General features: G+C 42.3%; 102 protein-coding genes, 5 tRNA genes and 1 CRISPR repeat array. Of the genes, 47 read left to right on the top strand and 60 right to left on the bottom strand.

All coding sequences use genetic code 11. The annotated features are described in order from the left end of the window. Positions 1–153 precede the first annotated feature (153 nt). Genes QXI54_06650 through QXI54_06605 form a run of 10 tightly spaced genes read right to left on the bottom strand, consistent with a single transcriptional unit; the run spans position 154 to position 9943 of the window. Positions 154–867, bottom strand: coding sequence for a 4Fe-4S binding protein (locus tag QXI54_06650; GenBank protein ID MEM0302827.1), 714 nt, complete (start codon positions 865–867; stop codon positions 154–156). Next, complete coding sequence (nuoH, locus tag QXI54_06645) at positions 864–2003, bottom strand: NADH-quinone oxidoreductase subunit NuoH (GenBank protein MEM0302826.1); 1140 nt, start codon at positions 2001–2003, stop codon at positions 864–866. The genes QXI54_06650 and nuoH overlap by 4 nt, the downstream gene beginning before the upstream one ends. After that, complete coding sequence (locus QXI54_06640) at positions 2003–3232, bottom strand: NADH-quinone oxidoreductase subunit D (protein MEM0302825.1); 1230 nt, start codon at positions 3230–3232, stop codon at positions 2003–2005. The genes nuoH and QXI54_06640 overlap by 1 nt, the downstream gene beginning before the upstream one ends. Position 3233: 1 nt before the next feature. After that, the gene (gene nuoB / locus QXI54_06635; protein MEM0302824.1) at positions 3234–4283 is read right to left on the bottom strand and encodes an NADH-quinone oxidoreductase subunit NuoB; all 1050 of its coding nucleotides are present in this window, start codon (positions 4281–4283) and stop codon (positions 3234–3236) included. Beyond that, a complete protein-coding gene (ndhC, locus tag QXI54_06630; protein MEM0302823.1) occupies positions 4276–4647 on the bottom strand; it encodes an NADH-quinone oxidoreductase subunit A in 372 nt (123 codons plus the stop codon). Before ndhC ends, nuoB begins: the two co-directional genes overlap by 8 nt. Continuing rightward, positions 4644–5858: a proton-conducting transporter membrane subunit gene (locus tag QXI54_06625; GenBank protein MEM0302822.1), complete on the bottom strand. Its 1215-nt coding sequence runs from the start codon at positions 5856–5858 to the stop codon at positions 4644–4646. The genes ndhC and QXI54_06625 overlap by 4 nt, the downstream gene beginning before the upstream one ends. Continuing rightward, complete coding sequence (locus tag QXI54_06620; GenBank protein ID MEM0302821.1) at positions 5855–7783, bottom strand: NADH-quinone oxidoreductase subunit L; 1929 nt, start codon at positions 7781–7783, stop codon at positions 5855–5857. The genes QXI54_06625 and QXI54_06620 overlap by 4 nt, the downstream gene beginning before the upstream one ends. After that, a complete protein-coding gene (locus tag QXI54_06615; protein MEM0302820.1) occupies positions 7780–9207 on the bottom strand; it encodes a complex I subunit 5 family protein in 1428 nt (475 codons plus the stop codon). Before QXI54_06615 ends, QXI54_06620 begins: the two co-directional genes overlap by 4 nt. After that, positions 9204–9497, bottom strand: a complete 294-nt coding sequence (locus QXI54_06610; GenBank protein MEM0302819.1) for a F420H(2):quinone oxidoreductase — start codon at positions 9495–9497, stop codon at positions 9204–9206. Before QXI54_06610 ends, QXI54_06615 begins: the two co-directional genes overlap by 4 nt. Then, positions 9494–9943, bottom strand: coding sequence for a hypothetical protein (locus tag QXI54_06605; GenBank protein ID MEM0302818.1), 450 nt, complete (start codon positions 9941–9943; stop codon positions 9494–9496). Before QXI54_06605 ends, QXI54_06610 begins: the two co-directional genes overlap by 4 nt. Positions 9944–10128: 185 nt before the next feature. On the opposite strand from QXI54_06605, the gene QXI54_06600 reads away from it, so the two are divergent. Further along, positions 10129–10203, top strand: a tRNA-Met gene (locus tag QXI54_06600). Positions 10204–10263: 60 nt separating this feature from the next. Here the strand turns inward: QXI54_06600 and QXI54_06595 are convergent. From QXI54_06595 to QXI54_06570, 6 genes are all read right to left on the bottom strand, one after another. Continuing rightward, positions 10264–11145 carry a CARDB domain-containing protein gene (locus QXI54_06595; GenBank protein ID MEM0302817.1) on the bottom strand — a complete coding sequence of 294 codons (882 nt, stop codon included), beginning with the start codon at positions 11143–11145 and terminating at the stop codon, positions 10264–10266. Positions 11146–11201: 56 nt separating this feature from the next. Next, on the bottom strand, positions 11202–12236 hold the full coding sequence (locus QXI54_06590; GenBank protein ID MEM0302816.1) for an LLM class flavin-dependent oxidoreductase: 1035 nt from the start codon (positions 12234–12236) through the stop codon (positions 11202–11204). A gap of 86 nt (positions 12237–12322) precedes the next feature. Then, positions 12323–13639, bottom strand: a complete 1317-nt coding sequence (gene glmM / locus QXI54_06585; protein ID MEM0302815.1) for a phosphoglucosamine mutase — start codon at positions 13637–13639, stop codon at positions 12323–12325. After that, positions 13636–14037 (bottom strand): DUF61 family protein, encoded by a 402-nt coding sequence (locus QXI54_06580; protein ID MEM0302814.1) that lies wholly within the window; start codon positions 14035–14037, stop codon positions 13636–13638. Before QXI54_06580 ends, glmM begins: the two co-directional genes overlap by 4 nt. Further along, positions 14034–14786, bottom strand: a complete 753-nt coding sequence (locus QXI54_06575; GenBank protein MEM0302813.1) for an S-adenosyl-l-methionine hydroxide adenosyltransferase family protein — start codon at positions 14784–14786, stop codon at positions 14034–14036. The genes QXI54_06580 and QXI54_06575 overlap by 4 nt, the downstream gene beginning before the upstream one ends. Continuing rightward, a complete protein-coding gene (locus QXI54_06570) occupies positions 14783–15574 on the bottom strand; it encodes a DUF63 family protein (protein ID MEM0302812.1) in 792 nt (263 codons plus the stop codon). Before QXI54_06570 ends, QXI54_06575 begins: the two co-directional genes overlap by 4 nt. Before the next feature lie 89 nt (positions 15575–15663). Here QXI54_06570 and QXI54_06565 point away from each other — a divergent pair, with 89 nt between their 5' ends. Beyond that, positions 15664–16596, top strand: a complete 933-nt coding sequence (locus QXI54_06565) for a radical SAM protein (GenBank protein MEM0302811.1) — start codon at positions 15664–15666, stop codon at positions 16594–16596. On the opposite strand, the gene QXI54_06560 is transcribed toward QXI54_06565, so the two are convergent. Genes QXI54_06560 through QXI54_06550 form a run of 3 tightly spaced genes read right to left on the bottom strand, consistent with a single transcriptional unit; the run spans position 16562 to position 18267 of the window. Further along, positions 16562–17263, bottom strand: coding sequence for a uroporphyrinogen-III synthase (locus tag QXI54_06560; GenBank protein MEM0302810.1), 702 nt, complete (start codon positions 17261–17263; stop codon positions 16562–16564). The two genes, QXI54_06565 and QXI54_06560, sit on opposite strands and share 35 nt — an antisense overlap. Further along, positions 17235–18011 (bottom strand): nitrilase-related carbon-nitrogen hydrolase, encoded by a 777-nt coding sequence (locus QXI54_06555; protein MEM0302809.1) that lies wholly within the window; start codon positions 18009–18011, stop codon positions 17235–17237. The genes QXI54_06560 and QXI54_06555 overlap by 29 nt, the downstream gene beginning before the upstream one ends. Continuing rightward, on the bottom strand, positions 17998–18267 hold the full coding sequence (locus QXI54_06550) for a helix-turn-helix domain-containing protein (protein MEM0302808.1): 270 nt from the start codon (positions 18265–18267) through the stop codon (positions 17998–18000). The genes QXI54_06555 and QXI54_06550 overlap by 14 nt, the downstream gene beginning before the upstream one ends. Positions 18268–18382: 115 nt before the next feature. Here QXI54_06550 and cobB point away from each other — a divergent pair, with 115 nt between their 5' ends. Next, positions 18383–19156 (top strand): NAD-dependent protein deacetylase, encoded by a 774-nt coding sequence (cobB, locus tag QXI54_06545; GenBank protein MEM0302807.1) that lies wholly within the window; start codon positions 18383–18385, stop codon positions 19154–19156. Positions 19157–19589: 433 nt separating this feature from the next. Further along, positions 19590–22549: a CRISPR direct-repeat array (repeat unit 30 nt; unit sequence GTTGAAATCAGACCAAAATGGGATTGAAAG). 282 nt (positions 22550–22831) lie between these two features. Here the strand turns inward: cobB and QXI54_06540 are convergent. Beyond that, positions 22832–23134 carry a DUF1805 domain-containing protein gene (locus tag QXI54_06540; GenBank protein MEM0302806.1) on the bottom strand — a complete coding sequence of 101 codons (303 nt, stop codon included), beginning with the start codon at positions 23132–23134 and terminating at the stop codon, positions 22832–22834. Positions 23135–23222: 88 nt separating this feature from the next. Between QXI54_06540 and QXI54_06535 the strand changes: the two genes are divergently transcribed. Further along, complete coding sequence (locus QXI54_06535) at positions 23223–24428, top strand: YcaO-related McrA-glycine thioamidation protein (protein ID MEM0302805.1); 1206 nt, start codon at positions 23223–23225, stop codon at positions 24426–24428. Next, on the top strand, positions 24425–25090 hold the full coding sequence (locus QXI54_06530) for a TfuA-related McrA-glycine thioamidation protein (GenBank protein MEM0302804.1): 666 nt from the start codon (positions 24425–24427) through the stop codon (positions 25088–25090). The genes QXI54_06535 and QXI54_06530 overlap by 4 nt, the downstream gene beginning before the upstream one ends. Here QXI54_06530 and QXI54_06525 read toward each other — a convergent pair. Together QXI54_06525 and QXI54_06520 are read right to left on the bottom strand one after the other, a co-directional pair. Next, the gene (locus tag QXI54_06525) at positions 25070–26107 is read right to left on the bottom strand and encodes a radical SAM protein (GenBank protein MEM0302803.1); all 1038 of its coding nucleotides are present in this window, start codon (positions 26105–26107) and stop codon (positions 25070–25072) included. The two genes, QXI54_06530 and QXI54_06525, sit on opposite strands and share 21 nt — an antisense overlap. Beyond that, positions 26100–27038, bottom strand: a complete 939-nt coding sequence (locus QXI54_06520) for a DUF1743 domain-containing protein (protein MEM0302802.1) — start codon at positions 27036–27038, stop codon at positions 26100–26102. The genes QXI54_06525 and QXI54_06520 overlap by 8 nt, the downstream gene beginning before the upstream one ends. 110 nt (positions 27039–27148) lie before the next feature. On the opposite strand from QXI54_06520, the gene QXI54_06515 reads away from it, so the two are divergent. From QXI54_06515 to QXI54_06495, 5 genes are read left to right on the top strand one after another with little or no spacing between them, the layout of a single operon-like run. After that, on the top strand, positions 27149–28183 hold the full coding sequence (locus tag QXI54_06515; protein ID MEM0302801.1) for a hypothetical protein: 1035 nt from the start codon (positions 27149–27151) through the stop codon (positions 28181–28183). A 43-nt stretch (positions 28184–28226) separates the two neighbouring features. Next, positions 28227–29429 carry a hydrogenase formation protein HypD gene (gene hypD / locus QXI54_06510; GenBank protein ID MEM0302800.1) on the top strand — a complete coding sequence of 401 codons (1203 nt, stop codon included), beginning with the start codon at positions 28227–28229 and terminating at the stop codon, positions 29427–29429. Positions 29430–29433: 4 nt separating this feature from the next. Then, positions 29434–29724, top strand: coding sequence for a HypC/HybG/HupF family hydrogenase formation chaperone (locus tag QXI54_06505; GenBank protein ID MEM0302799.1), 291 nt, complete (start codon positions 29434–29436; stop codon positions 29722–29724). Next, positions 29721–30755, top strand: a complete 1035-nt coding sequence (gene hypE / locus QXI54_06500; protein MEM0302798.1) for a hydrogenase expression/formation protein HypE — start codon at positions 29721–29723, stop codon at positions 30753–30755. Before QXI54_06505 ends, hypE begins: the two co-directional genes overlap by 4 nt. 14 nt (positions 30756–30769) lie before the next feature. Beyond that, positions 30770–32488, top strand: a complete 1719-nt coding sequence (locus tag QXI54_06495) for an AMP-binding protein (GenBank protein ID MEM0302797.1) — start codon at positions 30770–30772, stop codon at positions 32486–32488. On the opposite strand, the gene hypF is transcribed toward QXI54_06495, so the two are convergent. After that, positions 32468–34762 carry a carbamoyltransferase HypF gene (gene hypF, locus QXI54_06490; GenBank protein ID MEM0302796.1) on the bottom strand — a complete coding sequence of 765 codons (2295 nt, stop codon included), beginning with the start codon at positions 34760–34762 and terminating at the stop codon, positions 32468–32470. The genes QXI54_06495 and hypF overlap by 21 nt on opposite strands. 92 nt (positions 34763–34854) lie before the next feature. Between hypF and QXI54_06485 the strand changes: the two genes are divergently transcribed. Beyond that, on the top strand, positions 34855–35223 hold the full coding sequence (locus tag QXI54_06485) for a carboxymuconolactone decarboxylase family protein (GenBank protein ID MEM0302795.1): 369 nt from the start codon (positions 34855–34857) through the stop codon (positions 35221–35223). A gap of 10 nt (positions 35224–35233) precedes the next feature. On the opposite strand, the gene QXI54_06480 is transcribed toward QXI54_06485, so the two are convergent. After that, a complete protein-coding gene (locus QXI54_06480; GenBank protein MEM0302794.1) occupies positions 35234–36064 on the bottom strand; it encodes a hypothetical protein in 831 nt (276 codons plus the stop codon). A gap of 439 nt (positions 36065–36503) precedes the next feature. Next, positions 36504–36575, bottom strand: a tRNA-Ala gene (locus QXI54_06475). Between the two features lie 80 nt (positions 36576–36655). On the opposite strand from QXI54_06475, the gene QXI54_06470 reads away from it, so the two are divergent. From QXI54_06470 to ribC, 5 genes are all read left to right on the top strand, one after another. Further along, positions 36656–36738: transfer RNA gene (locus QXI54_06470), tRNA-Leu, on the top strand. Between the two features lie 43 nt (positions 36739–36781). Further along, complete coding sequence (locus QXI54_06465) at positions 36782–36982, top strand: heavy metal-associated domain-containing protein (protein ID MEM0302793.1); 201 nt, start codon at positions 36782–36784, stop codon at positions 36980–36982. A gap of 59 nt (positions 36983–37041) precedes the next feature. Beyond that, positions 37042–37467 (top strand): adenylyltransferase/cytidyltransferase family protein, encoded by a 426-nt coding sequence (locus tag QXI54_06460; protein MEM0302792.1) that lies wholly within the window; start codon positions 37042–37044, stop codon positions 37465–37467. 1 nt (position 37468) lies between these two features. Further along, on the top strand, positions 37469–38581 hold the full coding sequence (locus QXI54_06455) for an alanine--glyoxylate aminotransferase family protein (GenBank protein MEM0302791.1): 1113 nt from the start codon (positions 37469–37471) through the stop codon (positions 38579–38581). Next, the gene (ribC, locus tag QXI54_06450; protein MEM0302790.1) at positions 38578–39036 is read left to right on the top strand and encodes a riboflavin synthase; all 459 of its coding nucleotides are present in this window, start codon (positions 38578–38580) and stop codon (positions 39034–39036) included. Before QXI54_06455 ends, ribC begins: the two co-directional genes overlap by 4 nt. Positions 39037–39049: 13 nt before the next feature. On the opposite strand, the gene QXI54_06445 is transcribed toward ribC, so the two are convergent. Next, positions 39050–40546: an aspartate aminotransferase family protein gene (locus QXI54_06445; GenBank protein ID MEM0302789.1), complete on the bottom strand. Its 1497-nt coding sequence runs from the start codon at positions 40544–40546 to the stop codon at positions 39050–39052. Between the two features lie 430 nt (positions 40547–40976). On the opposite strand from QXI54_06445, the gene QXI54_06440 reads away from it, so the two are divergent. The 6 genes from QXI54_06440 (at position 40977) to QXI54_06415 (ending at position 47928) form a co-directional block, all read left to right on the top strand. Continuing rightward, on the top strand, positions 40977–41405 hold the full coding sequence (locus QXI54_06440; protein ID MEM0302788.1) for a hypothetical protein: 429 nt from the start codon (positions 40977–40979) through the stop codon (positions 41403–41405). Positions 41406–41408: 3 nt separating this feature from the next. Further along, positions 41409–41939 (top strand): hypothetical protein, encoded by a 531-nt coding sequence (locus tag QXI54_06435; protein MEM0302787.1) that lies wholly within the window; start codon positions 41409–41411, stop codon positions 41937–41939. Between the two features lie 6 nt (positions 41940–41945). After that, positions 41946–42398, top strand: a complete 453-nt coding sequence (locus QXI54_06430) for a hypothetical protein (protein ID MEM0302786.1) — start codon at positions 41946–41948, stop codon at positions 42396–42398. 62 nt (positions 42399–42460) lie between these two features. After that, positions 42461–43810, top strand: coding sequence for a hypothetical protein (locus tag QXI54_06425; GenBank protein ID MEM0302785.1), 1350 nt, complete (start codon positions 42461–42463; stop codon positions 43808–43810). A gap of 21 nt (positions 43811–43831) precedes the next feature. After that, positions 43832–45190 carry a hypothetical protein gene (locus QXI54_06420; GenBank protein ID MEM0302784.1) on the top strand — a complete coding sequence of 453 codons (1359 nt, stop codon included), beginning with the start codon at positions 43832–43834 and terminating at the stop codon, positions 45188–45190. 44 nt (positions 45191–45234) lie between these two features. Further along, positions 45235–47928, top strand: coding sequence for a hypothetical protein (locus tag QXI54_06415; GenBank protein MEM0302783.1), 2694 nt, complete (start codon positions 45235–45237; stop codon positions 47926–47928). Positions 47929–47950: 22 nt separating this feature from the next. On the opposite strand, the gene QXI54_06410 is transcribed toward QXI54_06415, so the two are convergent. Beyond that, positions 47951–48382, bottom strand: coding sequence for a hypothetical protein (locus tag QXI54_06410; GenBank protein ID MEM0302782.1), 432 nt, complete (start codon positions 48380–48382; stop codon positions 47951–47953). Positions 48383–48474: 92 nt separating this feature from the next. Here QXI54_06410 and QXI54_06405 point away from each other — a divergent pair, with 92 nt between their 5' ends. Genes QXI54_06405 through QXI54_06395 form a run of 3 tightly spaced genes read left to right on the top strand, consistent with a single transcriptional unit; the run spans position 48475 to position 50372 of the window. Then, a complete protein-coding gene (locus tag QXI54_06405) occupies positions 48475–49341 on the top strand; it encodes a UbiA prenyltransferase family protein (protein MEM0302781.1) in 867 nt (288 codons plus the stop codon). A gap of 44 nt (positions 49342–49385) precedes the next feature. Continuing rightward, positions 49386–49859, top strand: coding sequence for a hypothetical protein (locus QXI54_06400; GenBank protein ID MEM0302780.1), 474 nt, complete (start codon positions 49386–49388; stop codon positions 49857–49859). A gap of 54 nt (positions 49860–49913) precedes the next feature. Continuing rightward, entirely contained in the window at positions 49914–50372 is a 459-nt protein-coding gene (locus QXI54_06395; protein MEM0302779.1) for a hypothetical protein, read from the top strand. A 1-nt stretch (position 50373) separates the two neighbouring features. Here the strand turns inward: QXI54_06395 and QXI54_06390 are convergent, their stop codons facing one another. The 5 genes from QXI54_06390 to QXI54_06370 all read right to left on the bottom strand — a co-directional run bounded on the left by QXI54_06390 (position 50374) and on the right by QXI54_06370 (position 52341). Further along, a complete protein-coding gene (locus tag QXI54_06390; GenBank protein ID MEM0302778.1) occupies positions 50374–50919 on the bottom strand; it encodes a DUF116 domain-containing protein in 546 nt (181 codons plus the stop codon). 70 nt (positions 50920–50989) lie between these two features. Further along, positions 50990–51061 (bottom strand) — tRNA-Arg (locus tag QXI54_06385). 54 nt (positions 51062–51115) lie between these two features. Further along, the gene (locus tag QXI54_06380; GenBank protein MEM0302777.1) at positions 51116–51337 is read right to left on the bottom strand and encodes a hypothetical protein; all 222 of its coding nucleotides are present in this window, start codon (positions 51335–51337) and stop codon (positions 51116–51118) included. A 50-nt stretch (positions 51338–51387) separates the two neighbouring features. Then, positions 51388–51609 carry a hypothetical protein gene (locus QXI54_06375; protein MEM0302776.1) on the bottom strand — a complete coding sequence of 74 codons (222 nt, stop codon included), beginning with the start codon at positions 51607–51609 and terminating at the stop codon, positions 51388–51390. A gap of 105 nt (positions 51610–51714) precedes the next feature. After that, complete coding sequence (locus QXI54_06370; protein MEM0302775.1) at positions 51715–52341, bottom strand: CoA-transferase; 627 nt, start codon at positions 52339–52341, stop codon at positions 51715–51717. Positions 52342–52381: 40 nt separating this feature from the next. Between QXI54_06370 and QXI54_06365 the strand changes: the two genes are divergently transcribed. Beyond that, on the top strand, positions 52382–53431 hold the full coding sequence (locus QXI54_06365; GenBank protein MEM0302774.1) for an NAD(P)/FAD-dependent oxidoreductase: 1050 nt from the start codon (positions 52382–52384) through the stop codon (positions 53429–53431). 48 nt (positions 53432–53479) lie between these two features. Here QXI54_06365 and QXI54_06360 read toward each other — a convergent pair. From QXI54_06360 to QXI54_06340, 5 genes are all read right to left on the bottom strand, one after another. Beyond that, positions 53480–53554, bottom strand: a tRNA-Glu gene (locus tag QXI54_06360). An 83-nt stretch (positions 53555–53637) separates the two neighbouring features. Beyond that, a complete protein-coding gene (locus QXI54_06355) occupies positions 53638–54066 on the bottom strand; it encodes a pyrimidine dimer DNA glycosylase/endonuclease V (protein ID MEM0302773.1) in 429 nt (142 codons plus the stop codon). Between the two features lie 15 nt (positions 54067–54081). After that, a complete protein-coding gene (ccsA, locus tag QXI54_06350; protein MEM0302772.1) occupies positions 54082–55575 on the bottom strand; it encodes a cytochrome c biogenesis protein CcsA in 1494 nt (497 codons plus the stop codon). Continuing rightward, positions 55576–55905, bottom strand: coding sequence for a cytochrome c maturation protein CcmE (locus tag QXI54_06345; protein MEM0302771.1), 330 nt, complete (start codon positions 55903–55905; stop codon positions 55576–55578). Positions 55906–55959: 54 nt separating this feature from the next. Then, a complete protein-coding gene (locus QXI54_06340) occupies positions 55960–56865 on the bottom strand; it encodes a formylmethanofuran--tetrahydromethanopterin N-formyltransferase (protein MEM0302770.1) in 906 nt (301 codons plus the stop codon). A 76-nt stretch (positions 56866–56941) separates the two neighbouring features. Here QXI54_06340 and QXI54_06335 point away from each other — a divergent pair, with 76 nt between their 5' ends. The 7 genes from QXI54_06335 (at position 56942) to polC (ending at position 64124) form a co-directional block, all read left to right on the top strand. Continuing rightward, the gene (locus QXI54_06335) at positions 56942–57202 is read left to right on the top strand and encodes a DUF4405 domain-containing protein (GenBank protein MEM0302769.1); all 261 of its coding nucleotides are present in this window, start codon (positions 56942–56944) and stop codon (positions 57200–57202) included. Positions 57203–57232: 30 nt separating this feature from the next. Continuing rightward, on the top strand, positions 57233–57502 hold the full coding sequence (locus tag QXI54_06330) for a MoaD family protein (protein MEM0302768.1): 270 nt from the start codon (positions 57233–57235) through the stop codon (positions 57500–57502). Further along, positions 57499–58590: a radical SAM/SPASM domain-containing protein gene (locus tag QXI54_06325; protein MEM0302767.1), complete on the top strand. Its 1092-nt coding sequence runs from the start codon at positions 57499–57501 to the stop codon at positions 58588–58590. The genes QXI54_06330 and QXI54_06325 overlap by 4 nt, the downstream gene beginning before the upstream one ends. Before the next feature lie 42 nt (positions 58591–58632). Further along, positions 58633–59103, top strand: coding sequence for a (Fe-S)-binding protein (locus tag QXI54_06320; GenBank protein ID MEM0302766.1), 471 nt, complete (start codon positions 58633–58635; stop codon positions 59101–59103). Beyond that, a complete protein-coding gene (locus QXI54_06315) occupies positions 59100–60296 on the top strand; it encodes a formylmethanofuran dehydrogenase subunit B (protein MEM0302765.1) in 1197 nt (398 codons plus the stop codon). Before QXI54_06320 ends, QXI54_06315 begins: the two co-directional genes overlap by 4 nt. Further along, entirely contained in the window at positions 60296–60643 is a 348-nt protein-coding gene (locus QXI54_06310; protein ID MEM0302764.1) for a hypothetical protein, read from the top strand. The genes QXI54_06315 and QXI54_06310 overlap by 1 nt, the downstream gene beginning before the upstream one ends. A gap of 82 nt (positions 60644–60725) precedes the next feature. Beyond that, positions 60726–64124, top strand: a complete 3399-nt coding sequence (gene polC, locus QXI54_06305; GenBank protein MEM0302763.1) for a DNA polymerase II large subunit — start codon at positions 60726–60728, stop codon at positions 64122–64124. Here polC and QXI54_06300 read toward each other — a convergent pair. Genes QXI54_06300 through QXI54_06275 form a run of 6 tightly spaced genes read right to left on the bottom strand, consistent with a single transcriptional unit; the run spans position 64121 to position 70078 of the window. After that, positions 64121–64873: a hypothetical protein gene (locus tag QXI54_06300; protein ID MEM0302762.1), complete on the bottom strand. Its 753-nt coding sequence runs from the start codon at positions 64871–64873 to the stop codon at positions 64121–64123. The two genes, polC and QXI54_06300, sit on opposite strands and share 4 nt — an antisense overlap. Beyond that, the gene (locus tag QXI54_06295) at positions 64866–65555 is read right to left on the bottom strand and encodes a hypothetical protein (protein MEM0302761.1); all 690 of its coding nucleotides are present in this window, start codon (positions 65553–65555) and stop codon (positions 64866–64868) included. Before QXI54_06295 ends, QXI54_06300 begins: the two co-directional genes overlap by 8 nt. Further along, positions 65552–68128, bottom strand: a complete 2577-nt coding sequence (locus tag QXI54_06290) for a hypothetical protein (protein MEM0302760.1) — start codon at positions 68126–68128, stop codon at positions 65552–65554. Before QXI54_06290 ends, QXI54_06295 begins: the two co-directional genes overlap by 4 nt. Then, positions 68125–68523: a hypothetical protein gene (locus QXI54_06285; GenBank protein MEM0302759.1), complete on the bottom strand. Its 399-nt coding sequence runs from the start codon at positions 68521–68523 to the stop codon at positions 68125–68127. The genes QXI54_06290 and QXI54_06285 overlap by 4 nt, the downstream gene beginning before the upstream one ends. Continuing rightward, the gene (locus QXI54_06280; protein ID MEM0302758.1) at positions 68511–69029 is read right to left on the bottom strand and encodes a hypothetical protein; all 519 of its coding nucleotides are present in this window, start codon (positions 69027–69029) and stop codon (positions 68511–68513) included. Before QXI54_06280 ends, QXI54_06285 begins: the two co-directional genes overlap by 13 nt. A gap of 5 nt (positions 69030–69034) precedes the next feature. Further along, positions 69035–70078, bottom strand: coding sequence for a hypothetical protein (locus tag QXI54_06275; protein ID MEM0302757.1), 1044 nt, complete (start codon positions 70076–70078; stop codon positions 69035–69037). A 102-nt stretch (positions 70079–70180) separates the two neighbouring features. On the opposite strand from QXI54_06275, the gene QXI54_06270 reads away from it, so the two are divergent. From QXI54_06270 to QXI54_06245, 6 genes are read left to right on the top strand one after another with little or no spacing between them, the layout of a single operon-like run. Then, the gene (locus tag QXI54_06270) at positions 70181–70822 is read left to right on the top strand and encodes a hypothetical protein (GenBank protein ID MEM0302756.1); all 642 of its coding nucleotides are present in this window, start codon (positions 70181–70183) and stop codon (positions 70820–70822) included. Between the two features lie 14 nt (positions 70823–70836). Beyond that, positions 70837–72390, top strand: coding sequence for an ATP-binding protein (locus QXI54_06265; protein MEM0302755.1), 1554 nt, complete (start codon positions 70837–70839; stop codon positions 72388–72390). Continuing rightward, entirely contained in the window at positions 72387–73664 is a 1278-nt protein-coding gene (locus QXI54_06260) for an exonuclease SbcCD subunit D (protein MEM0302754.1), read from the top strand. Before QXI54_06265 ends, QXI54_06260 begins: the two co-directional genes overlap by 4 nt. Further along, positions 73661–76306 carry a DNA double-strand break repair ATPase Rad50 gene (gene rad50 / locus QXI54_06255; protein MEM0302753.1) on the top strand — a complete coding sequence of 882 codons (2646 nt, stop codon included), beginning with the start codon at positions 73661–73663 and terminating at the stop codon, positions 76304–76306. The genes QXI54_06260 and rad50 overlap by 4 nt, the downstream gene beginning before the upstream one ends. Next, the gene (locus tag QXI54_06250) at positions 76290–77402 is read left to right on the top strand and encodes a DNA double-strand break repair nuclease NurA (protein ID MEM0302752.1); all 1113 of its coding nucleotides are present in this window, start codon (positions 76290–76292) and stop codon (positions 77400–77402) included. The genes rad50 and QXI54_06250 overlap by 17 nt, the downstream gene beginning before the upstream one ends. 30 nt (positions 77403–77432) lie before the next feature. After that, entirely contained in the window at positions 77433–77912 is a 480-nt protein-coding gene (locus QXI54_06245; GenBank protein MEM0302751.1) for a hypothetical protein, read from the top strand. Here the strand turns inward: QXI54_06245 and QXI54_06240 are convergent. The 5 genes from QXI54_06240 to QXI54_06220 are packed head-to-tail and all read right to left on the bottom strand — an operon-like array spanning position 77901 to position 82703. After that, a complete protein-coding gene (locus QXI54_06240) occupies positions 77901–79214 on the bottom strand; it encodes an AIR synthase-related protein (protein ID MEM0302750.1) in 1314 nt (437 codons plus the stop codon). The genes QXI54_06245 and QXI54_06240 overlap by 12 nt on opposite strands. 1 nt (position 79215) lies before the next feature. Then, complete coding sequence (locus QXI54_06235) at positions 79216–79635, bottom strand: GRP family sugar transporter (GenBank protein MEM0302749.1); 420 nt, start codon at positions 79633–79635, stop codon at positions 79216–79218. A gap of 37 nt (positions 79636–79672) precedes the next feature. Continuing rightward, positions 79673–81487 carry a beta-propeller domain-containing protein gene (locus QXI54_06230; protein MEM0302748.1) on the bottom strand — a complete coding sequence of 605 codons (1815 nt, stop codon included), beginning with the start codon at positions 81485–81487 and terminating at the stop codon, positions 79673–79675. Between the two features lie 56 nt (positions 81488–81543). Then, complete coding sequence (trmY, locus tag QXI54_06225; protein MEM0302747.1) at positions 81544–82134, bottom strand: tRNA (pseudouridine(54)-N(1))-methyltransferase TrmY; 591 nt, start codon at positions 82132–82134, stop codon at positions 81544–81546. Next, positions 82134–82703, bottom strand: coding sequence for a hypothetical protein (locus tag QXI54_06220; GenBank protein ID MEM0302746.1), 570 nt, complete (start codon positions 82701–82703; stop codon positions 82134–82136). The genes trmY and QXI54_06220 overlap by 1 nt, the downstream gene beginning before the upstream one ends. A gap of 91 nt (positions 82704–82794) precedes the next feature. Here QXI54_06220 and QXI54_06215 point away from each other — a divergent pair, with 91 nt between their 5' ends. After that, on the top strand, positions 82795–83601 hold the full coding sequence (locus QXI54_06215) for a hypothetical protein (GenBank protein MEM0302745.1): 807 nt from the start codon (positions 82795–82797) through the stop codon (positions 83599–83601). A 58-nt stretch (positions 83602–83659) separates the two neighbouring features. Further along, complete coding sequence (locus tag QXI54_06210; protein ID MEM0302744.1) at positions 83660–85345, top strand: long-chain fatty acid--CoA ligase; 1686 nt, start codon at positions 83660–83662, stop codon at positions 85343–85345. Here the strand turns inward: QXI54_06210 and QXI54_06205 are convergent. The 4 genes from QXI54_06205 to QXI54_06190 are packed head-to-tail and all read right to left on the bottom strand — an operon-like array spanning position 85342 to position 89044. Further along, the gene (locus QXI54_06205) at positions 85342–86763 is read right to left on the bottom strand and encodes a flippase (GenBank protein ID MEM0302743.1); all 1422 of its coding nucleotides are present in this window, start codon (positions 86761–86763) and stop codon (positions 85342–85344) included. The genes QXI54_06210 and QXI54_06205 overlap by 4 nt on opposite strands. A 49-nt stretch (positions 86764–86812) precedes the next feature. Further along, positions 86813–87697, bottom strand: coding sequence for a thiamine-phosphate kinase (thiL, locus tag QXI54_06200; GenBank protein ID MEM0302742.1), 885 nt, complete (start codon positions 87695–87697; stop codon positions 86813–86815). After that, entirely contained in the window at positions 87675–88322 is a 648-nt protein-coding gene (locus tag QXI54_06195) for a 16S rRNA methyltransferase (protein ID MEM0302741.1), read from the bottom strand. The genes thiL and QXI54_06195 overlap by 23 nt, the downstream gene beginning before the upstream one ends. A gap of 35 nt (positions 88323–88357) precedes the next feature. Beyond that, positions 88358–89044 (bottom strand): SagB/ThcOx family dehydrogenase, encoded by a 687-nt coding sequence (locus QXI54_06190; GenBank protein MEM0302740.1) that lies wholly within the window; start codon positions 89042–89044, stop codon positions 88358–88360. A 144-nt stretch (positions 89045–89188) separates the two neighbouring features. Here QXI54_06190 and QXI54_06185 point away from each other — a divergent pair, with 144 nt between their 5' ends. The 5 genes from QXI54_06185 (at position 89189) to QXI54_06165 (ending at position 94569) form a co-directional block, all read left to right on the top strand. Then, positions 89189–89701: a VCBS repeat-containing protein gene (locus QXI54_06185; protein MEM0302739.1), complete on the top strand. Its 513-nt coding sequence runs from the start codon at positions 89189–89191 to the stop codon at positions 89699–89701. A gap of 99 nt (positions 89702–89800) precedes the next feature. Continuing rightward, positions 89801–91978: a dockerin type I domain-containing protein gene (locus QXI54_06180; GenBank protein ID MEM0302738.1), complete on the top strand. Its 2178-nt coding sequence runs from the start codon at positions 89801–89803 to the stop codon at positions 91976–91978. 4 nt (positions 91979–91982) lie between these two features. Further along, positions 91983–92498, top strand: a complete 516-nt coding sequence (locus QXI54_06175; protein MEM0302737.1) for a cohesin domain-containing protein — start codon at positions 91983–91985, stop codon at positions 92496–92498. Further along, positions 92495–93064 carry a dockerin type I repeat-containing protein gene (locus QXI54_06170; GenBank protein ID MEM0302736.1) on the top strand — a complete coding sequence of 190 codons (570 nt, stop codon included), beginning with the start codon at positions 92495–92497 and terminating at the stop codon, positions 93062–93064. The genes QXI54_06175 and QXI54_06170 overlap by 4 nt, the downstream gene beginning before the upstream one ends. Further along, the gene (locus QXI54_06165; protein MEM0302735.1) at positions 93064–94569 is read left to right on the top strand and encodes a right-handed parallel beta-helix repeat-containing protein; all 1506 of its coding nucleotides are present in this window, start codon (positions 93064–93066) and stop codon (positions 94567–94569) included. The genes QXI54_06170 and QXI54_06165 overlap by 1 nt, the downstream gene beginning before the upstream one ends. Positions 94570–94599: 30 nt before the next feature. Here the strand turns inward: QXI54_06165 and QXI54_06160 are convergent, their stop codons facing one another. Then, positions 94600–95019: a hypothetical protein gene (locus QXI54_06160; GenBank protein MEM0302734.1), complete on the bottom strand. Its 420-nt coding sequence runs from the start codon at positions 95017–95019 to the stop codon at positions 94600–94602. Between the two features lie 106 nt (positions 95020–95125). Here QXI54_06160 and QXI54_06155 point away from each other — a divergent pair, with 106 nt between their 5' ends. Further along, positions 95126–95650, top strand: coding sequence for an N-acetyltransferase (locus QXI54_06155; GenBank protein ID MEM0302733.1), 525 nt, complete (start codon positions 95126–95128; stop codon positions 95648–95650). A gap of 408 nt (positions 95651–96058) precedes the next feature. On the opposite strand, the gene QXI54_06150 is transcribed toward QXI54_06155, so the two are convergent. The 7 genes from QXI54_06150 to QXI54_06120 form a co-directional block, all read right to left on the bottom strand. Continuing rightward, entirely contained in the window at positions 96059–96367 is a 309-nt protein-coding gene (locus tag QXI54_06150; protein ID MEM0302732.1) for a hypothetical protein, read from the bottom strand. A gap of 70 nt (positions 96368–96437) precedes the next feature. Then, positions 96438–96767 (bottom strand): hypothetical protein, encoded by a 330-nt coding sequence (locus tag QXI54_06145; protein MEM0302731.1) that lies wholly within the window; start codon positions 96765–96767, stop codon positions 96438–96440. A 106-nt stretch (positions 96768–96873) separates the two neighbouring features. Then, positions 96874–97626 (bottom strand): hypothetical protein, encoded by a 753-nt coding sequence (locus QXI54_06140; GenBank protein MEM0302730.1) that lies wholly within the window; start codon positions 97624–97626, stop codon positions 96874–96876. Continuing rightward, entirely contained in the window at positions 97623–97910 is a 288-nt protein-coding gene (locus QXI54_06135; protein MEM0302729.1) for a hypothetical protein, read from the bottom strand. Before QXI54_06135 ends, QXI54_06140 begins: the two co-directional genes overlap by 4 nt. A gap of 33 nt (positions 97911–97943) precedes the next feature. After that, positions 97944–98243: a hypothetical protein gene (locus tag QXI54_06130; GenBank protein ID MEM0302728.1), complete on the bottom strand. Its 300-nt coding sequence runs from the start codon at positions 98241–98243 to the stop codon at positions 97944–97946. 5 nt (positions 98244–98248) lie between these two features. Further along, positions 98249–98425 carry a hypothetical protein gene (locus QXI54_06125; GenBank protein MEM0302727.1) on the bottom strand — a complete coding sequence of 59 codons (177 nt, stop codon included), beginning with the start codon at positions 98423–98425 and terminating at the stop codon, positions 98249–98251. A gap of 273 nt (positions 98426–98698) precedes the next feature. Further along, entirely contained in the window at positions 98699–98989 is a 291-nt protein-coding gene (locus QXI54_06120; GenBank protein MEM0302726.1) for a hypothetical protein, read from the bottom strand. Positions 98990–99140 lie beyond the last annotated feature (151 nt).

Below are 99140 nucleotides of genomic sequence, written 5' to 3'. Positions count from 1 at the left end.
GCTTGTCTCCCGCTGTTATTCCCTTGACCGGGCAGATTGCCGAGCAGGCTGTGCAATGACTGCAGATCGCTGGCTTGATGACTTCTTCGAGCAGATTGCCGAAGAATTTCTTCTTGTGTTTTTTCTCGGGTAAAATTATTTGCCATTCCTGCATTAAGACACCTCTTTCAGCTCAAGCACCCGCATGGGACAATTTCTAACGCAGATCCCACAGCCAGTGCACTTCTTAGCGTCGATCTTAAGCTTGTTAGCCTTTCTGTCTACTGCGATCGCATCACTTGGGCAAAGTTCAACGCAGATCCTGCAACCAAGACAGCTCTCTGGATCGGTGCAAATTGAAACTTTCCTTTTAACTGGTGGCAAGAATGCTTCAACTACCAGCTCTTCGATTTCTGGCTTTCTAATCAATTTCCAGCCTTCATCATCGATTAGATACTCAACAGTAACTGTATCCTCTCGAAAGACTTCAGGAGCTTTCATCATTTGATCCGCTCTCAGCTTCATTTCATTCATTGTTGCAAAGGCTACATCATGGATCTTCGTTGATTTCAGTGCTCCACTCGGACAGCTTTCAACGCAGAAATGACAAAAAATGCACTTTGTGTAATCAATTCCCGGCCAAGCCTTTTCGTAGAAGGTCATTTGAATCGCATTCGCCGGGCAGATGTGAGCACATCTGAAACAGCTTATGCATTTCTCCTGATCAAATATAATTAGCCCCCTGAAATTAGTGGGATATTTTCTTCTTTCTCTTGGATACTCAACAGTCACTCTATCAGGCGTTATAGCCTGCCTGATTGCTTCCCGAATGACTTCGATGTGATTTCGAAGCATTTCAGCTTTGCCAGCCTTAAATTCTACCTTCATACCAACATCCCCACTCCCGCACCAATTAGCAAGGCAATTATCGAAAGAGCCAATATCCAGCTAAAACTAATTCGCAAAGCCTGATCAATCCTATAACGGGCATACATCGATCTAACCATAGCAATTATCGAGATCACAATGAGAGTTTTTATCACGAGCCATAGCGGGGCGTTGAGATCACCGAGCAAAGAGATGTATATCCCATTCCAGCCACCAAGGAATAAGATCACGAAAAGCAAAGCCATTACATAAAGCTTCTCGTAAGCCAAAACCATTACAAGCCCAAAAAGAATACCAGAATACTCCACAAATGGTCCAAAGGCGATCTCCTGATCTGCCTCAGGGATCTCAAACGGTAAACGGGAAGTTGCCATCAGCATCGCTATGAGAAACACCAGAAATGCCAAAGGATTAAGAATTGCCCCCGGAATCCACTGCTTCTCAACCGCCACATAGGGATCTCCACTGCCATAGAGAAAGACCATCGAGATGACTGCAATTATGAATGGGATTTCATAGGCAACATACATCAGAGCCTCTCTAACCGAGCCTATGAAGGCAAATCTGTTGTTTGAAGCCCAACCAATGGCGACTATCGTTATCGGAATCAGAGAGATAAAGGCTACTGTGAGCTGGATTGCGTATGGCGATTTTATTCCAACAACGTTGCCCGCAGGTATAAAGGCAATTGGAAGCAGAATCGGAATAAAGGCGAGAATTGGAAGTTGCACAAAATAAGGGCGATGAGCATCTCTGTGAATTATTGCCTCCTGGAACAGATATCTCACACCGTCCGCAAGAGCCTGAATTGCTCCCCTTAATGGGCGGTAAACTTCCAGAGGTCCAACTCTCCACTGAATCCTCGCGGTGAGTTTTCTCTCAAACCAAACGATGTAAAGAAGATAGATCATCAGAATCGTTAGCCCGGGCATAATTGCGATTGCGAACAACGGTCGCCAGAGGACTATTGCGAGAATTAAATCGACCAGATTGCTTAGGTATGGTATCGGAATTTGGGCTACGATTTTCATCAATATGCCTATGATCGGCTTTATTATCGGGATATCGAGCTGATTTGCTTTCAGAACGCTTAACAGGAATTTAACGAAGTCGAGCAATGTCTCCAGCATAGCCATCACCTATCCGCTTCGGGCGGGAAATAGCCAAAGCTCCCATAGATCGCCTGAAGGTCTGCAAGTCTCTCGCCTTTCAGCGACTCCATGAAGCCGCGAAGATAAAGCCATCCGGGAGTGACTATTCTAAGGCGATAGGGCACATTGCTTTCACCATCGCTCACGAGTGTGTAGATCACCGAGCCCCTTGCAGCTTCAGTTAGCGTTGTAAACTCACCGACTGGCAGAACGATGTCTGCAAGTCTGTCAAAAAACTCGCCCCTGATCTCAGGGCTGTCGCAGATCTGTTCACTTATAACTCTTCCCTGTGGAAGATCTGCGATGCACTGCCTTATAATTCTAAGGCTCTGGGCAACTTCGTTAACTCGAACAAGGAACCTTGAATAGCTATCCCCTTCGTCAGCCACGACGATTTCCCAGTCAACCTTGTCGTAAGCCTCGTAGGGCTCAACTTTTCTAACGTCATACTCAACCCCACTTGCCCTTAAAAATGGCCCAACAACGCCAAATTCAATTGCTTCTTGCTTGCTAAGCACCCCTACATCCTTAAGCCTCGCAATAACCGTAGGATTCCTTATGAAGATCCTTTCAAAGCTCTTTAGCCTTTTCTCTATTGCAAATGTTGCCGAGTAAAGCCAATCAAGCGTCGCCTTATCAACGTCTCGCCTAATACCGCCCGGAATGATAAAAGAGGAGGTAAATCTAACTCCAGTCATTCTAACAAGAGCCTCGCAGATCAGCTCTCTTATGCCAAATGGATACATGAAACCAGTTGTGTGCCCCAAGAATACCGCAAGAATCGCCGCATCGTATAAATGCGTTCCAATTCTGCATAGCTCAGCAAGGATCGTCCTGAGATACTTTGCCCTCTCTGGCACTTCAAGATCCAAAGCGGACTCAATCGCTCTAACGTAGCCAAGGTTTAGGTTTGCGGAATCCATTATTGCGGGTCTTTCAACGAGCGGGATGTTTTGAATATAAAGTCTGTTCTCCGCAAGCTTTTCCATTGATCTGTGCACGTATCCGGGATCTGGAATGACTTCCTGAATTATGTCTCCCTTAACTCTAACGATTAGCCTCATGTGCCCGCTTCCGGGATGCTGAGGGCCGACAAGGATCAGAAATTCGTCCTTCTTGTAAACTTCCTCAACGTATTCCTTGGGAATTGGAAGGAAAAGGGACTCCAGCTCTTTCGGTGGTTCAACAGGAACCTCGATCGGGATCTCTTTCATTTCAATCACCCACGTAAATTTCTTCCTGAAGCTTGAAATCTTTCCTTAGCGGGAATTCTGGAGTATCTGGAGCAAGAAGGAATTTGCCCTTCCATGGGTTTCCTTTGAATTCAACTCCAAAGAAATCGTGCATCTCTCTCTCCATGTAATCCGCACTGGGGAAAATGTCTGCCAAGCTACTAACCTTCGCATCTTTTCTGGGAATTTCTGTGAATAGATTTACGATCACGGGCATTAGATCTTTATTGCTGTAGCTCGAAATGTGGTATTCGACAATGAACTTATCCTTAGCGGGAACATCGATCACATTTACCGACTTAACGTGATCGAAGCCGAGCTTCTTCAATTCTATTGCGGTCTCTTTCAAATTGCTCTCGGAAACCTTTAATGCAATTCTATTCTTTGCGGTGATCACCACAGACTCCAATTTCAATGCTTTCAGCTTTTCGCACAATTCTTTTCCAAAAGCCCAGTCAACTTCTTTTGCTCTGTTGACGATGATCAAAGGATTTTCAGAGATCCTCTTAGGACTTTTTGGCAAAATCTTTGGGATCTTGCCCTTCTGAAGCTTTAGATCGTAAAAATCAATCGAGCTCTCAGCCTCGCCCGTTTCAAGCTTCTTTTGTAGCTGTCTTATTCCCCTTAACAAAGCCTCTGGAGTAGGCGGGCATCCGGGAATAAAGAATTCAACGGGAACAACTTCTGAAGGCTTCACGAGGTTGTAGCCGTTCCAGAAAATACCACCATTGAGCCCGCAGGCTCCCATGACAATCACAAACTTTGGATCCGGCATCTGCTCCCACGTTATTCTTAAAACTCTTGCCATCTTCCTTGTAATGGCTCCTTCAACAATTATAAGATTAGTTTGCCTTGCAATACCGTAATTTAAGGCTCCAATTCTTTCTCCATCGTAGCCAGATGCAAAGGCATGAGCAAGCTCTGCGCCACAGCATGCGGTGACAAGATGAACTGGCCACAGACTCCATTTCGTGCCCCATTTCTTCAACGGAGCGAGCTTTCCGCTATGGATGAATTTAGTAAAGTCATCCATTTCTACCACCTCTCTTTAGCCCAGCAACCTCAAGAGAGTAGTTGTAACCAGCGTAAAGAGCGGGAAGGAGCAGTGCAAGGGCAATGATCGTGAATGCATACACATCCAAGGATGCCACCGCAGAAAGAAGCAGAATTAAAACAAATATCGGCTCCAGAGCCAAGAACATTACGACGAACCCAAAATACTGCATCGGCAAAACCCACTTTGGATGCCCTATCGGGATGTTTCCCGCTTCAAATCTCTGGATCTTGACTTCTGTAAGTCTGTATTTCGGTAGAACCTTAACAAGTATAAGCACTGCGACGTCTGTTATAAGTGCAACCGCAACGATCAGAAGGATTACAAGAACGTTTTCGATCATTTCAACACCTCCTTAACAAGCTCTACAAACCAGACTGGTGGAATCAAAGTGATCAGCATAACAAAAGCGGTTACAGTTGCCACAGTGTTTGTGATCAACGACTTCGAGCTAACTTCTGTGAGCCTTACAAGTCTTAGATAGTATGGAATCGAGATCGCCGAATTCAGCACAAGCAAGATCGCAAGCCAGAGATAGTTAGAAAACACAAGAGCGTAGATTATGAAGAATTTGCTCCAGAAGCCCATTAAAGGTGGCAGGCCTATGAATGAGAAGCTCAGAAGGTAGTTTGAGAGACTCGAAGATCCTCCCTTAATTGCATTAAAGAAGCCAATTTTGCCAAATGCATTCACAAACAGCTGAAGCAATCCGCCGGCGATTGCATAGTAAACAAATTCTCTTGGTGCCATGATTGCTGAAAAGGCAGCAAGCACATAGCCCATGTTTGCTATCGTTGAGTAAGCCAGTATTCTTGCTGGATCCTTGGCTGTTAGGGCTCCAATGTTTCCGATGAACATTGAAATTGCTGAAACAACCGCAAGGATTAGCAGTGCAAGCGAAGTTAGCTCAGTTGCGGTCATTAGAAGGATCTTGTATGCGACGATGAATGGAACGAACTTTGCGAGCGATGCAATGATCGAGATCGAGATCGGATTCGCATTTGAAAAAACATCTGGAACCCATTCGTGAAATGGAGCTACCCCGACTTCCAAGGCTAAGCCAATGAGCAGGACAACAAAGCCGAGCAAGTAGATCGTTGAATTTTGCCAGCTATAGCCCAAGTAAAGCACCGCTGAGCCAATGATAAAGACTACAGTAGCAATGACCATGAATGCGATGTATTTAATGCCAGTATCAACGTTCAGCTTGCCCTCATCGAGCATTACGATCAAATAAGTAGGAACGGAAACAACCACGAATAGAACGAGCAGTTCCGCAATGTCAGAAGTGAAAAAGACATAAGCGGTGGCAATTGCCATGAATACGATCAAAGCATAATCCAGTCCAGCGATCTGGTTTTTCCTGATCGCAAGCATCGAGATTAAATTTAGGATTGCAACCGACAAAACCATCAGAATAAGCCCATCGGATTCCAAGAATAGAAATACAACAAGTATGCTAAGAGCTAATGACAATATGGAATTCTTATAGCTCAAAATGCCCGCAAAGGTCAGAATTACGAGAGCCTTAAGAATGTCGAGCTCGGTAATCATACGATCACCCCTAAGGCAACCGCTACTACAAGGAGAAGCAGGATTACCGCGACTGAGATCTTCAGATATCTCTCAACGCTACCGCTCTGCACTTTCCTTATGCTCTTAGAAGCAAAGTTAAACGAATCTGGAATCGCTTTATGGCAGAAGAAGTCTATTGCTCTATTTCCATAATCCACGAGTTTAGCAAGAGCCCAGCCAAGCTTGGGGACTAAGTAGTCATTCAAAAATGCCAAGTATAATCTGTCTCCAAGGGCTTTGCCAATTGGAGACTCAAGTCTGGGCTTAGCCAGTCCAATCAGGTAAGTGGTTAGCACAACCAAGCCAACGGTTAATGAAGAGGTCAAAAATCCCTCCTCGACAAATTCATGGAATTCGTGATCTATGAGGTAAATTGCAAGGAGCAAAATTAGCATTGAGCCCATTACGATGTAAGCAAAGCTCATCAGCCTTCCACCGCCATGTGCCTTGAGCTTGTAATCTCCTTTCAGGAAGTTAAGGCTCAGGAACTTTGCAAGGAATGCTGAGTAAATGGCTGAAGTCAAAACCAATAGCATTAGCGGAATTAAGCCGAATTCATGCTCCAAGCTATGCATAACTCCATCCATTGCGGATTTTACCCAGTAAGCGGTAAGTGGCGGGATTCCGCTAAGGCAAAGAGTTGCGATGATTGTTGCAAGAAATGCAAGCCTTAGATGTTTCGCAATATCCTTTCCGCCGACACAGAAGCGATCGTGAGTCTCATGGATTAAATGCCCCGCAACAAGGAATAAAGTAGCCTTTGCGAAGGCATGCGTGACGAGATACCAGAATGCAACCATCAATGCGAACTCACCAACCCATTTGCTCGCTGAAGCGGTTGCAAACATGAGCCCAAGGCTTGACATCGTCGAGGCTGCGAGCAAAACCTTCCTCTCAAGACAGCCAAGCGCAACTGAGGCACCATAAAAAGCTGAAACCAAGCCAAGGAAAAGAACAAGAACGTAGATGGACTCAACTCCAGCGTTATGGATGTTCCATGGCTCCATATACCAGCTCAGTCGCATGAAGATGTATGTTCCAGCTGCGACCATTGTAGCTGAATGAAGCAAAGCGCTAACAGTCGTAGGACCAGTCATTGCGGTCATCAGCCATTCACTGAACGGTAACTGTGCAGACTTCGTAAATGGACCGAGCAGGAAAGCGAAGAGTATTAAGAAGATTCCAAATGCCCCAACCTTTTCTGCAAGTTCATGCCAGTGGATTTCGCTTATGTTTAGGGTTCCAGCAAAGAAGAAAATTGCGGCGATTGCGAAGAACATCGGCATGTCTCCTATGCGAATCGTCGAGATTGCTCTCCATGCTCCAAGACTTGGAGACCAGAAGTAGTTAATTCCCGCTATTTTTCTGCCAACGTTTCCAACGAAGCTCATGTCATCGTCATCTCTAAACCAATGCCCTATAAGACCCCATGAAGCCAATCCAAGCCCTTCCCAGCCAATAAGGAGCATTAGCAAGTTATCGCTGTAAACAACGAGGAGCATCGAGGCTGTGAACAGGTTGAAGAAGAACCAATACCAGCCAAGACGGTAATCGTGCTTCATGTATTCCAAGCCATAAACGCCGATGAGGAATGCTATGAAAGCTGTGAGCACACCCATGATCTTGCTAAGGTAGTCAAAGATGAACACAAAGCTAATGTTGTAGCCAGGAAGCCAGTCAAATGGAATCTTAACCGCTCCTTCAAGTTTACCAAAGTTAAAAAGGATGTAGAGAGAACAGATTAAAGATATGAAAAGCCCAAAGACCGCAATAATGGGCAGATTTCTTGTCCACTCTCTTTTTGGTTCCATTAGCCATGCAAAGGCAACTGGCAAACTCGAAATGATTGGGGCAAGGAGCAGAGTTGCGATTAAGGTTGCTTCATTGAGCGGGAAATCTATCATGGCATAACACCCCCGAGGGCAAGCTTTATGCCGTCAAGAAGGGCGGGAGCCAAGGGCGGAAAGATAAAGGCTACGCTGAAGAAAGCAATCGCATACAAGGGCAGATCAAGTAGCCTGCTGAACTTTGGCTTCTCGTAGCTCATTGGTGTTCCGTAGTAGATTTCTTTCATCGTGTAGAAGCTGTATAGCCCAGAAATTATGAAAACAAGAACAACCAAAGAAATTATTTGCAAATTGAACCCATAGATTTGAGTTAGTCCGAGCAGTATAAAGAATTCAGCAAACATTCCAATCGTTATGATACCGCTCAGCGTCATGAAGCCAAGCAGTGCTGCGTTGGAAATCGTGGGAACAAACTCGTGCATCCCCTTCATTTTGTCGAGATTTCTAAGCCCGTGGAAAGTCGCTATGATTGCTCCAGCGGTCATGAAGAGGATTGCTTTGCCAAATGCGTGGCTCATATACTGGATTACGAGCCCAATGAGCCCGTAGGAGCCGAGACAGATTGCAATTAGCACATAGCCCATCTGCGAGACTGTGGAGTATGCAAGCAATCTCTTGTAATCCCTTTGCTTGAAGACGCTGAGTCCAGCGTAGATGCTCGAGATTATTGCGTAGAAGATTATAATGTCTCTAAACTGAACTATGAAGGAGCTGTCAATGAGATAAATTCTCAGAAGCACATAGCCCGCAAGTCCAACTGTCAGCGGGCTCAGCAAAGCGCTAACTGGGGTTGGAGCTTCTGCGTGAGCCCAAGGTAGCCAGATGTGAGGTCCAAGCCCCGGAAGCTTGACAACCATTCCAAGAAAGATAAGAAGCCATGGAATAAAGCCTATGACCTTCAACTCATTTAAAGCAAGGGTCTGATTTGCAAAAGCAACGATAAGGAAACCAGTTAAAGCCAAAACACCAGCGATGTGTGTCCATACAAAGTAAAGAATTCCGACCCATTGCCTGTTGCCGTAGCCGTATAAGTAAATGAGCATGAACGAAGCGAGTAAGGAAATTTCAAGGAAGATGTATAGCAAAAGCAAGTTCCCGCTGTAAACGAGCCATAACATTGAGACTGCATATAGATTGTATAGGAACCAGTATTTTCTGAACTCTCCTTCTTTTGCTCCCATCTCTTCAAATCTATGCTTCATGTAGGGCAAAGAGTAAAGGGCAACCATTGCTGAAACCAATGAAATCGTAAAGCCAAATGCGTGGCTTATTGGATCATATAGCAAGTAGAAGTCCCCAATTGGTGCTGGCAGATTCATTAGTAGCTCTTCTCCTCTATGTGCAGTCAATAGCAGATACAAAGAAACAAATGCTGGAATCAGGAAAGAGATCGTTGACAAAGCGGTTGCTATTCTTGCTCTGAAGATCGGAAGTATGAATGTGATCAGAAGGGGAAAAAGAAGAATTAGCAGAAAATTCATTCAACATCACCTCCAGTCGAGATTTTCTCGATCTCGATGCCCTTCTTAAGCTTGTCAAGGATTATGATTGCAGAGATCAGAATTAAGAGCTCCGCACCGCTCGTAAAGATGGCAACAACGAGAATTGCAAAAGCGGTGTCTGGAATTGAGGCAAACAATGGCAGAATTGCCAAGAATACTCCCGCAAACATAAGCTCGAGGCTTATTAGCAATCTAACCGCATCTCTGGAAGATATTGCCATTAGATAAGCCACAAAAATGACAACCAGTGCAATTGCGAGCTCGATCATCTTCCTACCTCCTTAAGGATTTTTATCGTTGATAGCATTATTAATATCATCATGCAGACAAGGAAAAGAACCGCAATGAAGTAATCGCCAAGAAAAGTTATTCCATTCTCCAAAACTTCAAAACGAAACTCTAAAGGCAATCGCAAAATTATAAGCGCAACAACAATAGCGATCGCTAAGGCGGGCAACATGCTAAGCTTTCTGGAACTCTTAGCCCTGTAGGTTGCTGCAACCGCAATCGTTACAACGCCGACAGCACCAACGAAGACAAGAGTAATTAGAACAACCGAAGGCTGAAGATTGTAGAATGCATAGATCCCAGCGATGAAAAGCATTGTTAAAGACATGTATAAGGCAGAGTAGAAGTTATCCCTTGTTAATAGCGAAGCGATTGCGGACAGCAAGGCGAGTGCCCCAAGTATTGGAACAATGAAATATAAATCCATGATTGCGATAAACTCATATCTATTGATAAGCTTTACTGTGACTAAGAACTTACAGCCTTCTTAAAGCTTTCTTAAACTTCTATTTTATTGTTAAACGCTAACCAAGATCAACGCTTTAAAGCATGATCCAGATCTTAATTCATAGAAAGAAAAATTTGAAATACCGCAAGAAGACAAAAACTTGAAGCGGGGTAGGGTAGTCAGGTAATCCCGGCGGGCTCATAACCCGCAGATCCGTGGTTCAAATCCACGCCCCGCTATCTGCAGTGCTTTCCGCCCTATCCCGTTATTTATTTTTTATAAAAATTTTTGAGCTGAATTTAACGCTTTCTGAACAATAGTGCAATTCCGATTAATGCAATAAGTGAAAGCAGAAGCTCAAAGCCTGGGCTTCTTGCACCTGAAGGTGTCAAAGAGCTGCCCTTAACAAAAATCTTGGCTCCGTAGATCGTGTTGTTCGTCTCGTTGTATTCCTCGACCTGATTCATTGAATCCGCAACGATTTTTACGCGATACAAACCTCTCGGAACCTTGTCTGAGATTACTTTTTCACAACTGAGGCTCTTCACTTCTTCAGCAAGGATCTGATCAACCTTTATGCGATCGAGCTCGTATAGTTTTCCGTCCTCGCCTTCAAGATACACCGCAACTTCATGGGTTCCAGCTTTTACGGGGCTGTAGTTCTTTATTTTGAAGTCAACGTAAACTTTTTCACCCCAGAAAACCTCGGAAGGGTGAGCTTCAACAAATTCGGGAATCAAATCCGGAGCTGAAACGCCATATTTCCATGTAACTTGCACTCGAACTGTTTTTTTGAAGGGGTCTCTGTTCTCAATAACAACGTAATAGTTTCCACTTTTTTCAGGAATAAAGACCTTCGAATACGTCTTTTCAGCTCTTGCAGAGAAAATTGGACCCGCAGTTCTACCTTCTCTGTAAAGGTTGAAGTTTTCCTCGTCGAAAATGTAAATGTTTACGTATTTGCCATTTATTTCAGTCACATCAACAGAAACCCTGTTCTGGGTTTTCCCAGTTAAGCTTATGTAAAAGCTAACATAGGCGTAGTTCTCCATCGGGACATTCAAAGTCTCGTTTAAGAGCTCTTTTTCGAAAGTGTCGTAAATTGTCAGCGCACCAAAAGCAATCGGAAGCAAGAAAATCAGGGAAGCGAACAACAGCCATTCTGATCTTAATCGCTTCATAGGATTAATTAAAAATATGACGGATATAAATATTTGATATAAATATTTCGACAGGGTTAATCCTCTCTGAAAGCGGGTATTATCTTCTCAGCATAGATTTTCATCACAAGCTTTGGATCTGGTCCGACGTTTATGACCATCAAATGCTTAACGCCCGCCTTTCTGAATTCTTCTATCTTAGAAATGCACTCCTCTGGATTTCCGACTATGAAGAAATCCGCCAGAATTTCGTCGCTTACTCTTGAAGCGTATTCGATGAACTTCGAGAGCGAATCGTCTGTAAGCATCAATCTCTCAAAATAAAATCTCTTCGAGAAATCCTTCGGAACATCGAGAGTATAGCCGGCTTGCTCAACCTTTTCGAGGGCTGAAATGACTATGCCCGCAAAACGTCTTGCCCTTTCCATCGCCTGACTACTGTCGTAATCGATCGCGGTGTAGATCTGCAATGCAGTGTCGATCTCATCGAGATTTCGCCCAGCTTTCTCAGCCCCTCTTTTCACGTCTTGAAGATTCTCTTTGTATGTCTTTGGAGTTTCGACTATTGGCATCCAGCCATCGCAGAGCATCCCAGTGAGTTCTCTCGTTTTTTTACCGTTTGCACCAACGTAAATCGGAATCTTTTGCACAGGTTTGATCTGGAGAAACGCATTTTCAAGTTTGAATGCCTTTCCAGAATAAGAAAAGGTCTCACCTTCCCAGAGCTTCTTTGTGATCTCTATACCCTCTTTAAGCATGTTGAACCTATCCCATTTTATCCCGAAAGGTAGAATGTTCATCGCTTCTCCAGCTCCAACGCCCAAAAAAGTCCTTCCTGGAGCCAGATGGTCAAGCGTTGCGAAGAACTGTGCGAGAATTGATGGATGATATCTAACGAAGTCCGTAACGCCAGTTCCAAGCTTTATTTTCTGAGTTTTCATTGCAACTGCGGATAGGATTGCCAAAGCATTCGGAGTTAACCCTGGAGGAACCATAAGGGTGTGGTCTGGGATCACGAGTGAATAGAACCCCATTTCGTCGCTCTGAATTGCTATCTTCATCGCCCTGTCAAGTGGTGGCATTGGAGGGGACAAAAGATTCCCGAACCTCATGTTTCAAAGCAGTGATGCGAAATTTATAAACTTTTATCAAGTTATTTTCGAGTCAAAAATTAGCCGAATTAATAAAATTCAAAAAATCAACTGAGAATCTGCTTTAAAATCTTCATGCCCTCGCTGTAAAGCTCTTCAGCCCTTTCCTTGGTTTTGCCTTCAGCATAAATCCTTGCAATTGGCTCTGTGCCCGAGGGACGAATCAGAATCCAGCCGTCTTCAAAATCGATCCTTGCACCATCGACATGATTGGCATCTGGGAATCTACTTCGAAGCTCAGAAAGAACTTTTTCCTTATTCCTGCACTCAACCTTGCCTTTAAGCATGTAATAACGTGGAATCTCTGCAATTAGCTCACTTAGCTTTTTTCCAGTCTCGTCCATAAGCTCGAGGATTTTTGCAACGCTCATACCCCCATCTCTTGCAAGCAGATGCTCTGGAAAGATCAGTCCGCCATTTCCTTCGCCACCAAAGATAGCTTTCTTTTCAATCATGACCTTTGCAACAACTGGCGAACCTACAGCAGTATAAACCACTTCTCCTCCAGCAGATTTTACCGCATCTTCAACGCAACGAGAAGATGAAACTGGAGTTACCACAATGCCTCCACCATGCTTCTCGACGTAGTGCTTTGCCATCAACGCAAGCATCGCATCTTCTGAAACGAACTCTCCCTTCTCATTCACAAAAACCGCCCTGTCTGCGTCGCCATCGTGAGCAACACCCAAATCCGCTCCAAAATCAACAACCGCCCTCTTAAGAAGTCCGAGTTCTTTTTCAACTGGTTCAGGGTTTCTTGCAGGAAATCTACCGTCTGGGTTGCAGTTTATACCATAAACCTCGCAACCAAGCCTTTTCAGGATTTCAGGAGTTGTAAAGCAACCAGCACCATTGCCACAATCGACTGCAACGCGGTATTTTTTGTCAATCGCAACGCTTTCAACGATTGCGTTAACGTATGGCTCAATGCAATTGTCGTGTAAAAGGCTACCAACCTCATTCCATTTCGCAATCCTAAAGCTTTTGCTCATGTAAACTCTTTCGCTTTGCTCATCCATTTCTCTAAAGAATTCTGCTCCATTTTCCTGAACAAACTTTATCCCGTTGTATTCTCTCGGATTATGGCTTGCAGTAACAACAACTCCTGCAATCTTCTTTAATTTTGCGTAAAACTGAAGTGCTGGAGTTGGAGCGATTCCGAGATCAACTGCGACGCTACCTGCAGACATTATTCCTGCAAGAACCGCAGATTTCAGCATGAAGCTTGAAAGCCTTGTGTCGCAAGCAACCGCTATTTTTCCGGGCTTTAAAGTCGCTATCACTCTGCCCAAATCTAAAGCCATTTCCGCTGTGAGCTCTTCATTCGCAATTCCACGAACACCATTTGTGCCGAAAAGACTCATAATTCCACCCTAAACATAACCTGTGTTGCGGTTCTAAGCTTTCTTCTTATTGCGGGAAGCTCGTAAAGGTAAAGCATCAGGTTATCATTAACCATGCGGTCATAACCAAAGGCTTTTTTTATAAAATCTATGTGAAGCTTGTCTCTTACGAAAATTACCCTTTCGCCACCGATTTCGCACATCTCCAAGATTATCGGGATCCTGAATTTTTTCCTTTCAAGCTCGTCAACGTGCTGTGCTATGAACTCGAGTTCTTTCTTCTCGATGTAGTATTCATTTCCATCCTTTGCAAGAATCGTCGGATCCTTCTCATTTAGCATTTCTTCAAGATTTCTCGTCACTGCAGGCATGTGTTTGTTAACCGATTCAATCATTTTTGCAAGAATTTTTTCGTTCATCTCAGCACCTCCATCTCGACAAAGCCTGAGCTGATTCCAAGCAACTTCGAAGCACTGCCATTTCTAACGCTAAGCTCAAGAGTTCCAAAGCTACCGATCAAAGCCAAGGGTTCACCTTCAGCCACATCAGAGTAAGTCTTCACTATCGGAAATTCTATGCCATGAAGATTAAAACCTTTTGCACCCATCAAGGCATTTGCGGGAACATTTGTGATCAGATTTCCAAATCTATCGACATAAACAACCCTTGCCTTTAGATTTTTTCCTTCTAAAGCGTAGTCAAAAAGATTTAAAGGTTGCATGGCATCTATTTCTCTGAAGTAGCTGAAATCTTGTTTCAAAAGCATCGCCACCGCTGGAGCGAAGACGTCTCTTCCATGAAAAGTCGTGGATAACTCTCCAACGAGCTCTGAGATCTTGTTATCGATCTCATAGATCTTTAGAATCCCATCTTCGCTTGCAGAAGGATAGGCTATGCCGTTGTCAGGAGCAACGAAGAAGTGGTGCTTGGTTTTAACAACAATGGCTTTTCTATTGCTTCCAACACCTGGATCCACGATCGCAACATGAATCGCATTTCTGAAGAATCGATAGGAGTGGTAGAGCAAGAATGCACCCTGAAAAACGTTCTGAGGTTCAATAGAGTGGGCTATATCGACTATTTTTGCTTCTGGAGCCAAGCTTAATATTACTCCCTTCATTACTCCAGGATAAAAATCGCCGAAGTCTGTAAGCAGAGTAACTATCATACCGCGAAGGTTATTCTCAAGGCATTTCTCAAAGCTGGACCAAGCCCCAGAACGAGCAGAGCGAATTTTAAGAAGTTCTTAAGACTTTCTTTTTCCTCAGATGCATCTATAAGGTAAAGAACGAGTCCTATGACTGCGAACTTGGCTATAGGTAAAGCTATAGGCCCGAAGTTTTCAACGATGAGTTCTGGAAGCACGTGGATCTCAACGTAGCCATGATACTGAACCCCCAAAAACGTTCCAAAGCTATCGAGCATATGTGCAAACATCACAGAAAAGCTGAGCAAATTCTTTGTTTTAAGCGGAATTTGATAAAAAGCGGTGGCAACGATAAAGGCTCCGATGATTGCATAGGGCAAAATAAGAGGATTTTCGATTTTTAGATTTAAAAACAAAAGAGCAAGCGTTGGAATCGCAAAAGCGAGCCCAACCAAACTATAGGCAAGGTAATATCTATCACCAAAAAATCTCCTTGATGCTAAAAGGGTTGGAAATGCTATGAAAAAGATTAGAAAGAATATGAATGGAGACATGAAAACGTATGAAACTGGGGGTTTCAAAAATCCCGCATCTTCCACAACTCTTGAAGACGAACCAAGTATTACGTATGGGATGTTTGCAAAAATAAACTTTCTGTCGATCTCAAACCTTTTTTCGATGAATCTGTAAAGCAGAAAAACTGCAATTACGAGTATAATCGCCCATGTAAGCGTGTTAACGATGTTGTATCCCTCCTTGTAAACGATCGAGTCAATGTAATACTCTTTTATGAATCCCCAAAGATCCATGTCAAAAGTTTTTTGGCAGTATATTAATTTTCTTCAGCGAAAAACTGCAGAATTTTCGAAATCTTTAAAACTATGCGGAGACTAAGTTTATGGAATGCAAGTTCTGCGGAAAAAATGCTCCTTCTAAATTCCTTGGTGTTTGCGTTGATTGTGCAAGGTCTGAGAAATCATTAAGCCTGCTGGATAAAATTCATCCCAAGAAAGGAGCATTCGTAAAAACCTGTAAGCTCTGTGCAAACGAATGCAAAGAGCTCGCTCTATGCGGAAAACCCCTTTATGGCAATCTGATCTACTACGAGGATCCCTTGCCTACGAACTGCTGTAACTCTTGGTTCTGCAGCGGTAGCAAGCTCTCCGGGACGAATATGGCTGTTTTTTATTACGGTTGCAACTTTGACTGCGTTTTTTGCCAGAACTGGAGCCACAAGAACGTGAATCGGAATTTCGTAAGTCTTGAAGAGCTTTTGCAAGCGGTTCAGCAAAAAAGAGTGAAATGCATCTGCCACTTCGGCGGATCTCCAGAACCTCAGCTTCCTTTTGCATTGAAATTCAGCAGAAAAGCTTTAGAGCTTAGAGAAGACATCATGATCTGCTGGGAATGGAATGGAGCGGGAAATTCCGCTTTGGCTTTAAAGAGTGCAGAGATTAGCAGTAAGTCTAAAGGAACCGTGAAGTTCGATCTAAAAGCGTGGAGTGAGCCATTGCATTTGCTTCTAACTGGAAGAAGTCCTGAAAGAGTTAGAAAAAACTTTGAACTCATTGGTGAACGATTTCCCGAAGTTTTATCAGCCACAACTTTGCTGGTGCCATACTACGTTGATGAATCCGAGATCAACGGTATTGCAAGCTTTATAGCCTCTATCAGCGAGAAAATTCCATATAGCCTCCTCGTTTTCCATCCGGATTATAAGCTAACAGATCTTCCAGTTACACCAAGAGAACAGGTGATGAAATGCTATAAAACTGCAAAAAAGCATCTCAGGAACGTTAACATCGGGAATTTGCACCTTTTAGGGCTTTAATGAGCTTCTTTATTCCCTCAAATGTAAACTCATCTGGAATTATTGCCGAGAGACCTCTTTTTTCAAGAAACTCTGCGGTTGGTGTTCCAATAGCAATAAGAACAATTTTACGGAGTTTTTTGATGCACTCTTCGTCGCAATTATCAAGAAAGCTTTCCGCAATCATTCTGCTTGAGAACACAATTGCATCATAAAATCCAGATTTGACTTTTTCTATCTCCTTTTTTTGCTCCTCCCCCTTTAGCTTGACAATTCTGTAAGCAAATACTTCGCTGTAGTCTGCAAATTCAGAAATTCTTCGCAAAACATCGCTTCCCTGATCGCTACGAATCGCTACAACCCTTTTGCCCTTTAGAAGCTCTTTGAATTCCTCAACGATGGCACCCGACTCGAATCTCTTTGGCACAAGAACTTCATAGCCCGCATTTTTTAGAATCTCTGCGGTCTTTTTTCCGATTGCAATGACTTTTTCAAGCTTTATTCCCCTTTTGGCTATTTCTCTCGCAGAATTCTGGCTCGTAACTATTGCAAAGTCATGCGGGGGCACCTGAAAGTTCTCATACCGCAATGCGACAAATGGGCATCCGTAAGCTTCGATTCCCGCTTTTCTGAACATTTCGACAGTCTCGCTGAGAAGCTCAGCGGGACGAAGGATCAAGACTCTCATAGTCCTTTAAAAAAGGAAGCTTTTCCCGCGTTTTCTGAACATCCGACAGATCTATGTCCGCCATCAGGACTTCCTGATAGATCCCCGCTTCCAAAAGCACTTTTCCTTCAGGATCGACAAGCATTGAGTTGCCCCCGTAGTCGAGATCCCCTTCAACGCAGTTAACACCCGCAACGAATAGCTGGTTTTCTATCGCTCTTGCCCTCAGCAATGTCTTCCAGTGCTCAATTCTCTGCTTTGGAAACTCCGCAGGCACAGCGATGATCTCAGCTCCTTTCTTCATCAATTTCCTTGCAAGTTCTGGAAATCTTATTTCGTAGCAGATCAAAACACCAATTCTACCTATGGGAGTTTCAAAGACCTCGAGCCTATTTCCGGACTTGAAAAATTCCTTTTCCCTGTTGAGCGGAAAGAGAAGATTTTTTCTGTGAATGCCCAAGATCTCTCCCCGGTTTATAATGACTGCTGAATCGTATAAGGCGTCGCTTTTCTCAGCGACTCCCACAACGATTACCAGATCCCTTTCTTTTGAAAGTTTCAGGATCATTTCCAGCTCTTTTTCGAGCTTTTCAACCGACAAGAGGCAGTTTTCATAAAGTCCAGTGTTAAAAAGTTCCGGAAGGATAACCAAATTCGCTTTAACTTGCAGTGCTCTCTTAATCAGGCTCAAACCTTTCATAAGATTCGCTTCTCTGTCAGGAGCTATTTTCTGCTGGGCTAAGGCAATTCGAAGCTTAGATGTGCTCAACTACTCTCCCCTCCTGTGTCAAAACGAGCTTTCCGTCAACTCTCTTTATGCAGAATCCCTGAAGGAGAACCTGAAGGTGATAATTGAGTTCCGAGCTTGATAAATTGAGTTCTCTTGCTATCTGTTCTTCGCTTAGACCCTTTAGAATCAGCTTTAATATTTCCTTCCTTATCGGATGATTTACCGCACGATGATAGCGTTCGTGATACTCCTTGCTCTTTTCAATGCTCTTTGAATACTCCTCCCAGCTCGACACCTTGAGAATTTTGCAAACCAAATTATTAAGTTTTCGTTTCCCAGCCCTCTCTTTATAGCATTCCAAAACCCGCAGTGAACAGCAAAGTTTTTTAATTTCCAATTAAACGAATTTTATGCCTAATGGTATTGATGATAAAATAAAACTCTCAGCGGAAATTTTGGCAAAATCGAAGAATGCGGTAGTTTTTACTGGAGCGGGAATATCTGCGGAGAGCGGTATTCCAACTTTCCGTGGTGAAGATGGGTTATGGAGAAAGTATGACCCAGAAGAAGTTGCTTCAATTCAGGGATTTAGAAGAAATCCAAGAGCTTTCTGGGAATTCTCGATGGAGCTCATGAAAAATACTTCCGCTGAACCAAATCCCGCCCATTATGCAATCGCAGAACTTGAAAAAATGGGAATTGTTAAGGCAGTAATAACTCAAAATATTGACATGCTCCATCAGAGAGCGGGAAGCAAAAAGGTTTACGAGCTACATGGAAGCATAGAGAAATTAAAATGCCTTGACTGTCGCAAAGAATATAGCTGGGAGGATTTTTCGGATTTGCTTCAGAATAGCGATATACCGAAGTGCAAACACTGCGGAAGTTATTACGTAAAGCCAAAAGTTGTTCTTTTTGGCGAACCCCTGCCATCGACAGTGCTATATCAGGCAATCGAGGAGTCGAGGAGAGCTGATGCCTTTCTGGTTGTAGGCTCAAGCCTTGTCGTTTATCCTGCGGCGGAGCTTCCATACATAGCGAAGAGCAATGGGGCAAAGATGATACTAATAAATGCAGAATCAACTGTTGCAGACCACATATTTGACGTCGTATTCTATGGAAAGGCTGGTGAGATACTGCCAAAGATCGTGGAGGAAGTAAAAAGGATAAAAAGTCGTATTTAGATATTTATCAACTCTTAAACGAGAGTTTTACTGTTCTTTTGAATTACAAAGTCCTTCAATTATTTAAATTAATCCCTGAGCAAATTCCTTAAAACTCAGCAAAAAACCTTTTAAAAGCCTTAAATCAAAATCGAAGCCCAAATAGCAAGTCGCACGCGATAAAATTTCGCTTTATTATTACAAAGATTTATTTTTTATACTTCCTCCTTTTGCCAATCTGAGCTCTACTATTTTTATTCTTAAGCTCTACCCTGATGAAATTTATTTGATTTTTAAAAAAGCTTTTTAAAAGTGATTAAATTCAAAAAGAATGCGAAGAAAAAAGTCGCACACCTTTATAAATGAGTTGCAACTTTGGAGGTTTGCGAGAGTATATAAATAAAAGAAGGCATTAGAAAGCTTTAAATTGAGAAAGAAGTAAAAATTCATGAGGGTTGAAATCAGACCAAAATGGGATTGAAAGCAAAGAAGCTACTTAAGAAAGACTTTTGACGAGCAAAGTTGAAATCAGACCAAAATGGGATTGAAAGCCACTCACACTTACAATAGCATCCTCCAAATAATTAGGTTGAAATCAGACCAAAATGGGATTGAAAGACTCTCCACGATCTGATAAACTTCACGAAATTTTTGAGTTGAAATCAGACCAAAATGGGATTGAAAGTTTTTAAAAGCATTAAAGGTAAGAAGCACAGCCACTTGTTGAAATCAGACCAAAATGGGATTGAAAGGTTGTTTGCGGAGTTTGCGGAGAGTTTAATGAGCCACGTTGAAATCAGACCAAAATGGGATTGAAAGTAGACCAATAAGGCGGTTTGTAAGCTATGTAGGCAGAATCTTGTTGAAATCAGACCAAAATGGGATTGAAAGATTTCACTATGCTTTGGTATTATAACGAAGAAGGGGAGTTGAAATCAGACCAAAATGGGATTGAAAGAAAAGAGACATGAGTTTGCTTGCCCAACATATTCCTCGTTGAAAGTTGAAATCAGACCAAAATGGGATTGAAAGCCAGTTTTGCCAATCTTCTGCCCGTTGAGATATATTTGTTGAAATCAGACCAAAATGGGATTGAAAGAAATAAACTCGGCGACCAAGTTGTATTTGGCAACTGGAAGGGTTGAAATCAGACCAAAATGGGATTGAAAGGTAGACCAATAAGGCGGTTTGTAAGCTATGTAGGCAGGTTGAAATCAGACCAAAATGGGATTGAAAGGCAAAGTATTCATAGCCTTCAATGTCTCCAAACTCGTGTTGAAATCAGACCAAAATGGGATTGAAAGGTCTGCGGACAAGATGGCTTTCTAAGGGCTTATGAGAGGTTGAAATCAGACCAAAATGGGATTGAAAGTCCACCAACATTATTTTTGCTTTTCCTGTTACTGTAAGTTGAAATCAGACCAAAATGGGATTGAAAGTTTATCTCAACTTCCATAAAGCTAATTTAAAATAAGAGTTGAAATCAGACCAAAATGGGATTGAAAGGGAATCTTGACCTCGAAGCTATCCTTTATCAGCTTCTGTTGAAATCAGACCAAAATGGGATTGAAAGCCACGTAAAATAAAAGATCGGGTGGACTTCTATCCAGGTTGAAATCAGACCAAAATGGGATTGAAAGGGATTTTGTTTCTGTAGAGGATGAGCTTGCCAATTCTCGTTGAAATCAGACCAAAATGGGATTGAAAGATATAAATACGAGATTCCTATTCACAAATGTCCCTCTTTGTTGAAATCAGACCAAAATGGGATTGAAAGTCCACAGTATATCTTCCTTCGCCCCAAGCGTTATATGTTGAAATCAGACCAAAATGGGATTGAAAGACAGTCACAACTTGCCCTCGAGGATATGCAACTTTTAGGTTGAAATCAGACCAAAATGGGATTGAAAGTCATAAACCTCGCCACTGTCCAAAATTGCGATGTATTCGAAGTTGAAATCAGACCAAAATGGGATTGAAAGATTCTACCCCTTTTTTGGGGTAGGGAGAACTGCACAAAAGTTGAAATCAGACCAAAATGGGATTGAAAGTAATTCAGGACAAAGTAAGACGCTGGCAGTAACATTCGTTGAAATCAGACCAAAATGGGATTGAAAGTGCTTTAACGTATGTTGTTAACCACAAGATATCGCCAGTTGAAATCAGACCAAAATGGGATTGAAAGGTCTTCAAAGCCTGTGGCGTGTAAAGCAGGGAATAGTGTTGAAATCAGACCAAAATGGGATTGAAAGGCAATCGCCCCGCTCAGCTCACCGGGCGTCAAATTGGTTGAAATCAGACCAAAATGGGATTGAAAGACACCAGCTGCATGTGGACATGCCATGCTAGTACCACTAGCTTCTCGTTGAAAGTTGAAATCAGACCAAAATGGGATTGAAAGCTTTCAATTGAAGTTGCGGATTACTTCTATTCAGCAGTTTCATGTTGAAATCAGACCAAAATGGGATTGAAAGCTATAAGCAAACATACTGCACCAACCAAGATATCTCGTTGAAATCAGACCAAAATGGGATTGAAAGGCGGAAGGTTTTGCTCCTTCTCAGCTCAACCCTTATCCCAAGTTGAAATCAGACCAAAATGGGATTGAAAGCTTTAAAAAAGGCCCTGGAGGCACCTTGCAGGTTGGTTGAAATCAGACCAAAATGGGATTGAAAGAACGAAACAAAACAATACCTGCTCCCACCAGTGTTTAGTTGAAATCAGACCAAAATGGGATTGAAAGGAAGAGATAATAGCTCTTGTAGAACAAACGATTAAACAGTTGAAATCAGACCAAAATGGGATTGAAAGCCGCCAATGCTACCGATGGGAGTCCCTGCCAAAGCCGTTGAAATCAGACCAAAATGGGATTGAAAGATTGCAATTTCAGGGGGGGCTGCTAAATTCTCTATACCGTTGAAATCAGACCAAAATGGGATTGAAAGCTTCGTAAAGTTAGATTTTTCGTTTGCAAGATATTCGGTTGAAATCAGACCAAAATGGGATTGAAAGTGTATTGTGTGACTTCGTGTTCGAAACTGCTTTTACAGTTGAAATCAGACCAAAATGGGATTGAAAGTTACTCTAACATAATGACCATCGTTAAGCACAATTTGTTGAAATCAGACCAAAATGGGATTGAAAGGAAAATCCGAAAAACTGGTTCGATTACGTATACGAGCCAGTTGAAATCAGACCAAAATGGGATTGAAAGCTTTTTTTTCTTCTTCTGCACCAGTCATAAAAAAAGGTTGAAATCAGACCAAAATGGGATTGAAAGCTGTGTAGGATAAAAAAAGCTAACCAGGACGAATGCCTGTTGAAATCAGACCAAAATGGGATTGAAAGGTATTTTTTGTTGCTCTCAAAGCTCATTGCAAAGATGTTGAAATCAGACCAAAATGGGATTGAAAGACAGTAGATTCTCGTTTTGAAGGCCTTGGAGTTTTATCTTTCATTCAGAATACTCCTAAGTTGCCAACTATGTGTATGAAAAACCACTCTCTATCACGGTAAATCTCCGCTTCACAACCGATAAGTTCGGAAAATTCCACTGGCAAACGCAAGTAAGGTATTCAAAGCCTTTGCAACAAATTTAAAGTTTTGAGTGTTGCAAAGTCAAATCTGAGCTATAAAAGGACGCTTGTTTAGTAGATATTCGACCAGCTGTCACCTCTTAGCAAATATTTTTATTAATCAAACTTCAATCTTTTCCAAAAGCTCGCGAACTCTCATGCCTTTTCTTGCTCCAAGCTTTTCAGCTTTTGAAGTCAATTCCGAGATCTCTGCATTTAGCATGTCCTCGAAGCTTCTAACGCCTCTAACAACACAGGCGCAATTTCCGAGCTTTTCCATCGCTTCAACGCTTATGTATCCGCAACCAATCACGATTTCTCCGCAGATGATCAAAAGCAACGGGGCTTTTGGCAGATCGACTTTTAATCCGAGAACTCTCTTTCCTTTAATCTCTAATAGTTCCACAGTGATCAATAAAATCACCCATTTTGGTATCTGGGTTGAGCTTTGTTAATTTTTCTGTCAGAAACTTTCAATTAATCTTTTTAACCCAGATCTAAAATCAAAAGCGATGGCTAAGATTGAGCTCAGAAGTGTCAAAAAAGCGTTCAAGGACGGCACACATAGAGCGAGAAAGCCTGAAGAAACTCTAAGCTGGATTGAGCCAAAGATAAAAATCGCTGGAATCACAAGGCTTGCAAATATAACCGGGCTGGACAGAATAGGAATCCCAATCTTTTCAGCGATAAGGCCGACTGCAGCTGAAGGAGCTGTGTCGGTTTATTCGGGCAAAGGGATGACAGAGACTCTGGCAAAGATCTCCGCAATAATGGAGAGCTTCGAGAGATACTCTGCGGAGTTCAGGAATGAGAAGACAATCAAAGGAAATTACAGGCAGATCTCAGAAGAATACAATGCAATTGATCCCGAATCGCTGATCCTTCCTAAAGATACACCTTTCAACGAAGATGTGGTGCTTAGATGGGTATGGGGCTATGATTTGCTTCAGAACGAGGAGATTCTTGTACCAGTTAGCGCAGTATTTCATCCCTACTCTCCAATTGGCGATTTTCATCTTTTCAGAACCACGACGAATGGTCTCGCTTCTGGAAATACTATTGAAGAAGCAATTCTGCACGGCTTGATGGAAGTCGTTGAAAGAGATGCCTGGAGCATTGCGGAGCTCTGCAGAAATGGCGGTAAAGTGATCGAAACTGACGATCCATTGATCCAAGAATTAATTGAAAAATTTAAAAAAGCGGGAGTTGAGATTTTCTTGAGAGACATCACAAGTGATCTTAAAATTCCTGTTGTTGCTGCGGTTTCCGACGACGTAACCTTAAAAGATCCCGCATTGCTAACGATTGGCTTTGGTGCTCATTCTGAGCCTGAAGTTGCATGCATAAGGGCAATTCTGGAGGTTGCCCAGAGCAGGCTTGTTCAGATTCAGGGAGCAAGAGAGGACACAATAAAGGCTGAAGTAATGAGGAGAGCGGGTTATGAGAGAATGAAAAGGATAAACAGGCACTGGTTTGAAAGAAGCGAAGAAGTCGAGCTCAGCAAGCTTCCAAAGTTCTCCACGGAGGATCTAAGAGAGGACATAGAGATCACGTTGAGCTTGCTAAAGAAAAAAGGATTTGAAAGGGCTATAGTGGTTGATCTGACGAGAGAAGAGCTCGGAGTTCCTACAGTCCGCGTAATAGTGCCAGGGTTGGAAGTTTTTGGAATGGATCCAACAAGGGTAGGTGAGAGAGCTCTTAGCTTTCTGAAGAAATGAAAGCTGTGATCTTCACTGGACCAAGCCTTAGCCATGAAGAGGCAAGAAAGATCTTTGCTCAAGCGGAATATAGGCCGCCTATAAAGCGTGGAGATGCTTTAAAAGCTCTCAAAGATGGTGCCAAGATCCTGGGGATCATAGACGGCGTTTTTTTGCAGGATGTAGCGATCTCTCCAAGGGAGATCATGGAAGTGCTCAGAGAGGGAGTGATCGTTGTTGGCGGTGGAAGCATTGGGGCTCTAAGAGCTGCGGAACTCTGCGAACTTGGAATGATTGGCGTTGGTGAGATCTTCAGAATGTTCAAAAATGGAGAGCTTGAATCTGACGATGAGGTAGCGGTTGTTGTCAATCCAGAAACTTTCGAAGCACTCTCGGAGCCTTTGGTGAACATAAGGGCAACTCTTTCTGCTTTAGTTACAAAGGGCTTGATTGAGGTAGAGAAGAGAGACAGATTGATCGAGATTGCAAAAAGACTGCATTACTCAAGGCGAAGCTACGAAACTCTGATTGAAAAGGCAATTCGAGAGGGTTTTATCACCAAGAGTGAGGCAGAAAAGCTTTTGAACACCATAAATGAGAATAAAGTCAACCTCAAAAAGCTCGACGCAATAAAAGTTGTCGAAAAAGTTAAAGAGATCTGCTTAATGACTGAGAAGCTCTAATATGGCTGAGCAACCTGTGCATCTCGGGCAACCCGCTTTGAACTTTAACCTGATTTTGTATTCTCCCTTAAGCTCTGCAAGGCTTTCGTATACTTTGAGCACATGCCTTAGATCTGTGCGATCCGCTGAGCTGGGTGGCGGACGATACGGGGCGATGTAGGGATAAACTCCCCGCTCAGCCATGGCTCTGAAACCTTTAACAACGCTTTCAACGCTTTCCCCCAAGCCTACAAGGATCCAAGATGAGACGTTCCACTCTCCAAAAACTTCAACCGCATTTTCCCATGCTTTAAGGTATTCCTCTATTGCGGGCTTTCCGGGCACTACCGCATTTCGTATTCTTTCGTCAAAAGTCTCGACGTGAATCCCAATGGTGTCAACTCCTGAAGAGTAAAGAAGCTCCAAGTATTCCCTGTTTATTGGCTCAATCTGTGCATGGATTGGAATTTCAACTTCTTCACGAATTTTCTTAGCAACTTCTGAATACCTGATCGCTCCTTTGTCCACAAGATTTGGCGTTCCCGTTGTTAAAGTCAAGTGTCTCGATTTGTCTTCCAAATAGGCAACCTTCACAGCTTCAGCAATATCTTCTGGATCCTTATCCAGGATCTGCTTCTCTGGAACATTTTCTTCAATCACGCAAAAAACGCATTTTTTGCCTGCATCGACATGCACGCACTTTCTTGTCACCGCGGTGACGAGGGCGTTAACTCCGTCAAGGGCGACATATCTGCCAGCGGAGATGCCCTTTATCATGTGCTCATAGTATTTCGCTGTCGGAAGCTTGACTTTGCCTATCTTCTCGTGCCCTTTGTAAAGCCATACGCCATTGTCCTTTTCTAAAAGCACATAGGGAGACTCCTTTGCAAAAGATTGCACCGCCGGAGCGGAGACTATTGAATCCCTAACTGCGAACCCAATTCCACCTACTGGTCCTCCTCCTCCACGGCGCAAAGGCGATAAAGAGCTTCTTACGCCAAGAACGAGCAATTCAAGCTTTGTTCTGTAATCAAGCATAGATCTTTACAGCTTCTTCTGGCGAATTCGAGAATGCCAAAGCCGCTACAGCGCCTATGAGACCTCTCTCACCAGTTATTACTATCGTCTCTATTCCGAGTTCTTCTGCAATTATCTTAGCCTCTTCAAGCTCAACAAGCTGAGATTTCACCTTCTCTCCATATTTTCTAAGCTTCTCAGGAATTGAAATTTTTCTGTAAACAACCATTGCAGTGTTATCACTGAGCGTTGTTTTCTCGAGCTCCTTTCTGAATGCCTCAACAAGCTCTTCTGGCTTTTCAGTTGCAAAGCTCACTGAGATTGAAACGCAATTTGTGGTCTTTGCGGGATTCTTGGTGTATAGCTGTGTGATCGTATGAAGCAGATAGTAGCCATAGCCCGCTTTTTCAAGCTTGTAAGCGATCTCGTTAACAAGAGCCCATGTTGCCCCCTTCTCTTTGTTGTCAGTGTCGTCAACGCCTATTACAACCTTTGAATACTTCTTAAGCCTGATCTTTGCTTTTCCAAGCTTTGCTCCGCCTCCAAGCTCCACAATTTCAATGCCGTCAACATCTTCAGCCATTCCTCTGCAAACTGTTGCGGCAATTCCACCGCCTGCCAAGCCAGCATAGGTTATCTCGATTCTGTCCGTCAGCTTTACTTCCTCAATTCCCGCTCCCGCTACGCCGGGAATTAGCTTCAACTCAGTCTTTCCGGGCTTTAAAACAAAAATGTTTCTTGCACCCTCTCTTCTTGCCCACAACACAAGATCGCTAACCCTCGGATAGTGCAGAACTTCCCAAGAGGCTCCTCCGTAGCATCTTTCGCGAGCATGAAACTCGTGCAATTCCACAAGCTCGCCGTCAGTCATTGCGACAACTCTTGAATAAGGTGAGACCCATGGTAAGCTTCCGTATTGCTTAATCAGCTCCTCCTTGCTAAGGTAACTCATGCTCAACATTCGTGGGGTTGATTTAAATATATTTTTATCCATTGAAGATTGTTTTATTTCTTTTCCAAGACCTCGAAAGACTTATCTTGGCTTGGAAGGAATTGAAAAAGATGAGCTCTGAGGACTTTAGAAAAAGAGTGAGAAAGCAGACAGAAAAGCTAAGAGAGATCGAAGGGGCATGTGGAATCTGCCACGGAACGCTTGAGGCTATCACAGAAGAGAATGGAGTCGTTTGTGCATATGAAAAACCCGATGGGATCTTGGCTTTGATAAAAGACAATGAGGGCAACGTCATTGGAGAGGGCTTCGACATCGTCTGGTCTCCAGCGATCCTCGAGGCGGAAATAAATGCAAAGCTTATCCCCGAGAGGTTTGAAGACAAGTTGAGGCAGGCTTTGAGCGATGAAGATGAGATTAAAGCGATTGCAGAACTTTATGGCTATGGGAGGGTTGTAACGCCATCAGTCATCGCACTACAGTTCGTTAATGAGCTTGGAGGAAGAACACTTATAAGAAGGGAAGGGGTTGGCGTTGTGGCAAGGCTTTACGATAAAGACAATAGGCTGATTGCCCAGTCTTCAGTCTCTTATTGCCCGACATGTGCAATTGTGAAGGCAATTATCAAAAACGATCAGCTTACGCAATTCGTGAAGGAAAAGCTAAAGAATGCTCGGAATACTGGAAAAATCAAGTTTGAAGAAGGCGTTGAGAATAGATACGAGGCAAAAGGGGGCGCAGTTAGGGCAAGCATTCTTAAAGGAGAAAAGGTGCTTGCGGATCGAGTTCTTGGATGTTGCATAGCCTATTCAACCACAAAAGCTGAGATTGCTGCGGGCTTAGTGTCTCAGGAGAGTGCAAGGAGGTTCAAAGCGTATTGCAACCTTTGCCCGATGAAGCACTGCTGGATGGAGAAGTCAATGGGGGCTATGGGCAACATCGTGCTTCACCGCCTTTCGGAGCTTGGAACCGAGATTGAAGTTACCTCCGAGGGTTTTATAGTTGCAAAGATCCCTGGAGAAGGTATTGTGGGCAGAGGAACCCTTTGCTCTCTGAGTGCGCTCACCAATATGCTGATAACATCAAATGGAAGCAAAATTTTAAAGCCATCTCCAGCAAAGAGGTTTCCGAGTTCTGATGAGGATTGAGCTGAAAAGTTTTTAAATAGGTTGCAAATTCTGTTTGAGAAAAATGAGTGAAGAAGCCTCTCAAACAATAAAAAGTCTTGAAAAAATCTTCAGAAACAATGCGAACTTAGCCAAAACTCTCGTGGGTTATATTGACAAGTTTTACAGCAAATTGCAGAAAGATTTCGGGAGCTTTAAGATCATGGACTTCTGCGGAACGCATGAGTGGACGATAACGCACTATGGGCTGCGAAGCCTGATGCCTGAAGGCTTGGAGCTTGTTGCTGGTCCTGGATGTCCAGTTTGCGTTACTCCATCTTACTATATAGAAAATGCAATCCGATTAGGCTTTGAAGGGATTGTAATTTACACCTACGGCGACGTTTATAGACTTCCGAGCCTTAAGCCTTTAAATGGTGCAAGTTCCTTAGCAGAAGCGAAGGCTTTGGGTGCTGAAATAAAGATCGTAACTGGAATAGGAGATGCAATACTTGACGCAAGAGCTCATGGTAAAGAGGCTGTATTTTTGGGAATTGGCTTCGAAACCGTCGCCTCTGGCTATGCACAGACACTCATAAGCAATCTTTTGCCTGAAAATCTGAAGCTGATGAGCTTGGTAAAGTTAACACCACCCGCAATGATTGCAACAGTCGATATACTTGAAAAAGAGGAAGAAAATTCAGTCAAGGGAATTATAGCTCCCGGGCATGTTTCAACGATCATTGGAGCAAAGTCCTGGAAGCCTGTTGCAGACAGGCACAAGATCCCGGTAGTCGTCACGGGCTTTGAGCCGATAGACGTGCTCATTGCTATAGCAGAGATTTTAAAACAGCTTGTAAGAGGAGAAGCAAAGGTTTCGATAGAATACACAAGAGCGGTTAGCTGGGAAGGTGATTTGAAGGCTCAGGAAATGATTTGCAGGGCTTTTAAAGTTGTTGAAGACGCCTGGCGTGGAATCGGGTTTTTGCCAGAAAGCGGTTTAAGGATTTCAGATCACTTTGCTTCATTCGACGCCTTCAGGGAGTATGGAATTCCAGAAATTGCTCCTGAAAGCTGTCAAGCGGATTTGCCAAAGGGCTGTAGATGTGCTGAAGTGGTTATAGGCAAAGAAAAGCCAACTAACTGTCCGCTTTTTATGAAAAAGTGCACGCCCTCTTCGCCTGTCGGACCTTGCATGGTCTCTCTGGAAGGCACGTGTGCGATCTGGGCAAGATTTGGGGCAAATGGCTTGGCGGATCGAATTGCTGATGAGCTTGAGCTGAGGTGAGAAAATGTGCTGGGGAGTGCCTGCGGTTGTGCGCAAGATCGACGGCGAATTCGCTGAGATCGACTACGGTGACGGAGTGCTTAGGAAAGTCATCGTTGGCATAGCGGAAGAGAAGCTGAATAAAGGGGATCTTGTGATCGTGCACGCGGGCGTCATAATCACAAAGCTGAGCTTTGAAGATGCAAGCACAACTGCGGAAATGCTCAGAGATATAGCAAGGACTGCTGGCGAAAGCTCTGATTTGCTTGAGCATTACGAGAGAATTCTGAAACTCTCTAAAGAGGTGAAAGAGTGAAATTCGTTAAATTAGCCCATGGGTCTGGCGGAGAAGAAACTGGAGAGTTGCTTAACGAAATTCTGTTCTCTAAGGTTCCAGAAAGATTAAAGAAGGTCCCTGAAGGACTTGGGATTGATCTTCCCGATGACGGTGCGGTGATTCCTGTAAAAAACTCAAAGATCGTTGTTTCTACGGACTCATACACGGTAAACCCCCCATTTTTTCCCGGGGGCAATATAGGAATGCTCTCAGCGATAGGCTCGATCAACGACGTTGTTGTTATGGGGGCAAAGCCAATAGCGGGGCTTGATTCGATCATAGTCGAAGAGGGTTTTCCGATTGAAGATCTAAAGACCATAGTCGATTCGCTGATTGAAGTTTTCAAGAAAGAAGGTGTTGCACTGGTTGGTGGTGACTTTAAAGTCATGCCAAAAGGGGGAATTGACAGAATAGTGATTACAACCACGGTTCTTGGGATCGCTGAGAGAACAATTGTCGATCTGCCGAAAGAAGGGGACAAGCTGATCGTAACAGACTATGTAGGCGATCACGGAGCGGTGATAATGATGCTCCAGATGGGTCTCAGCGATGTGGAAGAGCTTAAATGCGGAATGCTCAGGAGCGATGCAAAGCCACTTACAGCACTTCTGCCAGTCATTAACGCTTACTCTGAGCACATAAACGCATGCAGAGACATTACAAGGGGCGGACTTGGAGGCGTGCTTAACGACTGGGCTAAAAATGTTGAAGCTGTGCTTGTTGTCGACAGCGATCTGCCAATAAAGGAACCAGTCAAAAGATATTCTGAAATGCTTGGCATAGATCCGATCTACTTAGCAAGCGAGGGTTCTGCACTTTTCTCTGTTAGCTCTGAAGTTGCTGAAGAGTTTCTTGAGGCTCTAAAAAAGCAAGGCTTTGAGAATGCTCGCTTGATCGGAGAAGTCCGAAAGAGCGAGAAATACAAGGGCTATGTGCTCATGAAAACTGCTGTAGGTGGCTTCAGAATTGTCGAGCCCCCGAGAGGAGAGCTTGTTCCAAGGATCTGCTGAACTCTCGAAGATCCATGTCCATAAATGCTTTCTCTGCTCAGAAAGTGGAGTTAGAAGAGTTTTGGATTAACGAAGCTAAAAGCCTGATCTGGAAAAAGAAGTTCGAGCGAGTTCTAGAGGGGGATCTATGCAGTGCCAAGTGGTTTTTGGGCGGTAGGATCAATGTATACGAGAACTTGATCAAAAAGCATTCCAAGACGGAGAACTGGAACAAGACTGCAATAATCAGCGAAAATGAGATTGGAGAAGTCAGAAAAATAAGCTATGCGGAATTGGATCAGCTTGCAGGCAGAATAGCTTCAGGATTAAAGGATAATGGATTGCAAGCAGGAGATTGGCTCCTGATATATGCTCCCCCATGCATAGAGTCGTTTGCAACGATCTTAGCGGGAGTTAAGCTTGGATCTCCGTTCGAGGTAGTTTTTACTGGTTTTGGATGGCTTGAAGTGGCGAAGAGAATTGCCCTAAGAAAACCGAGAATTGTTTTTACTGTAGATGGATTTTATAGAAACAAGAAAATCTTAGAGCCTTTAAAAACCTTAAGGAAGGCTTTGGATTTCCTAAAATTTAAGCCAAAAGTCATAGTCCATAACAGATTCGGCTCGAAGCTTTACAATGAATTGGCATTCGAAGAGCTTCTTGGCAAAGGTTCTGGAAGATCTGCAATCTTTGATTCCCAAGATCCGCTTTTCGGATTGCATGTTGGCTATGAAGAGGAATTCAAGCCAGTAACTCATTCAGCTGGAGGATTTCTGGTTCAGGCGATTTCAACAGCCAAAATGCTCGGAATTAGCTCATCCGACACCATTTTCTGCACGATCTGGCCTTGCTGGATCACTGGAGCCACTTACGGTATTTTTGCACCTTTAATGCTTGGTTCAACAATTCTGAGCTACGAAGGAGCTCCAGATTACCCAAATTGGAATCGATATCTTGAATTGATTGAAAAGCACAAGGCAACGATTTTCATAACTGCGGGCGGAATTTTAAGAATTCTTTCAGAAAGGGACTTTAGCAGAGATTTAAGCCTTAAGGCGGTATTCTCAACTCCCGACATGCTAAACGCGGAAGTCCTAAGCAAAATTCAGAGAATTTTTGGAGAAGCACAGCTAAAAGTAACGTTTATTCAGGGTGAGCTTGGAAGCTTTGTAACGAATTCCAATGCTCAAACTCCTTTAGGTTCCGTTGGCAAAGCTATGCCGGGATTTTTACTGGATGTGATCGATCAGAAAGGGGCTCCGATAAGAAACAAGATCGAAAGGCTCATTGTTAGAGCACCTTGGCCTGCAATGCCTCTGGATCGTGAATTCAGGGCTTTATTGAAAAATGGCTTCTACGACACGATGAACCTCGGGCTCATAAACGATGACGGCTACATCTTCTCATTTGGCAGAAGGGACAGCGTTTTGAGAATTAAAGGATACAGATTGAGTCCCGGGGCAATTGAGAGCGCGATAGAATTTAATGACACAAAGAAGGCGGTTGTTGTTGGGATTAAAGATGAAGATGGAGATGAATTGCCGATCGTGATTGTTGAAGGAGCAATTAGCGATGAAGACATAAAGAGAAAAATTTCAGAACGATTTGGAGCCTTTATCAAACCCTACACAGTCTTGAGTGTTGAAAGAATTCAGGGAGACAAAAATGAAATCAGAAGAGCTTTAAAGAACGCTCTTAGGGAAAAAAGAGACCTGAGTAAAGTTTATGAAATCTTAAAGCATCAAATTGGCTGAAGCTATAAGTATTTGCCCCAAAGCGATTCCACCGTCCCCAAGGGGGGTTTTTCTGGGCAAATAAACCTCAATTTCTTCTGCGGAGAGAATCTCCCGAATTCCTTTAACGAGGTATGTATTCACACCCGCACCACCAGTGACAATAACTTTTTCGTATTCCAGACTCCTTTGCCTGAAAACCTCGAGTGCAGTCAAGCCAAGTGCCCTCCCTATTCCCTGCAAAACTGTTCTTGCGAGGTCCTCTTTTTTACCTTCGCTTTCAATTGCCCATTCGAGCAAGTTCTTAACGTCTATAAGGATTCTGTCTTCTTTGCAAAGCTTCGCAGTTAGCTTAAAGTCCTTTCCAAAGTCTGCCAAGGCTTCAAGCTTCATCGGTGGCTCTCCCTCATAGGTTCTTTCTGTGCAAATGCCAAGCAGTGCTGAAAAGGCATCTAAAATCCTTCCCAAGCTTGTAGTTGCAACTCCTTTTCCTTTCTTTGCAATCATGCATGTGATTTCAGCTTCTTTCAAGCCATAGGGCAAAGAATCGATTAGGTTTCTTTCATTCAGAAGCTCAAGAATTTCATCCTCTTTAAACCCATAAGAGCTCATTAGGGCAATCAGAGATTTTGCGGGATATTTTGCGGAGCTGTCTCCGCCAGGAAGGTTGAATGGCTTAAGGCTTGCAATCCTTTCGTATTCTTTCCAGTTTGCAATCAGCACTTCTCCACCCCATATAGCCCCGTCGTCGCCATAACCAGTTCCGTCGATCGTTATCGCTAAAGCCTTATCTTCTGGTTCCAAGCCGAGTTCTGCAATTGCAGACACTGCGTGAGCATGATGGTGCTGGACTTCAAAAACTGGGGCTGAAGGAAAATCTTTGAGCAATTTTCTGTTGTGATAAAGTGGATGCATGTCAATGGCTATGAATTCGGGCTTTATTCGGTAATTCTCAACAAGCCAGCTTATTTCGCTCTTCATTGCCTCAAGATTCTCGATTTCATCAAGGTCTCCAATGAATTGCGTTAAAACAACCTTGTTATCAAATGAAATTGCTCCAGCGGTTTGTAGCTCTGCTCCAAGAGCTATGCCATTGGGCAAATCTCTGCAAACTTTAATCCACTCAGGAGCATAGCCCCTGCCTCTTCGCAGGAAAACAGGCTCACCATCTGTGAATCTCAGAACGCTGTCATCAACCCTGTGCACGATTTCCCTTTCATGCTCAACAACGTAGTCAACAATGCCAGAAAGCTGTGAAAAAACTTCTTCAAGGTTTCTGCACATCGGCTTTCCGTGAACATTTCCGCTCGTCATTATTAGAAATCCGTCTGGAATTTTGCTTAAAAGAAGAATCTGAAATGCTGAGTAAGGAAGCATTATTCCGATTGTGGAAAGCCCCGGAGCAACGAATTCAGAAACCGAAGAGCCTTTCTTTGGCATCACAACTATTGGTCTTTCTGGAGACTCCAAAAGCTCTTTTGCCCCCGAGGGCGGGTCTGCAATTTTCTCTACCACACTATAATCTTTCGCCATTAAGGCAAATGGTTTGTTCTCCCTTCTTTTTCTCTTCCTCAGCTCCAAGACGATGGAGTCGTCTGAGCCAAGACAGGCTATGTGATAACCACCAATTCCCTTTATAGCGAGAATCTTACCTTCAAGGAGCTTCTCGACCGCAAAATCAACTGCATCCTCCACAACCATTCTTTTTCCATTCAAATCGTAAACGAGCGTTTTCGGACCGCACTTTGGACAGCTTATTCCCTGAGCATGAAATCTCCTCAAATTCCCTGGATTGCCATAATCACTTGAGCATTCTTCGCAAAGAGGAAATTGGTTCATTGCGGTGTTTTCACGGTCGTATGGCAAACTATAGAGCATGGAAAATCTCGGACCGCACCAAGCACAGCTGTTCCAGTGGTAGCGATAGAATCTACTGCCTGAGCTCAAGATTTCTTGAGCACAGTCTTTGCAGATCGCAAAATCTGGCGGGATTATGCTTCTTTCCTCAAATTTCGAATCGCTTTTTAGAATTTTGAAATCCTTATAGCCACAAGGCTCAACTTCTTCAATAATAACTTGCTCGAACCTTGCGGAAATCGGTTTTTCCTTTTGCAGTCTATCTATGAAGGATTTTAAGGCTTCATCAGAACCCTCTACAAGAATTTCGACTTCGCTACCCCCCATATTTCGAACATAGCCATTAAGAGCTTTGGCTACCGCCAAGCGGTAAACAAATGGTCTTAAACCAACTCCCTGAACAACTCCGATGAGCTTGATTCTGATCGCTTTGAGCATTTGCAAATTCTGAGCTTGCAAACTTTAAAAAATTGTGCGGTCTTCGAATTGATTGAAAAGGAGGAATAGGGTTATATATACAATTATTGATTATGATTGGTGGTTATATGACTCAGCACGAAAAAGTTGTTAAAAGCATAGAGAAGAAGATGGGGTTTGCCCCGGGAATTATGAAGCTTGTTAAAGAGCTTGATCCGAAGGCTGTTGAGTTCTATGAGTTCTGCGATAAAGCAATACAGGAAGACGGAGCTCTGCCTGCGAAGTTCAAGCTCATGCTGGTTATGGCAATGGGAGCCCAAAGGCATTGCAAGGAATGCGTCACTTCAGCAATGCGAGGGGCGATGAACCGTGGAGCTACGAGAGAAGAAATCGTCGAGGCAATTCGGGTGATCTTCGTTGCAGGCGGTGCTCAGGCGGTCGCGGCGTGCAGAGAGGCTATTGAGGAGCTTATTAAGAAGTAAATTATATTTTTTAAACTTCGAGATACCATCCGCTAACTTCTGTAAATGGGCTAATTGACTCCTTACATGTTCCATCGACGAATGTCTTGTATCCACTAGGAGTTTCAACCCAAACAATGGCATGATTAACTTTTTTTGGTTCACTTGGATTCTCAGAGTCCATATAAACGATCTTAACTATGTAATTTGCCTGCGCAGCTTTCAACATACTTGCGATCAAAATTGCAATGTCTTCGCAATCTCCTCCACCACCAATAAGGGTTTCGATCGGGAATCGGGGAATTTCTTCTAATTCTGGATGATAAACAGTCAGCTGGGTAGCAATATACCAAACTTCCTGGATAAAAGCTTCGTCACTATTAAGCTCTTTATATAGCTCAGGCATTACTTTTGAAAAGCTCCTATCGTCAATAAATCGACTGACATCCACAACCCTATAGAACTCCCCCATCTTCTCATTTTTTAGAATTTTGTATTGTAAGTTTTTTCTTTCGTAATATCCCCGAATTATGGTCAACTCCAGAGTCTCTATCGGGACAAACCAAACATGCAAGCCCCCTTTGGACGTTTTGAAAATTATATTTACCGTTCTATTTTCGATCACGACATATGGGGGTAGCTTTGCAAATCCTAAATCCATTTTGAGAGCGGAGTACTTATTCAGAAGCGAGTTATATTCGTCCCACAGTCTGTTATAGTCATTTGCAAGCTCTTCGTATTGTTTTTTAAGGATGTTGCATTCTTCCAGTGATTTTCCAGCCCCTATATCTCTAAATTCAATGCATCCAGAGACCAAAATTATCAATAAGAGCACCAGAATTAACAGCCATCTTTTCCACATGAGTTTATGCTATACAATGGCTGTAAAAAATTAACTGCTGATTCAGAGTAAAAATAAAAACTTCAAAATTCTCTATATTCTCTATAATGAGCTCAAATGATTTCTAAAAGCAAATTTGGAAGTCTTTTCTCAAGTTGTCAACAATGTCTTTATGGAACTTGTTAGAAAAGTAGCTATTCGAAAAAAGAAAGCCAAAGAGGACTTTGAATACCCTTACTTGCTGTTGCCAGTGGAATTTTCCGAACTTATCGGTTGTGAAGCGGAGATTTACCGTGATAGAGAGTGGTTTTTCATACACATAGTTGGCAACCGAGTTGCCAACCCATATGAGATATCCAAAGAGAATAAAATTCCACAACCTCCAAACCGAAAATCAAGCAATTCAAAAAATCGAGAACTTAACGATGGTATTTATGAAGTCTCTAATCCCAGAAAAACATGGACTCGCCGGGATTTGAACCCGGGGCCTCCGCCTCGCGAAGGCGGCGCTCTACCGCTGAGCTACGAGCCCGAAAAACTTTTGACGCTTCACTTATTAAGCTTTACTAAGTTAGGGCAAGATATTTAAAAAGCACTACTCAAACTATATTTGCGGAGGTTGCCGAGTGGTCAAAGGCGCTGGATTTAGGGTCCAGTCCCGTAGGGGTTCGGGGGTTCGAATCCCCCCCTCCGCATGTTGCTCAAAAGAATTAAAAATTCGATCGAAAATGTCCAGCTATGATCGTAAAGCTTTCCCTCAGCGGACTGAAATGCAAAGGCTGTGTGGCAAAGGTAAGAAAGAAGCTTGAAGAAGCGGGGGCTATTGTAAGGGGAATAAGCCTCAAAGAACTCGAAATGGAAATTCCTGAAGGAGAAAAGATTGAGAAGTTTATCGAGATCATAAGAAAGGAGGGTTACGACGCAAAGCTTGAGAGTTAATAACTCGCAAATGAGAAGTCGAAAAATGTTTATGCAATAGCCTGAAAATCTTTTGAGATATGCGAAGAGTAGTTGCAACTGGAACCTTCGACCTGATACATCCTGGGCATATCAAGTTCCTTGAGGAAGCGAAGAAGCTCGGAGATGAGTTGGTGGTAATTGTAGCAAGAGAAAAGAACGTAAAGCACAAGCCAAAGCCTGTAATTCCTGAAGAGCAAAGGAGAAAAGTCGTTGAGGCTATAAAGTTCGTCGATAAAGCGATTCTTGGAGACGAAAACGACATTTTCAAGCCTATCGTTGAGCTTAAGCCCGATGTGATTGCATTGGGATTCAACCAGCATTTCAGCGAAGAATGGTTGAGAGAAGAGCTAAAAAAGAGGGGTTTGAATTGTGAAGTAGTTAGAATAAAAGTTGAGGAGAATTGCGGACTTTGCAGTTCCCGAAAAATAATTGAAAGAATTTTAGAAAAATATGGGGGTGAATGATATGTTGATAATGCTACCTGGCCCGATTCAACTGCATGAGAGAGTAATAAGGGCTATGTGCAGACAGATGATAGGACATCGCTCCGCTGACTTTGCGGAGATTTTGAAGTTCTGCGGAGAGATGATGAAAGAGGTTTTTGGGACAAAGAATGAGGTTTATTTCATCTCGGGCTCAGGAACCGCGGGAGTTGAAGCGGGGATTGCTTCCTTCAGCAATGTTGGAAAGTTCGTAACTCTCGAGAACGGAAAGTTTGGAGAAAGAATGGGAGAGATCGCGGAACGCTACACGGAGGTTGAAAGACTCCAATTCGAATGGGGACAGCCAATCGATCTTGAGAAGCTGAAGGAAGCCCTTGAAAAGGGAGCAAAAGCCGTCGCTTTCGTGCACAATGAAACTTCGACAGGAATGCTCAATCCAGCAGAGGAGATTGCAAAGATTGCGAGGAAGTTCGATGCTCTCACGATAATGGATGCGATAACGTCTGCTGGTGGAGATTACGTTAAGATGGATGAATGGGGAATCGATGTCGCAGTAGTTGGAACACAGAAGTGCCTTGGAGCACCTCCGGGGCTTGCTGCAGTTGCGGTTAGCGAAAGGGCTTGGCAGTTCTACAATCCGAAGTGCCCGCTCTATCTCGACTTAAAGGCTTACAAGAAGAAGCTTCCAGAACTTCAGACGCCTTACACACCAGCGGTGCCATTGTTCTTTGCTCTCGAAGAGGCGCTGAAGATGATCAAAGAGGAGGGAATGGAAAACAGAGTAAAGAGACACAGAAAGCTCGCCAAGGCTGTGCGAGAATGGGCGGTGAACGCTGGACTCAAGCTCTTCCCACAGCCCGATAAGTTCTCGGACTACTCCAATACGGTCACAGCGATCAATATTCCAGCTGGAACCACGGAAAAAGAGCTCAGAGATACCCTCAGGAAGGAATACGGAATCGTTATCAGCGGTGGACAGGATAAGGTAAAGGGAAAGATCTTCAGGATTGCAACAATGGGAAGCATCGGAAAATTCGAAGTAATGGCGGTGCTAACAGCAATTGAGGACATTCTGCTACGCAAGAATCTGATTAAGCCTGCTTTGGAGTTTGCAAGAAAGGAACTGCAACCATGAAGGTCGGAATTGCTGACACCACGTTCTCGAGAATAGACATGGGTAAAATTGCAATAGATGAGCTGAGAAAAATCTCAGGGCTTAAATATGAGCGCTATACTGTGCCGGGAATCAAGGATTTGCCCGTAGCTGTTAAGAAGCTCCTTGACGAAGGTTGCGATATCGTTGTCTCGCTTGGATGGGTTGGAAAAACTCAAAAGGATCTTGTGAGCTATTTGGCAATGAGCGTCGGGCTAATCACCGTGCAAATCCTCACGGGAAAACATGTGATCGATGTAACCGTGCATGAGGATGAGGCAGAGACTGAGAAGGAGCTTTTGGCAGTAGCAGAGAACCGCATCAGAGAGCATGTTAGAAATGCGGTAGATCTGCTTTTGAATCCCAAGAAATTGCAGAAGCTTGCGGGCACTGGACAGAGACAGGGCTATCCTGATGTGGGACCGATTTTAAAGTAAAAAATTTTAATTTTTAAACTCCTCTGCTGAACATCTCTATAACGACATAGCTGGCGAGCAGTTCAGCCATTTCTGGTGGCACAGAAGCGAGAAGCTGGAATATCGGACCCATCTCCTTCGGGAATCCTTTTTCAAGTCCCAAAGCCTGAAGAAGTTTCGGCCCGTAGGCTGTTAACATCTTTTCCGCTTCTGTCATCAGTTTTGCAAGTGTTACAACATCCATTTCTCCAGGAGCGAGCATTCCAAGGGCAACACTGAATATATCAAGCAAGCTATCCGCTTCGCTTGGCGGGAGCCTCTTCACGACTTCGGTGCATTCTTTGAGATCTGAAAGCATTGCATCTATTGTTCTGTCGTGGATCGGAGTTATGGTGACATGCAGACTTGGTGGGATGTTCATCGCTGGAATTCCCTTCTGTGGCTGTATTAGCCAGCCCTTCTTCGCCATTTCGTCGCTCAGTCTGAAGAGATTTAAGTCAGAGGTAAACGCTGCAATTACAGAAGGTTCACCCATAACTCTATAACCCGCTTCCTTAAATCCCTTAACTATTCTGTTCTTTGCAGATATGATCTTTTTGGCAAGCTCAGTATAGCCCTCTTCGCCAAGGAAGTGAATTACCGCCCATGCTGCGGCAAGCAAAGCTTCAGAGCGTGAAGAAAGCACAGCAGGATTTACAATCGGATATCCAGGCCACTTCAGATTTGAGAACTGTGAATACATCTTGTGGAACTTCTTCCTGAATAAGACAATAGATGCACCAATTGGCGTATAAGCGTATTTGTGCGGATCCATCGAAATTGAGCATACTCCATCAATTCTGAAATCGAACTCTGGAATCTTCTCACCAGCTTTTCGCATGAATGGCAGAACAAAACCACCAACACACGCATCGACATGAAGCCAGATGTTCTTGTCAACGGCAATTTCCGCAAGTTCTTTTATCGGATCTATCGTGCCGAGAGGCCAGTTTGGAGTTGAGCCCACGATCATGGCGGTATTCTCGGTTATCGCCTCATTGATGGCATCAACGTCAGCAGTGAAGCTTTCTTCGTCAACTCTGACACGCTTAACCTTAAGTCCCATGTATTCAGCTGCTTTATCGTAGCATGGATGCCCAGTGATAGGCATCACAATCTCTGGAGTGGTTATTGCCCCCTTGCTCAAAATAAACCGTTCCCTTGCGGATTTTACCGCCAGAAAAACGCTTTCAGTTCCACCGAAAGTGAAGGTTCCGACAACGTTTTCATCACCGTGCATCAGCGAGATTGCATAATCCACGATGTCTTTTTCCATCCTGATCATGCTCGGAAATTCCGTAAAGTCGAGCATGTTCTTGAATGCAAACATCTTTATCGCTTCAAAGGCAACATCTCTTAGCTCCTCAACCCCCGGCTCAAAGGCTATTGTAAAAAGTCTCCCGCTATAGGGATCGACGTCGTCAGCGCAGTATTCTTTCAATTTATTTAAAATTTCTTCTTTGCTCAAACCTTTTTTTGGCATCGACTTCATAGATCATGGTTAAAAATAACCATATAATAAGATTTTCCATAACTCTGCCAAAGCACAGCTAAAGATCCAAGGCATTTAGGCTACCATAAGCCACTCAAAAGTCTGCCCTTTACTTTTGCGAAAGCCATCAAACAAAAACTGGAATGGATGCACAGATGTATCATGATTTTCAATACCCCCATAATGGAAAAAGTTTTTATTAAGGAAGATAAATCTGGAATGGAATGATCACATTTCGCACCCATAATAAAGAGATGGTGAATTATATTAATCGCTTATATAGTAATTTGGAGGTGGTAGTGGGTAGTTTGGGTGTTTGTGTTTTTATGGGTTTAGAGATGCCAGAGAATAACCTTAACGATCTTTCAAGTCTGCTACTTAGAGATGAGATAAAACCGAACCTAATAACAGAACGAATTCGGGTGAACACATGCCGATAGCCAGAGCAAGTGAATTCGTTGCAAGAGGAATTCTGCAACCGATTCAGGATTCATTCATCTTAATCCATGGAATGCTTGAGCCCATAATGTCAACTTTACCGCCAACACATCCCGACTTCATCTACGGTCTCATGGCAATACAAGTCTGGCTTGTGAAGTTCCTCGCTGCAATCATGGGGGTTACAGCCCAGAATCAGACACTCGTAGCTGCGTTTAACGACACGCTTAGAGAACTCTCTGTAAACTATACCAACTTCTTCGGAAATTTTACGGGTAACACGGGTATGGCTTATATAGCAAATCAGTCAAACCTAAACTTCACAACAAACAAACCGCTTGCCTACAATATAACGGTGGACTTTTTCCGCGCTTTAAAGAGTCTCGTGATGTATATAGCAAAAGCCTACGAGTTTCTCTGAGCTATGCCCTCGTCTTTCTGGTATCTTGGCGATGTGATCCTTCAGGGGCTTTCATCATTATTTGGATTGCTGAAAGAGTTTTTCATATACTTAGTCTACACGGGGCGCAATGAGACAAGACTTGTTGGCACGAGAACCGACTATCAGAGCTTCTGGGAAATATGGTATAACGGCACAGCAATGATGACATGGCTCAGAAAGATGCTCTTTGAGGAAAGGGGCTTTATATGGCATATAAGAAACAATACAACCGTTACTGATCCAATAACTGGGCTTCCTGTGGGTCTTAGAGACGAATTTTCGAACGTTGTAGCAATAGCTGCGGGAAATGGAACAAAGATGTTCGGAGATGCAATGGGACAGAACGGAATAACATTCCTGCTGAGAGCTGCAACAACACAGCTTTCAAATGTCTCCAACAACCAGACCATCGCTCCTGAGTTCGCACTGAATTTCTGGGGAGCATTAAAGAACCTAATAATTCTTGTTTCAGATGCTTTGAGACTCGTGCCGACAGTTTATTTCCCTCCGTGAGTGCCTATGCCAATAGATGTCTGGATTGCGGCAACCTATGTGATGGATTTCGTTTCTGGAGTTGCCATATTCTTTGGGACAATTCTCAGAACAATTGCTGTTAGCGAGCTAATTGCAAACGAAACCGCAGATGCTATCATTTACATATTTGGTCATCTTAAATACTTCTCCGACTTCATAGCGGATCACATATACTATGTTTACAACAATTCCACAACGATGGACTACAGCGTTCGTGTATGGCAGAAAATGGCGAACAATTCCACAATTGTTTTTGGTGACTGGAACGGAACGAAAGGAATGGCTTATCTCTGGAACGTTGGCTACCAGTGTATTCAGCCCGGATTCTACTGCCAAAATAAAGGACCTGAGACCGTCTATTGGGTTTTACAGTTCTTTAAATGGCTATTCTCAGCCCTTGGGAAGGTTGGAGAGAGGTTGATACTCTTCTACACTTGATAGATTTTTCTCCAACAGTTAGGTGTAAAAAATTTTAAATATTATACTGAAAGAGTATTAACGTGAAAATTTGGTTCTTCTTGCTTTTGATTTCCAGTATCCTCCTACCAATTAGCGCATGGTCTATACCTTTTTCAATAGACAAGACAGATGGTGGATATATCATTGCTGGAACAATTTACTCAGGTTATAAACGTCCTTTTATTATGAAAATAGATCGAGATGGGGAGCTTCTCTGGGATAAAGTATATTCCACAAACTACGACTTACAAGCTTGGAGCGTTGTGAGAACAGCCAGTGGATATGCGATCGGAGGAGTGATTGGAAATTCAGTAGTAGGAGATAAAGGATTAATTATAAAAGTTAATTATAATGGGCGCCCTTTATGGCAAAAAATTTATGGCTATGATGGATGCATCAGCGGTGTTCCAGCTTTAGTTTCTGAAAATGACAGCATTGTTGCTTCAATATCGATGCCCTTAAGCATAGATAATTGCTCACATCAAAGTCTTTTGATCGTCAAACTCGATAAAGATGGAAATGAAGTCTGGAAAAGAATATTCGATTATAGAGACTACAACAGCGTAAAGATGATCAAAAAGAGTGGCGATGGGGGATTTATTGGCGCTGGTTGTATTGGAGATTATGTGAATGGTCTTTATAGAAATTATGATTTGCTGATCCTAAAGCTTGATAATGATGGAAATGAAGAGTGGAGTAAAATCTTGGATTTGGGATTTGATGAAGTAGCTTGGGATGTGGCGGAAGTAAAAGATGGATATATAATTGTTGGAGGGACGTTTCCAGAGTTATCTTGCAGATGTTCATCAGTTTCAAATTACACAGCGAAGGCTTTTGCCATTAAGTTAGATTTAAAAGGTAATATCGAATGGAAAAAGTTCTTTGAAGTCGGTAAAATCACATCAGCTTGGTCAGTGCTATGCAATCCAGAACCAAAGATTTTTGGAACCGCAATTGATGAAGAAGGATATTATCTGTGGTTCTCTGAAATTAATGGATCTCCAAAGATTATAGAAGGGGATTTCAGATTTCTTCCGGCGATTTACGGATTGGTTAGAGTTCTTGAAGATGATGGCTATCTGCTGACTTCGAGTGGCTGTAAAGGCGAATGCATCTGGCTTGGCAAGATGAGTAAAAATGGTGAACTTATCTGGGAGAAAAGCTATAAGCCAAATGCAATATTCGATATTTCTTCGATATTCGAGACACAAGCTAGCGAAAATAAATTCCAAGAGAGCAATGAAGGAATTTCTCCGCTCCAAGATGATCGAGAGCATAAGAAAAGCTTTACGATCTCCAAGGAGCTTTTATATGCAGTCTTATTGATCTTTTTGGCTTTGATATTGGCTTTTGGAGTTTCAAGGTTTGGATCTGGTAGAGAAAAGCTTTAAATGTTTGAACAAAATACAAACGTGAAAATCATATATTTGCTGTTGCTGATGCTAATTATAGCACCAGTTAGTTCATGGAGTATGCCCACTTCTCTCATTAAAACAGATGATGGCTACGTAATCGCTGGACTTTCGGGGCTGAGTTATGGTTTAAGCAATGCATGTGTTATAAAAGTTGACAAGAACGGAAATGAAATTTGGAATAAAACCTATGTAGGAGACAACTTTTCTCATGCCCGCCATATTATAGAGATTAACGAAGGATATCTAATTGGCGGTTATACGGGTTTTAATGATGTGCATCCATGGCTGGTTATGATTGATAAATTCGGTGAAGTTGTTTGGGAGAAAAAGTTCATAGAATTTATAGGCGGTGTAACCGGCATTTCTTCCGATGGAATGGATATTTTAGCAGTATTGACAATATACAACGCCAACGAATCAGGCAATACTGACACTTTTCTTATAAAGCTACATAAAGATGGTAAAGAAATTTGGAGAGAAAAAATAGACTATGAGGAATACGATAGCATCAAAATGCTAAGGAGAGCCTCAAATGGCTACATTGGTGCTGGATATGTAGTAGATTACCCCGATGAAGAAGATAACTATTTCGGTGATATAAATTACATTATCTGGGTTCTGAAGCTAAAAGAGAATGGAGAGATCGAGTGGAGCAAATTTTACGATTTGGGAAAAGATGAGATGGCTTGGGATGTTGTAGAAGTTAAAGATGGTTATATGGTAGTAGGGGAAATAACAGAAGAGATGAGAGGTTGCGGATGCGGGGGTTGCGATGGATCAACAGTTGCCTTTGCAATAAAGCTCGATCGCAATGGAGAAATTAAACTAAAAAGGTTCTTTGATGCTGGTAAGATGTCTGCATGGTCTGTTATAGCAGATGACGAAGAAATTATTGCGGGTGGTGGAAAAGATGCTGAAGGAGAATTTCTCTGGGTTTCAAAGATCAACTCAGACCCAATTATTCTAAGAAAAAACTTTAAATTTGAAGAATCAATATATGGAGTTGTCAGAATGCTTAAAGAAGATGATGGCTATCTGCTGACTTCGAGTGGCTGTAAAGGCGAATGCATCTGGCTTGGCAAGATGAGTAAAAATGGTGAACTTATCTGGGAGAAAAGCTATAAGCCAAATGCAATATTCGATATTTCTTCTGCGTTGGAAACTCAGGCTGGAAGAAATGAGTCAAAGACTCCAGAAGTAAGTTCAACTCCTGAAGATAATCAGGAAAAAACATATTCAAATGAAAATATCCAGCAAATAAGGGACTTAGGAATCTCCAAGGAGCTTTTATATGCAATCTTATTGATCTTTTTGGCTTTGATATTGGCTTTTGGAGTTTCAAAACTCCAGCCATAAAGTAACAGAAAACCTTTTATTCAATAATAATAAAATGGGGCTTGATGAAAACTTATTCAGGAAAACCAAAAAAAGCTTTTAAATTTGTCCTGATATCGCTCGTTCTCATCTTTAGTCTGAGTATAGCGGAGTCAAGACAATTTGTTGTTACTTTTGCTAACATTACAGTAGACATGCCATATCCGAGGGGATTTAAAGAGTATGGTCATCCACAAAATACGACACCAATACGTGAACCTTTAACCGCAGTTGATTACTACATTCTGGCTTACAGAGATGATGCCAGCTTGGCAGTGGGAGATCTCGATTCGGACTGTCTAACTGGCTCTGTAGGTCTTCTTTATGTTACAAGACAATGTGACTCATATGCAATGGCAAGCCTGAATCTGTCCTTCAGTGCATACAGACCATCTGTAAGTTCTGCGAGTCCGATACAAATAAACGCCTATGTAAGGTGGGAAGTCGAAGGAGATCAAACTGGAAATACTGGCTGTGGTGGAACCGAATATGCTCTTTTCGAAATCTATGTCTGGAACTGGACTGCAAATTCGTGGTATCTAAACTACACAATAGGTGCTGGAACGGGTATTCGCACTGGTGAGGGATGGTATAATATCACGATCCCTACTCAGGATTTCGTTAACGCAATCACTGGGGAGGTTAGATACAACATTACCGCAAGAGCTTATGACTGCGATGCTAATCGAAATATGCAACAAACCATGTGCGGATCGATGGCACGTGCTTATATTTGGGTGGACTATGTTGAGCTCATACAAGATGTTCCGGATGCAAGCCTCACTTCAGTTTGCGTAAATTATGTTTCAAGCAGTTTTCCGCCAATCTGGAGCGATATTATTTATAATCAAACCGTCAGCCTTCAGGCTCGGGCAACAACAACTGGGGGCGCGGGAATAGGAAATTTCCCGATTAAACTATTTGCTATCGACGAATATGGAAATGAGCAGTTCGTAGGCATGGGGGTCACTCATCCTACCAACAACACAACACCTTTTATTAGAATTGTCAGCGGTGAGGGTTACAGAATGAACTTCTCACGAATAGAGGCTTATGACGGATACATGATCAACAACACCGCATACGTTAAAGATCCATCATGCGGTAGTCAGACGATAACACCGCCCGCTGATAGTGGAAGAAATATTGCAATCGTGCCAGCGACATACATTTTAGACCTTATAGGGAGAATGTATTACCCTGGAGGTGTGGACTGGGCAAGATTTGCATGGTTCATCCATGACACATCTGTTCAAAAATACCGAAACATACCGATATCCCAGAAGTTCATCAACAACAGCGCAAGCTTCAGTGTATGGAAGTTCGGCTTAGATTACAACTGCACAGACAATAACACCGCTGGATGTGATAGAGAGGGAATATATGGCAATGCAATCAGACCCTACTGGACTCCCGCTTGCATCACGATTGGCACAAGAGATGATTTGATTACACCCTACTGTAACAGAACTCCCACTGGATATACCCCGCTTAGAGCTTCTGTGAGTATACATCTTATTACCTTACGCATCGGGGCTAACGTTGGCGGAGTCATTACCGCTCCCAATTGCTATATCGACACAGATCCCTATGGCAATCCCATAGGGGCACATAGGTGTGGACTTTTCTCAGGCTATAGAGTTGGACCATTGATCCAGATGAACATCCCAGACAACGCCCTTGGCTTCACAGCCCAACTTGCCATAGCTTCCTACGGTGGAACCTTAGCATCGCTTATGAATGGGACTAACTACAGTCAGCATGAAGGTCCCGGAAATCTTTCCATGACCCAGCAATCTCTTACGATATGTGGAATGAGCTCTTACCAAGAGGCTTTTAGCGCACCGCATACTGAATACGTTTTTTCCTATACTGTTAGTGCACCCGTTAGAATCCCAGATGTCTTTTTAGGGATAGACGCAACGGGATCAGCCACAATACCCCCTGACAGACCCGGAGGTCTCGGATTGATAGGCTTCCTTGGACTCTATGGCGACCAGAATCACGTAGTCGGAGTAATCCTTGGGCATCGCTTCGGCATTCATCCCTTTGTTGCAATTGTTCAAACCGTTCCGTATTATCCGACAACGCAAGCTGGCTGGACGGGCTACGAGCACTTATGGCTTTACTATCTCTATGAGAACCTTAGGTTCATTGCAGAAGCTCAGGGCAAGGAGATGTCGATTTGGAACTTCAGATACAACAATGCAACGAATCAGGCAAACCTCGTTAGAGCATTTGAAGACCTAATAGTCGAATTTACGCCATTCCTGAGAACCACGCTCAACCTGATGGTTTCTGCCCCAAGAACTCTGGTTTACCCGTTTGTTGTGAGCACATTCCTGAACCTTGGAGACATAGGGTATTTGATGAAGGTCAGCTACACAAATCAAACGGTCTTTAACAAGGCGGTTGAAGCTTCAGAAGCTTTGATGAGAAATCTTGGCAACATCCTTGGACCCCCACCGCCCAATTGCCCTGTCGACCCCACCTGGAATGATCCCAACTCCTATCGTTGCTACGGGCTCAACTTTATATGGTCTGGAAGCAGACTTCTGAGCTACAGCGAGCGAGAGCTCTTTGCATACAGACTTGTGGAGCTTTTCAGCACGCTCATAGACCTTCTGATAGAACTATTCAAGGCTTTGCCTGAGCTGAACAACACTTCCGCACCATGGGCTTATCCGAGATGGAACTACAACTGGATACACCCGGAGTAATCCATCTTTAATTTTTTAAAAATCAGACAAATGAAGTGTTCACGTTCATCAAAAGCTTCCCTATGAACCTTACACTCTCATTGATTGCTCTTGCCAAGCTGACTGTGAAGTTCTGATCAACATAGGTTGTCATATTCTTGAAGACAGCAGACATGCCCTTTGTTCCCGCTGGATTTCCGAAGATATTTGTAGCATTTTGACCAAGGAAATTTATAATCTCCGAGAAGTCTCGCATTGCGGTCAAATTCTGTCTTGCAATATCAAAAGCACCACCAGCACCAATAAAGGACTTGGCAACCCAATACTGAAAGCTGATCGCAGAATAGGTCGCATTCCAGATATCGATCGCATTTATCGATGCATTGCTCATGAGCAAAGAAGTATTTGCAATAAGATCAAAAAGACTTCGAAGCATTTCAATGTGTAGCACTGCAAAGTCTGTTGCATTTACCACAAAAGCAATCTATCATTCTAAATAAAAGTCTTTCGACAATGCAAAGCTAAAGAGCAAAAATTATTTAAAATAAATCCTGCACATTATTTCACATGACACCTGCAATCATCAGGCTTATACGCCCTTACGCATGGGCTTGCTTCCTTCTGCCATTCAGTGCGGGGGTGTGGGTAGGTGGAAGGATCGAAATAGAAAATCTGATCTTCGCAATCCTCTCATTCTCATTCTGGATGAGCTTTAGCTTTGTTGTCAATGCCATCTACGATAGAGATGTTGACAAATTCCATGACGGCAGAACGAAGGATCTCGACCTTTCAAAGCAACCACTCGTTACTGGTGAGATAAGCGTTAGAACCGCATGGGTAATCGCAACAGCCTCGCTTATAGCTTCTCAGATCTTTGCATTTCTCATAAACATGCAATTCTTTTATGCAATGCTCGTTGCAAATGCAATAGGCTATTTTTATTCCGCATGGCCGAGGTTCAAAGCTTATCCGCTTACCGATGTTATATGCAACGCCCTTGCTGGAGTCCTTGTTTTTTACGCAGGCGTTTCGGCATGCAATGGAGAACAGCCATTAATTGTATACGTTTCCGCATTTCTCCTTGCTTCAACTTTCTACATACCTACAGCGGTCTCGGACTACGAGTTTGACAAAAAGGCGGGGCTTAAGAATACTCCGATTTTCTTTGGTCCAGAGAGAGTTCTGAGGTCTCTTTATCCTCTCGGCACGATCACAGCTATTCTCTGGTTTTTGGTGTTGCTCGAAGCCGGAAGTTTCGAACTCAAAACACTCTCCGCGGTTGTAATACCATACACAATAGCCTTCGTTGTGATCGTGAATCGAAGATGGGATGGTGTTGCCCTAAGAGTAACTCCAAATCTCATTCTTGTTCCCTTCAGCATAATTTCAATCATTTTTTTGCTCTTCGTTTCTTTGAAATCAGTCATAATTTGAGCTGTAAAAAAGTTTATAAACGATAAAGTTCATCATCTTTTCGAATGCCCCCACTTCCAGAACTCGTTAATCTAACACTTGCGATCATCAACATGAATCTTGAATTTGTGACAAACTTACTCAATCTCACCTTAGAAGCTTCGACAAATGCAACTCTTGTCAGTCAGGGTCAAAATCTGAATTTCTCTAACGTTTGGGGAATTCTTTATGGTGTTCTAATTACATCTTCCTATGGCATAGGAGTTTTAAATACAAGCTTTACAATAGCTACCACGAATCAGACCGCATTAGCTAATATTGGCAATGCGGTTAACTATCTCGGTAGCAACGTGACATCAATAATCGGCGACCTTACTGGAAGAAGCGGACTCTCATACATACTGAACAACACAACCCATCGACTGCGAACCAGTCAGTCTGATCTATGGAATTTAACATGGAATCTCGTGAATGTGACCAATATGAGCATTCGAGTTCTTGTGGAACTTGGCAATGCTATCAATAGAACTTTCTACTAAATAGCAAAGTTATTGTAGAAATCCTTATATAATGTTAAAGACAAAATGGGTTCAATGATAGAAGTGCTCCTATCCCTTGCGGGACTGCCTCTACTTGCATTATTTGGAGTTATCATGTTTCTCGGATCACTTTTAACTGGTTCGCTAACTTTGCTGAGCGTTCTTATTACAGCTCCATTCCTTATTGCTTTCTCATTACTTGCAGTTGGTCCAGCTCTTGGCATAAAAGCGGTTACCAGCATTCTTGAGGAACATCCCGAACTCGTTGCACTTGGAGCACTGATCCTTGGTATTGTTTTCGGGCTATACTACATGCTGAGAAATAACAATAACAGAAATGGCAATGGAATCAATGGCTTCAGGATCAACAGCAATGGTTTGAACAACAAGAATGGAATAAGTGGTGCAAATGGAGTTAACAGTCGGAACAGCGGAATTAAGAAGAATGATAAAATTGCAAACGGTAAAAATGGTATAAAGAACGGGAGAACCAATGGTAAAAAAGCAAATTAAATTATTGAATTCCAAGCTTTATTTTCTCCTTTACCTTGCTAACGTCCGCAATTGTATCAACACAACCCGCTTTTAGTAGTTGAACCGCCTGAACCGTAAATCCTAATGGATAAAGCTTTTCTAATGCCTCGCATAGCTCAGAAAGACATGCTACTCCAAGCGTAGCTTTTATTTCCCTATTTTCCTTAAGAATCCTGTAAACCATACTCCCTCCCGGGACAACATAGATATGCTTATAGCCGAGTTCTTTTGCGTAATCGGTTATCTCGGGAACGGGACATTTTCCACAGTTCTTACATACATAACCCTTTTCGGTCAGCTCAGCCTGACAGGATTTCGAGTTTCTTATGCATTGTGGCAGAAAAATTGCCCTGTTCTCAACTGGAGTTCTCTCCCAATTTTTTCTGCATGCGGTATCGATTGTGCCAACGTAAAGCTGATCAACAAGGTTATGATCGATCCTGAGCAGATCAAGAACAATCTTCATCGCATTTCTCGTGCTTATATCCGCACCCTTGCTCAGGATTTTTGCTATGAGTTCGTCCATTATCATCACCTTCAAATTTGGTGCATTAAGGTTGGCTAAAGATATAAATAATTATTGCCATACAAATAAACGGGCTCGCCGGGAATTGAACCCGGGTCGAGGGCTCCGGAGGCCCTCAGGATATCCACTACCCCACGAGCCCCATATTAGGTGTTTTAGGACATGTTAATTTTTTGTTCTCTTTATAAACCCTAAATTAATCAAGAAAACAGCGGTCTGGATCGAAAGATCTAAGAATCATTAGCCTATCCGGTGGAATTTCTTCTTCTATAACTTCATCTGCTACCTTAATTTCCCAGCCTGTCGTCGATTTAATTTCATCGATTATCTGCTCTCCGCTTTTTCCCTTCCGGGGTATGTATCCGGTTAAAACAAGCTCGTTATTGATTTTCTCGAAAACTCCCTTCGTTGTTACCACCGTCGTCACCTTTTTGCCGTTAGCGATTATATATGGCACCTTCTCCAGCATCAGGAAGAGGAGAATGTCTCAAAACGACCACAACTTCTTCTGCAGTAGAAGCAACGTCGTTTGCATGTGGGAATGTTTGCAGTATTGAAGACAAAGGGATTTGCGGGTCTTGGTGAATAGCCGTAAAATCCAACTTCTGCAACGAGTTCCGCTGAGAAGCCTTTTTCCCTCATAATGTAGTAAGCGATCCATGCGGAGAGATTCGAGTCTCCGATTCCCACAAGAATATTACGATAACCCCTCTCAAGGCATTTTTCAGCTTTCTTTCAGCCACGAGGGTCATGCTTTCAACTTCCGAAGGCTCTGGTTCCTTTGAGATCTCTTTGCTAACTTTTTTCCAGCCTTTCTCCTTCCATTGAAGCATTTCTGAAATCAACGAGAAAATCGTAATCTTCCGCATAGCTTCCGCCAAAATCCTCTGGCACATAAAGGGATGAGGGGCCCCAAAATGGCAGTTCTACTACCGCATCGACCAAGTAGCCCGGAATTTTTACAACTCTTTCGACGGTAACTATGACTTTTTTACTCGCAAAAGCTCCCCAAAGCACAACACCTTCAGCGGAAGGGTTGAAAATGATCGTATTGCCTTCCTTATCCGCACACCACCCGTGATAGATCGAAAGATCGGGCTTAATTTCTCTAACAATTCCGAGCCTTTCGCCTTTGAATGGGCTCTCAACAAATCCAAAGTCCTCGTTTTCTTCCATGCTCGAACCTGTGATTGATTTTGTCGGCATAAATCCGAGATTCATTGCTCCAGCCATCAATCTTTGGCAGATCGAAAGTAGAGACCAGTTTTCAAATTCAACTGTGCCTTCAAGATAACTCTGTTGGATTACTGGCGAAGGAGCGGGAGAAGGATAGTAGTTTGCAACATAAGATGCGATCACCTTCTCAACCAAGCCCCCGAATACGAATAGCTGAATGTTAAGAGCCCCGCCGAGTGTGATCACATCGAGCAAAATTTTAAGTATTTGTAATTAAAATTAGAATGTGAATTTTGTTATCGTAGGAGGAAGCGTTGCAGGGCTGGAAGCTGCAATCTGCTTGACGAAATTAGGCAAAGTGACCCTGTATGAGGAGCATAAAGAAATAGGGCTCCCAGTGCAATGTGCTGAAGGCTGGATTAGATTCACGGGCGTAGAACCCTATATCAGCGGTAGAGCTATAAAAGAGGCAGACATGGTTATAATGGACAGAAATTACAATGAAAAATCAAGGATAACAATAAAACTCAATGGAGCGGTTGAGATCGTTGATAGAGCTAATTTAGAGAAAAAGATGGCTTCAATTGCTGAAAAAAATGGGGCTGAAATTATAACTGGAGTAAGAATTGAAAAGCTATCACAACTTCTAAAAATGCACGAAAACCTCGATTTAGTCGTAGATGCAAGCGGTTATCCATCGCTATGGTGCAAGGAGTTTGGAGGGAAGAAGCCATGCGGAATTGCTATTCAGGCTTTTACGGATAGGGATATCGACAAAATCGTAGTTGAGTTTCATCCAGAACTGAATGGCTACTTCTGGATATTCCCAAAAGCTGGAGAGGGTTCGAAAGTGGGTGCTGGTAGTTTTGTTAAGCAGGTGTCTAAACCGCTCAGGATAATGCTCGACGAGATGATGAATAAGACTGGACTAATTGATGGGGGATTTATTCCCAAGTCATACACAGCTCGCCCTGTGGCATGTTATCGCAATTCGCCATTCTTAAGACATCTGAAAGGGATCCCAATCGCACTTGTTGGAGATTCCGCTGGCTTAGTGGATCTTGGCGGTGGTGAAGGAATGACCAAGGCGATAATATCTTCAAGAGTTCTTGCTGAATGCGTCGAAAGAGGTGAACTTGAAAAATACGAGGAGATCTACTACAGGAGAATGAGGACACACTACTTAATCGCGAACATTTTCGCCTTCACCAGAAGACATCCAGCACTGCTAAGACTCTTCGGGAAAATTGGGCTTTTTGACTTCGTTTTAGAAAAACTAACTTCACAACATCGGAAAATAAGAGTTGACTGCCTAAAGAGAACTGAGATTGGTTGACTTTGAGACTTTTTAACTCGGAAAAATAGCCATGAAAACAAGTTAAGATGCTCCGGCCGGGATTTGAACCCGGGGCAGGGGATCGAGAGTCCCCTATGTTTGACCGGGCTACACCACCGGAGCTTGAAAAGGCTGTTGTTATGAAGATTTTTAAATTTTTGCCAATTGGTTCCAACATAAGATCTGCTTTTAAATCGGAGAAATCACTATCTCAACTTCTCCCAAGGCTCAACTTCGCCCTCAACAACGTAAAAAACTGGATTAACTTCAACTTTCTCTGGCAGTTTTTTCAGCCACTCAGGATTTCTAAAGCTCAACTTTTGAGCCAGATGTTCTCTTTCGAATTCAACCTGACCCTTAGTTACCGGGATTATTCTCTCAAGCACGGGCAATTCGTAAACCTTCTCTCTGCTGAATCTATACCCTCTTCTGGTAGCTTCAACGAATACAAAGTAAAGATAGGAGTTTATTGCAACGATCGGATTGCCGTAATTTCTGAACCTCTGAAGCTGAGGATGATTCCTGTATCCTTTTGTTTTTCCTTCAAGAACCTTTCTCGCAAGCAAGGTTTCTCTCCAAAGCGCAACAAGCCCCTTTGGGTCAAGCAACGCTGGATGCAAAGACCAAAGCCTCAAATTCTCACCAAGTGCTCACTTTTTGCTTCCAAGCCCAATTCTCTCGGAAATGAGTCCGAGAATAAGCAAAATTGAACCAAGCCAAACCAGTGAGATCAGTGGAACTCGATAAAATTCAAGTTCCACAAAGCTTTGACTAACTCTGTTCATTGCAAAGTAGTAGTCGAGGAAAGGATTGCTGATTATGTAAACCTTCGATACCGTTGACTGGGGATAGATATGCATTTCAGGCTCGATAACTCCTAAGGAGCTCAGAATTTCCGCCTTTATTATTGTCTTTTCGGGTGTTCTATAACTGCTCACATTCTGTAGATAAAAACTGATTTCGTCGCTTCTACCCTCCGGACTCAAAACTACTGTCTCCTTTTGCTCAAAAAACCAAACAGAATTGGCTCCGATAAACAGCAGTAGCACTCCAATGTGTATCAATTTTCTTCTCGAAGCTTTAAGCTTGTAGAGAGCCATTAAAGCGGTTGCAAAGAATATGGGTGTAAAGGTAATAAGATAATAACTTCTATCAACGTTCCTGAAAAGATTCGCTATCGTGCCGAGCATAATGACCACGATCATTGCTCCGAAAAGCAGAGAAGTGTAGCAGTTGTCCCTGATCTCCCATTTTCTTAAGAGTGGCAAAGCACAAGCGACGATCAAGAAAAAGTAAACCCAGCCAATTGGGTCTTCGCCAAAGGAGTGCACAGAACTTAGAATTCCACTCCTCGTTATGAATGCGGTAAATGCTACAAAGACCATCGCAAGGTATGCAAAGAGTTCTCTGCCCTTATTTGTGTGCATGTAAGCGGTAAGTGCAAGCCAAGGAAGAAGTGAGGCGTTCTCAACAGGATCCCATCCCCAGAACCCGCCCCAGCCAAGCGTTCTATAAGCCCACCATCCACCAAGGACTATGCCAGCAGTAAGAAAAGCCCAGGCAATTCTAACGGTTTTTCTTTGCTCTATTCCCGCTAAATGCCCAGCATAGATGCAAACAACGAGAGCATAACCAAAGAAGACAAGCGGAGGATGAATGATCATTTCTGGAGTTCTGAGCAAAGGATTCATTCCCACTCCGTTGGAAGGATTGAAGTCGAGCACTTCAAACGGATTTGAAAAAAGGCTCAGAATTAGCAAAAAAGAAGATATAGCCATGAATATTGCAAGAGCCTTTGCCTTTTGCAAGTCCTTTTTGCCTGAGCTTGCAAAAATCGAAGCAACAAGCAGATTTGCAAAGTTCCATAGCAGTAAGGAGCCCTCCTTGCCAGCCCAGAGTGCAGAAAGCTTGTATTCAAAGCTCATCTCTCGCTGTGAGTATGCGTAAACGTAGTAGATCGAGAAGTTGTCGGTAATGAGATAGTGCAAAAGCAACAGCATTGAGGCAAAACAAAAAGATAGAGACAAATAAAGTGCTACTTCGCCGAACTCAGCAAACTTCAGCTTTTTTGTCGCAAAAAAGAAAAATAGAGCTGACAAAGATGCAAAAATTGCTGAAAATAGCATTAATTCAAAACCAAGCACTCAACCACCCTTGTATTCGGTGTGGCACTTGCTAAGAATTTCTTTAACATAAAAAGTCCCGTCTTTCCAGTCTCCTGTTGCGATGACTTCTTCGCCAGTGATTTTTCCCTCGTAAACTGCTTTGATCTTTGCCTTTTCGTCGATGATATAGAAGTAAACCCGTCCATTTGAGTAGCTTATATTCTCAACCCTACCGCTCACAACCACATTTTCTGCATTTCCCATAGTCAGCAGATCAGAAGGGGTTAGCGAAGAAGATACACTGTGGTAAAGCGTAAAGATCGCGAATGCCGCAAACGCGATCAGGAGTATCAGTGCAATTCTTGGCATGCGAAAAGTAGTAGGAAGATTATAAAGATTTTTGGAATAAAAAATTAATTAAGTTTAGCCAAACTGCTTGAGAATGTCTCGCAAATAGATCTTGTGCTGTCCAAGTTTTCCTCCATAGTTACCCGCTGAAAGCTTTAAAACACCATCAATTTTGCTTGCAACGTCAAGGCAGATGAACATCGCCTTCTTTACCGCCTCGAGGTTTATGCCATTGATCACGATTTCTGGAATCGACTTCACACCTTCTGGAACCTTCGAATCCGGGATCTTTCCCTTAAGCGTCGGGCAGAAGTAGTGGTTCGTCGTAGGTCCAATCTCAGGGAACTTCGTTTCTGGCTTGCTTCCAGCGGAGCATATATCAAAGGAAGTTATGACGCCATCAAGCTGTTTCAAAGCCTCAACACAAGCTTCACCCGCTTCGAGAGCTGAAGACTCGCTGTCGCAGAAAAGCCATATATTGCCACCCGCAATTCCATTTGCGTAGCCGATGTAGCGCTCGATCACGAATTCGCCGAACATGATTGGCACAACTATTACCTTTCTTCCCCATCTCTCCTCTTCCCATTCGTAGCCATCACCACATCTGCCTACGTTGAGCTCAGCATCAAACTTAGTTTCGCTATCAGTCGCGTTGAAAACCCTTGTTGTCGGCACGACGAGAATTCCCTGTCTAAGCCTTTTGCTCATTTCTCTCATAAGCACATCCATGAACTTCTTCGACTTCTGAACCCAGACTTGGCAGATTGCTCCGACTCTTCCATCTGGGGTCTCACTGGGAGAAAGCCATTTCTCTATACCACCCTCGGATTCTCCAAAGACTGTCGAGGGTAGAGCGGTTGCGGAATAAACCGCCTTTTCAAGAAGCCATTTATGTTTGGCTGTAACTATAAATCTCGAGTATATGCCGTCGAAGGCTTCGCAGTATGTGTCCTCAACCGGAATTCCATTAATTTCGAGCATATCTCTGGAATTGTCCATAGCTTTAAAATCTTTTTGAAGATCCAAAATTTCTTATAACCTCCAACATATCCTGGTTATGCTGATACGTGTGAGAATTCTGATCTTCGCAATTGCATTGGCTTTAGGCATTTTGAGCCTCATAACTGGCTTAATACTCTACTTCTGGCCACATGGTCCAAGATCGGGACAGCTCATAATTTTTGGCATGACAAAATTGGGATGGAGTGAACTTCACACCTACGCTTCGATTTTGGCTCTTATCGTGATTTTAGTTCACCTGATAGTGAATCGCACTTCTATCAGGCTCTACTTCAGATATTTAAGGGGACAATGCTAAGTTTTTTAACTTCTAAAGCGATTTTTTGATGTGAAGGTTCGAATAGAGTTTTACGCAACCCTGAGGGAGAGATTTGGAAAAAGCATAGAAGTTGAGTGCAACGGCACACTGAGAGATGCGTTCTTATCAGCTTCTAAGATCCTTGGTGAGGAATTTCTGAAAGAAGTTTTTGACGAAAATGGTTCCTACAGATTTGACAGGATCATTACCGTCAATGGAAGGAACATTAAAGATGAGCTGATCGAAAACCTTAAAGAGGGGGACAGAATCGCGGTCTTTCCCCCAGTGGCGGGCGGATGATCCAAAAACTACAGCTTGAGCTCACAACAAAGTGCAATCTGAGCTGTGAATACTGTTTGAAACCATCACTTGTTTCTGAGCTCGATAAAAATGCTGTAGAGAAGCTAAGCGGTGTTGCAAAGAAGTTCGTGCTATACGGCTATGGCGAGCCTTTGCTTCATGAAAAAATACTGCACTTTGTCAAGGCTCTCGATGGGGAAATTGTTGTTAGCACAAATGGAATGGTTGATGAGAACTTCTACGAAGTCGCAGAACTTGTCGATGTATTTGGAATCTCGATCGACGTTAACGATGCATTGAGACATGGAATGAAGCTGAGCAAGATATTTCGAAAGCTTGAAAATTTACAAAGAAAGGCAATAGCTCAGATCGTTTTAACGCAAGATAATCTACTGAATTTTCCAGAGCTTGCTCAGATACTTGCTGAAAGAGGACTTGATATAATGGCTACGAATTTAATCGCTCCAAATTCCGAAATTTACTCAAAGGCTTTATACTTTGAAGGCTCAAGGGCTAATGCGGATTTCCTGCATGTTGATGAGAATTTTGTTTTAAAGATCCTCAAAGCCCGAAAATCGGAGCCTGAGGAATTGAAGATTAGCTGTAAAGTTAATTTCTGTGCTTTGCTCGAAGCAAAAGACAGAGTTCAGAGGGCAAAAAAGAGCGAAGAGATAATCGAAAAAGTCGAAGAACTTGCAAAAAGCTATGGTGTGGGCTTTGTGAAACCAAAATTCTTTGGAGAAGCGGACCAGCGAGATTGCCCTTATAAAGATTCTCTATTTGTGAGGGCTGATGCTCAGATTTCTCCTTGTATGCCATTTGCCTACACTCACAGCGAGTTTGTCAACAGAAGGTCTATTGTTATTCGAGAGCATATTCTTGGAAACCTGAGTGAAGAAATTGACAAGATCGTTGAAGGAGAAAGCCAATTTGAAAAGCTTCGCAAAGAGATGGATTTTCCATGGTGCGGAGACTGCGGGCACGTCGCGGGTTGCTGGTTCCTTGAAAACGGGATGGATTGCTATGCAAATAAACCTTCCTGCTCCAATTGTCTTTACAGTGCTGGCATCGCCAAATGCCTGATTTAGAAAAAGTTAGAAAAATTTTTTAGGAAGAGAGCAACTTTTTTTATGCCTTTAACTCCAATGGAAGTTTACAAGCTTCTGCCAAAAACCAACTGCAAGAAATGTGGCGAGCAAACATGTATGAGCTTCGCCTTCAAGCTCATCAACAGAGAAAAGAAGCTTGAAGACTGCAAACCACTATTCGAGGATAAAAAATACGAAGTTCAGCTTAAAAAACTTCAAGAACTCGTTAAGCCACTTGCCGAAGCTACAGAGACAGGTTTGATCGTAAAAAGCGAAAACTGCAACGGCTGTGGAAACTGCATCGTCGTTTGCCCAGTTCACGTTGAAAAGGACCCCCATGGGGCGGGCATTGGCAAAGGCATTACGATTAAGGATCCGATCTACCGCATTGAAAACGGCAAACTTGTGATCATGAACATGCATGCATGCAGAAGATATGGTAAAAGCAGAATTCTCTGCATCGTTTGCCGAGAGAACTGCCCAACAGATGCGATCAGCTTTCTGGAGGGATGAAGATGATCTGCACCGCATGTTCTTGCCTTTGCGATGACGTTGAGCTTGTAGACGGAAAAGTGCTCCATGCATGCGAGAGAGGCTACAAGCACATATCACGCTATAAAGAGCAGAGATCGAAGCCATTGGTTAATGGAAAAGAGGTGGATCTCGACAAAGCCATAGAGAGTGCAATTGAACTGCTAAAGTCTGCAAAAAGTCCCGCGATTTATGGGCTTGACACTTCAACAGTCGAAGCCCAGAAACTTGCGATTGAAATAGCGAAGAAGTTGAACTGCTACATCGACGACAACTCCTCGTTCTGCCTTGGGGAATTCGTTGAGGCAATTCTAAAGAAAGAGCTCCCGAGTGCAACGCTTGATGAGGTTAGAGACAAAGCTTACGTCATGATCTATTGGGGGGCAAATCCCTATCACAGCCTACCGAGGCACATGTCCCGCTATACCTATTACCCAAGGGGTGCCAAAAGGCAGAGGGGCTATGACGAGGATCGCTATCTCGTTGTTGTCGACATTCGAAGAACAGAGACCGCAAAGCTTGCAAAGAAAAATGCAAGATTTATTCAGGTTCAAAACGATCTTGAGCTTATTGAATCATTTAACAAGGCCTTAGAGGGTAAAGCGGGTAAATATGAAGTTGCAAGCATTCTAAGAGAAATGAAGAAAGCGGACTTCAACGTCGTCTTTGGTGGGCTTGGTCTTAAATACGGGCTAAAAAATAATTTTAAGGCTTTTATAGAGCTTATTAGAAAAATAAACGAATTTGCTCCGCTCTACTTTATTCCAGCGGGCTTTCATGCGAACATGCGTGGCTTTAATGAGACCCTTTTTGAGGCAGTTGGAGCGGTGAACAAGTTCAGCTTCTCTTCTGCAAATTCATCGCCAGAATTTGCATTCACAGAGCTTTTGAAGAGCGAGAAGATCGATACCGCACTCATTGTTGGCACAGATCCAATTGCTTCTTTGCCCTACGAGGTTTCGAGCAAGCTTGCAAAAGTAAAGAAGATCGTTCTCGATCCCCGCTTCTCCTTGACTGCCAGAGTTGCCGAAGTTGTACTGCCGTCCGCATTTTCTGGGATCGAATGCGGTGGAGAAATGGTAAGAAGCGATGGTGTAAGGCTGAAGCTCTCTCCAATTGCAAAGGCTGAAGTTGATGATGTTTACGTGCTTAAAAGAATTCTGGAGGGATTGTGATGATCCGTTTAACAAAGCTGATGAAGTTCGAGGCTAACATAGTTATTGCAAGGCTCTCGCAGGAGAGCAAGAAGGCAACGATCTACTTGCATCCAGATTTTGCAAAGAGAAGTGGAATAAATGAGGGTGACGTGGTGAGCGTTGCAAGAGCGGGCAAAGAGTTAAAATTCAGAGTAAAGCTTCTTGAGACCGCTCCAGAGAACGGTGGGATCATTCCGAACTCGATTTTCGCCAACTATCTGAGTGACTTTGGAAATTTCAAGAGCTTTAAGGCTGATATCGAGCTCAGTGAGGGTAACGAGAGCACAGAGGAAGATGTAATAACTATTATCATGCAAAAGAAGTGATGCTGTGGCTAAAAATAAAAAAAGGAGATGATAAACGCTCTACTGTCCAAAAAGCTTTATTTATTCATGCTAAATTCATTGTATGCATCTCACCCTTGACAGGTTTTTCCCTCTTTTCGACAGAGAACAAGATAACGATTACTGGGCTATCGAAAAAATAAGAGAATACCACAAAATGCTAAGCGAGAAACTTGAAGAAGCCTATAAGATTGCCGAGATTGCAAGAGCAAAAGGTCTTGATCCTGAGCCAAAGGTCGAGATTTTGATTGCAAAAGACATGGCTGAGAGAGTTGAGAAGCTAATAGGGCTTAATGGTGTTGCCAAGAGAATCAGGGAGCTTGAAGAGGGAGGGATGGAGAGGGATAAGATCTGCTTTAAAATTGCAGAAGAGATTGTCGATGGAAAATTTGGAAGAATGGACTATTTAGAGGCAATAGACAAAGCCATAAGGACTGCGGTTGCTATAATGACTGAAGGAGTTGTTGCTGCACCCATCGAGGGAATTGCAAAGGTTTCAATTGACAAAAACAGCGATGGGAGCAATTTCTTGAAGGTTTACTACGCTGGGCCGATAAGAAGTGCTGGAGGGACTGCACAGGTAATTTCTGTTCTCATTGCAGACTACGTTCGCAGGAAAGTTGGCCTTGGAAGATACATTCCTACAGAAGAAGAGGTCTTGAGATATTGCGAAGAGATACAGCTCTACAAAAGGGTTGCAAACCTCCAGTATTTACCAACAGATGAGGAGATAAGGCTGATCGTCTCTAACTGTCCAATTTGCATAGATGGCGAGCCAACAGAAGAGGCGGAAGTTTCAGGCTACAGAAATCTGCCAAGAGTTGAGACAAACAGAGTTAGAGGAGGAATGGCTTTAATAATAGCGGAGGGTATAGCTCTAAAGGCCCCGAAGCTAAAAAAAATGGTAGATGAGCTTAAAATCGATGGATGGGAATGGCTTGATAAGCTGATTAAAAAAGACTCAGAAGAGGAAGTGGACGTAAAGCCTCGAAGTAAATATTTAGCAGACCTTGTCGCAGGAAGGCCTGTTTTGAGTCATCCTTCGAGAAAGGGGGGCTTTAGGTTGAGATACGGCAGAGCAAGAAACTCTGGTTTGGCAACAGTAGGAATAAACCCTGCAACTATGGCCTTAATTGATTTCGTAGCTATAGGAACCCAATTAAAGATAGAAAGACCCGGTAAAGCAGGGAGTGTTGTGCCTGTAACGACAATTGAAGGGCCGACGGTTAGACTCAAAAATGGAGATGTTGTTAGAATCAACAGTGTCAAAGAAGCGATTGAATTGAAAAATGAAGTTGAAAAGATACTTGATCTTGGCGAGATTTTGATAAACTACGGCGATTTTCTCGAAAACAACCATCCACTCGTTCCAGCTTCTTATTGCAGAGAATGGTGGGCTCTTGAAAGCGGAATTAAAGATACTCAAATCGATGAAGAAACCGCTTTAAAGCTCTCTGACGAACTTGGAGTTCCGATGCATCCGGACTACACATACTTATGGCACGACATAACAATTGAAGATTTCTGCTATCTCCGTGATTTTATTAGTGCCCGAGGGAAAATTGAGGGGCAGAGAAAAAGCTGCCTCTTGCTACCTTATGATAAAAAAGCCAAAGAAATTCTCGAAAATTTGCTTGTAGAACATAAGGTTAGAGATGGGATAGTGATCGAAAAATGGAAGGTGCTCGTGCGATGCTTAGGGCTCGATTTTAGACTGAGGAAGGTGGGCGAAATTGCAGGCGAAAGTGTGCTTGAAGTTATAAAGAACGTTTCAGGAATAACTGTTCGGGCAAAAGCACCTTCGAGAATAGGAGCAAGAATGGGAAGACCTGAAAAAGCCAAGGAGAGAAAAATGAGCCCTCCACCACATTTACTCTTTCCCGTAAGCTTTGCAGGTGGGAAGAGAAGAGATGTAAAAAGTGCCATAGACCATAAAAATGACTACAATTCTGCAAAAGGACTAATTGAAGTTGAAATTGCTTTAAGAAAATGTAAAACATGTGGAAAAGAAACTTTCTGGCTTAAATGTGATTGCGGTGGCGATACTGAGCAGATTTACTATTGCCCAAAGTGCAGAATTAAAGATACTTCGGAGTTCTGCAAAAAATGCGGGAGCGAGATGAGAGGATACATGAAGAGAGCTGTCGATATAAGGGCTCTCTATGAGAGAGCTCTTCAGAATCTCGGTGAGCGTGATGAACTGGAGATCGTAAAAGGGGTAATCGGTCTTACTTCCAAGAACAAGGTTCCGGAAAGGGTTGAGAAGGGAATTCTTAGGGCAAAACATGGCGTATACGTTTTCAAGGACGGCACAATTAGATATGACATGACAGACCTTCCTTTGACTCATTTTAAGCCAAGAGAGATAGGAGTTAGTGTTGAGAAGCTGAAAGAACTTGGATACACAAGAGATTATTTGGGGATTGAGTTAAAAAACGAAGATCAGATTTTAGAGCTTATGCCACAGGATATAGTGATCTCAAAAGACTGCGCGGAATACCTTGTAAGGGTTGCGAAGTTTATTGACGATCTGCTTGTTAAATTCTACAAGATTGGGCCATTTTACAATGTTGAAAAACCTGAAGACCTTATAGGACATCTTGTGATTGGCCTTGCTCCACATACCTCTGCAGGAGTCCTTGGAAGGATCATAGGCTTTGCAGACGTGCTTGGCTGTTATGCACACCCATACTTCCATGCTGCGAAGCGAAGGAACTGCGATGGCGACGAAGATTGTGTAATGCTCCTCCTCGATGGCTTGCTAAACTTTTCAAGACATTTCTTGCCAGAAAAACGCGGAGGACAGATGGATGCCCCTCTGGTGCTAACAGTGATCGTTGATCCGAGAGAAGTTGACAAGGAAGTCCACAATATGGACATCGTTTCCCAGTATCCGCTGGAATTCTACAAAGCAACGCTAGAGTTTGCAAATCCAAAGGAGTGCGAAGATCTGATTGAAAGAGTCAAAGATCGACTTAGTTCGGAAACAAGATTTTGCATGCTCAAGTTTACTCACGACACCGATATTACGCTTGGAGTCAAGGAGAGTGCTTACAAAAAGCTGAAGACAATGGAAGAAAAAGTGGAAAAGCAGATGGAACTTGCAAAGAAGATCTCTGCAGTTGACGAACACGATGTTGCGGAAAGAGTAGTCACTCTGCACTTTCTGCCAGACATAATCGGAAATCTGAGGGCTTTTTCAAGGCAGGAGTTTAGATGTGTTGACTGCAACGAGAAGTATCGCAGACTGCCTTTGAATGGCAAGTGCAGAAAGTGTGGGGGCAATCTAACGCTAACAGTGCACAGCAGTTCCATTGTAAAGTATCTTGAGCTTTCGAAGAAGCTATGCGAGAACTACAATGTTTCTGAATACACGAAGCAGAGGCTTAAGCTAATCGAATACGAGATAAGGTCTTTGTTGATGGAAAATAAGCAGATAACGCTTGTGGATGTGTTTAATTAGAACTTCTTAACTGTTACATTGGTCTTGTAAACCGCCAACACGAGCTTGTTAAATGTTAATTGGGCATTTATCTGGTTATTACCAACTAAGGAGACCGAACCCCCGAGTTCACTAAAATAATTCATCCAAAGCTCCGGATAATCAGAAGTTACGGTTAAGACGATCTTTCCTGTTGATGGATAAATCCTCGAAGACTTAAGAGACGAATTGAACACCATAACGATCGATCCACCACCTGCAACGCTCAAATTGGATTCTATCTCATTCAAAACCAACACAAGAACTTTCTCCATCGCACCTGACGCTTCTAAGGATTGAACCGGTTTTATGTATATACTTGGCGGTTGGACAAATTTGCAGTAATCATAGTATTCTTCCAGTAATGCACCATTCTCAAAGGATATTCTGAAATTTCCAATTTTATAGTTTAGCGATCTTAGATTAAAAACATAAGTGTCAATCGTATTCTCGGATTCAACCACAATCTCGACAGTAGTATTATTTGCTATATAGAAACTACCACCTTGAAGTTCGAGCTGTATTTGCTGTAAATTTGCACCACCATAAAGCGAGAGAGCAAAAACATCATATATCTTTCTAAAACTCTCCCTCATGCTAATTATTCTGAACTTCTCCGCGGTATCTATTGTGGTGGTATACACTTGAACATAAACTATGCTTATTAGGATCAAAACTACACCGAAGATCATCATGTAGCCCAGAATTTCAGAAATTGCCCTATCATCCATAAATCTCAACCTCATAGATCACGGCAAAATAACTAATGTTTTGGATTGTTATATAGTTTCCTGACCGAGTGAAATTGATTCCAATGAGCCTGAAAAACTCCTCCCATGCGTTTGCATTTGTTGAATAAAAAACGATCGGACCATCTCCCATAATCGTGCTTGTATTTCTAAGATAAAAGTACACTGGCAAATTTACGCTTTTTCCAGCAAATCCTTCCATTGCTACCGAGAAATTACTCTGGAGTTTTATTATCGGCAAATAAAGTGTTCTTGTATTGTTTATATAGTTGATGTTAGGAGAACTCATCATTTTCGCAATCCCGCTGCGGTTCATTATAATGGCGCCGTTTTCATAAGCTACATATCCATCGTGCCCAATTAGCTTTATTGACGAGATGCTGTAATTGGTGTTGTTAATTCTAATTATGGGCTCATTCCTAAAATCTATGGAGAGATCGTATAGCTGAATTGTGTGAATCGACTTAAATTCGAGACCCGATCTAACCCTTTCGATTTTTTCCCGCAATTCGAATAGATCGAAATAAGCATTCCTCATCTTCACATTTTCCTGAGCAACCCATATAGTAGGGTAAGATATCGTAAATATAATCCCTGCAACACCTACTATTGCTAAGAGAACCAAAAGACCGCCAAATACCTCTGAAACACCTTTAGAGTTCATGATATCTCCACTGAAGCCCCAGATACACTCTTTACTTCTACCCACATTTCAGGCAGTCTAAATTCCCTTCTCTGGTTATTGATGTCATAGTATACCACAATCCCGCCCTCGTTGATCTTTATGGTTTTCGCCTCCTTTGGCATGAGTTTTAAAACTATTTCAACGATATCATCAATGTAGATTTCGCTACACTGCATCGATATGCTTGTTCCCCCACTAACAAAGTCCCACTCTAAAGTGCAGTTTGCTTTTCCATCAATGAACAGTTCTGGTTTTACCTCTGGATACATGTATAGGCTAATTTCAATAGGTATCGTATCATTTAGCGTTATATTTGTTGCAGCACGCTCATAAAGCTTGCCTATGCTCACAAAAGCATTTATTAGCTCATCGAGAGTCTGGGCTGAGTAATAACATTCCATAATTTGGCTTTGATTGGTTAGATTTCTCCTACCCGACATTAACTTAAGGATCGTTTCGTTGTAATATTTTTTATCCCCAAAGCCTATTGTGCAGATATCGATATATTCACCACCAATGGTTATATTTTTTATCTCATTTGCTCTCGGTATGACCTGACTTCCGCAATCGTCTGGATTGCATGCAGTTAAGCTACATATGAAGTATTCTCCGTCCAAGTTGTAACAACCTACACCTGAACAGCTTGAGACCCTTTTGCAAGTGGGCATACCATCGCTGAGGAAAACAATTAACGGTTTTGTTCCACTTATTATGGATTCATTCTCCGTAAGAATTTCAAGAGACTTGTTAAGCGCTAAAAGATAATTAGTATATCCACTAGCAGTAATATTCTTTATCTGGGATATAACGACTGAAGTGTCTGTTGTCAACTTTGTCAAATATGAGCTATTATTGACGATATGTGCATAGGCAGAAGTGCTGAAGTTGACTAATCCTTTGTAATCTGACAAGTTTAGGCTATCATTTAAGAACTTTATCGATGCTATCTTGGCAGCATCGAGCTTTTCAATCCAAAGGCTACCCTCGATCGATGTAGCATTCTTAAGCCTTGGGACTATGTAGACTGTGTAATTTTGTTCTGAATTTATGTTCTGAAGGAAACAAACACTTCCATTAACCTCTGAATAGTAATTGCAGAAGTTGTTACCGAGCCACAAATAAAAGCTATTTCTATATTTTTCTGGCACATAAACGTAGGCAAACTCATAGACATTATTTCTCGTGTATCCGCTAGGTAATGAAAAATTATACAAAGTAATGTTGGGTGTGTAAGTTGCCGTTATAATGTCCCTTAGCTTGCAAGATGACCCGTCCGGGCAGTTCTGCCCTGAGTAAATCCTAATATTAAGGTTTAAGGGATATTTATTGGCAACGATTATCTCAAAAGTCCAGTTTCCGATCTCAGAATCTCCTATTTTATCATCTTTATAAGTTCTAACTCCGGTTAAAGTTAGATTTGAACCGTCTGGCTTTGTTATATATACTGCAAAGGCGGAATCTCCTCTTTCTGGGACAGGATTGGATGAAATATTTACATAAAATTCATCATTTTTAAATGAACTATTCACATCGAAAACAATTTTTGTGATGTTCGGCTGAACACTACTGGTGAAGGATTTATAAAGTGTCCTTTCGCTATGTGCTTCGTTAATATTTCCCGCGTGCATGCTCAGGGATCTGTCTATTACTGTTACAACTGAGAGACTCTTTCTCGTCTCGTTCAAAACAAAACCTCTTCCAACCAATTTTAAGTGTAACTCAAAAGGCTGTCCAATTGAAAGCGTATCGGGAACTATGAACTTTCTAATGTATAGATCCGGTTCTACTCCGGCTCTATTGGCTATCAAAACCTCTTCGGTGTCCTCTGCATAAAAACCCCGACTGTCTGTAACTATTAGCGTGAAATTACACACTGCAGATTCGCTACTGCCGATTAAAGTGTAATTTTTACATCGGGTCGGAATATCACTGCTCCAATAGATTGTAATCTCTCTAATTTTCTGATTTTTGTCCCCCTCAGCTACTACCGTTCCATTCCAGTTTAAAACTTTCCACTCCCAAAAGACAGGAGAAGTGGAATTAGAAACGTCTATTGTTACGTTGTTTCCAGAAAGGACCGAATTTGGCTTTATCTTCAGCACAGCACTCGGATATTCAATAACCGATCTTGTTAGCTCTATTTTGCCTTCTTTATTCAAACTATAAGCAATACCACTCAAGTTATCAAATTTTAGGCTTGCAAAAGCCCCTAAGCTCAATGTTTTTCTCAACTGATACTCGTCTGACTCAATGTAAATACTTGGATGCCCTCCATACTCAGAAAAGTTTATCCTATAGGCAATTCCGCCTATGGACATTGGCATGTAGATCTTTGCTCTTAGATAGCCGTCTTTAGGATATAAAGCTGCCATGTCCACGAGCTGAGCGGATATTTGCGATGCAACATCAGAAAACAGGTTTTCTGCAACCCTCGAGACTTGAGATGATTTCAGCTGAGCATCTAAGCTCAAAGCCATTGCAACTATAAAAACTGAGAGTATCCCCATCAAAATAAGATATTCAATTAAGATCGAAACACCTTTATCGTTCATTTTGCACGCACCCCGCAAATCTCGTTAAAATTCAACTTTTCCGAATACTCAACGTCACCGGATACAAAGTTTAATATTACTCGCTTATCGCCTTCAATGATTATAATATCACCATAAACCCCTTTCTGGGAGTAAAGTAGCTTAACCTGATTGCTCACGTTTTGGGAATAACGAAGCTTATCATTATAACTACTCATAATATTGCTATCACACGCAATACCTGCAAGATCTCTCAGGTTGTATATTTCATCTTTCGGGAAGAGTATCATGGCCCTCGAACTCTCCATTCCCGCAAGTATGTTCTGGGCATGAAGTATTGATATCGAGATCACTATCGTGGCAATAAACAGCGTGAAGAGTATCAACATCTGCCCTTTTTCGTTTAGGGTCGCCATACCGTTAGTCTCACCTCGAATATTACGGGATCATACAAAGATAGGTTACTAAAACTATTCGGAAGTTCGCTTTTCTTTAGGAGAATATACCTGCTTGCAGAAACCGCATTGGGTGTCGGTTTCTTATCGATGAGTATTGTATTATTTATTGTATCGCCCTCTGCCCAGTAAAGTTCGAGTCGATAATCAAAGCCCCTATCGGTGAGAAGAATCTCAAGAGCTTCCATAAATTTTTCGTTTGGTTCACAATCTACTCCCAGTGTGCAATTTGCCAGATTTAAAATCATACCCTGCAGACTGTCTTTATAATAGTAATCTCCCTCCTTTTTAGGATTATCAAGTATCTTAAGCGCGTCCTGAGCCATCATTTTGGTCTGCATATTCACCGCTTCGCTCCACATGGGCGAGATAACAAGAGAACTCTGGTAAAGAGTGTAGAGTGCCACAAGCAAAATCAAAGCAGATGCAACGCCTTCGAGTGTGAATGTCTGAGCTTTTGAGTTCATAAGCATCACCAAACATAAACTACAAGCTTTGCCACTGCTTTTCCAGCAATGAATGTAAGTGATGGTGCACATACCACCGATACATTGATATTTTTAGAAGTGGCCATGAAATTAACTGCGTCTCCTTTATTGAAACCAGCTTCTTTCAATATATCATTTACCGCATCTGTTATGATATAAGTTGTTTTTGGATAGAGATCGTATGCTCTCGGAGTTGGTGTAGACCGCATTGGAGAACCAAAACCCACCTCCAAACTATCCTTCTTCTCATTTCCTCCTTTAGGTTGACAACTGCTTGGATTTTCATCTTCGGTAAGTAAACAGAGACCCAACCACCAAGGAGCCCCAGTTTCAGGCTTATTTTTACCTTCCACCATAAGAGCTATAAATGTTACAGGATAAGTCAGATTACATCCTATGTCTCGAGAGTGATAGTTTGAGGGTTGTCCCACTGGACTTCCGATGTAGATTACATTAACAAGAGAGAACCAAGGATCTAACCAAACAAATCTCTCATATTTGGCAACATACCCCGAAGTCGGAATTTCTTTACCGGCATCAAATACAGGTGTGTAATTTGCATATCTTATAAGTATTCTGTTTTGGGGGGTAGAATATATAGACTCGAGCGATAAATGAATTTCATAATTTCTATCTGGATCTTTTAGACCAAGCAAACTTCTAATGGAGTCGTAATTGGCTGTAACCAAATCCTGCAGCTTTGACATTTTGTAAATGTCCAAGTAATCTACTTGACCTTTTGTCAGCCCTGGGAAAAACTTATAGCTGGAATTGCCCCAACAGTATTCGTTTGCATGCCAATCAGTAGTTCCATTACCATCTGGATATCTACAGTATCCCTCCATTTCTGCAAGAGTTACACCAACTCGATAAGCTTCATGCATCAGGCTTATCTCATTCCGAACATCAGCAAACACTCCGGGCAGAAAGTTAGCTATGAATATGAACGTGAACAGAAATATCGACAAACCTATGAGCAGATCCAAGGCTAACTTTCCTTGTTCCATTTTCACTCTCCTCTCCATCATTCTTATTATGTCAAGGGTTGGATATAAGCATTTTGGTTTTACAATTATTATAATTATAGTGCTCAGAGAAACTATTAAATCCAGAGATGGCAAAATTCAGCTATGGAAATGCTCAGACTCGAATTCGATCTGCAACATCACTTGGTTCTTTCTAGAAAGAACCCGAGTGATCACGCTCTGATTAGATTGATTTTATCAACCCTGGCAACTTCTACGGAGATCATAAATCTGAACAAGAAGGACATGAGGAAGAAAGGTAGCTCATATTCTATCCAGCTACTCGGCAAGAGAAAAAGAATTTCACCGCTCGACGAACAGACATTTAACCTTATAAATTCAATCGAGGGTGATAAACCCTTCCGGCTCACTGAAAACCAAATTGATGAGATAGTCGCGAAGTATTCGCCAAAAGACAGAAAATACAACGCAAAAAGCCTTAGAAAAGCAATGATAACTTTCCTAAAAGATTCGGCGTTATTTGATGTCGATATCGAAGACTTAAATCTCAAAGAACTTGAGGATTTCATGATCGATTTCAATCCCCTTTTTTCTGGCGTATGGCTGGATGAGGATGGTTTGAGGGATTTTATCCTCAACTACTCAGTATTGAATAATATTTCCGACCCAAAGGTAATAGCTGAAGAGACCGGCATTGAGGAAAGTTTTGTTGCATCAACGCTCCAAGATGGAAAAAGCATTTTCTTCCTGGCCAAAAAATATGACAGCGAAAGATTTATTTCCTGACGTCTAATGAATTTGTGGATCCTATTGGCTTTGTGCTGGGAGAAAGTTCCATTTCAGAGTTCAGTTTTGCGGTAAATCCATCCAATGTTCCCAAGTTTGGGGAATACGTTGTAGCCGAGAATAGAGACGGGAAAGAAGTTCTGGGAATCGTTAGAAATGTCGTAAACTTTAACAGACTGCTTGAAAACCCTTTGAACTTTGAATACGCTCTCAAAAATCTAAGCATGTCTAAAAAGATTCTTGAAAGAAATGAGGTAGTCGTTGCAAATGCAAAAGTTTTGGGAATCGTAGAAGGTGGCGAAATATCCCCCAATAGAGTCCCAATAAAACCAAATTCAGCTGTAAAACTTGCAAGCGATGAAATACTGCAGGATATCTTCAAAAAGCCGGAAGGAGTTGAGCTGGGCAACTTGATTTCCCGTCCCAACATAAAGGTATCTCTTGATCTAAATCAGCTAATTCTAAGGCATTTTGCGATCCTATCTGTCACAGGTGGTGGGAAATCAAATGCAGTATGTGTAATAGCAAATGAGATAATAAGAAGGTTCAATGGAACCGTAATACTCATAGATCCCCACGGAGAATACGTTGGATTCGTTTTTGAAGATGGAAGAGAAACTGGAAAGAATGTAATTCCGGCAGGTATCCGTCCAGAAAGACTTGAGCCATGGGAGTTCTGTTCTCTCGTCGGAATCGATCGCGATGCTTCAGTCCAGAGAATGCATCTTGAAAGGATTTTCATGACTGTAAAGCGTGAAAGGCTTAGCGGTGCAGAATTCATGAAAAGAGTTTTGGAGATGGCAGAAGACTGGATCACAACTCAGGGTGAGATCGAATACGTAGATTCCACGGGATCTGTAAGAACTGCAAGGATTTCAAGAGAAGATCTGAATCCCCTTTACAGAGTAAAGGAGTACGTTGCAACTTTCATGCGCAGATACGAAGACCTGCTAACTCAGAGAGACATGCTCGCGAACCTAAGAGAAGGCTATCTGAATATTGTGAACCTCAGCGGTTTTGATGAGGAACAAATGCGGGTTGTTGTTGCCTACTTGCTAAGAAACATCCTTATCGGCAGAATCAGCTATGTTAGGAACAAGAATAGAGAATACTGGGAGAACGCATGTCCTGTTGTCAAAAAACCCTTGCTCCTGATCTTTGAAGAAGCACATATATTCGCAAATAAAGGCGACGTCTCGCTCTGGATGGGTAGAATCGCAAGAGAGGGGAGAAAGTTTGGAATAGGATTTGGAATAGTCTCTCAAAGGCCTAAAAGAATAAGTGAAGACATTCTTAGCCAGTGCAACACTAAAATAGTGCTTCGAATTGTGGAACCAAATGATCAGCGTTATGTTCAGCAGGCAAGCGAGCAGATCAGCGAAGATCTGCTATCGGATATTGCATCGCTTGGTGTGGGTGAGGCGGTTGTTGTGGGGCCAGCTGTCAAAATTCCTGCAGCAATAAAGATTAAGAGGTTCCATGGGCAATATGGTGGCAGAGACATAGACGTGCTATCTGAATGGAGATCTGCTTCAAAAATAAAGGCATCTCTTGAGGATTTGGTATGAAATTCGCCCATTTCGCAGACCTTCATCTGGGTTACGAACAATACAACCAGAACTGGAGGGCAGAGGATTTTGCTTCAGCGTTCAAAAAATCCGCTGAACTTGCAGTGAGAGAGAATATTGATTTCGTCATAATAGCTGGAGATTTGTTCCATAGAAGCGTTCCAAGTCCAAAAACACTCAACGACGCAATTGAGGTTTTAAAAATTTTCAAATCCCAAAATATTCCTGTTTTCGCAGTTGAAGGTAATCACGACAAGAGCATTAGAGAGATGTCTGCATACCATTTGCTTGAGAGTCTTGAGCTTTTAAACGTGCTTGGATTGAGAAAAGAGAAAATTGAAGATGATTTTGTCACAAGTGTTCGCGTTGATAATGTATACCTTGTAAAGGGGGTTTTCAAAAACATTGAAATCATTGGAGACAAACACAGAACGAAGTGGCAGTTGGAGAAGGTTCTTCCTTACCTAAAGCCGGATTCTGATGCTATTCTTGTTCTGCATCAAACAGTGAAGGAAGCCGTTGACATTGACTTGAATATTGCTTGGGATCTTACCATGGAACAATTACCTTCTGCTAAATACTATGCCATGGGCCACATACATTTACGCAGAGATCTTAAATTAGGCGATGCTTTTTTGGTGTATCCCGGCTCTTTAGAGAGATATGATGCTCGGGAGGCTTCTCATTTTATTCAATATTGTGATAAAATCGAGGTAAGAGAGGGAGAGAAGAAGGGATTTTACATCGTTGAAAACTTTAAACCGAGATTTGTCTCCATAGAAGCAAGAGATTTCTTCAACATTACGATCGAAGATGATTACAAAGATAGTCTGGAGAAAAAATTTTTAGAGACCCTTAGACTCGTGCACGAGAATAGTATAGTGGTTGCAAAGCTTTTGTGTTGCGAGACTGTTGATACCAAGAAATTGAGTGATTTGACGCTAAAAAAGGCAAAATACGCCGAGATCAACTTTAGAAGAAAAGATGTTGGAGAAATTCCAGATGCAAAGCCTGAAAAAGAATTTTTCAATGAACTTGAGCTCAAACTGCTTGAAATTTTAAAGGAGGATGATGAAATAAGCTTGAAGGCAGCTATTGAATTTTTAAAAGAGCACTATGGTTTAACGGACCAGGCTAAAATGATTAAGGAAGTTGGCGAGAGCAAGATAGAGCCGAAAGGCGAAATTAAAAAAGATATTAAACCTCCTGAGGACAGATTGGAGGATAGAGAAAAGAAGAGTAAGAGGTTTAAAACCCTACTCGACTTCGTATGATCCTGAAAGAGATCAGTCTGAAGAATTTTAAATCGCATAGAAACACAAAAATTAGCTTTGACAAGGGAATTAATCTTATTGCCGGCAGAAATGGCTCAGGAAAAAGCTCCATACTTGACGCCATTCTTGTCGCACTGTATGGCGTCAGGCAGGGATATGCGAGAAAAGCCGACCTGATCCAAATTGGGGCCGAAGATTACTCGATCGAAATTATTTTTGAGCACGGAAACCGAGATTACCGGATTATAAGAAGAAGTGATGGAGTGTCCGAACTCCATGGGGAAGTTCGGATAGAAGGGGACCAGAAGATAAATGAGTGGGTTGAGAGAAATCTTTCACCTTTCCACGTGTTCACCGGTGCTGTTTACGTTCGACAGGGTGAGATTGAGACCATAATATCGGATGAGAGTGGAAGAGAAAAGATCATTAGAAAGATTACAAGAATCGAAGATTACGAGACTGCATGGAAAAACTTAGGAGTTGTTATAAAGGAACTGGAAAGTGAATTGAAGCGTTATTTGGAGGTCACAAAACAAAAAGAAGATCTTGAGAGAAAACTGAAAGAAAAAGAGCAGGGAATAACTGAAATAAAAGAGGAAATTGTCAGGTGTGAGAACAGACTAAAAGAGCTACGGGAACTCTTGACAAAAATATCTTTGGAAAAGAAAAGATTTGATGAGCTAAAAGATAGGCTTAATACGCTAAATACCGAGATTATAAAACTCGATGGCGAAATAGGCGGGTTAAAGAATAGATTAGAAGTTTTAAGCAGGCAAAAGACCGAATTGGACCTCAAAATTACCTCTCTGAAATCAAGTTTAAAAGAATTTGAGAGAGTTGAGAGAGAGGCAAGAAGATATCTCGATCTCTCTGAATTTCATAAGAGCTTTCTGAAGTCCATACAGGATATCGAATCAAAAATCAAGGATCTGGAGATAGAGAAAGAGCGTGTATTGGCAGAATTGAAAAAATGTGAAGACGAAAGAAATAATCTCGAACGTATCAAAAGTGAAATTTCTGAAATTGAGAAAAGAATTTGGTCTCTGTCTGATGACGCTGAAAGATGGCAGAAAATTCGATTAAAAGTTGAAAGAAAAATACAAATAGAGAATATTTTATATGAGAAAAATCTTAGCTTGGAAAAAATAGAAAGTGCTTTTGCCAAAATTCAGAAGGCAAGAGAGTTCGATAAAGCGCTTAAAGAAGAATTCGAGAAGATAAGTGCACAAAAAGGGTCGCTGATGTCAGAAGAGAAGAGAATTTCCGAAATACTTGAAAAGTTGAAATACGTTGTTGGTGTTTGCCCTGTGTGCGGTAGAGAGTTGAGCAATCAGCACCGAGAAGAGCTGTTGAAAAAATATTCTGCAGAGATTGGCAATATAAAAGAGAGACTAAGGAGAATCGAAGAGAAGGAGATCAAAATGAAAGAGGAGAGGAGGAAAGTTGAAGAAGCACTCGCAAAACAAGATTCGGTGCTTAAATTCAAACAGCTTGCAGATGAGCTCAAGAAAATATCGGAAGAACTGAAAAACGTTGACGAGAATAAACTGAGAAGTAGTAATGAGGAATTGGAAAAGCTTAAAACAAGAATGGAATTTCTCAAAGAAAACGAGAGAAAAGCCTTAGAGATCTTGCAAAAATTCGACTCGATACTTACAACCCTTGAAAGCATTAAAGCAAAACATCTTGAAGCTCAAAGAAAAAGGGATGCGATAATAAATCAGCTTGCCCAAAAGAATTTTTCAAGCCTGGATGAACTCGAGAAAGAGATATATGGGCTCAGAAAAAGTTATGAGGATTGGATTGGATTGAAAAAGGCTAAAGAAGAACTTGATTCCGCAGAGTCAAAGTTAAAAGATGTAAAAACAGAGCTCGAAAAAATATCGGATGTTATCAAGCTTAAGAGCAATCAACTGAATGAAAAAATGGAGACTTTGACGAATCTTCGAAGCAGATACGATGAAATGCGTCATCAGGAACTCGAGAGATCTGAAAAAGAAGTCTCGAGAGAGATTGCCGGACTTGAGGAAAGGGTTAGTGTTCTAAAAAAGAGTTTGGATAGCTTCATTGCAGATAAAGATTATTTAGAGAAACAGCTGAAGATAATCGAAGAGAGCGAAAGAAAAGTCAAGATACTCGAGAAAGCAATTCCGGAGTTAAATAAAATAAGAGAAAAATTTGCAAGCTATAAGAACATTGTTGCAGAAGTAGCATTGAAGGAAGTTGAAAAATATGCCAGTGAAATATTTGAAGAGTTCACAGAAGGCAAGTATTCCGGAATAAAGCTGAAAAGGGTTTTTGAATACGGAAAGGAAAGGTTAAAGATTTTCATAATACATCAGGGAGAAGAGAGAGAAACGAGCTTTTTAAGTGGTGGAGAACTTGTTGCTCTTGGCATTGCATTCAGACTGGCTTTATCAATGTTTGAAGCCAGGGGAAGAATTCCATTGCTGATAATGGATGAACCAACTCCTTTTTTAGATGAGGAGAGAAGGAGAAAGCTTGTTGAGATAACCATGAACTACTTGCGAAGAATTCCACAGGTGATAATTGTTTCCCATGATGAAGAGCTTAAAGATGCTGCAGATAAGGTCATTATGGTAGAATATCGTGGAGGCGTGTCCTATGTGGCTTCTCAGTGATGAAATTCTCGAAAAACTCTCAAAAGACCTCTCTGAGCTTCATGTGAGAGCAGAAGAAGTGGCTAATAAAATCGAAGGAAAATGGATAGAAATGCCGGAAAGCATCGTGTGTTCTGCATGCGGGGTAGATGGTAGTCGTGGAATCGAAAGACTTGCAGGAATCGTGATATACTCAATTTCAGCGGTTAGCGTTGGAAACGAAGTTCGAGAAATGTGTGAGATAACCACTCTAAAGCCCCATACAAACATTGAAGAGCGAATTAGACTGCACATGCACACTTCTGAATTTCGAATCGGGAGTCTTGCTGAAGAAGAACTTATCCTGATTGATGGTTCCCTCCGCGGAGCATTCATTCGTCCCCCTGCTTACACTGATGACCCCGAAAAACTAAGAGAGAGCTATGAACTTGATGCTCTTGTCGAAGATTTCCTTGAAGTTCTCGAAAATCACTTCGAAAATCTTGAAAAAGATATTAAGAATGGAAGAGCTAAGAAAAATTACCTTCTCACGAGAGAGAAGATTTTTCGAGACATGGAACAGGGTTATAGGAAATCAAGTGGAAGAAGACTGGAAGACCTGATGATTCTCTTTGAATACATTGAATACCTTCACGCTCTGAACAAACTGCTTGAAAAAAATGCGGTATTCGTTGCAAAAAGCTTCTATACACACGAGTTCGATGATGAAATAAGCGATACAGTGGTTCTTCAGCTCATCGAATTAAGACAGTTCGGCTCTGAAAAACCAGCATATTTTCCATTTAAGCCAAAGATAACAAAAACTCTGCCATGGTTTGTTCGAGAATTTCGCGAACATTTCAAAAACCTGTTTAAAGACATAAATTCAGCATTCGTAAGATTTGAGGAGTCCGGAAACATCTACTTGGTTGAAAGTCTTCAAAAGATGGATGATGAGCTTATGGGCAAACTTAGAGGTCTTGAGGCCAATGGATACCCATTACCGCTTATCCATGCTCACAGACATGCCAAGATTAAAAAAATTGAGATGAGAAGAGCGATAGAAGGCATTTTCGCTTCTCTCGAGAGTAGATTTGATTTTTTGATGAGAAGTGGTAGAGACGTTCTGGATAGCTAAGCTTTTAAAATGATCTGTCGATTTAAAATCATGGAAGACTTTGAACGCGATATAAGAAATATTTTTGATGAGAAATTTATAGAGAAAGCTAAAAATTTAAAGAAGAGTGGGCACATCTTCAATCCTATCTTCTATATCTTCTTCACGCGTCTTGTTGAGGCTTCAGGAATTTTGAAGGATGTTGTTCTGCCAAACAAATACGAGATCGAGGAGCTTTTTGCCACCAGAAAGGATTTCCTTCAGATAGACTATGACACCCTGAGTGAAGTTATTAAACGCATCTGGCTTTATGAGAGAAGCAAGGGCATCGAATTTGGCTTTGAAAAAACTTCCGACGATATGCTCTTCGTGATATATCGAATAGGCAAAATTCAGAACGAGATAGACAAGACTATCCTGAAATACGCAGAGTGGAACAAAGAAAAACTGCTCGAGCTTTACTTCACATTACTGCGAATTTTGGTCGAGATAGAAGATAAAATAAACCAGAGTATTCGCTCAGATTCTTAACCTTTCGAGGACTTTCTTCTTCTTCTCCATCGCTTTCTCAAAAGCTATGTCTATCTTAATTCGCATTTCTTCAAAATCCGCTGGTGTTTCTTCGCCAACGACTTTCTTAAGCGGAGTGTATGCAGACTCACGGAACCTTGGCTTTATCGGTTTTCTTTGCCCATTTTCGACTAAAAAAGCACCTTCTCCCTTCTCAACCCAACCAACTTCCTCAATTTTAACACCTACTGATTTAACAGCTTTCTTCACATTAACAGCAGTTTTTTCAGGGCAGATGACCATAAGAGAGTCCGTAGAGACGCCCATAAAGTCGATTTGGAGTTCTTCAAGCATTTTGAGCACCCTTGGGTTAACGCAATTCCGAAGTTTTTCGTAATCAAAAAACAATGCTTTCCCTGAAACCTTTGAGATCTCCTCCGCATCGCCACGAATTCCACCATTCGTCACATCGCTCATCGAATGAATTTCTGGCAATAGCTTTGCAGAAAAAATGGCTCTGACTGCTTTGATAAAATCGAGATTTATGGTTTCTTCAACAACCTCATGCATCCCATAGTAGATCGCAGTTGTCGCAATCGTTCCTCCACCCGCCCCTTCTGTCAGCAGAATCACGTCACCCTCTTTTGCGTTCTTTCTTGGAGTTATGTGCTCCGCAATGCCGACACAACCAACACAGCCAGTCATTCGCTCCCCGATCACCATGTCTCCGCCAATGCGCAGAGTGCTACCGCTCACAAGTGGAACTCTCGTTGCCTCACAAACCGTAGCGATTCCAGCGAGATGATCGAAGATCTTACTAACGTCGCCGTCGTCAGCGATGTGGATGTCTGAAAAAACCGCTATTGGCTCAGCGCCCTTAACATAAACATCTCTCATTGCCGCCCTTGTCACATGAAAGCCCGCAATAAATGGAAATTCGCTTAGTCGTGAATGTATTCCATCAACCGCTACCGCTACGAATAGCCCTTTGCTTTCAACAACTCCCGCATCGTCCAAATCCCTTGGAGAGAGCACGGATCGAACATTGCTTATCTCCCCAATTTTTGAGTGAACGTAAAAATCCCCTCTCCCTCGAGAGCCAACACCAAAGGCTCCCATCGTTACACCGCTCTTATAGTATTCGAGTATCGGGGATGTTTTGGAGTAAGCATTCTTGACTTCCACAATTACAGCTTTAGCCCATCTCTTTGCCTTTTCCTCGTTCCAGCTCTTGATCTCGCAGATTCTTTCGATTAGCTTCTTCTCTACTTCTTCTTCGCTCTGAAACTGCAGGAGTTTTCTTGCATAGCCTTCGAGATCCATACTACATCTCACTCACAAGTATAACCCCAATGACTATAAAGACTATGCCCGCAAGGGTCTTTGGGGTTATTGATTCTGAAAGGAAAATAAAAGAGAACAATGCTGTGAACATCGGATAAATCGCTGTTATCGGCACAGTTCTGCTTGCTCCGATCATTTCGAGGGCTCTGTAGTAGAATATCATCGCAATAGCCCCTCCGATGGCTCCAGCGATAAGCAGAGATGCAAGTACATCAAGTCTTATCGTTAAGTTCGTTTCTCTTAGCAAAATGGCGATGATGAGCATTGCAAATAGCGCTCCAGAAGCTCTGATTGCCAAAGCCAAATACATTGGCACCCCTGTGGAGAGAGCGTATCTGTCGAGAATTGGTGCAACTCCCCAGAAGATCGCAGAGATTATTGCAAAGATTTCACCAAGCATAAAATTAAGTCAAAGAAGGATATAAAAATTTTAAAAATTAAAGCTCAAGTTCCGCAACCTTTTCCCAGCTGTTCTCATCGAAAACCACGATCTTGTTGCCTATGATGTAAAGATAGTCGTTTATGAACACCGCCCTGAATCCAGTTTCAGTGGCTTTTATTAGCTTTAAGCCGTCCTTGTATGAGAAAACATAGCCTGAACTTGCGGGGATGAAGAAGATCCCATGCTTCTCGTCCGCAAGGAATGCCCTGTGGTTGCTGATGACTTCGCTCCAGTATTCCTTAAGCAGATACTTGTCCAATTCAATCGGATTATTGGGATCGCTTACATCGAATAGCGAAAGCTTAACATTGCCATCTTCCATTCCAACGCCCAGAATCAGGTGTTCTTTCAATGGGTGCAAATAAGAAGAGTAGCCAGGGATCTTTAGCTCTCCAGCCATCCTCGGCTTCGCTGGATCCGTGAGATCGACAACGAAGAATGGGTCTATTTGTCGGAAGGTCACGATGTAGCCTCTGTCAGCGATAAAACGAACCGCATAAATCCTTTCAGTCTCCCCAAAGCCCTTAAGAGAACCAATTGGCTTCAGATTCTGATCCAAGACATAGAGATCGTTTGAATTGCCAACGGTTACCGCAACTCTTAGGTTTTCATTGTATTCGTCCATTGAGAACTGATTTAAAAGCCTCCCCGAGACTTCTCCATTTGCAACGATCTTCATTTCCAGAGAGATCTTCCAGATCGCTGTCTTCTCTATTTCTCTTGCATACTTTTCCGTGAATTTGTTGTATCTGTTGTTGAATTCGTTTTCAAAAACAAGTCTGTCTTCAGGCTTCATCGTAAGCGTTAACCTTCTTATAAGATCCCAGATCTCAACCTGCTTCGCCTGATCGCTCAAATCGTAGCTCACAAGCTTTTGAAGCTTTTCTCTGAACCAGTTGGGGAACAAGTCCATGTTCTCGGAGACGAATTTCAGCATAACCTCAGCATAGCTTGCTGGAGAGTAGTAGGCAACGTAAATCGCATTCTTGGACATGTAAACAACCGAGTTGTAGTTCCCAACGAAGGATATGCTGTCTTCAACTTCTCCACTGACCGCATCAAGCTTTACAACTGTGTAAATGCTCTCTACTGGCAAAGGCTTTATCGGGTGGTAGATTTTAACGCAATCAACCACATGTCCAATTCCGTTCACGCTTAAAGGCACAATTGGGCAGGTGTCTGAGAATTGGGACAGAATTAGGTAAATCTTCCCCTCGTAAAGCCTTGCGGTAACGATTGAACCGTTAAGCTCAACCTTGTATTTCTCCTTGCAATCATCGGTGCTGAAAGCTCTCAAATCGTTTCCACTCAAAAATATCAGTATGTTTTGATAAATCAGCATTTCTCCGCTTATATTCAGCTCCCTGATCTTTTCAAGCTCTTTCGGCGGAAAAGCCTTCACAACTGCGGTCTTCGGCTCATAAGGATATGGAGGCATGATCTTTGGAGCAAAATATGGTATTCGCCGATAACTTGAGATGTAGATGTTCTTACCGTCGGTTTTAACGATGTCGGGCTCGTCAATGCCAAGAACCTGAACGTTCGTCTGCGAGACTCTTTCAACTTCCGATTTTTCAGCTATTCCAACATCTACTGCAGGAACAGGGGCGGGAGTTGCGACAACCGAAATTGCTCTGCCAAATAATGCAGGATAACTGTAAGCACTGGCTTTGCTTATGTATTCTCTAAACTCTTCTGGCGAAGAGAAGCTTGCAACTTGGCTAATCGAAGCATTTTTTTGATAGGACTGGATCACCAAGAATGCCAATAACGCTACTACAACCAACATTAGTATAACGAGAGATCTCATGATTTTAGTTGCCAGCTATTTATTTATAGATAATTAATTCGTAATAATATATAAATTTATATAATACCTGCTCTGTCAAGTTCGTAGTTCACAATAGCGACACATTGCTCCGCCATAAGGGATAGCCTTGAAACGCTGATAATCTCTTTTGTAAACTCCAGAATGATGTCCTCCTCAGCCCTTTTAACGCCGATGTGGTCTCCAATGATGAACAGCGGATTTTTGATCTTCGAAACTTGCTCACGCAAATCCTTGCCATCTTCACGTAGATAGTAGATCTCCCATGAGGTTGACAACTCGGTTAGCAATTCCTTCAAAGTCTTCTTGGATGCATGAATTCCAGAATTCGTCTCAATCCAGTCTTTTGTTAGCTTATAACCGACAGCTTTCCTTATGTGTCCCGCTATGTTTCTCTCGTCTGGAGCCATCCTTCGCAGTTCGTCGCTCCTAATCCTTATAACCTTTGGTGGATCTGGCTCACCGAGGAGCATCAAATAGACCTCAACACCTTTCCTTATAGAATGCGAAAGAAACAAAGCCTGAGAAACGCATCTGCAGAGAATATCAATTCTTCCCGCTCCGGGAAGATCGCTCAGATTGAAGGGCTCCGTGAATGCTTCGTTGCCGATAACAAGAAAGGCTCTCATTAAAATTCGCCCCTCAGAATTTTCAAGGCGAAATCCTTGTTCTGTGCCAAACCAATTGCATAGTTGTCCCAGAAAACGCAGGTGCCGAGCACAAGAACTTTATTGCTAACCGCCCCAAAAACACCCTTGCCAATCACGAATTCTTTTCCACCGCTAACCGAAGCGGAGCACGGCATAACGACTTCAAGATCCCCGCAATTGGCTATTGGGAACATCTCATCGCCAGCGTTTCTCTCTGGATCGCGAATTACATCGTAGTTTATCGTGATTCCAAAATGCCTTGACACTCGATTTATATTCTGCGAAACTTTATCAACGTTAGAAAAGTAACCCGCAAGCACTATCTTTTTCCCGAGGTTCGCCCATTTCTTTATTCTAACGATATCTGCAGAGCTGAATTTTATTTCAGGATAATTAAAAATTATTAAGTCGTAATCTTTCAGCTCTCCAAAATTCTTCAGCTCATCCATTTCGAGCCCTTCTTTTTCCGCAATTCTAACCAGCTTTGAGAAGTAGTAATAATCACCTATGCTGAATTCTCCTCTACTTGCACTCCAAGCAATTCGCATAAAAAAAGGCTCATTGCAAGGATAAAAAATTTCCGAAGATTTGAGCACATGTTAGCATAAAGTTTATAAATAATTTTATTAATGAAAAACCATGCTCCAAGTGGATGTTTTTTGGGTATATGGTATTGGGGCAATGTTTGCAACCGCTGCGGCGAAACAGTTGAAAAACAGCAAATCGATGCTTGAATCAAAGTATTTCAGCGTGCTTTTGATATACCTTTCCCTGATCTTTGTGCCCGAAGCAATTTGGCTAACATGGAGCTTTCCGCACTGGGAAAGCATGCATGTCTACTCGAGTTTGACGGATATCCCAACGCCAGTGGTGGTGACTTTCATATTCCTTGACTTCCTAATTGCAATGATCGGCTTCTGGGTGGCTTATAAGCTGATAATGGCTGGAAGAGAATACCTTGCTCATGTGCAGTGGTTTATAGGCTATTTAGCTTTCTTCTTCGTTCTTACAAATGGCTGGGACTGCTTGGCATGGCAGAGATTTAGCTGGGATCCTACAGTAACTGGTGAGCTATGGGCACCCGGAAAGACTATGATGCTTGACTTCGCAAAAAGCAATGTAGCGATGACGCTATACGCAATGGCAATCCCGACACTTCTGCCACTGCTGATCGGTGGCTACATCTGGCTTAGAACTGGCAACAAACTTGCGGGGCTCAGTGATAAACAAGCTTCAAGTCAGGCTTTGAAAGGCATAATAGTCTATCTCATTGGCGTTGCGCTTGCTTTGATCTTGGCTGGAATTTCTACGCTCGCTGGCACTTACGTAGCGAACATGTGCCTTGCAACCGCGATTATCACTGCAATTGTGCTTGCAATTATTCTGCTCGCTAAGGGGAGCCTGTTCTACAGGCTTGTATCAAAAGGTTTTGTAATTTCTAAATAATTTATTTTTTATAAAATTTTGACCGCAATCCTTTTAACTATCAGTAAAAATTATTATTATGGTTCTCGGAGTTGAGGGAGAAAATATCCGACGTGTTGATCCAAACGAGATAAAAAAGGTCTGGCTGAAGTTTTACGACAAAGGCGTTAGAGGGCACATAGAGTATCCAAACATTCCCGCATACGAACTGTTAGAGGCTACTGCGAAGAGAATCCCAGATAGGAATGCAGTATACTTTTTTGGAAACTACATAACATACAAGCAGATAAAGGAAGCTTCTGACAAGGTTTTTGGTTTTTTGAAATCGATCGGCTTCGAAAAAGGTGACAAAGCCATTGTTTCCCTGCCAAACACTCCGCATTACACCCCCATAGCAAATGGTATAATGAAAGCTGGCGGCACTGTTGTGCAGTGCAATCCGCTTTACACCACAAGGGAGATAGAGTTCATCGCCAAGAACAGCGAGGCGGAAGTCATGTTCTGTCTTGATCTCATCTATGGGAACGTTGAGCCACTGGTAAATGCGGGATTATTCAAAAAAGTCATTCTATGCGGAATTCCAGACTTCATACCCGGTACATCACCAATAGAAGTCCCCGAAAAGAGAAGCGAACTCATAAGCTACGGAGAAGTGATGAAAGCAGAGAAAGCTGAAAAATACGCTCAAGTTAACCCAAAAGAAGACGTTGGAATGTTCCAATACACGGGTGGCACTACTGGCTTTCCTAAAGGGGTTATGCTGACCCACTACAACCTCGTTGTAAATGCATACCAAGTCCGTGAATGGGATCCGAAGGCTTCTCCAAGCGACGCTGGAATAGGGCTTCTGCCAGTCTTCCATGTCTATGGTATGACCATGCTGAACGCAGGGATAATAGTTGGGGGTATGGTTATTCCAGTGCCAGATCCAAGAAACTACGAACAGGCTTTGCAGTTGATTCAAGACTTCAAGATTACGACTTTCACAGCAGTTCCTACGATGTTCGTTGGCATGATGGAAGTTCTTGAGAAGCAAAAGTTCGATCTCAGCTCTTTGAGAGTTTGCACGAGCGGTGCAGCTCCTTTGCCATTAGAAGTCAAAGAAAAATGGGAAAAAATGACTGGAGTTAGGATTGCAGAAGGCTATGGCTTAAGCGAAGCTTCACCAGTTACGCACTGCAATCCTCTATACGGAATGATTAAGCCAGGTAGCATAGGAGTGCCGTATCCTGACACGATCGCTGTAGTTGTTGACGACGATGGCAACATCTTGCCTCCCGGGCAAGTAGGAGAACTTGCAATTTACGGACCACAGGTTATGAAGGGCTACTGGAAGAAAGAGGACGAGACTAAGAGAACGATCATCAACGGCTGGTTGCTCACGGGAGACATGGCAAAGATGGATGAAGACGGATACTTCTACATTGTCGATAGAAAGAAGGACCTGATAATTGCGGGAGGCTATAACATATATCCGAGAGAAGTTGAAGAAGTTCTCTATGAGCATCCCGCTGTGCTCGAAGCAGCAGTGATTGGTGTGCCAGATCCTTATCGTGGGGAAACTGTAAAGGCTTTCATACAGCTGAAGCCTGAGTATAAGGGCAAAGTGAAAGAAGAGGACATTGTAAACTTCTGCAGGGATAAGCTTGCTCCCTACAAGGTGCCAAAGCTGATCGAGTTCCGCGAGGAGTTGCCGAAGACGCTCGTCGGCAAGATTCTGAGAAGGGCTTTAAGAGAGGAGGAGATGAAGAAGAGAGGAGGCTAAATACCTCCTATTTTTCTTATAAAATCGATGTCCTCCCTCGTAATTCCTTTTAAAGCGAGAAGCGTTACAGAGTATGTCAAGATTGAAATGGGGAATATAAAAACCATAGAATCAAAGTTCCTTGCTATTATGAACATCAAAATCGCACTGGCTAATGGCTTCGCTATGTATTCAAATCTCGGACGTATTCCAAACTCCCTAACTCCTATATAAGCAGATATTGTCCAAGATACCGCATGCGAGATTACTGTAGCAACACCCGCACCTACTATCCCGATTAACGGTATCAAAAGATAGTTCAGAATTACGTTAAGAACCATTGAGAGAATCAGAGGATAGAAGTAAAGTTCTGGTCTCTCTTTACCACTGAAAATGCTACCATAGATTGCAAAAACTGGTGAGATCAGCAGAATGCAGAGAATTTGCATTGCATAAAGCCCAGAAAGATATTTCTCTCCATAAGCAAGTATTAGCAAGTTTTTGGATATTAGCATGAGCCCAAAAGCACATGGAAGGCAGAGAGCAGAAGAATATTTAAATGCTCTCAAAAATGCTCTGGTTAGATCTTCACCCTCAAGCTTCACAAATACAGGTAGCAAGACCGCTGGAATAGATATCAGGCTTATTATAGCCGTAACTATGCTAAAACCCGCTCTATAATATGCAACGTCCTCTGCTTTCAGAAAATAGCCTATCATAACAATATCCACGTTTGCAAAGATTACCGTTGGAATTGATAGTAGAGCTGTAAACGCTATAAACCTGAGAACTCTGCTTACGTCAACTTTTATTTTATTTTTAAAAAGAAAAATATATTTTTTTAGAATGTAGTAAAATAAAACCAAGAATGTGATTAATGCTGAAACAACAACTGCAAGAACCGCTCCGAATAGAGAATATCCCAGAAATATGAGCACAATCGTTAAAATAAGCTTCGAAATACCTGAAACTGAGTAATTAAGAAAGTCTGCCTTAAAATCGTCCATAGCATTTGCCATTCCGATTAGAAGCGAGGAGATCGAAGTGAACACAAGATAGAGACTTAACAATCTCAAAGGAGTTGAAATAGGCTTATCAAAAGCTGAAGCGAGATCTTCAGATAGCAATAACAGTATAACTGCCACTATAATCGTCAGAAAAATTTTCAAGTTTAAAAGAAAATGAGTGTATCCGCCCGCAAGTTTATAATCCTGAGATTTCATTGCATCCGCTATGTATCTTGTCGCAGCACTTTTTATTCCGAGATCAGAAAATATTGAGATAACTGCAACTGTTGAAAGCGAAAGGGAGTATAATCCAAAGAGTTCTGGTTTTAAAGCTCTTGCAAGGAATATTATGGTAATGAGCCCAGTTAAATTAGCTACAATCATCGAAGAGCTACTGTAAATTATGTTCCTTAGCACAAGTTTCGAGAGCACAACTTAGATATACCTTGGCTTTAAAAATAATGCTTCTAATACCTCAGAGTTAGAAATGTGTATAACCCCGAAACTCCACTGGCTTTCTTCCAATAAAAACCCCGCTTCCTTCCTCAATTCTACCTATTTCAATCCCTAAATGGCTGTCCTCAGCGGTGAACAGAAGCTCGTAATCACCGCCACCGTAAATAAAGAGCTCAAGAGCCTTCTCCTTGTCAACGTATTCAGTTAAATGAGACAGATCAAGCTTTTCAGGCTCGATCACAACTCTAACATTGCTTGCCTGCGATAGCAGATTAGCAGAAATTGCAAGGCTGTCGCTTATGTCCGTCAGAGAATTAGCAAATTCAGCAATTCTCAAACCCTCTTTTATCCTTGGCTCAGGTGTGTAAAGCCTATCAGCATATGGCAGATCTTGCCTTTCAAACCCCTTTTCGAGCATTTCAAGACTGAGCTGAGCCTTGCCGAGAGGAGCGGTGATAAAAAGCCTGTCCCCCACTTTTGCATTTGCTCTTGTTATGATTCTCTTAGCAGATCCAACAGCAAAACCCGAAATGGTCAGAATAGGAGAGAAATCGATGTCTCCTCCAGCGACTCGAACGTCAAAGCGTTCTGCCCAATCCTTAATGCCCCTCATAATGCTTCTAAAGAGTTCCTCGTCAGCTTTTTTCATAGAAATCGAGTTCAGAAAAACCATCGGCTTAGCTCCACTTCCCGCGAGATCTGAAAGTGCCACAGCGACCGCCATCTTTCCGAATTCCTCAGGCTCCATGAACTTTGGAAAATCACTTAGCTCGTTGACAGTATCGCATGTAAACACAAGAAACTCCTTGCCAAAGCGGAGGAAAGCTGAATCGTGCTTACCAGCAGGCACATCTAAGGCTTCTTTGCCAAAAAGCTCTTCAACGATCTTAAGCAGTTCGAACTCTCTCATACTCCGAGAGAATTTTGCTCGTAACATAAAGGCTTGAGTAGCTCTCTCTGCCCAAGCTAACAGCTTTGAAGTTTCCAAGCTCTCTGAGAGTGCTCTCAAAGAATTCTCCGTGGGCAAAGGCTCCTATGCAGATCGCAGTCTCACCCTTAAAAATCTCAGGGCTGAACTTATCCCCTTTTTCGCTTAAAAGCACCACATTTTTTCCCTTAACAAGATCAGACAGCTTTAAATCAACTATTTCGAGCAAATTTTTCCCATTGCCCCTTATAGCTTTATCCCTAAACAGATTTTCCATTAAACCGACAAATCTGTTGTAATTCCTTGGCAATCTCGTCTCCACAGCAACTTTTATGATCATTCCGCCAATTGTGTGAACATAGACTTCAAAATTTTTCCTCATCGGCGAGTCGAGCAGTAAAAGTAAGCATTGATGCACGATGTCAGGTCTTCCTCTTTTTTCCCTGAACTTCAGTCTCTCCATGGCTGAATGATGCTTTGAGTCATCGAGCAAAATTTCAGAGACCTTTTTTCTTCTCCTTCGAGCATCTGAGACCACTGCGGAGTGGTTTCTGATCTCTGCTGGCACAATTTCAAGGCTTGCCTCAAGAAAAATAAAGCAATCCATAGAATGACTATTCAAAGGATAAAAAATTTTGTATGCTACATTCTTCCAATGGCGATGATGTAAAGCGGTTGCTCTTCAGAGAGATTCAAAAGCTTTTTAAGCTCTTCATCGCTAAAAGCTCCCACGGGCACAGCCCCTAAATCCAGAGCGGTCGCCTGCAGAAGGATGTTTTGAGCAACATGCCCAACTTCGAAGTGCACATAGCGCACGCCCCTCTCGCCATACTTTGCAGTTGTTCTCTCGTAAATTGCGGTTATTACGATGTCAATTGCAGCATTTTTCACGCATTGCTGTCCAACTGCAATTTTCGCAAGCTCCTCTCTTTTGTCTCCGTCCAAAACTCTTACGATCGAATGATTTTGCGGAACATATCTGTAAACTCCTTCCTTAACGCCTTCAACTCCGCCTATGACTACGAAAACTTCGAGCGGGTAAAGCGCTCCCGCTGAAGGTGCGGTTCTAAAGCCACGAGGATCTGTGATGCCCTGCGCCGCCCACAAAAGCTGTGAAAGCTCCCTGATTGTAATGGGCTCATTGCTGTATTCCCTTATGGATCTTCTCTCAGCCAATGTCTTTTCTAAGGACTTTTTACCGTCTAAAGTCGGTTCTGGAAGCTTTATGGACTCGTTAAGGTGGTTATAGTCAAAAACTTTGTGTTGCTCCGAAGGCTGTGCACAAAACGCAAATATAATTACGATTAGCAAAAGGATCCAATTTTTCATGGCAAAACATTATCTGAATATCAATTAAATTTTTTGTGCTGTGGAAAGTTTTATATACTAATGCCAAATACATTATTAAACTCGCTAAACCAAGATCGAGAGCTATTCTGCTCTTGGTTTTGGTTGCGGGGGAAGGTGGGGACTATGAAACTTTACATCTGGATCTTTGTAGTCCTCGCAATTTTTTGCTTAGCTGAAGCTGTGGAAGCGGTCGGAATAAAGGTTGTGAACAATGCAGAGATTGTTCTTGGCGATAGAAGCGATAACAAGATCAAGATCATAGATGACAGAAATCTTCGGGATGGGCTCAACTACAACGATCTCGAAATTGTAGCAGAGCTAAGGAGAGGTTACGAAGATCACGACGCTATTGCAATCTGTGACGTCAATGGTGATGGATTAGGAGAAATAGTATTTGGAGATGCGAGTGATGACAGAGTTCATATTTACGACCGCAATTTGGTAGAAAAAACATCCATAGATGTTGGTTTTGAGAGCGAAGACGATCTTGCATGCGGTGACTTTGACGGAGATGGAAAAGACGAGATCGTGGTTGGAGATAGCAGTGGGAATAGGATCATAATAATTCAGGTCGGGACACAGCAGAATGAATGGAGCCCGTGGACTGCTTACATATCAATACCGCATGGTTTCTGAGGAGGAGACAGAATTGCTGTCTGCGACGTCCTTGATAGCAACAGAGCGGTTGGCTCTGACGGACGTGCAGAGATCATTGTTGCAGACACAGATGACAATATGATACACATCTATGAATACATAGGTGGGGGCGGTAGTGATAGAGGTTCTGAGATTAAAAATTTTGATGTGAAATTCCAGGTTAGGGGAAGAGATACAATTCAATACGATGTTGAGGACGAGATGGCATGTGGAGATGTTAATGGCGATGGTGTAGATGAAATTGTATACGGAAATGGCGCAGATACACATAAAATTTATGTTTACAATGCTAATGGGGGCATAAAATTCGAATTCGATGCCTATTTCGATAACGACGACGAATTGGCGGTTGGAGACGTTAACATGGATGGAAAAGATGAGATCATAAAAGGTGATGCGGACAGCGACAGATTGCACGTATACGATTTCAATGGCAACGAGATTGCGGTGATCAATGTTGACTATGAAACCGCAGACGGAGTTGCGGTTGGCGACGTCGATGGAGATACGCTCGTAGTTGAAGAAGTCTCTTGCCAAGATACAACGATTGCAAATCAGGTAATTGCAGTGATCAATGCCCCTCCAAAGAACAGTGGAGTTAACTACAACTCTGCAGACCCGCTCTATACTGACTTCTATGTTGAATACAAGAACAGAAGACAGGAACAGACAAGTTTGAGCTTTAGAACGGTTGCAGATTCCGCGTTCTCTGCAAAGTTCTCTGCAAACTTTGGAGTGTTTGGAATTGCAAAGTCAAGCATAGAGAATGGGATAAATAAGATGAGCAGAATTGAAAGGTATAGGGGAGAATCGAGAACTGTGACCATTGCTGAAGGTTTAAGGACAGAATACAGAGACTTTGTAATCGCAGCAACCTACGATGTCAGAGTTTGCGAGTTCAGAATTTTGAAACCGCAGAATCTTGCTGTCATCGATGGGCAACAGCAATACATGGTGCTAACAATTCCACGCAGTAGTCCTACGATAAGCTCAAGAGAACTCGTATTCCCTCAGGATTATACGAGCAACAGGATAACACAGATTCACACTGTGGGCAACATTCTGACTTATCCCTCCTTGGAGAGTGGACTTGTAAACTATGAAATGTCAAAAAAGATACTCTCGAGGCGTTTCACAGTTGGTAGCGGAACGCTTGACTATTACTACAGCCAAGAATCTTCCACAATAGATGAAAGCAAAAAAGAGACGTCAATAAAGAGTTATCTTGGCTATAGATCTTCCATTGGAGGTTTTGGCAATTCCATATCTGTAAGCCTCCGCGGTGATTACGGAACACAGCAGATCAGCACAGCGAAGTTGAGCTTTACAGAACAAACGGATTTCCATGTTCATTATCGCGGACACAGCGGTTTTATCAGCCAGACTGACAAAATGTATGATGCAACCTTTGTGCTCTATTACGACAATGTTGATGGACACCTTGTGTTGGACTGGCTTGTCCCAGCACATGGCTCGCATTATGCCACAGACTACAGCAGATTTGGCTCCAATTTTGGACAAGTTGCCACGAATAGAACGCAAATGACAAACATCGGTGGCTTGATCTGGGGTGAGCCCTTCGCTGCGGTTGACACCACTAATCCCTATCTCTACGTCGAGAATTCTCATGCACTCAAGGGGGCAATGATCACGATCCAGATTAAAATACAGAATGCAAAAGATCTGAGAAACATGGACATCGAGCTGAGGTATAATCCGAGTATTTTGGTTCCAAAGAACGCAAATGTTGGCTCGCTAACGCAGAACTCCTTGCTTGAGTCAAATTTGGGCACAACTGTGAAAGTTGCGTTAGTTGACCAGAATGGTATAAACGGCAATGGAACTATTTTGGCAATTGATTTTGAAGTTACTGGCAATGAGAACGAAGAATGCTCTCTAACTCTCAGCGCTTCTGGAAATAAATTGAATGGTGAAAGCGTAGCTTTCAGCATTGGAAACGCTATTTTCAGAGTGGACAGCGAAAACGCTACTGTTAGCGGATTGAGAGGAGACTGCAATGGAGATGGCAGAATAACGAGCGTCGATGCTTTGATGGCTTTACAGATGGCGGTTGGCAGAATACCTGTTAATATGGTTGCGGATATGAACAACGATTCGCAAGTCACTTCTCTCGATGCTGCACAAATACTCGAGCTATCTACCCAGACTTCTTCAACGAGAGCCTCAGAACTTATGAGCGGATATAACCCGGGCATAAAATATCATGAGATAGCGAATTACGCAAGGGTGAGGTGATAAAATGAAGAAAATACTGGTTTTTATAATTTTGCTCCTATCAATCTGCAACGTTTCAGCCATGAGCTTAAAAGTTTCGGATGCTACTGGAAAAGTTGGAGAAGACGTAAGAGTGCCAATATTCGTTGAAAAAGCGGAAAATCTCGGAAGCATGGACTTGGTGATTGCCTACAACGCAGAAATGCTAAAGATTAAGTCCGTTGGTAAAGGAGAACTGAACAAGGGGCTCATATCGTCGAATACAAATGAGCAAAATGGTATAATCTCGATCGCAATTGCGGATTCGAAGGGAATAAACGGAAACGGAGAAATTGCGGTTATAACGTTCAATGCACTCAAAGAAGGAAGCTCTGATGTCACCATTGTCGGTGCCAAGGCTTACGATGTAAACACTCACCTTGAAATTACTCTGAACTCAACCAATGGAAAGGTAACAATATCTGGGAAATCAACACCCGGATTCGAAGCCTTGCTTGCGATTGTAGCGCTCCTAATGCTTGCTCTAAGGAGGAAAGCATGAAATTACTTATTTTTTTAGTTCTTGCAATTCTAATAATTCCATTAGCTTCAGCAAAGGGAGACTGCAATTCAGATGGTAGAATAACAAGCGTTGACGCTCTAATTGCATTAAAGATGTCTGTTGGAAAAATTGAGCCAAACCAAAGCGCAGACATGAACAACGATGGCTTTGTAACTTCATACGACGCGTTCAGAATTCTGATGCTTGCTACTGGTGATGAAGAAGAGCTTTTCTTTCTGCTCGAAGATGCGTTGCAAGGCTACGATCTGAGCAAAATCTCGGGAGAGAGAATGAACTGGGTAATAGCAAAGAGAGATGGCTCAAAGCTTACCATTGGCGTTGTTGTTGAAGGTGGGAAAATTAAAGACTTTGTTAAAGGTGAAATTTCGAATCCCACAATAACCGCTTACACAAGTGAAGACACAGTCAGAAGACTTTTAGCTTCCAAGAGCCCTGATGAGCTTGGAAATGCTCTGAAAAATGGCGATATTAGGCTTGAAGGCGTTGGAATAGTGAATCAGATAAAAGTTGGATTTATGAACTTGCTAACAAAACTGGTGGGGTAGTGAAGAGTTTTGTAAATGTTATCCTATTGCTTTTTATCGTTTTTTCTGGTTGTTCGGAGGCAAAGATATACCATATTTCGCCAAGTGGGAATGATGATAACGATGGAAGCGAAGAAAGACCTTGGAAATCGCTTTCAAAGCTTAACGAGCTCTCAGCTGGCGACACCGCAATCCTGCATGGCAGGTTCAATGAAGCGGTCGATTTAGAGGTCTCAGGAACAAAAGATGCTCCAATAAGCATAATTGGAGCAAATGCGGTCATCGATGGAAGTGGTGTAGACAGGGATGGGTTTGTTATTAGACCCAACGTGTCTCATGTTGTAATAAAACAGCTTCGCATAACTAATTTCAACAATCACTGGGCTCTCGCCTTATATGGCAACAATTCGCATATAACGATCAGCGATGTCGAGATTGACAATTCCGACACTGGAATTCATTTAACCGCAGGCTACAGCGGTGAGCAACCAATGTTTGGTGTGGTCTTTAATGTTATAATTGAAAACGTCAGGTCGCATGATAACGCAATCGGAGGACTTGACTGCACCCCTGGGCCTTGTTACGATCTGATTATAGTTAACAGCTCCTTCTACAACAATGGAATCCAAGCTGGCTTCGGTGCGGACGGCATTGCTATCGAAGTGGGGGACAACATTCTGATAAAGGGCACAACTTCGATGAACAACGGTGGCGACGGAATAGACATCGGCTCGAGAAATCCGCTTTTCATAAGAAAGAATGCAAATGTCACGGTTAGAGAATGCATAATTGCAAACAATGCAATGCAAGGACTGAAGCTCTGGAGTGGTGGAAAGGCGATTAATTGCCTGATTCACTCGAACGGACTTGAAGGGCTTGTCTTGGTTTACAATGGCGAATATCTGATACAGCACTGCGATGTTGTTAAGAATGCTTTCAGCGGTGGTTATGCATTCACATCTGGCTATCCCGAACCGGAACCCCTTGGGACTCAGGATTCTCTAACTGTAAAGATAGAGAACTCGATATTCGCTTTCAACGGTGGAGAAAATCCAGTGGGTATATGGATCAGTAAAAAGGATAAATTTTCAAGTAAGAACAGCATATATTTCAGCAGAGAAGACGAAGAGATCTACTTCGAGGATACGGGCGAATCGATAACGAGAGAGGAAATCGTCAAATTAAACGGACAAAACCTTGCATTGGACCCCGAGTTCATAAGCCTTGAGGGCAATGAGTTCCATTTGAAAGCGACAAGCCCAGCGATTGATAAAGGTGCTGTGGGAGCCGAGATCGACTTGGACTACAATCCGAGACCCTACGGGAAGGGCTACGACATAGGTTGCTACGAATTTACTCCCGCTCCTAAATTAACTCCAAGGACTATGGTCACAACGCCCGCAAAAACGATAACTTCAGCAACTCCTGCTGAAACACCAAAACCCGCAATTCCGGGATTTGAAATTTCATTAGCCTTGCTCGTTGTTGTCTCAATTGCCTGCATGCTGGTTAGGAAAAGGCAATAGAGTCAGATTTTATTAAATAATTTTAAAAAATTAAACCTGTTGATAAATCCTAACGGTCTCTTCGCAATCCCACTTAATTGAAGGATTTACAGGATCAGCACAGCCCTGAGGCTTTAGAATTCTGAATTTAACGCTCCATGCTCCGCTTTCAATCGGACACTTTGCTTTAAAGGGCTGGTTTTCGCTAAGAATTTCGCAGTTTTTGACTTTCCAGCCAATCTCCTCGCAACTCCAAAGCTTTCCAGTTATTTCGCATGGCGAGATCTTCGCATCGACAAGCTTCGCATTCGAAGGCAAATTTAGATTGCTAAGCGTCGCAATTCCATCTCTCGCGATACTGCACTTCGCATTCTCCTTGTCCGCTCTGCAAGAACTGCTCTCTTCTGCACAAAGGCTAAGAACAGACGCTAAAGCCAATAGTAGCGCCAAAGCTACTATTTTCTTTTTCATTCCAATCCCCGAAAACTCATGACGAAGAAGTATATAAATTAATCGTATTTGAATCATTTTAACTCGGAACTCGAAAGATTTTAATCTTTTAAAGGCAAAGGTGATCATGGAAGTCAGGTTGGAAGGTTCAATCGTGCTCTACGAAGACAAGAAAAGAGTTGCATGGGTTGATTTCACCGCAAAGTGGAATGAGATTGAATTGCTCGCAACCCAAGTAGAGAAGGGCATGGAAGGAAAAGGCTACGCATCTCAAGCGGTTGAAAACGCTCTTATCTTTGCAAGAGGTTTCGATAGTATAAAAGTCTCTTGCCCCTACATAAAGAGATGGATTGAAGAGAACGGTTTTGATAAGGACGTGCAATACACTCGAAAATTGCAATTCAAAGAAGCTGTTGCAAAATTCAACAAATATCGCTCACCCGAAGCAAATGCGGAGATTCTGGAAATTGGCGACGATTTTGCAGTTGTTAAGATAACAGGACCATTTTGCGTAAGCTGTGGACTCTTTGATTACTTCGAAGACATTGCAATTGAGGCGAATGCAAGAGTGACTGATCACAAAGAAGCTGAGGACGGCTTTATCGTTAGATATGGGGTTGGAGAACAAAATTTTCCTCGCCCTAAGGCTTAGATTTTGGTTGTAGTTTCAACGAAGTGGCTCAGGTAAGAACTTTCGTCAAATCTTTCCTCCATCACTTCAATCACTTCCTAATCCCACCAATTTTTACCTGTAACCCAAACTATCATTGCAACGTGTAAAAGTCCGACTAAGAAAATTGTTCCAAAAAAAAGAGCCTAACTATCTTTACAAGCCACGGAGCAATTGTTGCTGAGATTAGCAAGTAGAGCATTCTGCGCAATATGACTTCAATAACGTTTCTACTGTCTCAATTTCTCGTAAATTATGTGAGGAGAAAATTTCTGGATAGCTACAATCCTTCGAACACACCTATTATCGCAGTATAAAAATTAGTTTAAATTAGAGTTGTCTTAAGGATATAAAGGTAAGGGCTCGTCAACGCGAGCAAAAAGAGGAGTATTAAAAACCTTGACTGAATTTTATATAAATATATGATACGATGCCCATAGAAATAGCTGAAATAGCGGTAATAAAATAGAATTCGGACATCTCTGTTAAATTCAACATTAAGACTGCTGAGCCAGCTATAATCCATCCTTTTGGATGAACACCAAAACAAATGTCTTTTTTATCGCTTAAGGACCCTTTTCCAGCAAAATAAATTGCAGGAATTAAAAAATTTGATATAAGAATAGCGTAAACGACTCCTCTTATTATCCCACCAAGGAAAACTTTAACTCCCTCCTCGCCATAAGCGATTACGGACAAAACTGCTAAGCAATAGAAAAATACGCTAACAGAAATTATAGATAGCAGATAATACCCCAAATCATATTCTTTATTGTCTATTTGCTATTTCTTTTTCTTCAATTGATGCAGCAGTTGCTATGAATCTGGGCACGTGTTTGATGTCTGCGATGCTATATCCAAATTTCATGAGAATGAAGAAAATTCCAAGTATAGAGAAAGCCAAGAGAAAGATTGTAAGATTGAGGATCGTTACCGCCTTAACTTCACTCATTCCATGGATTCTAATAAGTTCATAAGCTTCCCAGATAAGAAGGAGCAGAATAAAAAAGAAAATAAAAACTATTGCGGCCATTCGTCTCTTTCCGCTCACATTTCTTTTTCCCGCTGAGATACTCATAAACCTTACTATCTTAGGCATTGCAAATTTGGGTATTTTTACAAGCTTGTGAACAATGATTCCAGAGACAGGACTGAAGTGTTCTCTGCAAATTTTGTTTTTGATCTCGGTAACATCAGAAAAGAACTCATAATTTTCTCCTGCGGTGACGAATTCTGAGTCGATGAATTGGCAGGAAAATTGAAAACCAGAAGAATATGAAGAATGGGTAGAGTTTGAGCATTTCTAGCAAAACTTCTCTCCATTTCTCTATCGTAAACATTCCTTTGGCAAGCAGCACTCCAGCTACCATTCCAAAAACCAATCCGGGAATCATCGACACCTTTTTTGCAGTATTTTCTAAATCTTTTTCTTTAACAAGTTTCATTTTATATAGCTCAACCACCGTCTTTCTGTCGAGTTCTATAAGAATTAGCCCAAAGATACTAAAAAGCGCGCTTAATAATAAATCAAAGTTCCAGAAACGAGTCCAGGCCAATAAAAAGCTTAAAAAGACAAGAATACGTCTTATCATCAAACTGCTGGGAAAATGGAAAAGATGTGGCAAATTGTTGTAATAGAGCTGGTAAACTACGAGAAAGAAACCTCCAACTGCAAAAGCTGTGAAAAGCTCCACTCCGATGTAATAAGAGATTATAGTTGTCCCAACAACGATTAAAGGCTCGAAGAACTTAATTATTGATTCATATCTCTTTATGGGGGCTTTTCTCATTTTTCTAAGGTTTTTGCTCAAAATGTAGGCTAAGTCGAAAACAATTGAGATCAGAAGGGCAAAAAATAGGCTTGTCTCAACTGGTAAAGAGAAAAAGAAGTAAAAAAGAGCGGCGAAAAGAGGAATCCAAGCTAAAAAATCAATAAGAAGAAGGTTTATTAATTTCATATCCTACAAACCATTGAAAGTATAGGTCCACAAACCGTTGCACATGCAGGAGCGCAGGCGTATTTTTCGCAGAAGTATGCCAATGGTCCAAGTCTTCCGCACTGAATAGAGCACATTCCCGAACAGAATCCACTACAAGTTGCAGCACAGATACTCGGATTGCCTGTGCAGTAGTAGCTACAGGTATAGGCACAAGCAGTCCCCCAAATAGCTGAACAGATCCAGCTACAGCCACCAATTGAGGCTAAATTGCAGATTATAAAACATGCAGTCACTCCAGCCATACCACATTAAACTCCTCCAAGAGAGTAGAACTATCACGGGAGCTCATAGAACAGGATGAGCAAACCCAGCGCCATTAGCATAATCGAAGCCAGAAATTGCTTCTTGTCAAAAGTATCTCTCTTTAGTTCTTCTTTTATTGCCTTACTGACAATTGTTTCGACCTCTCTTTTCTTCTCCTCTCCCAATTCAAATCCTGCCTTTTCGTTTGCCCAGAGTATTTTCAAAGGCAGAATCGAAAGTCTAAATCTCCATAATCTGGAGTTCATTGAGAAGCCTATGGCGAATAGAAGAGCACCAAGCAAGGTTTTAAGGTAGAACAATTGCTCGCTCATTCACATCACATCCGTTTCCTTGCTATATCAATGAAGTTGAAGAAAAATATTATTCCAAGCATAACGTATTCTGGCTGAAGTTGCTTTGGTAGCAGAATTAAGATTGCAAATCCAAAGAGAAAGCCAATGATGCTGTAGAAATACGGTATATTCTTTGCTTTAACTATTTCCAGAATGGTCACTGTGACACCCACGATTACACAGGCTATAAATAGTCGAGAACCAATTATGAACGCTTCTTCTGAGCCAGCAATAGCGTGGATTAGCAGAAAGACTGCAGAAATAATTAAAAGGGCGATTGTAATTCCTGAAATCAGTTTCTGCCTTCTGAAAAGCTTTTTATTATTAATCAGTCTCTCACCCCCTCGATTTGAATTCAGCTTGTTGAACTTTTAGCATTTTCTAATCGCCACTGGAAAATTTTATTATTTCGATTGGGTTTAATCCAGCCAGCTTCATGCTACAACCTCAGTATACTTCTGTAGCACGAAGGTTAATAAAATCATCAGGAACAGCATCACCCTGAGTGCAATTTCGAATTCTTCTCCGAATTTCCCATGGCTCAAATTCTTGAAGACAATGTCACTTGAAGATAAGGCTAAAGCAAATCCCAAGCTCAGAAGAATTGTTATGAAAGTCTCTATTTCATAGAATTTCCCGAGATATAAGCCGTATAGACCAAAAACTGCTAGAGAGTAAAGCATTAAAAAAATACCGATGAAAAAGAATACCCTTCTTATTTGCATACTTTCACCCTTTTGCAAACTTCTTCAGCACCTTTTCCTCAACCTTAGAATTAGCAAGAGTATTGCCAAAAGAAGGAATGCCCATCCGAGTAACCCCTGAAATATCGAAACTTCGTATCCCTTTATTGAGGCGAAGAGTAAAATTCCGTTC

Source organism: Archaeoglobaceae archaeon (assembly GCA_038734275.1).
GTDB lineage: Archaea > Halobacteriota > Archaeoglobi > Archaeoglobales > Archaeoglobaceae > WYZ-LMO2.
The sequence above is the reverse complement of the archived record's forward strand: the minus strand, read 5'-3'. Positions and strand labels throughout refer to the sequence as shown.

What these genes read in the sequence shown, in the direction of transcription:
- QXI54_06190 (MEM0302740.1), bottom strand. Translation starts at nt 89,044, where the DNA reads ATGAAAAATTGGATCCTTTTGCTAATCGTAATTATATTTGCGTTTTGT.
- QXI54_06140 (MEM0302730.1), bottom strand. Translation starts at nt 97,626, where the DNA reads ATGAAATTAATAAACCTTCTTCTTATTGATTTTTTAGCTTGGATTCCT.
- hypD (MEM0302800.1), top strand. Translation starts at nt 28,227, where the DNA reads ATGAGTGAAGAAGCCTCTCAAACAATAAAAAGTCTTGAAAAAATCTTC.
- QXI54_06415 (MEM0302783.1), top strand. Translation starts at nt 45,235, where the DNA reads ATGAAAACTTATTCAGGAAAACCAAAAAAAGCTTTTAAATTTGTCCTG.
- QXI54_06295 (MEM0302761.1), bottom strand. Translation starts at nt 65,555, where the DNA reads ATGAACTCTAAAGGTGTTTCAGAGGTATTTGGCGGTCTTTTGGTTCTC.
- ndhC (MEM0302823.1), bottom strand. Translation starts at nt 4,647, where the DNA reads ATGATCGAAAACGTTCTTGTAATCCTTCTGATCGTTGCGGTTGCACTT.
- hypF (MEM0302796.1), bottom strand. Translation starts at nt 34,762, where the DNA reads ATGCTCAAAGCGATCAGAATCAAGCTCATCGGAGTTGTTCAGGGAGTT.
- QXI54_06220 (MEM0302746.1), bottom strand. Translation starts at nt 82,703, where the DNA reads ATGCGAATTGCTTGGAGTGCAAGTAGAGGAGAATTCAGCATAGGTGAT.
- QXI54_06435 (MEM0302787.1), top strand. Translation starts at nt 41,409, where the DNA reads ATGCCCTCGTCTTTCTGGTATCTTGGCGATGTGATCCTTCAGGGGCTT.
- QXI54_06235 (MEM0302749.1), bottom strand. Translation starts at nt 79,635, where the DNA reads ATGCTTGGTGAAATCTTTGCAATAATCTCTGCGATCTTCTGGGGAGTT.
- QXI54_06335 (MEM0302769.1), top strand. Translation starts at nt 56,942, where the DNA reads ATGCTGATACGTGTGAGAATTCTGATCTTCGCAATTGCATTGGCTTTA.
- QXI54_06445 (MEM0302789.1), bottom strand. Translation starts at nt 40,546, where the DNA reads ATGAAGTCGATGCCAAAAAAAGGTTTGAGCAAAGAAGAAATTTTAAAT.
- ribC (MEM0302790.1), top strand. Translation starts at nt 38,578, where the DNA reads ATGAAGGTCGGAATTGCTGACACCACGTTCTCGAGAATAGACATGGGT.
- QXI54_06120 (MEM0302726.1), bottom strand. Translation starts at nt 98,989, where the DNA reads ATGCAAATAAGAAGGGTATTCTTTTTCATCGGTATTTTTTTAATGCTT.
- QXI54_06285 (MEM0302759.1), bottom strand. Translation starts at nt 68,523, where the DNA reads ATGGCGACCCTAAACGAAAAAGGGCAGATGTTGATACTCTTCACGCTG.
- nuoB (MEM0302824.1), bottom strand. Translation starts at nt 4,283, where the DNA reads ATGGATGACTTTACTAAATTCATCCATAGCGGAAAGCTCGCTCCGTTG.
- trmY (MEM0302747.1), bottom strand. Translation starts at nt 82,134, where the DNA reads ATGAGAGCCTTTCTTGTTATCGGCAACGAAGCATTCACGGAGCCCTTC.
- QXI54_06390 (MEM0302778.1), bottom strand. Translation starts at nt 50,919, where the DNA reads ATGGACGAACTCATAGCAAAAATCCTGAGCAAGGGTGCGGATATAAGC.
- QXI54_06460 (MEM0302792.1), top strand. Translation starts at nt 37,042, where the DNA reads ATGCGAAGAGTAGTTGCAACTGGAACCTTCGACCTGATACATCCTGGG.
- QXI54_06525 (MEM0302803.1), bottom strand. Translation starts at nt 26,107, where the DNA reads ATGCTTGATTACAGAACAAAGCTTGAATTGCTCGTTCTTGGCGTAAGA.
- QXI54_06250 (MEM0302752.1), top strand. Translation starts at nt 76,290, where the DNA reads ATGTGGCTTCTCAGTGATGAAATTCTCGAAAAACTCTCAAAAGACCTC.
- QXI54_06180 (MEM0302738.1), top strand. Translation starts at nt 89,801, where the DNA reads ATGATACACATCTATGAATACATAGGTGGGGGCGGTAGTGATAGAGGT.
- QXI54_06465 (MEM0302793.1), top strand. Translation starts at nt 36,782, where the DNA reads ATGATCGTAAAGCTTTCCCTCAGCGGACTGAAATGCAAAGGCTGTGTG.
- QXI54_06625 (MEM0302822.1), bottom strand. Translation starts at nt 5,858, where the DNA reads ATGATTACCGAGCTCGACATTCTTAAGGCTCTCGTAATTCTGACCTTT.
- thiL (MEM0302742.1), bottom strand. Translation starts at nt 87,697, where the DNA reads ATGAGAGAGTTCGAACTGCTTAAGATCGTTGAAGAGCTTTTTGGCAAA.
- polC (MEM0302763.1), top strand. Translation starts at nt 60,726, where the DNA reads ATGCATCTCACCCTTGACAGGTTTTTCCCTCTTTTCGACAGAGAACAA.
- QXI54_06315 (MEM0302765.1), top strand. Translation starts at nt 59,100, where the DNA reads ATGAAGATGATCTGCACCGCATGTTCTTGCCTTTGCGATGACGTTGAG.
- QXI54_06400 (MEM0302780.1), top strand. Translation starts at nt 49,386, where the DNA reads ATGCCCCCACTTCCAGAACTCGTTAATCTAACACTTGCGATCATCAAC.
- QXI54_06595 (MEM0302817.1), bottom strand. Translation starts at nt 11,145, where the DNA reads ATGAAGCGATTAAGATCAGAATGGCTGTTGTTCGCTTCCCTGATTTTC.
- QXI54_06505 (MEM0302799.1), top strand. Translation starts at nt 29,434, where the DNA reads ATGTGCTGGGGAGTGCCTGCGGTTGTGCGCAAGATCGACGGCGAATTC.
- QXI54_06495 (MEM0302797.1), top strand. Translation starts at nt 30,770, where the DNA reads ATGTCCATAAATGCTTTCTCTGCTCAGAAAGTGGAGTTAGAAGAGTTT.
- QXI54_06455 (MEM0302791.1), top strand. Translation starts at nt 37,469, where the DNA reads ATGTTGATAATGCTACCTGGCCCGATTCAACTGCATGAGAGAGTAATA.
- QXI54_06130 (MEM0302728.1), bottom strand. Translation starts at nt 98,243, where the DNA reads ATGAGCGAGCAATTGTTCTACCTTAAAACCTTGCTTGGTGCTCTTCTA.
- QXI54_06535 (MEM0302805.1), top strand. Translation starts at nt 23,223, where the DNA reads ATGGCTAAGATTGAGCTCAGAAGTGTCAAAAAAGCGTTCAAGGACGGC.
- QXI54_06170 (MEM0302736.1), top strand. Translation starts at nt 92,495, where the DNA reads ATGAAATTACTTATTTTTTTAGTTCTTGCAATTCTAATAATTCCATTA.
- QXI54_06195 (MEM0302741.1), bottom strand. Translation starts at nt 88,322, where the DNA reads ATGGATTGCTTTATTTTTCTTGAGGCAAGCCTTGAAATTGTGCCAGCA.
- QXI54_06610 (MEM0302819.1), bottom strand. Translation starts at nt 9,497, where the DNA reads ATGATCGAGCTCGCAATTGCACTGGTTGTCATTTTTGTGGCTTATCTA.
- QXI54_06650 (MEM0302827.1), bottom strand. Translation starts at nt 867, where the DNA reads ATGAAGGTAGAATTTAAGGCTGGCAAAGCTGAAATGCTTCGAAATCAC.
- nuoH (MEM0302826.1), bottom strand. Translation starts at nt 2,003, where the DNA reads ATGGCTATGCTGGAGACATTGCTCGACTTCGTTAAATTCCTGTTAAGC.
- rad50 (MEM0302753.1), top strand. Translation starts at nt 73,661, where the DNA reads ATGATCCTGAAAGAGATCAGTCTGAAGAATTTTAAATCGCATAGAAAC.
- QXI54_06325 (MEM0302767.1), top strand. Translation starts at nt 57,499, where the DNA reads ATGATCCAAAAACTACAGCTTGAGCTCACAACAAAGTGCAATCTGAGC.
- QXI54_06275 (MEM0302757.1), bottom strand. Translation starts at nt 70,078, where the DNA reads ATGATGGAGAGGAGAGTGAAAATGGAACAAGGAAAGTTAGCCTTGGAT.
- QXI54_06605 (MEM0302818.1), bottom strand. Translation starts at nt 9,943, where the DNA reads ATGGATTTATATTTCATTGTTCCAATACTTGGGGCACTCGCCTTGCTG.
- QXI54_06560 (MEM0302810.1), bottom strand. Translation starts at nt 17,263, where the DNA reads ATGAGAGTCTTGATCCTTCGTCCCGCTGAGCTTCTCAGCGAGACTGTC.
- QXI54_06405 (MEM0302781.1), top strand. Translation starts at nt 48,475, where the DNA reads ATGACACCTGCAATCATCAGGCTTATACGCCCTTACGCATGGGCTTGC.
- glmM (MEM0302815.1), bottom strand. Translation starts at nt 13,639, where the DNA reads ATGAGTCTTTTCGGCACAAATGGTGTTCGTGGAATTGCGAATGAAGAG.
- QXI54_06260 (MEM0302754.1), top strand. Translation starts at nt 72,387, where the DNA reads ATGAAATTCGCCCATTTCGCAGACCTTCATCTGGGTTACGAACAATAC.
- QXI54_06590 (MEM0302816.1), bottom strand. Translation starts at nt 12,236, where the DNA reads ATGAGGTTCGGGAATCTTTTGTCCCCTCCAATGCCACCACTTGACAGG.
- QXI54_06135 (MEM0302729.1), bottom strand. Translation starts at nt 97,910, where the DNA reads ATGGCTGGAGTGACTGCATGTTTTATAATCTGCAATTTAGCCTCAATT.
- QXI54_06520 (MEM0302802.1), bottom strand. Translation starts at nt 27,038, where the DNA reads ATGAGTTACCTTAGCAAGGAGGAGCTGATTAAGCAATACGGAAGCTTA.
- QXI54_06340 (MEM0302770.1), bottom strand. Translation starts at nt 56,865, where the DNA reads ATGCTCGAAATTAATGGAATTCCGGTTGAGGACACATACTGCGAAGCC.
- QXI54_06240 (MEM0302750.1), bottom strand. Translation starts at nt 79,214, where the DNA reads ATGGATCTCGAAGGCTATGCAAGAAAACTCCTGCAGTTTCAGAGCGAA.
- QXI54_06515 (MEM0302801.1), top strand. Translation starts at nt 27,149, where the DNA reads ATGAGCTCTGAGGACTTTAGAAAAAGAGTGAGAAAGCAGACAGAAAAG.
- QXI54_06215 (MEM0302745.1), top strand. Translation starts at nt 82,795, where the DNA reads ATGCTCCAAGTGGATGTTTTTTGGGTATATGGTATTGGGGCAATGTTT.
- QXI54_06155 (MEM0302733.1), top strand. Translation starts at nt 95,126, where the DNA reads ATGGAAGTCAGGTTGGAAGGTTCAATCGTGCTCTACGAAGACAAGAAA.
- QXI54_06395 (MEM0302779.1), top strand. Translation starts at nt 49,914, where the DNA reads ATGATAGAAGTGCTCCTATCCCTTGCGGGACTGCCTCTACTTGCATTA.
- QXI54_06440 (MEM0302788.1), top strand. Translation starts at nt 40,977, where the DNA reads ATGCCGATAGCCAGAGCAAGTGAATTCGTTGCAAGAGGAATTCTGCAA.
- QXI54_06640 (MEM0302825.1), bottom strand. Translation starts at nt 3,232, where the DNA reads ATGAAAGAGATCCCGATCGAGGTTCCTGTTGAACCACCGAAAGAGCTG.
- QXI54_06230 (MEM0302748.1), bottom strand. Translation starts at nt 81,487, where the DNA reads ATGAGATCTCTCGTTATACTAATGTTGGTTGTAGTAGCGTTATTGGCA.
- QXI54_06290 (MEM0302760.1), bottom strand. Translation starts at nt 68,128, where the DNA reads ATGAACGATAAAGGTGTTTCGATCTTAATTGAATATCTTATTTTGATG.
- QXI54_06575 (MEM0302813.1), bottom strand. Translation starts at nt 14,786, where the DNA reads ATGATAGTTACTCTGCTTACAGACTTCGGCGATTTTTATCCTGGAGTA.
- QXI54_06145 (MEM0302731.1), bottom strand. Translation starts at nt 96,767, where the DNA reads ATGCCTAAGATAGTAAGGTTTATGAGTATCTCAGCGGGAAAAAGAAAT.
- QXI54_06245 (MEM0302751.1), top strand. Translation starts at nt 77,433, where the DNA reads ATGGAAGACTTTGAACGCGATATAAGAAATATTTTTGATGAGAAATTT.
- QXI54_06280 (MEM0302758.1), bottom strand. Translation starts at nt 69,029, where the DNA reads ATGAACTCAAAAGCTCAGACATTCACACTCGAAGGCGTTGCATCTGCT.
- QXI54_06570 (MEM0302812.1), bottom strand. Translation starts at nt 15,574, where the DNA reads ATGGATCTTTGGGGATTCATAAAAGAGTATTACATTGACTCGATCGTT.
- QXI54_06175 (MEM0302737.1), top strand. Translation starts at nt 91,983, where the DNA reads ATGAAGAAAATACTGGTTTTTATAATTTTGCTCCTATCAATCTGCAAC.
- QXI54_06345 (MEM0302771.1), bottom strand. Translation starts at nt 55,905, where the DNA reads ATGCCAAGAATTGCACTGATACTCCTGATCGCGTTTGCGGCATTCGCG.
- QXI54_06430 (MEM0302786.1), top strand. Translation starts at nt 41,946, where the DNA reads ATGCCAATAGATGTCTGGATTGCGGCAACCTATGTGATGGATTTCGTT.
- QXI54_06485 (MEM0302795.1), top strand. Translation starts at nt 34,855, where the DNA reads ATGATTGGTGGTTATATGACTCAGCACGAAAAAGTTGTTAAAAGCATA.
- QXI54_06320 (MEM0302766.1), top strand. Translation starts at nt 58,633, where the DNA reads ATGCCTTTAACTCCAATGGAAGTTTACAAGCTTCTGCCAAAAACCAAC.
- QXI54_06300 (MEM0302762.1), bottom strand. Translation starts at nt 64,873, where the DNA reads ATGGATGATAGGGCAATTTCTGAAATTCTGGGCTACATGATGATCTTC.
- QXI54_06270 (MEM0302756.1), top strand. Translation starts at nt 70,181, where the DNA reads ATGGAAATGCTCAGACTCGAATTCGATCTGCAACATCACTTGGTTCTT.
- QXI54_06160 (MEM0302734.1), bottom strand. Translation starts at nt 95,019, where the DNA reads ATGAAAAAGAAAATAGTAGCTTTGGCGCTACTATTGGCTTTAGCGTCT.
- QXI54_06210 (MEM0302744.1), top strand. Translation starts at nt 83,660, where the DNA reads ATGGTTCTCGGAGTTGAGGGAGAAAATATCCGACGTGTTGATCCAAAC.
- QXI54_06310 (MEM0302764.1), top strand. Translation starts at nt 60,296, where the DNA reads ATGATCCGTTTAACAAAGCTGATGAAGTTCGAGGCTAACATAGTTATT.
- QXI54_06620 (MEM0302821.1), bottom strand. Translation starts at nt 7,783, where the DNA reads ATGATAGATTTCCCGCTCAATGAAGCAACCTTAATCGCAACTCTGCTC.
- cobB (MEM0302807.1), top strand. Translation starts at nt 18,383, where the DNA reads ATGCCTAATGGTATTGATGATAAAATAAAACTCTCAGCGGAAATTTTG.
- QXI54_06615 (MEM0302820.1), bottom strand. Translation starts at nt 9,207, where the DNA reads ATGAATTTTCTGCTAATTCTTCTTTTTCCCCTTCTGATCACATTCATA.
- QXI54_06530 (MEM0302804.1), top strand. Translation starts at nt 24,425, where the DNA reads ATGAAAGCTGTGATCTTCACTGGACCAAGCCTTAGCCATGAAGAGGCA.
- QXI54_06480 (MEM0302794.1), bottom strand. Translation starts at nt 36,064, where the DNA reads ATGTGGAAAAGATGGCTGTTAATTCTGGTGCTCTTATTGATAATTTTG.
- QXI54_06185 (MEM0302739.1), top strand. Translation starts at nt 89,189, where the DNA reads ATGAAACTTTACATCTGGATCTTTGTAGTCCTCGCAATTTTTTGCTTA.
- QXI54_06565 (MEM0302811.1), top strand. Translation starts at nt 15,664, where the DNA reads ATGGAATGCAAGTTCTGCGGAAAAAATGCTCCTTCTAAATTCCTTGGT.
- QXI54_06580 (MEM0302814.1), bottom strand. Translation starts at nt 14,037, where the DNA reads ATGAACGAAAAAATTCTTGCAAAAATGATTGAATCGGTTAACAAACAC.